This window comes from Paenibacillus sp. J22FR5 (genome assembly GCF_059691975.1).
This window is the reverse complement of the sequence record NZ_JCAUAN010000023.1, coordinates 1-115,343: the sequence shown is the minus strand read 5'-3', so window position 1 is coordinate 115,343 and position 115,343 is coordinate 1. Positions and strand designations below refer to the sequence as shown.

Annotated in this window: 119 protein-coding genes (1 of these 119 running past the window's edge); 95 read left to right on the top strand and 24 right to left on the bottom strand. The window is 44.0% G+C overall.

What is annotated here, in order from left to right; all coding sequences use genetic code 11:
- The 3 genes in view from AC58P7_RS24325 to AC58P7_RS24315 are tightly spaced (at most 4 nt apart) and all read left to right on the top strand, a layout consistent with a single transcriptional unit that may run on beyond the window.
- A protein-coding gene (locus AC58P7_RS24325) for a histidine kinase (RefSeq protein ID WP_497347516.1) crosses the window boundary here: on the top strand, positions 1–1,020 show its 3' end. 1,284 nt of this gene lie to the left of the window's left edge; the window shows 1,020 of its 2,304 coding nt (coding positions 1,285–2,304); its start codon lies off the left edge, out of view; its stop codon occupies positions 1,018–1,020.
- Between the two features lie 4 nt (positions 1,021–1,024).
- Positions 1,025–2,593, top strand: a complete 1,569-nt coding sequence (locus AC58P7_RS24320; RefSeq protein ID WP_497347514.1) for a DUF4118 domain-containing protein — start codon at positions 1,025–1,027, stop codon at positions 2,591–2,593.
- Positions 2,559–3,257 carry a response regulator gene (locus AC58P7_RS24315; RefSeq protein WP_497347513.1) on the top strand — a complete coding sequence of 233 codons (699 nt, stop codon included), beginning with the start codon at positions 2,559–2,561 and terminating at the stop codon, positions 3,255–3,257. The genes AC58P7_RS24320 and AC58P7_RS24315 overlap by 35 nt, the downstream gene beginning before the upstream one ends.
- Positions 3,258–3,321: 64 nt before the next feature.
- Here AC58P7_RS24315 and AC58P7_RS24310 read toward each other — a convergent pair whose 3' ends face one another.
- The gene (locus tag AC58P7_RS24310) at positions 3,322–4,008 is read right to left on the bottom strand and encodes a hypothetical protein (RefSeq protein WP_497347511.1); all 687 of its coding nucleotides are present in this window, start codon (positions 4,006–4,008) and stop codon (positions 3,322–3,324) included.
- Positions 4,009–4,261: 253 nt separating this feature from the next.
- On the opposite strand from AC58P7_RS24310, the gene AC58P7_RS24305 reads away from it, so the two are divergent.
- From AC58P7_RS24305 to AC58P7_RS24150, 32 genes are all read left to right on the top strand, one after another.
- On the top strand, positions 4,262–5,284 hold the full coding sequence (locus AC58P7_RS24305) for an HD-GYP domain-containing protein (RefSeq protein WP_497347509.1): 1,023 nt from the start codon (positions 4,262–4,264) through the stop codon (positions 5,282–5,284).
- Complete coding sequence (locus AC58P7_RS24300; protein WP_497347507.1) at positions 5,281–5,583, top strand: helix-turn-helix domain-containing protein; 303 nt, start codon at positions 5,281–5,283, stop codon at positions 5,581–5,583. The genes AC58P7_RS24305 and AC58P7_RS24300 overlap by 4 nt, the downstream gene beginning before the upstream one ends.
- Before the next feature lie 215 nt (positions 5,584–5,798).
- Positions 5,799–6,560 (top strand): YveK family protein, encoded by a 762-nt coding sequence (locus AC58P7_RS24295; protein ID WP_497347505.1) that lies wholly within the window; start codon positions 5,799–5,801, stop codon positions 6,558–6,560.
- Entirely contained in the window at positions 6,541–7,212 is a 672-nt protein-coding gene (locus AC58P7_RS24290) for a CpsD/CapB family tyrosine-protein kinase (RefSeq protein ID WP_497347503.1), read from the top strand. The genes AC58P7_RS24295 and AC58P7_RS24290 overlap by 20 nt, the downstream gene beginning before the upstream one ends.
- Positions 7,213–7,255: 43 nt before the next feature.
- Positions 7,256–8,539, top strand: coding sequence for an efflux RND transporter periplasmic adaptor subunit (locus AC58P7_RS24285; RefSeq protein WP_497347501.1), 1,284 nt, complete (start codon positions 7,256–7,258; stop codon positions 8,537–8,539).
- Between the two features lie 21 nt (positions 8,540–8,560).
- Positions 8,561–10,270 carry a hypothetical protein gene (locus AC58P7_RS24280; protein WP_497347499.1) on the top strand — a complete coding sequence of 570 codons (1,710 nt, stop codon included), beginning with the start codon at positions 8,561–8,563 and terminating at the stop codon, positions 10,268–10,270.
- A 12-nt stretch (positions 10,271–10,282) separates the two neighbouring features.
- Complete coding sequence (locus tag AC58P7_RS24275; protein WP_497347497.1) at positions 10,283–10,486, top strand: hypothetical protein; 204 nt, start codon at positions 10,283–10,285, stop codon at positions 10,484–10,486.
- Positions 10,487–10,559: 73 nt separating this feature from the next.
- The gene (locus AC58P7_RS24270; protein WP_497347495.1) at positions 10,560–11,345 is read left to right on the top strand and encodes a hypothetical protein; all 786 of its coding nucleotides are present in this window, start codon (positions 10,560–10,562) and stop codon (positions 11,343–11,345) included.
- Entirely contained in the window at positions 11,342–11,611 is a 270-nt protein-coding gene (locus tag AC58P7_RS24265) for a PqqD family protein (protein ID WP_497347493.1), read from the top strand. Before AC58P7_RS24270 ends, AC58P7_RS24265 begins: the two co-directional genes overlap by 4 nt.
- Positions 11,598–12,053, top strand: a complete 456-nt coding sequence (locus AC58P7_RS24260) for a signal peptidase I (protein ID WP_497347491.1) — start codon at positions 11,598–11,600, stop codon at positions 12,051–12,053. The genes AC58P7_RS24265 and AC58P7_RS24260 overlap by 14 nt, the downstream gene beginning before the upstream one ends.
- 35 nt (positions 12,054–12,088) lie before the next feature.
- Complete coding sequence (locus AC58P7_RS24255) at positions 12,089–13,900, top strand: ABC transporter ATP-binding protein (protein ID WP_497347489.1); 1,812 nt, start codon at positions 12,089–12,091, stop codon at positions 13,898–13,900.
- Positions 13,869–14,855: a nucleotidyltransferase family protein gene (locus AC58P7_RS24250; protein WP_497347487.1), complete on the top strand. Its 987-nt coding sequence runs from the start codon at positions 13,869–13,871 to the stop codon at positions 14,853–14,855. The genes AC58P7_RS24255 and AC58P7_RS24250 overlap by 32 nt, the downstream gene beginning before the upstream one ends.
- A gap of 137 nt (positions 14,856–14,992) precedes the next feature.
- Positions 14,993–16,936, top strand: coding sequence for an asparagine synthase-related protein (locus AC58P7_RS24245; RefSeq protein WP_497347485.1), 1,944 nt, complete (start codon positions 14,993–14,995; stop codon positions 16,934–16,936).
- A gap of 16 nt (positions 16,937–16,952) precedes the next feature.
- Positions 16,953–17,084: a paeninodin family lasso peptide gene (locus tag AC58P7_RS24240; protein ID WP_497347483.1), complete on the top strand. Its 132-nt coding sequence runs from the start codon at positions 16,953–16,955 to the stop codon at positions 17,082–17,084.
- A 103-nt stretch (positions 17,085–17,187) separates the two neighbouring features.
- Positions 17,188–18,114 carry an aldolase gene (locus tag AC58P7_RS24235; protein ID WP_497347482.1) on the top strand — a complete coding sequence of 309 codons (927 nt, stop codon included), beginning with the start codon at positions 17,188–17,190 and terminating at the stop codon, positions 18,112–18,114.
- Positions 18,115–18,116: 2 nt separating this feature from the next.
- On the top strand, positions 18,117–18,413 hold the full coding sequence (locus AC58P7_RS24230; protein ID WP_497347480.1) for a lasso peptide biosynthesis PqqD family chaperone: 297 nt from the start codon (positions 18,117–18,119) through the stop codon (positions 18,411–18,413).
- Between the two features lie 10 nt (positions 18,414–18,423).
- The gene (locus AC58P7_RS24225) at positions 18,424–18,897 is read left to right on the top strand and encodes a lasso peptide biosynthesis B2 protein (RefSeq protein ID WP_497347478.1); all 474 of its coding nucleotides are present in this window, start codon (positions 18,424–18,426) and stop codon (positions 18,895–18,897) included.
- A gap of 4 nt (positions 18,898–18,901) precedes the next feature.
- Positions 18,902–19,030, top strand: a complete 129-nt coding sequence (locus AC58P7_RS24220) for a paeninodin family lasso peptide (RefSeq protein ID WP_497347476.1) — start codon at positions 18,902–18,904, stop codon at positions 19,028–19,030.
- 119 nt (positions 19,031–19,149) lie between these two features.
- Positions 19,150–20,958, top strand: coding sequence for an ABC transporter ATP-binding protein (locus AC58P7_RS24215; protein WP_497347474.1), 1,809 nt, complete (start codon positions 19,150–19,152; stop codon positions 20,956–20,958).
- 52 nt (positions 20,959–21,010) lie between these two features.
- Entirely contained in the window at positions 21,011–22,204 is a 1,194-nt protein-coding gene (locus AC58P7_RS24210; protein WP_497347472.1) for a nucleotidyltransferase domain-containing protein, read from the top strand.
- Positions 22,205–22,349: 145 nt separating this feature from the next.
- A complete protein-coding gene (locus AC58P7_RS24205) occupies positions 22,350–23,072 on the top strand; it encodes a glycosyltransferase family 32 protein (protein ID WP_497347470.1) in 723 nt (240 codons plus the stop codon).
- The gene (locus tag AC58P7_RS24200) at positions 23,069–23,674 is read left to right on the top strand and encodes an acyltransferase (protein WP_497347468.1); all 606 of its coding nucleotides are present in this window, start codon (positions 23,069–23,071) and stop codon (positions 23,672–23,674) included. The genes AC58P7_RS24205 and AC58P7_RS24200 overlap by 4 nt, the downstream gene beginning before the upstream one ends.
- Entirely contained in the window at positions 23,664–24,860 is a 1,197-nt protein-coding gene (locus AC58P7_RS24195) for a glycosyltransferase (RefSeq protein ID WP_497347466.1), read from the top strand. The genes AC58P7_RS24200 and AC58P7_RS24195 overlap by 11 nt, the downstream gene beginning before the upstream one ends.
- A gap of 2 nt (positions 24,861–24,862) precedes the next feature.
- Positions 24,863–25,900 (top strand): glycosyltransferase family 2 protein, encoded by a 1,038-nt coding sequence (locus AC58P7_RS24190; protein WP_497347464.1) that lies wholly within the window; start codon positions 24,863–24,865, stop codon positions 25,898–25,900.
- A gap of 16 nt (positions 25,901–25,916) precedes the next feature.
- On the top strand, positions 25,917–27,077 hold the full coding sequence (locus tag AC58P7_RS24185; RefSeq protein ID WP_497347462.1) for a polysaccharide pyruvyl transferase family protein: 1,161 nt from the start codon (positions 25,917–25,919) through the stop codon (positions 27,075–27,077).
- Positions 27,078–27,101: 24 nt separating this feature from the next.
- On the top strand, positions 27,102–28,292 hold the full coding sequence (locus AC58P7_RS24180; RefSeq protein ID WP_497347460.1) for a glycosyltransferase: 1,191 nt from the start codon (positions 27,102–27,104) through the stop codon (positions 28,290–28,292).
- Between the two features lie 15 nt (positions 28,293–28,307).
- Complete coding sequence (locus AC58P7_RS24175; RefSeq protein ID WP_497347458.1) at positions 28,308–29,489, top strand: glycosyltransferase; 1,182 nt, start codon at positions 28,308–28,310, stop codon at positions 29,487–29,489.
- Positions 29,490–29,510: 21 nt separating this feature from the next.
- Positions 29,511–30,701 carry a glycoside hydrolase family 88 protein gene (locus AC58P7_RS24170; protein WP_497347456.1) on the top strand — a complete coding sequence of 397 codons (1,191 nt, stop codon included), beginning with the start codon at positions 29,511–29,513 and terminating at the stop codon, positions 30,699–30,701.
- A gap of 43 nt (positions 30,702–30,744) precedes the next feature.
- Positions 30,745–31,755 carry a glycosyltransferase gene (locus tag AC58P7_RS24165; protein ID WP_497347454.1) on the top strand — a complete coding sequence of 337 codons (1,011 nt, stop codon included), beginning with the start codon at positions 30,745–30,747 and terminating at the stop codon, positions 31,753–31,755.
- 21 nt (positions 31,756–31,776) lie between these two features.
- Positions 31,777–33,312 carry a lipopolysaccharide biosynthesis protein gene (locus tag AC58P7_RS24160; RefSeq protein WP_497347452.1) on the top strand — a complete coding sequence of 512 codons (1,536 nt, stop codon included), beginning with the start codon at positions 31,777–31,779 and terminating at the stop codon, positions 33,310–33,312.
- A 17-nt stretch (positions 33,313–33,329) separates the two neighbouring features.
- Positions 33,330–34,334, top strand: a complete 1,005-nt coding sequence (locus AC58P7_RS24155) for a glycosyltransferase family 1 protein (RefSeq protein WP_497347450.1) — start codon at positions 33,330–33,332, stop codon at positions 34,332–34,334.
- A 48-nt stretch (positions 34,335–34,382) separates the two neighbouring features.
- A complete protein-coding gene (locus AC58P7_RS24150) occupies positions 34,383–36,548 on the top strand; it encodes a right-handed parallel beta-helix repeat-containing protein (RefSeq protein WP_497347448.1) in 2,166 nt (721 codons plus the stop codon).
- A gap of 54 nt (positions 36,549–36,602) precedes the next feature.
- Here the strand turns inward: AC58P7_RS24150 and AC58P7_RS24145 are convergent, their stop codons facing one another.
- Positions 36,603–39,017, bottom strand: a complete 2,415-nt coding sequence (locus AC58P7_RS24145; RefSeq protein ID WP_497347446.1) for a right-handed parallel beta-helix repeat-containing protein — start codon at positions 39,015–39,017, stop codon at positions 36,603–36,605.
- Between the two features lie 474 nt (positions 39,018–39,491).
- Here AC58P7_RS24145 and AC58P7_RS24140 point away from each other — a divergent pair, with 474 nt between their 5' ends.
- The 14 genes from AC58P7_RS24140 (at position 39,492) to AC58P7_RS24075 (ending at position 54,015) form a co-directional block, all read left to right on the top strand.
- The gene (locus AC58P7_RS24140) at positions 39,492–41,318 is read left to right on the top strand and encodes a polysaccharide biosynthesis protein (protein WP_497347444.1); all 1,827 of its coding nucleotides are present in this window, start codon (positions 39,492–39,494) and stop codon (positions 41,316–41,318) included.
- 16 nt (positions 41,319–41,334) lie between these two features.
- Positions 41,335–42,210, top strand: a complete 876-nt coding sequence (gene galU, locus AC58P7_RS24135) for a UTP--glucose-1-phosphate uridylyltransferase GalU (RefSeq protein WP_497347442.1) — start codon at positions 41,335–41,337, stop codon at positions 42,208–42,210.
- An 11-nt stretch (positions 42,211–42,221) separates the two neighbouring features.
- Positions 42,222–43,376: a glycosyltransferase family 4 protein gene (locus tag AC58P7_RS24130; protein WP_497347440.1), complete on the top strand. Its 1,155-nt coding sequence runs from the start codon at positions 42,222–42,224 to the stop codon at positions 43,374–43,376.
- The gene (locus tag AC58P7_RS24125) at positions 43,361–44,470 is read left to right on the top strand and encodes a glycosyltransferase family 1 protein (RefSeq protein WP_497347438.1); all 1,110 of its coding nucleotides are present in this window, start codon (positions 43,361–43,363) and stop codon (positions 44,468–44,470) included. The genes AC58P7_RS24130 and AC58P7_RS24125 overlap by 16 nt, the downstream gene beginning before the upstream one ends.
- A 4-nt stretch (positions 44,471–44,474) precedes the next feature.
- Positions 44,475–45,359 carry a glycosyltransferase family 2 protein gene (locus AC58P7_RS24120; protein ID WP_497347436.1) on the top strand — a complete coding sequence of 295 codons (885 nt, stop codon included), beginning with the start codon at positions 44,475–44,477 and terminating at the stop codon, positions 45,357–45,359.
- Between the two features lie 21 nt (positions 45,360–45,380).
- Entirely contained in the window at positions 45,381–46,454 is a 1,074-nt protein-coding gene (locus AC58P7_RS24115; protein WP_497347434.1) for an EpsG family protein, read from the top strand.
- Between the two features lie 23 nt (positions 46,455–46,477).
- Positions 46,478–47,515 carry a UDP-glucose 4-epimerase GalE gene (gene galE / locus AC58P7_RS24110; protein WP_497347432.1) on the top strand — a complete coding sequence of 346 codons (1,038 nt, stop codon included), beginning with the start codon at positions 46,478–46,480 and terminating at the stop codon, positions 47,513–47,515.
- Between the two features lie 95 nt (positions 47,516–47,610).
- A complete protein-coding gene (locus AC58P7_RS24105; RefSeq protein WP_497347430.1) occupies positions 47,611–48,567 on the top strand; it encodes a glucosamine inositolphosphorylceramide transferase family protein in 957 nt (318 codons plus the stop codon).
- A gap of 13 nt (positions 48,568–48,580) precedes the next feature.
- Positions 48,581–49,177 carry a sugar transferase gene (locus tag AC58P7_RS24100; RefSeq protein WP_497347428.1) on the top strand — a complete coding sequence of 199 codons (597 nt, stop codon included), beginning with the start codon at positions 48,581–48,583 and terminating at the stop codon, positions 49,175–49,177.
- A 16-nt stretch (positions 49,178–49,193) separates the two neighbouring features.
- A complete protein-coding gene (locus AC58P7_RS24095; RefSeq protein WP_497347426.1) occupies positions 49,194–49,826 on the top strand; it encodes an acetyltransferase in 633 nt (210 codons plus the stop codon).
- A gap of 66 nt (positions 49,827–49,892) precedes the next feature.
- Positions 49,893–51,062, top strand: coding sequence for a DegT/DnrJ/EryC1/StrS family aminotransferase (locus tag AC58P7_RS24090; protein WP_497347424.1), 1,170 nt, complete (start codon positions 49,893–49,895; stop codon positions 51,060–51,062).
- A 295-nt stretch (positions 51,063–51,357) separates the two neighbouring features.
- Positions 51,358–53,160 carry a glutamine--fructose-6-phosphate transaminase (isomerizing) gene (glmS, locus tag AC58P7_RS24085; protein WP_497347422.1) on the top strand — a complete coding sequence of 601 codons (1,803 nt, stop codon included), beginning with the start codon at positions 51,358–51,360 and terminating at the stop codon, positions 53,158–53,160.
- An 8-nt stretch (positions 53,161–53,168) separates the two neighbouring features.
- Positions 53,169–53,510 (top strand): helix-turn-helix domain-containing protein, encoded by a 342-nt coding sequence (locus AC58P7_RS24080; RefSeq protein WP_497347420.1) that lies wholly within the window; start codon positions 53,169–53,171, stop codon positions 53,508–53,510.
- Positions 53,511–53,673: 163 nt separating this feature from the next.
- Entirely contained in the window at positions 53,674–54,015 is a 342-nt protein-coding gene (locus tag AC58P7_RS24075) for a helix-turn-helix domain-containing protein (RefSeq protein WP_497347418.1), read from the top strand.
- 19 nt (positions 54,016–54,034) lie between these two features.
- Here the strand turns inward: AC58P7_RS24075 and AC58P7_RS24070 are convergent, their stop codons facing one another.
- Positions 54,035–54,208: an anti-repressor SinI family protein gene (locus AC58P7_RS24070; RefSeq protein ID WP_497347527.1), complete on the bottom strand. Its 174-nt coding sequence runs from the start codon at positions 54,206–54,208 to the stop codon at positions 54,035–54,037.
- A gap of 206 nt (positions 54,209–54,414) precedes the next feature.
- Here AC58P7_RS24070 and AC58P7_RS24065 point away from each other — a divergent pair, with 206 nt between their 5' ends.
- Positions 54,415–55,287 carry a metallophosphoesterase gene (locus tag AC58P7_RS24065; RefSeq protein WP_497347416.1) on the top strand — a complete coding sequence of 291 codons (873 nt, stop codon included), beginning with the start codon at positions 54,415–54,417 and terminating at the stop codon, positions 55,285–55,287.
- Positions 55,288–55,322: 35 nt separating this feature from the next.
- Here AC58P7_RS24065 and AC58P7_RS24060 read toward each other — a convergent pair whose 3' ends face one another.
- Positions 55,323–55,613, bottom strand: a complete 291-nt coding sequence (locus AC58P7_RS24060) for a hypothetical protein (RefSeq protein ID WP_497347415.1) — start codon at positions 55,611–55,613, stop codon at positions 55,323–55,325.
- 242 nt (positions 55,614–55,855) lie between these two features.
- Here AC58P7_RS24060 and AC58P7_RS24055 point away from each other — a divergent pair, with 242 nt between their 5' ends.
- On the top strand, positions 55,856–56,362 hold the full coding sequence (locus AC58P7_RS24055) for a tyrosine-type recombinase/integrase (protein WP_497347413.1): 507 nt from the start codon (positions 55,856–55,858) through the stop codon (positions 56,360–56,362).
- Positions 56,363–56,470: 108 nt separating this feature from the next.
- On the opposite strand, the gene AC58P7_RS24050 is transcribed toward AC58P7_RS24055, so the two are convergent.
- Positions 56,471–56,839: a helix-turn-helix domain-containing protein gene (locus tag AC58P7_RS24050; protein WP_497347525.1), complete on the bottom strand. Its 369-nt coding sequence runs from the start codon at positions 56,837–56,839 to the stop codon at positions 56,471–56,473.
- Positions 56,840–57,421: 582 nt separating this feature from the next.
- Between AC58P7_RS24050 and AC58P7_RS24045 the strand changes: the two genes are divergently transcribed.
- From AC58P7_RS24045 to AC58P7_RS23970, 16 genes are all read left to right on the top strand, one after another.
- Positions 57,422–58,417: an LCP family protein gene (locus AC58P7_RS24045; protein WP_497347411.1), complete on the top strand. Its 996-nt coding sequence runs from the start codon at positions 57,422–57,424 to the stop codon at positions 58,415–58,417.
- Between the two features lie 691 nt (positions 58,418–59,108).
- Entirely contained in the window at positions 59,109–59,558 is a 450-nt protein-coding gene (locus AC58P7_RS24040) for a hypothetical protein (RefSeq protein WP_497347409.1), read from the top strand.
- On the top strand, positions 59,552–60,313 hold the full coding sequence (locus AC58P7_RS24035) for a tyrosine-protein phosphatase (RefSeq protein WP_497347407.1): 762 nt from the start codon (positions 59,552–59,554) through the stop codon (positions 60,311–60,313). The genes AC58P7_RS24040 and AC58P7_RS24035 overlap by 7 nt, the downstream gene beginning before the upstream one ends.
- 79 nt (positions 60,314–60,392) lie before the next feature.
- A complete protein-coding gene (locus tag AC58P7_RS24030; RefSeq protein ID WP_497347406.1) occupies positions 60,393–61,148 on the top strand; it encodes a YveK family protein in 756 nt (251 codons plus the stop codon).
- A complete protein-coding gene (locus AC58P7_RS24025; protein WP_497347404.1) occupies positions 61,129–61,836 on the top strand; it encodes a CpsD/CapB family tyrosine-protein kinase in 708 nt (235 codons plus the stop codon). Before AC58P7_RS24030 ends, AC58P7_RS24025 begins: the two co-directional genes overlap by 20 nt.
- Positions 61,837–62,085: 249 nt before the next feature.
- The gene (gene galU / locus AC58P7_RS24020) at positions 62,086–62,979 is read left to right on the top strand and encodes a UTP--glucose-1-phosphate uridylyltransferase GalU (RefSeq protein ID WP_497347403.1); all 894 of its coding nucleotides are present in this window, start codon (positions 62,086–62,088) and stop codon (positions 62,977–62,979) included.
- Positions 62,980–62,996: 17 nt separating this feature from the next.
- Positions 62,997–63,653, top strand: a complete 657-nt coding sequence (locus AC58P7_RS24015; RefSeq protein ID WP_497347401.1) for a sugar transferase — start codon at positions 62,997–62,999, stop codon at positions 63,651–63,653.
- 31 nt (positions 63,654–63,684) lie between these two features.
- Entirely contained in the window at positions 63,685–64,977 is a 1,293-nt protein-coding gene (locus AC58P7_RS24010; protein ID WP_497347399.1) for a lipopolysaccharide biosynthesis protein, read from the top strand.
- An 88-nt stretch (positions 64,978–65,065) separates the two neighbouring features.
- Positions 65,066–66,367: an O-antigen ligase family protein gene (locus AC58P7_RS24005; protein ID WP_497347397.1), complete on the top strand. Its 1,302-nt coding sequence runs from the start codon at positions 65,066–65,068 to the stop codon at positions 66,365–66,367.
- Positions 66,368–66,390: 23 nt separating this feature from the next.
- On the top strand, positions 66,391–67,542 hold the full coding sequence (locus AC58P7_RS24000) for a glycosyltransferase (protein WP_497347396.1): 1,152 nt from the start codon (positions 66,391–66,393) through the stop codon (positions 67,540–67,542).
- 18 nt (positions 67,543–67,560) lie between these two features.
- Positions 67,561–68,769: a glycosyltransferase gene (locus AC58P7_RS23995; protein ID WP_497347394.1), complete on the top strand. Its 1,209-nt coding sequence runs from the start codon at positions 67,561–67,563 to the stop codon at positions 68,767–68,769.
- 22 nt (positions 68,770–68,791) lie between these two features.
- Complete coding sequence (locus AC58P7_RS23990; protein ID WP_497347392.1) at positions 68,792–69,871, top strand: NAD-dependent epimerase/dehydratase family protein; 1,080 nt, start codon at positions 68,792–68,794, stop codon at positions 69,869–69,871.
- Entirely contained in the window at positions 69,868–70,674 is an 807-nt protein-coding gene (locus AC58P7_RS23985; protein ID WP_497347390.1) for a WecB/TagA/CpsF family glycosyltransferase, read from the top strand. Before AC58P7_RS23990 ends, AC58P7_RS23985 begins: the two co-directional genes overlap by 4 nt.
- A 29-nt stretch (positions 70,675–70,703) precedes the next feature.
- Entirely contained in the window at positions 70,704–71,663 is a 960-nt protein-coding gene (locus tag AC58P7_RS23980; RefSeq protein WP_497347388.1) for an NAD-dependent epimerase/dehydratase family protein, read from the top strand.
- A gap of 37 nt (positions 71,664–71,700) precedes the next feature.
- Entirely contained in the window at positions 71,701–73,107 is a 1,407-nt protein-coding gene (locus tag AC58P7_RS23975; protein ID WP_497347386.1) for a UDP-glucose dehydrogenase family protein, read from the top strand.
- A 95-nt stretch (positions 73,108–73,202) separates the two neighbouring features.
- On the top strand, positions 73,203–73,733 hold the full coding sequence (locus tag AC58P7_RS23970) for a VanZ family protein (RefSeq protein ID WP_497347384.1): 531 nt from the start codon (positions 73,203–73,205) through the stop codon (positions 73,731–73,733).
- Positions 73,734–73,791: 58 nt separating this feature from the next.
- Here the strand turns inward: AC58P7_RS23970 and AC58P7_RS23965 are convergent, their stop codons facing one another.
- Positions 73,792–74,220 carry a DUF2621 domain-containing protein gene (locus tag AC58P7_RS23965; RefSeq protein ID WP_497347382.1) on the bottom strand — a complete coding sequence of 143 codons (429 nt, stop codon included), beginning with the start codon at positions 74,218–74,220 and terminating at the stop codon, positions 73,792–73,794.
- Between the two features lie 123 nt (positions 74,221–74,343).
- On the opposite strand from AC58P7_RS23965, the gene AC58P7_RS23960 reads away from it, so the two are divergent.
- The 4 genes from AC58P7_RS23960 to ppnP all read left to right on the top strand — a co-directional run bounded on the left by AC58P7_RS23960 (position 74,344) and on the right by ppnP (position 79,085).
- Positions 74,344–75,471, top strand: coding sequence for a deoxyribonuclease IV (locus tag AC58P7_RS23960; protein ID WP_497347380.1), 1,128 nt, complete (start codon positions 74,344–74,346; stop codon positions 75,469–75,471).
- A 35-nt stretch (positions 75,472–75,506) separates the two neighbouring features.
- Entirely contained in the window at positions 75,507–76,406 is a 900-nt protein-coding gene (gene purU / locus AC58P7_RS23955) for a formyltetrahydrofolate deformylase (protein ID WP_497347378.1), read from the top strand.
- Positions 76,407–76,591: 185 nt separating this feature from the next.
- On the top strand, positions 76,592–78,613 hold the full coding sequence (gene tkt, locus AC58P7_RS23950; protein ID WP_497347376.1) for a transketolase: 2,022 nt from the start codon (positions 76,592–76,594) through the stop codon (positions 78,611–78,613).
- A gap of 154 nt (positions 78,614–78,767) precedes the next feature.
- A complete protein-coding gene (ppnP, locus tag AC58P7_RS23945; RefSeq protein ID WP_497347374.1) occupies positions 78,768–79,085 on the top strand; it encodes a pyrimidine/purine nucleoside phosphorylase in 318 nt (105 codons plus the stop codon).
- 561 nt (positions 79,086–79,646) lie between these two features.
- Here the strand turns inward: ppnP and AC58P7_RS23940 are convergent.
- Together AC58P7_RS23940 and AC58P7_RS23935 are read right to left on the bottom strand one after the other, a co-directional pair.
- The gene (locus AC58P7_RS23940) at positions 79,647–80,312 is read right to left on the bottom strand and encodes a putative endonuclease domain-containing protein (protein WP_497347372.1); all 666 of its coding nucleotides are present in this window, start codon (positions 80,310–80,312) and stop codon (positions 79,647–79,649) included.
- A 206-nt stretch (positions 80,313–80,518) separates the two neighbouring features.
- Complete coding sequence (locus AC58P7_RS23935; RefSeq protein ID WP_497347370.1) at positions 80,519–81,910, bottom strand: NAD(P)-binding domain-containing protein; 1,392 nt, start codon at positions 81,908–81,910, stop codon at positions 80,519–80,521.
- Between the two features lie 97 nt (positions 81,911–82,007).
- Here AC58P7_RS23935 and AC58P7_RS23930 point away from each other — a divergent pair, with 97 nt between their 5' ends.
- The 8 genes from AC58P7_RS23930 (at position 82,008) to AC58P7_RS23895 (ending at position 88,483) form a co-directional block, all read left to right on the top strand.
- Complete coding sequence (locus tag AC58P7_RS23930) at positions 82,008–83,363, top strand: glucose-6-phosphate isomerase (protein WP_497347368.1); 1,356 nt, start codon at positions 82,008–82,010, stop codon at positions 83,361–83,363.
- 165 nt (positions 83,364–83,528) lie between these two features.
- Positions 83,529–84,170: a YigZ family protein gene (locus tag AC58P7_RS23925; RefSeq protein WP_497347524.1), complete on the top strand. Its 642-nt coding sequence runs from the start codon at positions 83,529–83,531 to the stop codon at positions 84,168–84,170.
- A 66-nt stretch (positions 84,171–84,236) separates the two neighbouring features.
- Entirely contained in the window at positions 84,237–84,893 is a 657-nt protein-coding gene (locus tag AC58P7_RS23920; protein WP_497347366.1) for a TetR/AcrR family transcriptional regulator, read from the top strand.
- A 125-nt stretch (positions 84,894–85,018) separates the two neighbouring features.
- Entirely contained in the window at positions 85,019–85,243 is a 225-nt protein-coding gene (locus AC58P7_RS23915) for a DUF1128 domain-containing protein (protein ID WP_497347364.1), read from the top strand.
- Between the two features lie 403 nt (positions 85,244–85,646).
- Positions 85,647–87,194, top strand: a complete 1,548-nt coding sequence (locus AC58P7_RS23910; RefSeq protein ID WP_497347362.1) for an FAD-dependent oxidoreductase — start codon at positions 85,647–85,649, stop codon at positions 87,192–87,194.
- Positions 87,195–87,455: 261 nt separating this feature from the next.
- Positions 87,456–87,788, top strand: a complete 333-nt coding sequence (locus tag AC58P7_RS23905) for a hypothetical protein (RefSeq protein ID WP_497347360.1) — start codon at positions 87,456–87,458, stop codon at positions 87,786–87,788.
- Between the two features lie 171 nt (positions 87,789–87,959).
- Positions 87,960–88,202 carry a spore germination protein gene (locus tag AC58P7_RS23900; RefSeq protein ID WP_497347358.1) on the top strand — a complete coding sequence of 81 codons (243 nt, stop codon included), beginning with the start codon at positions 87,960–87,962 and terminating at the stop codon, positions 88,200–88,202.
- Between the two features lie 20 nt (positions 88,203–88,222).
- The gene (locus AC58P7_RS23895) at positions 88,223–88,483 is read left to right on the top strand and encodes a hypothetical protein (protein ID WP_497347356.1); all 261 of its coding nucleotides are present in this window, start codon (positions 88,223–88,225) and stop codon (positions 88,481–88,483) included.
- 20 nt (positions 88,484–88,503) lie between these two features.
- On the opposite strand, the gene AC58P7_RS23890 is transcribed toward AC58P7_RS23895, so the two are convergent.
- The 7 genes from AC58P7_RS23890 to AC58P7_RS23860 all read right to left on the bottom strand — a co-directional run bounded on the left by AC58P7_RS23890 (position 88,504) and on the right by AC58P7_RS23860 (position 92,084).
- Positions 88,504–88,872 carry a hypothetical protein gene (locus AC58P7_RS23890; protein WP_497347354.1) on the bottom strand — a complete coding sequence of 123 codons (369 nt, stop codon included), beginning with the start codon at positions 88,870–88,872 and terminating at the stop codon, positions 88,504–88,506.
- 10 nt (positions 88,873–88,882) lie between these two features.
- Entirely contained in the window at positions 88,883–89,305 is a 423-nt protein-coding gene (locus tag AC58P7_RS23885) for a hypothetical protein (protein WP_497347352.1), read from the bottom strand.
- Between the two features lie 84 nt (positions 89,306–89,389).
- Positions 89,390–89,653 carry a hypothetical protein gene (locus tag AC58P7_RS23880; RefSeq protein WP_497347350.1) on the bottom strand — a complete coding sequence of 88 codons (264 nt, stop codon included), beginning with the start codon at positions 89,651–89,653 and terminating at the stop codon, positions 89,390–89,392.
- 103 nt (positions 89,654–89,756) lie between these two features.
- Positions 89,757–90,200, bottom strand: a complete 444-nt coding sequence (locus AC58P7_RS23875; RefSeq protein WP_497347348.1) for an Hsp20/alpha crystallin family protein — start codon at positions 90,198–90,200, stop codon at positions 89,757–89,759.
- 108 nt (positions 90,201–90,308) lie between these two features.
- The gene (locus tag AC58P7_RS23870) at positions 90,309–90,602 is read right to left on the bottom strand and encodes an alpha/beta-type small acid-soluble spore protein (RefSeq protein ID WP_497347346.1); all 294 of its coding nucleotides are present in this window, start codon (positions 90,600–90,602) and stop codon (positions 90,309–90,311) included.
- Between the two features lie 20 nt (positions 90,603–90,622).
- Positions 90,623–91,069: a GtrA family protein gene (locus tag AC58P7_RS23865; protein ID WP_497347344.1), complete on the bottom strand. Its 447-nt coding sequence runs from the start codon at positions 91,067–91,069 to the stop codon at positions 90,623–90,625.
- Positions 91,070–91,073: 4 nt separating this feature from the next.
- The gene (locus AC58P7_RS23860) at positions 91,074–92,084 is read right to left on the bottom strand and encodes a glycosyltransferase family 2 protein (protein ID WP_497347342.1); all 1,011 of its coding nucleotides are present in this window, start codon (positions 92,082–92,084) and stop codon (positions 91,074–91,076) included.
- A 400-nt stretch (positions 92,085–92,484) separates the two neighbouring features.
- Between AC58P7_RS23860 and AC58P7_RS23855 the strand changes: the two genes are divergently transcribed.
- Together AC58P7_RS23855 and AC58P7_RS23850 are read left to right on the top strand one after the other, a co-directional pair.
- Positions 92,485–93,333, top strand: a complete 849-nt coding sequence (locus AC58P7_RS23855; protein WP_497347340.1) for an AraC family transcriptional regulator — start codon at positions 92,485–92,487, stop codon at positions 93,331–93,333.
- Between the two features lie 42 nt (positions 93,334–93,375).
- On the top strand, positions 93,376–93,738 hold the full coding sequence (locus tag AC58P7_RS23850; protein ID WP_497347338.1) for a VOC family protein: 363 nt from the start codon (positions 93,376–93,378) through the stop codon (positions 93,736–93,738).
- A gap of 80 nt (positions 93,739–93,818) precedes the next feature.
- Here the strand turns inward: AC58P7_RS23850 and AC58P7_RS23845 are convergent, their stop codons facing one another.
- On the bottom strand, positions 93,819–94,424 hold the full coding sequence (locus AC58P7_RS23845; RefSeq protein ID WP_497347336.1) for a DUF2087 domain-containing protein: 606 nt from the start codon (positions 94,422–94,424) through the stop codon (positions 93,819–93,821).
- A gap of 148 nt (positions 94,425–94,572) precedes the next feature.
- Here AC58P7_RS23845 and AC58P7_RS23840 point away from each other — a divergent pair, with 148 nt between their 5' ends.
- The gene (locus tag AC58P7_RS23840; protein WP_497347334.1) at positions 94,573–95,211 is read left to right on the top strand and encodes a futalosine hydrolase; all 639 of its coding nucleotides are present in this window, start codon (positions 94,573–94,575) and stop codon (positions 95,209–95,211) included.
- 1 nt (position 95,212) lies between these two features.
- On the top strand, positions 95,213–96,052 hold the full coding sequence (locus tag AC58P7_RS23835; RefSeq protein WP_497347332.1) for a 1,4-dihydroxy-6-naphtoate synthase: 840 nt from the start codon (positions 95,213–95,215) through the stop codon (positions 96,050–96,052).
- A gap of 278 nt (positions 96,053–96,330) precedes the next feature.
- Here AC58P7_RS23835 and AC58P7_RS23830 read toward each other — a convergent pair whose 3' ends face one another.
- The 3 genes from AC58P7_RS23830 to AC58P7_RS23820 all read right to left on the bottom strand — a co-directional run bounded on the left by AC58P7_RS23830 (position 96,331) and on the right by AC58P7_RS23820 (position 99,537).
- Positions 96,331–97,287, bottom strand: a complete 957-nt coding sequence (locus AC58P7_RS23830) for a D-2-hydroxyacid dehydrogenase (RefSeq protein ID WP_497347330.1) — start codon at positions 97,285–97,287, stop codon at positions 96,331–96,333.
- Positions 97,288–97,340: 53 nt separating this feature from the next.
- A complete protein-coding gene (locus AC58P7_RS23825) occupies positions 97,341–98,345 on the bottom strand; it encodes an RluA family pseudouridine synthase (protein ID WP_497347328.1) in 1,005 nt (334 codons plus the stop codon).
- A gap of 145 nt (positions 98,346–98,490) precedes the next feature.
- A complete protein-coding gene (locus tag AC58P7_RS23820; protein ID WP_497347326.1) occupies positions 98,491–99,537 on the bottom strand; it encodes a LacI family DNA-binding transcriptional regulator in 1,047 nt (348 codons plus the stop codon).
- A gap of 157 nt (positions 99,538–99,694) precedes the next feature.
- On the opposite strand from AC58P7_RS23820, the gene AC58P7_RS23815 reads away from it, so the two are divergent.
- The 5 genes from AC58P7_RS23815 (at position 99,695) to AC58P7_RS23795 (ending at position 105,464) form a co-directional block, all read left to right on the top strand.
- Complete coding sequence (locus tag AC58P7_RS23815) at positions 99,695–101,038, top strand: FAD-dependent oxidoreductase (protein ID WP_497347324.1); 1,344 nt, start codon at positions 99,695–99,697, stop codon at positions 101,036–101,038.
- Positions 101,039–101,149: 111 nt separating this feature from the next.
- The gene (locus AC58P7_RS23810) at positions 101,150–101,374 is read left to right on the top strand and encodes a hypothetical protein (protein WP_497347322.1); all 225 of its coding nucleotides are present in this window, start codon (positions 101,150–101,152) and stop codon (positions 101,372–101,374) included.
- A gap of 126 nt (positions 101,375–101,500) precedes the next feature.
- On the top strand, positions 101,501–103,264 hold the full coding sequence (locus tag AC58P7_RS23805) for a B12-binding domain-containing radical SAM protein (protein WP_497347320.1): 1,764 nt from the start codon (positions 101,501–101,503) through the stop codon (positions 103,262–103,264).
- Positions 103,265–103,385: 121 nt separating this feature from the next.
- Complete coding sequence (locus AC58P7_RS23800; protein WP_497347318.1) at positions 103,386–103,811, top strand: pyridoxamine 5'-phosphate oxidase family protein; 426 nt, start codon at positions 103,386–103,388, stop codon at positions 103,809–103,811.
- Between the two features lie 153 nt (positions 103,812–103,964).
- Positions 103,965–105,464 (top strand): IMP dehydrogenase, encoded by a 1,500-nt coding sequence (locus AC58P7_RS23795; protein ID WP_497347316.1) that lies wholly within the window; start codon positions 103,965–103,967, stop codon positions 105,462–105,464.
- Positions 105,465–105,556: 92 nt separating this feature from the next.
- Here AC58P7_RS23795 and AC58P7_RS23790 read toward each other — a convergent pair whose 3' ends face one another.
- The 3 genes from AC58P7_RS23790 to mnmL all read right to left on the bottom strand — a co-directional run bounded on the left by AC58P7_RS23790 (position 105,557) and on the right by mnmL (position 108,413).
- Positions 105,557–106,522: a type I phosphomannose isomerase catalytic subunit gene (locus AC58P7_RS23790; RefSeq protein ID WP_497347315.1), complete on the bottom strand. Its 966-nt coding sequence runs from the start codon at positions 106,520–106,522 to the stop codon at positions 105,557–105,559.
- A gap of 71 nt (positions 106,523–106,593) precedes the next feature.
- Positions 106,594–107,172 (bottom strand): tRNA 5-(aminomethyl)-2-thiouridylate-methyltransferase MnmM, encoded by a 579-nt coding sequence (mnmM, locus tag AC58P7_RS23785; protein ID WP_497347313.1) that lies wholly within the window; start codon positions 107,170–107,172, stop codon positions 106,594–106,596.
- Between the two features lie 275 nt (positions 107,173–107,447).
- The gene (gene mnmL, locus AC58P7_RS23780) at positions 107,448–108,413 is read right to left on the bottom strand and encodes a tRNA modification radical SAM protein MnmL/YtqA (protein WP_497347311.1); all 966 of its coding nucleotides are present in this window, start codon (positions 108,411–108,413) and stop codon (positions 107,448–107,450) included.
- Positions 108,414–108,610: 197 nt separating this feature from the next.
- Here mnmL and AC58P7_RS23775 point away from each other — a divergent pair, with 197 nt between their 5' ends.
- Together AC58P7_RS23775 and trmB are read left to right on the top strand one after the other, a co-directional pair.
- Entirely contained in the window at positions 108,611–109,234 is a 624-nt protein-coding gene (locus tag AC58P7_RS23775; RefSeq protein WP_497347309.1) for a WGxxGxxG family protein, read from the top strand.
- Positions 109,235–109,393: 159 nt separating this feature from the next.
- Positions 109,394–110,158, top strand: coding sequence for a tRNA (guanosine(46)-N7)-methyltransferase TrmB (gene trmB, locus AC58P7_RS23770; protein WP_497347307.1), 765 nt, complete (start codon positions 109,394–109,396; stop codon positions 110,156–110,158).
- A gap of 67 nt (positions 110,159–110,225) precedes the next feature.
- On the opposite strand, the gene AC58P7_RS23765 is transcribed toward trmB, so the two are convergent.
- Both AC58P7_RS23765 and AC58P7_RS23760 read right to left on the bottom strand, forming a co-directional pair.
- Positions 110,226–111,353: an MGDG synthase family glycosyltransferase gene (locus AC58P7_RS23765; protein WP_497347305.1), complete on the bottom strand. Its 1,128-nt coding sequence runs from the start codon at positions 111,351–111,353 to the stop codon at positions 110,226–110,228.
- Positions 111,354–111,356: 3 nt separating this feature from the next.
- A complete protein-coding gene (locus tag AC58P7_RS23760) occupies positions 111,357–111,884 on the bottom strand; it encodes a phosphatase PAP2 family protein (RefSeq protein ID WP_497347303.1) in 528 nt (175 codons plus the stop codon).
- Positions 111,885–112,324: 440 nt separating this feature from the next.
- Here AC58P7_RS23760 and AC58P7_RS23755 point away from each other — a divergent pair, with 440 nt between their 5' ends.
- The 5 genes from AC58P7_RS23755 to rplT all read left to right on the top strand — a co-directional run bounded on the left by AC58P7_RS23755 (position 112,325) and on the right by rplT (position 115,195).
- Positions 112,325–112,486 carry a hypothetical protein gene (locus AC58P7_RS23755; protein WP_497347302.1) on the top strand — a complete coding sequence of 54 codons (162 nt, stop codon included), beginning with the start codon at positions 112,325–112,327 and terminating at the stop codon, positions 112,484–112,486.
- Positions 112,487–112,581: 95 nt separating this feature from the next.
- Positions 112,582–113,817 (top strand): glycosyltransferase family 2 protein, encoded by a 1,236-nt coding sequence (locus AC58P7_RS23750; protein ID WP_497347301.1) that lies wholly within the window; start codon positions 112,582–112,584, stop codon positions 113,815–113,817.
- A 227-nt stretch (positions 113,818–114,044) separates the two neighbouring features.
- A complete protein-coding gene (gene infC / locus AC58P7_RS23745; RefSeq protein WP_167067530.1) occupies positions 114,045–114,545 on the top strand; it encodes a translation initiation factor IF-3 in 501 nt (166 codons plus the stop codon).
- A 30-nt stretch (positions 114,546–114,575) separates the two neighbouring features.
- Entirely contained in the window at positions 114,576–114,779 is a 204-nt protein-coding gene (gene rpmI, locus AC58P7_RS23740; RefSeq protein ID WP_028553997.1) for a 50S ribosomal protein L35, read from the top strand.
- Positions 114,780–114,835: 56 nt separating this feature from the next.
- Positions 114,836–115,195: a 50S ribosomal protein L20 gene (gene rplT, locus AC58P7_RS23735; RefSeq protein WP_028553998.1), complete on the top strand. Its 360-nt coding sequence runs from the start codon at positions 114,836–114,838 to the stop codon at positions 115,193–115,195.
- Positions 115,196–115,343: the final 148 nt, after the last annotated feature.

The window sequence follows — 115,343 nt, the reverse complement described above, 5'->3', positions numbered from 1 at the left end:
TACACCATGCTGCGGGAAGGTAATGATCTGCTCAAAAAAGGGATCGATGTGAAAGTTGGTCTACTCGAAACGCATGGAAGAAAAGAGACCATCGCGCAAATTGGCGATCTCGACATCTTGCCACGGGCAGAAATTCAATATCAAGGTGTCAAGCTTGAAGAGATGGATACAGAAGCCATCATTCGTCTGCGACCTGAAGTGGTCTTGGTTGATGAACTTGCACATTCCAATGTACCTGGAAGTAAAAATAAGAAACGCTATGAAGATGTATTGGATATTTTGGAAGCTGGCATTTCAGTTATCGCAACTGTAAACGTTCAACATTTGGAGAGCTTAAATGATGCTGTCGAGCATATAACAGGTATTCGCGTGCGAGAAACCGTCCCAGACAGCATTCTTCGTACAGCAGATGAAGTACAGTTAATTGATGTATCCCCCCAAGCCCTACAGCTTCGTATGAGAGACGGCAAAATATATGCGATGGTCAAAGTGGATCAGGCGTTAAACAATTTTTTTAAAACGGGGAATCTCATCGCCTTACGGGAATTAGCGCTGCGCGAAATCGCGGATGACGTAGATGAGCGATTGGAATCCATGGAGCGTAAAAGCTCACTTCGGGGACCATGGCGAAGAAAAGAAGTCATTTATGTGTGCATCACGGACATCTCACAAGCCGACCGCTTAATCCGCAGGGGGTTTCGCATCGCGCATCGACTTAAAGCAGGTTGGCACGTATGCTTTATTGCTGCCAGGCATACTGATGACGAGTGGAAGCCAAAGCTGGAGGCTCTAGAGAAGCTGACAATTCGCTTGGGCGGCGAGTTTTCCTATCAAGTGGTAGTGAATCGCAGCCAAATTCCACATCTATTTGCATCCAAAGCCAGTGAAGCCGGAGCTACGCAAATCATCGTTTGGAAAGATGCTATCGTCAAAAAGCTTTTGCCGCATACTAGTACAATGGATGTGCTTATCGTCGCCGATTATGAGTCATGGCAAACTTCGAGAAATAGGGTAAAATAAGCTTATGGAAACTCCAAAAAATGAATTTGTAAACTGGAAATCGTATGGTGTGACCACGCTCTTTATCGTCTTGTTGACGATATGTTTAAAAAGCTTGGATCACTTCTTTGATCTAGTCAATATCTCGCTTCTGTACTTATTTCCTGTTCTATTTAGTGCTGTTCGATGGGGGAGGGGACCCTCTTTTTTTGCTGCGGGATTAGGTGTACTGGCTTTTGATTTCTTCTTTGTTCCACCTACCCTCAGTCTAACGGTTGCTGATTTGCGTTATATCCTGACTTTTGTGGTGTTCTTATGTGTGGCTGGGCTTACCGCAAGTCTTGCTTCCAAACTTAGAACTCAATTTCAGCAAGCACAGCAGAAAGAAGCCAATACCGCCGCTCTGTACGCGTTAAGTCGCAAGATTACAGCGATATCAGATTTAGATGTTTTGCTCATACAGATTGTTGGGCACATTTCCGATACACTAGATGCGAAGGTTGCCATCTTCTTACTGAATTCGATGGGGGAACAGCAGCTTGAAGCCTATTCGAAGGATAGTAGGGATTGGGCGAACGAAGAATCACATCTGTCTATCGCTGCCTGGGTGTACACGAACAATACAATTGCTGGGCGTGGAACGCAGACACTGCGGGAATCAGCAGATCTGCATGTCCCATTAGATACGGATCATCAAGTGCATGGCGTGCTTACTGTGTATGTGGGTGATCGAAGCATAACGGAAATGTCAGAGCTTATTCGGATCATTGAAGCGCTATCTGATCTTGCAGCCGTTGCTATATCCCGGGTTAAGCTTGCGAATGAGGCCAAAGTGGCGCAATTGACAGCCGAGTCGGAGAAGCTTCGGACCGCACTGTTAGACTCCCTTTCTCACGAATTGCGTACACCTCTGGCAACGATTATTGGATCTGTCACTGGACTGCTCGAAGGAGAGGATGTCTTTAGTCCGGCAGATCGGCGAGAGCTATTGCTAACCACTCGTGAGGGAGCAACTCGCATGAATAGACTCGTTGGGAATTTACTGGGCATGGTTCGCATCGAGAGTGGCATGTTGCGTTTAAATAAGCAGTGGTGTGGCATCGAGGACGCTGTTGGTGTTGCCTTAACACAGCTGAAGGATTCTCTGCAGAATAGAGTAGTAAGCATAGATCTGGATCCAGAGCTTCCATCCGTTCCGTTGGATGAGGTTCTTATTGAACAAGTGCTGATTAATGTGATCAGCAATGCCATCAAGTATTCGCCCGAAGGAAGCACAATCCTTATCTATGCGGAGGCGGAACGCGAGATGCTGAATCTGACAATAGAAGATGAAGGAGCAGGCATTATACCAGCCGATAGGGAACGAATATTCGAGAAATTCTATCGAGGAGATCGTACGAAGCATATCCCTGGCACAGGGCTTGGACTTGCCATTTGCAAGAGCATCGTGGAAGCGCACGGCGGCTCGATTTCCGCGAATGCGAGAAGAGACGGCAATCGGGGGACCGCTATTCAAATAAGCTTGCCTTTACCATTCGCTGAGAGGGACGGAGAGAACCATGACAACCATAGGGGCGAAAATTTTAGTTATTGATGACGAGGCACAAATACGAAAATTACTGCGGGTCACCTTAACCGCACATGGCTTTGAGACAGCGGAGGCCGCAACTGGCCAGGAAGGCCTGCTGCAGGCCGCGATGGTCCGGCCAGATCTCATTGTGCTGGATTTGGGACTGCCTGATATGACCGGCATGGAGGTGCTCGATGGGATTCGGGAGTGGTCGCAGGTTCCCATCATTATTTTGACCGCGCAGGATCAGGAGCAGGATAAAGTGGCCGCCCTAGACCGCGGCGCAGACGATTACGTGACGAAGCCGTTCGGCATGGGCGAATTCATGGCTCGGATGCGCGTAGCGCTCCGGCATATTGCCAAAGCACCGGACGAACCCGTGATCAAGCTCGGCCAACTTGTCATTGATTTGGCGAAGCGCAGCGTTGAACTTTATGGTGAGAAGCTCAAGTTAACACCGACCGAGTATGACTTGTTGAAAGTGCTTAGCGTCAATGCGGGTCGTGTCATGACACATAAACAGCTGCTCAAGCAGGTTTGGGGAGGTCAGCAGTATGAATCTGACAGCCAATACCTGCGGGTGTATGTTGGGCATTTGAGGAAGAAAATAGAGATCGATCCGACGAGACCTCAATATATTTTGACAGAGCCAGGAATCGGGTATCGGTTTGCTTGGCAAGAGAGTTGAAAGATTGGAAAAAAGCTTCCAACCCCGCGATGACGTGGTGTTGGAAGCTTTTTGATAGGAGCAATTAACAAGTAAACGAGTCAATAAAGCGCAAATCAATACCGAAGAACATCCATGAGAATCCCGTCCAACGGAATCCGGCAATCGAGGTGCGACCCACGAACACTGGATAATACCAGAATTGTTGCCCGTTGCTTTGCCATATATATGTGAATCTGAATAAGCAGCGGGAGATGCCGCCTGGATCTACGGCGTAAACACCCGGCGCTTTAAGCGGCTTTTGCGGTATGTGAGCGGGTGGCGCAGAAGTTGGCGGTTGCTGTCCGCCCGGCCCTGGTCCTGGCCCGCCCGGAAACCCACCCGGCCCGCCTGGGAAGCCGCCCGGCTCGCCAGGGAAACCTGGTCCACCCGGGAAGCCGCCTGGCCCGCCAGGGAAACCTGGTCCACCCGGGAAGCCGCCCGGTCCACCTGGAAATCCTGGTCCTCCGAAGCCGCCTTGCTGTCCTGGGAAGCCAGGCATCATGCCGCCAGTTCCGGGGAAGCCTGGCATGCCAGGCATGCCGAAGCCACCTAAACCGCGTGGATCAAAGGCAGGTACCCAACCATAATATTGCGGTACTGGATAGCCGTAAGGGTATGGCGTATTTTGCGGATAATAAGCAGTTGGGTAGTCCGAGTCCGGTGCCGCGCTTTGTGTTATTTCATTTTCAAGCTCTACATCGCGCAACTCTTGTTTTTTATTCGAAGCCATTCGTGAAGTCCTCCTTAGGTAAAAGCGGATAGTCGATACTTACTATATGCGGAGGGATAGACGGATGTCACGGTTTATAAATATCAAAAGTAAAAGGATCCCAGGACCTATAGTTAGTGGTATAATAAGGATTACTGGGAAAATTAACCTATAAATTGTGCCGAAATATAGGATAAATCTCCCATATATATGAAGTAATTTGTCGTATATAATTGAAAATGGTACTATTTTGAAATTAATGGAGCGGGATTTCTTGAGAGACCTATTGGGTAAAAGATTAAGATATGATGTGACAACAAGCTATGGGCTAGTCTTAGTCCCCATTCATACCGTTCTCAATCAAGAGCATTTGGAATTATTTAAGCAGCATCGCATTGATACGATGGATATCGTAACAACGACCATGCCAGATCGCCAGCTTGAATCGTCACCCGCTCAAGACGCTAATCGTCTTGTTCAAAAAGCTACACAATATGCCAAAGACTTATTCGAGCGTATTCAAACGCAAAAGAAAATACCGCTGCTTGAGATCAAGAATGAATTAATCCCAATCGTCCAGCAGGCAGCCGAAAACCCTGATTTATTTCAGTTGTTTCAAGCTGTCAAAGCCAAAGATGAATACACCCATCAACACAATATAGGAGTGGGCATTCTTTCTACACTTATTGGCAAATGGATGGAATTGGCAGAAACGGAAGTAGCCCTATTATCCTTAGCAGCTACGATGCATGATGTGGGTAAAATCAAGATTTCCCAAGAGATTCTGATGAAGCCTGGGAAATTAACGACGGCAGAGTACGAAGAAATAAAAAAGCACACAATTCTTGGCTATAATATGCTGCGTGAAACAGTGGGTATTAACTATCGTGTCGCTCTTGTTGCCCTTCAGCATCATGAACGAGCAGACGGAACCGGCTATCCCCTGCAACTGCAGGATAGTCAATTGGACAAAATGAGTCGAATTGTTGCCGTTGCGGATGTTTTCCATGCGATGTCTTCCAAGCGACCTTACCATGAGATGATGCCTTTTCACGAGGTAGTCAGCCGCTTAAGGAAAGGATTCTTCGGAGAATTAGATCCACATATTGTGTCTATCTTTTTACAAAATATGATCTACAACTTAGTAGGCCGACAAGTACTTCTTACCGATGGACGTTGGGGTGAGGTCGTCTATATTAATCCAACCGATGATACGCATCCACTAGTTAAAATTGAAAATTCCTTTCTTGATCTCAGTCGAGAAAGACATATTCATATAAAGGAAGTTGTCATATGAAGCCAATGATCTCAGATAATCCAGATGTTTTACTACAGTTTTATTCCAGTTACGGGCTAACACAACGTGAAACCGAAATTCTTTCTTTACTCGCTACCTATGGGTACACCAATAAGGAAATTGCCGAAAATTGCTGTATCAGTGAGAAAACAGTGAAAATACACCTTGCCAACATTATGAGTAAAATTGGCATTGGCTCCATGCGCAAGCTGCTAGCGCTGCTATTGCAGCAAGCACTGTTGGTTTCTGGGCTAGGAGCGAGTGAGCCGGTGCGTGTTGCTTCGATGGGAATGAGATAAGGAGTGGGATATACATAGCAAAAGCAGCCTGTCCTCTATGGGGAAAAGGGCTGCTTTTTCGTTTCTATTAACCTCTTTCAACTGATACAATTTGGAACCAAAAACACAGAATAATGTGTTGACATGATACGAAAAGTATCTTAAAGTAAGAGTAACAAATAAGATACAAATAGTATCATTACGATTTAAAAATAGACTTCTCATGGAGGGGAATCATGGAGATTAATCTGAAAGAATATGTGTCGATTGTACTAAAACGCTGGTGGCTTATCTTACTTGTTGTAAGTGTTTGTACGATCCTAACAGCGATGTATTCGACATCTAACTACGTTCCGATTTATCAAGCTTCTACCAAATTGATCGTCAATAAAACCTCAGAACAGGATCAGCTAGGTAAGGAACAAATTGATTATGGCGCAATCGGTGTGAACATGTCTCTCATTAATACCTATAAGGAAATCATTAGAACCCCAGCGATTATGGATAAAGTCGTTCAACGATACCCCGATTTACACGTTTCCACAGACCAATTAATTTCAATCGTGAATGTTACCAACCTCAATGAAACACAAGTCATGTCAATCGTCGTTAGACATTTTTCACACGAAAGAGCAGTGCGAATTGCGAATGCAGTATCGGATGTTTTCCAATCAGAAATTCCTAATATTATGAAGGTTGATAACATAACGATTCTCAATCGAGCCAAAATTCAGGACAATCCTACACCGGTAAATCAGAAATCCAATCAATACATTATTCTGAGTTTTGTTGGGTCACTTGCTGCTACGATTGGTATCATTCTCCTGTGGGATGCGATGGATGACACCTTGAAAACAGAAGAGGATATTCGAGAGGTTTTTGAACTTTCGACCTTGGCGTACATACCTAAAGTGAAGAACAGAATGATGCGGACAAAACGGAAAAACAAATTTAGAAAAAAAGCAGAGGAAATCTCATATGCCAAAACCATCTACTAATGCTAGTTCGGCCGTTATGATGCAAATTAGCGCAAATTCCTCGACATTAGAAGCCTATCGATCATTAAGATTTAATATTGAATGCTCAGTTTTCGGACGCGAGGCGAAGACGATTACTATCACTTCATCGAGTCGAGGTGAGGGGAAAACAACGACAGCCGTTCAGTTGGCCATCGCCTATGCCCAAATCGGAAAGAAAGTGTTGTTACTCGATGCGGATCTTAGAAATCCATCCATTCATCTTGCATTTGGTGAAGAGAATAGACGAGGGCTAACGAACTATCTGGAAGGACATTCCTCCGTTAACGAGATTATTCGAGAGACAATCGTAGAGAATCTATCTATGATGACCTCCGGACCAAGCTCACAGAATCCATCGGGATTGCTAGCTTCTAAGCAAATGGATACGCTCTTAGCCACGCTAAGAGCAAGCTTCGACATGGTCATTGTCGATACGCCATCCCTGCTAACTATTACTGATGCCAAGATCATGGCGACCAAATGTGACGGGATCCTCCTCATTGTTGAATATGGAAAAGTGAAACGTGAGGTAGCTAAGAAAGTGAAAGAGGAGCTTATGCTCGCGAATGTGAAATTGATTGGTGTGGTTCTGAACGAAGTTAAGAACCATCACGCGAATGCGTATCTCTGATTTCTTTTGGAAAATTAAAGTAAGGGGAGCGAGTTTATAGCTAATGAGACAAAAAAGACGAAAGCCGCATCGGCGAACCGTAAGAATCGTCTGCATCTTGACGCTAAGCGTTGGAATTTTGGCGGGCTGCTCAGATTCAGCAGTTGTGAATACGGACGCGAAGTCTGTTTATAAGGATCAAGCCCTCCAAAGTGTGAAAGTATTCAAGGTTATTAAACAAAAAATCGGAGACCCGCTCGAACGGGCAGCAGAAGTGCAATCCTCCGCTCAATTTAATGTGCTTGCCAAGGCTTCTGGTGATATTGAACAGATCCTGAAGAAACGTGGAGACATGGTTCAAGAAGGCGATGTGATTGTTAAGTTAAAGTCTACGGATGTTCTTACTCAACGAGAAGCAGCTGCTGCAGCCGTCAAATCTGTTCAGGATGCGATTGTAAAAGCGAAGGTAAAGGCGAAAAAGGAAACGGAAAGTCAGAAGCTAGAAATGAGCAATGCCGTTCAGAAAATGGAGTTAAGTATGACGACACTCCTACGCAGCTATAACAAAATGAAAAATGATTATGATATTGGACTAGCTACCAAAGCTCAGTTATACCAAATGGAAACTCAGATGATGACTTCCCGTATGGATCTGGATCAGCTCAAACAAAAGCTCAATACCTTAGAACCTATTGATGCCGCCTCCGAATTAGAGACACAGCTCAAAGCTGCCCAAGTAGCGTTGCAGCAGGTTGACCAATCGATGCAAAACCTTGAAGTGAAAGCCACGGTTAGCGGCTTACTGACGGAGATGCCTTTAGAAACAGGTATGGTCATCCAGTCTGGCTCCCAAATCGGGATTATTCAAAGACTGGATCCTATTAAAATTAAAGCACAGCTATCCGAGGATGAAACGAAACTAGTCGGCGATAAGACAGAGATGTCATATTACTTACCAGGCAACAAAACGAAGTTTAAGGGCCCAATCAGTTACTTAGCTAAAGTTATTGATCCCGCAACGAAGTCCTATGAAGTTAATCTAGAAGTACCGAATAAAGATCATAGCTTGCTGCCAGGCATGAAGTTGAGGCTGCAAATGTCGGAAGACAAAGACCAAATTGTCGTAACCGTGCCAACCTATAGCATTGTGAAAGAGGGAGAGAATGCCTTTGTCTTTGTACTCACGAGCGATACTGTTGAGAAGCGGAGTATTCAATTGGGTAGACTTAACGAACCGAATCAAGAGGTGCTCTCAGGTCTGAAAGAAGGAGAACTCGTTGTCAAAACCAACCCTAGCTCATTAATCGATAAAGCGAAAGTTCAAATGACGGCCGTGGAAGAGCAATAATTAAAAATGGAGTGACTCGACTTGAAAATAAACTGGAAAAAAACGACGATTATGTTCATCCTTGCGGCCTCCTTAGTAATTCCATCTGCGACCTTCCATGTCGCTGCGGATGCGAAATACTCACAGGCTTCGACGGAAACGAGCTATCAACTTACCGATGTACTTAAAGTTGAGGTAAAAAGTATTTTGAACGAGCCAACCTCCGAGGGCACTAGAATTGGCGCTGTTGTTCGCCTCTATAATGATGGGGACCGCTTAACGGGTGTTCCTGAGTATGAAGTTCGTGTGAGGACGCAAGAGGGATTGGAATATATTATGCGTCCGAGCCAGGCTAATCCTAGGAATATTCAACCCAAGGAGACCATTGAGCTGAGTTATATGAATGTCATAGATCGATATGACGTCTTTTCATTGAACGAGCTCTCTTGGTTAGATGTGGATGAATTCGTTTATCCGAAACAAGAAAAAAGAATCATCACCGTACCGATTTCAGATCTAGAGTGGAAAGGAGAGAAGGCGAACCTTTCTGACCCAGCTCTGATCAAGAAGTGGGAGGATACTTTCACAATCCCTGTGTTATCCGACATCATTGAATATCAACCGGTGAGTCTGGATGAACAGAATACACCAGAGGGTCTCATGACAGTTGTCGGCTTGTTGGCAACGAATGTAGGGGACAAAACAACCGCAATACCTGATTTTCGAGTTAACGGGAAGTCACAAAACAAAGTATTCATCGGCAAACGATTGGAGCAGGAAACGATTACACTTGATCCAGGTGAAAAGACTTATCTCTACTATGCGATTCCAGCTAAGAATAGGGCTGATTTGAAAAGCTTACTTGTACTGACACCCGAGGACTTTGTTGCGGATGACAAATCGCATAGCTCGTATTTAATTGGCAGACTGACGATCAATTTATCGGGAGCTGCGAATACACAAAAATTTATGAATCAACTCGTATCTTATGAATGGAATAAGCCCATACGGTTCGATCCATTGAGTCAATTGATTCAGCCAGAGGTTGAGGTATCCATGGTAGATCTGCAGATGAATGAGAGCACAGGCGGAGGCTTTAAAGCCGTTGTTGCCAAATTCAAAATGCTAAATAAGAGTGCAGGCCCTATACAGGTTCCTCAATTCCAAACGGTGCTGACAAGCGCTACCGGAAATAAATATGGTGGCACTAGACAAGAAACGAAGGTTGAGACATTAATTCCGAATATTAGCTACGTCATCTATTACTCCTATATTGTACCGAACTCTGAAACAGGGGCGCAATTGGCCATGGAGATCCTAGATGGTACAAGAGTGGAGTCCTACAACTTTGCTGTCGCGGCTTTCAAGACGAAGGTTATGGATTCGGCAGATAAGGCCTTCTATCCTTTTAACGTTACATTAAATAATTGGTCTGTCGACTCCAGCTACAATATGGGAAAAGGAAATTCATACGCCTACAAATTAAATGTAGATTTTGACATCAAGCTTCAGGATGAAGTTGTCGTTGATCAAAGCTTTTCCAAAATGAGGCTTGAACTGGTTGACTCTACAAACAGAATTATGGCGTCGAAGGTGCTCTCATTTACAGGAGAGAACAAGCTCGTTAGTGGTTCACAGACACTTAATTTTGATCTGGATCGCTACGAAAATACGGTAAGCCTTCGCATGTACGAGATTGTTGACACACCATTTGGTGAAGTCAAAAGACTAATCCAGACTTGGAAACGATAGGAGAGAGACACGATGGAAAATGAAACAGCAATGAAACGAAAGCAATATACTCGCCCCAAGGTCTTAAGTCAGCAACCGGTTCGATTTGAAACGGCACAAAGCTGGAATAAAGGGCATGGTAACTTGAATCACCCAGGAAACGGGAATGGCGGAATTCATTATCCGAACCCGCCTTACAGCGGACCACATAACGGCAACGGCGGCGGTCATCACTAGGAAGTTGTGTAAATGAGGTCAATGGTCATGGCTATTGACCTCAGAAATTAATTAAGTCCCGAGGGGATGCAGCATGGAACTCATTTATACAAGAATTGGCGAGCATGATATGCAAGTCCAATGTGAATCAGACATGATATTGAATTGGATGGGAAAGAACTTCCCACTCACACCTGTAACGCAGGCAACACCCGATATTCAGCTTCAACTTAAAGACGGATACGGGATTCCCTTTGTTGACTACGAAGTGACGATAACGAAATCCGCCAGTACAATTTGCTATCGCAGAGCTGATTATCGAATTGAGGTAGATGTGGATTATCGTAAAGCCATCATCTCTGTGAATAATGAATTGGCATTAAAGCACGCATGGATGAATCTGTATAGCTCCTTTCTGGTGCACCACCAGTGGGGACTATTAATTCACTCATCATGTGCGATCGATCAGGGTAAAGCTTTTTTATTCGCAGGTTATTCTGGAGCTGGTAAATCTACCGCCGCTAAGCTATCTCACCCTCGCGAGCTTCTCTCCGATGAAGCAACGATTGTCAAAATTACGCGAGATAAAGTCACCGTGTTTGATTCTCCTTTTCGAAGTGAATTATCCCGAACGGGTACTAAGGAGAAGAGCCCTTTAGCAGGTATATATTTATTGAACCAGGCAAGCGATAATCACCTTGTTCCTCTTAGTAAATCCAATGCATTCCTTCATTTAATGGATAAAGTATTTTATTGGTCACATAGCTCGGAAGAGACCGTACGCATCCTCCAATTGTTAGAACAAATGGTTCACTCCGTCTCAATCAACGAGCTGCATTTTCAAAAAAATAATACATTTTGGGAGCTGATTTCTTCATGACCCAGTACCTGCGGATGAATGATTACGAGTCCATTGAATTGGATATGGAGTGGATTATTTTGAACACAGATGAATATACCTTAACGAAATTAAACGGTGTGGGCGGATTTTGCTGGTCGTTGCTGGGTACAGCGCAAACAGTAAGCTCCATTAGTGAAGCTGTCCGGAAGGAGTATCAATCCGTGGATGAAACGGTTGAAGCTGATGTTGAAGCGTTCTTGCGCGATATGATCGACCGGGGACTGGTTCAGCATGCAGTTTCATAAGGAATTTGTGCAGCTGATTACGCAAGTGATGGAGAAGAGAGGTTGGATTGAGCTTCCTGCTCAAGGCACGAGTATGTACCCTTTTATTCGGAAGGGGGATATATGCAGGTTCGTACCAGCTCAGGCTTCCATTATCAAGAAAGGCGATATCATCTTGTTTCGTACACCATATGGAAGCTTAATCGCTCACCGTTTATGCCGTAAAGTCATAAAGGACGAACAGATGACCCTACTGTGTAAGGGAGATACGAATTTGACTTATGATGTAGCCATCCATCAGGATCAGTTGATCGGAAGGATGGACTGGATCAGGCGGAATCAGCGGATTATTCATGTGACGAATCCAATTGCCTATGTATGGGGCTTTATTGTGCTGAACTTCCCTATGATATCGCTAGCGTTAAACTATTATTTGCATCATAGAGAACGTGTCCAAACGTAGAATGTTAATGGAGTGTCGTTGAGATGAGGGGAATAATGGGCAAATATCTATCGATCGTAAGGGAATATATAACGTTCCATGATATTAAGAAAACGTTTTCCTTATTGTTTCCCTATATGTTGAGATATTGGAAGGTCTACGCGGCACTGTTCATTTTGCTATTCGTTGATATCGCCTTAACCTTAGCCTATTCATGGTTTTTTGGAAGCTTAACGGATGCAGCGATTCAAAGACATTTTACACGAATGAAGCTATTAATCCCGTCTGGTATGCTCTTACTCATGCTGAGTATAACAGCAACGTATCTTAATACCGTGTATGAAACGATGGCAACGCATGGTGTAAAGAGAGACTTTTCGCACGATTTCTACAAACACATCTTACTTTTACCGCAAAAGGTCATCGCAAAGCATCATTCAGGTGAACTGATGTCGCGCTTCTCGAATGATATGCATAGCATAGATGGCGTGATCGGGAGAAGCTTAATCAACCTGATACGACTGCCACTCATCTACACAGCTGTTTTTGTATACTTGCTGCACATAAGCTGGAAATTAGCCCTTCTATGTGTCGCATTTGCCCCGATAGCGATTGGCTTTGGTGTTATCTTCGGTGTATTACTCCGTAATAACGGAAGGTTAGTCTATCGACGCATCGGACAAATGAGTGCGCATCTCAATGAAACTTTTCAGGGGCTGTCGGTCATTCATTCATTTCTTATGGGAAAATCAATGCTGGGCAAGTATGCTCGCAGTAATCAAGAGCTCTATAGCTTGGAACTTCAAAATGCTAAGTTGCGTGGATGGTTCTATGTTGGCGGCCAAGCGGCTTCAACAATAACATTTTTACTCAGCCTAAGTCTGGGGTCATACTATGTTTCCCTTGGTGTCTTAACGGTAGGTGCCTTGCTAACTTTTGTAAATCTAGTCAACCACTTGGTGTATCCCTTAACGGAGCTCGCTGGTCAGTGGGCAGGATTTCAAAGATCTGCAGCAGCGATGGAACGAATTCACCACATCTTAGAGCAGCCAGTGGAAACTAACAAATTACCCATAGCTTTGCCATCCAGACGTTTGTTAACGTCGATTCAATTCCATGACATCACGTTCAGTTACGATGGGCATAGCCCTATTTTTGAACGATTGAATTTGAAGATCCCGGCCGGAAAGGTCGTCGCGATAGTTGGTTTAAGCGGTGCGGGCAAAACGACATTATTTAGTCTGCTGCAGGCTGTTTATAAACCACAAAAAGGGAAAATTTATATTGATGGCCGTTCTATTGAAGAACTGTCGCCGTCTGAAATAAAGAGTTTGTTTGCACTTGTGTCACAAGAAACATTTCTATTTGATCGTACGATTCGAGAAAATCTCTTACTAGCTAGAGAAGGTATTACGGAAGGGGAAATGCTGCAGGCAGCGACGATCGCGAATATACATACATTTGTCGAATCGCTGCCAGACGGCTATGATACCGAAGTTGGCGAGAGAGGGATTACACTGTCCGGCGGGCAGAAGCAGCGAATTGCGATTGCACGTGCCGTGTTGAAAAACGCACCGATCCTCCTTCTAGATGAAGCTACCTCCGCGCTCGACAATGAAACAGAGCAGGGCGTGCAAGAAGCCTTACACCGTGTAATGGTGGGACGCACGACACTGATTATTGCTCACCGGTTATCGACGATTCAACATGCGGATTTCATTATTGTCTTGGATAAAGGGAACATTGTGCAAATCGGACACCATAACCAGCTATTACTAGAAAATGGACGATATCGCAGCCTGAATAAGAAAGAATTTCAGAAAGGGGGGAAGCTCGGTGATCATTTCATTGATACAAGCGCTATATGACCCGCGAATGCCGATACCCCAAGAGCGGGAATTTTATGAAGGAGCACTTGCAGATATTGAATTCTTTGATATCGCACCACAGATGTATTGGCTATTGAAGCAAGCGGGGCAATTGGAGCAAATGCCTGATTTTTTCCGGGAAAAGGTGGAGAGCAAATATAATGGGGCGCTCTATCAGAATATGTTTATTCGCAGTCAGATGAAAATCGTGCTAGAAGCGCTTGAAGCAGCTGGCATTCAAACCATTCCTCTGAAGGGAACGCTATTTGCTGAGAAGTATTTTGGACACTTAGGTGCAAGAGCCACGTCCGATATTGATCTCTTAGTAAAGCCAGATGAGTTAGAGAAGGCCATAATTTGTGTAAAAGAACTTGGATTCTCGTGGGAGCAAGAGCATATTCCCTCCCATTTCCATTGGAGCTTCAGCAAGGCAATTCCGCATTCTGCCATCCCTTTGACAATTGAGCTGCATTGGAATCTGTTAAAAGAAAACACGTCCAATTTATGTATGGAACAATTCTGGAAGCAAGCTACGCCCTTGGGGGACTACCGATATATGAAGGAATTGTCTGATTATCATACGTTTTATATGATTTGTCTGCACGGCTGGAGACATAATCTAAGTTCTTTAAAATATTTTATTGATATTATTCAATTAATTCATGTTCTGCAAGAACGATGTCGCTATGATACCTTGTTTAAAGATGCGCATACGCATAAAACGTTGAAAAGAATCACCAGGACACTTGCGATTGTGTATCATCAATTTCCGCATTTAAGGACGATCAAGGAGCTCACCTTACCTAACAGGACCCAGCTTTGGTGGGACTATAGCGCGATTCGTAACCTCCAGCAGAGGACAATTCGCCAATATATGAATTGGGTTTACTATCAGATTTTTGATTATGACAACAGCAAACAAAGTCTGCGCGTTATATTAAACTGGATGAAATAGAAAGTTAAGAGAAAGGGTTGACAGGTAGAAAAGAAGGTGATATTCTAAAAATGTTCTCTATAAAGAACATAAACGCAAACGGAACATAAGAATTGTTTCTTTCAAAGAACGACGACAGAACGAGTGCCGGAGGAACTATGAGTGCTATAACAGGTATTTTTCAAATGAATGAAGGGCCCGTTTCATTAGCCCATGGTGCTCTCTTGATGAAGGCACTAGAGAAGTTTCCTGCTGATGATATCCAAACCTGGAGTAATGAGCAAGTCTTCCTTGGCTGCCACGCCCAGTGGATCACCCCGGAATCGGTTGGCGAACAAATTCCTTACTACGATCCTGAGAGACAGCTAGCTATTACGGCAGATGCGATTCTTGATAATCGTGATGAATTGTTCGAGCAATTACAAATAGAGCGAGGCCTGCGAGCTGGGTTTCCCGATAGTGCAATCATCCTTCTAGCTTTCCGCAAGTGGGGCGAAGAAGTTCCGAAATACTTACTAGGCGATTATGCCTTTATGATCTGGGATGCCAAGAAACAGCAGCTGTTCGGGGCTAGAGATTTTACGGGGAGTCGAACCCTGTATTACCACCAGAATCAAGCAAGCTTTACGTTCTGCACAACCATAGAGCCATTGCTCTCTTTACCCTATATCGAAAAAAAGCTGAATGAGAATTGGCTAGCTGAGTATTTGGCCATTCCGAATGTTATAGATACCGTTGATGTTGTTTCATCTGTTTACAAGAATATCGACCAAATTCCAGCTTCCCATAGTGTAACAGTCGCAAATGGGAAAGTAACACTGACCCGATACTCGACGTTAACAGAGGGAAAGCAGCTGAAGCTGAAATCGAATGAGGAATATGAGGAAGCCTTTCGGGACGTTTTTCAAAGTGCGGTGTCCGCGAGATTGCGAACTCACCGGAATGTGGGATCTCACTTAAGCGGAGGTTTGGATTCAGGATCTGTCGTGAGCTTTGCGGCAAGAGCCTTGCGAAAGCAAAATAAGCAGTTATATACCTATAGTGCAGTTCCAGAAGAGAATTTCTCGGATTGGACTCGGAAACAAAGAGTCGCTAATGAACGACCATTTATCCACTCAACGATCGATCATGTAGGGAATATCTCGGATCAATATCTAGACTTTCCTGGACAAAGTGCATTGTCCGAAGTGGACGAGTGGCTTGACATCATGGAAATGCCTTACAAATTTTTCGAGAATTCTGTTTGGGTTAAGGGGATATATGAAAGGGCTCGTCAGCAAAACATAGGCGTTCTTCTAAATGGGGCAAGGGGGAATTTCACGATTTCCTGGGGACCAGCGGTGGATTACTATGCTACGCTTTTGAAGAAACTGAGCTGGCTTCAGCTGTACGATGAGGTAAGCAAATATAGTCATAATATGGGTGTAGGAAGAGCTTTGGTTCTCAAAGTGACGGCTAAAAAAGCATTCCCATCGCTGTACCAATTATTTTCAAAATCCAGTAAAACGAATCAAGAAGCCCTTCCTCAGTTGATCAATCCAGCGTTTGCTCAAAAAACAAATGTCATTCATAAACTGGAAGAACAAGGACTGAGAACTGGGGCACATGTACCTCGAAATGTATTTGAAGGTAGAGTCAAACATTTCCAACAGTTAAATTTGTGGAGCACGAGTAATACAAGTGGATCAAAGCTCTCCCTTCGGTACAAGTTACAAGGACGCGACCCAACCAATGATCTAAGAGTCATTCGTTTCTGCTTATCGCTCCCGATGGAACAATTTGTTCAAAACGGGTATGATCGTTCACTTGTCCGAAGATCCATGCACAATTATTTACCCGATGATATTCGTTTAAATCAGCGCGTTAGAGGGATTCAAAGTGCTGATGTGGTTCATCGTATGACACCTTCCTGGTCAGCATTTATTGAGGAAGTCCACCAGCTTAGCCAAGATCCTCTTGCCTCGGAGTTGTTGAATGTTCCTGTTATACAGACAGCCATCGCCAATATTCGGAATGATCCTCAACCGAATTATGCGTTTGATTCAGATTTTAGAATATTGATGAGAAGCCTTATTGTTTATAGATTTCTCAAGAAACTCTAATAAAGGAGGTGATAATATGCAAAAAGTATGGATGAAACCAGAATTAGAGACTCTTGATCTAAGCATGACAATGGCTGGACCTGGTCTTAAATTAGTGGATGCAGTCTACGAGGACGAAGATGAGGTTGGTGATCTTCACCACAGCTAATCAAGCTTATATGTAGTTCAAATGCGTTGACTACCAACCCTTATACGAAGTTAAGTATAAGGGTTATTTTTACCAATATTGAGAAGTATTTGGAGTGAACTTAATGATAAAAACGCAAGAGAAAGCGATTTTCCATGCTTTTGGTCTAAGGATCACGAGTGATATCCATCTCCCCGAATTACGCCAAGTTCATGATCTGCAGCAAGAAGCAGATATTGTGATTCAAGTGGCCGACTTATCCAAGTTATGGGCGGAACTTGTTTCCCCTAATCAGAGTGTTGTCATTAAGGAAGATAGGGTTATGTTTCGAATCGCGGACACAGCCATATTCGCTATTCAGGATGGGAAGAATATCACGATCTCACCGGTTGAGGGTGCGGAAGAATCCAAGATTCGCCTTTATCTCCTAGGTACCTGTATGGGAGCCATCTTGATGCAGCGGCGTATTCTTCCCCTACATGGCAGCGCGATTGCGATAAATGGCAAAGCCTACGCCTTTGTTGGGAATTCAGGAGCAGGGAAATCAACGCTCGCTTCCGCATTCATGAACCAAGGGTATTCACTTCTGAGTGATGATGTGATCGCTATCTCGTTCTCTCCTACCCAAACACCTCTAGTGACGCCGGCTTATCCGCAACAGAAGCTATGGCAGGAAAGCCTTACACAGTTTGGTATGGAAGCCAGTCAATACAGTCCGATTTTCCAACGGGAAACGAAATATACGATTCCGGTTTCTGCGAACTTTATGGCTGAGCCACTCCCACTGACGGCGGTATTCGAGCTTGTTAAATCAGAAGGTGGGCAAGTAGAAATTCAGCGTATACCTAGACTTGAAGGCTTATATAAACTGTTCAACCATACCTATCGTCAATCGTTTCTAGGTCCGTTAGGCCTAATGGATTGGCATTTTAAAACATCGGTAAAAATGGCCGAGCATGTGGAGATTTATCAATTGAATCGCCCTACTAATGGCTTTACTGCACATCAACTAGTGTCTTTGGTATTAGATACCTTAAATAAGGGGGAGTAACGATGATTAAACATGCATCAATTACAATAGTTGATACGGTTGAGCAGGGTAAAGGCAATATCGTTAGTGATATGGGCGGCGAAAAGGTTATGCTCAATGTCAGCAATAGTAAATATTATAATTTGGGTGAAATCGGAGGCAGGATCTGGGAGCTTATCGAATCACCAATCATAGTTTCACAATTAATTGCCCTCTTAACAGCTGAATACAGTGTAGAGAAAAAGCAATGTGAAGAGCATGTCCTCAGCTTTTTGGAGCATTTATTGAAGGAAGAGTTAATTCATGTTAGAGAAAAGTAGAAAATTACCCATGAGTTTTGTACGAACATTCAAGTTAATTTGTTCCTTAGACATGAAAACAATGCTTTTATTTATGGAAGCTTATACTTATCTGGGCTGGGCCCGTATTCTCAAATCGATGCATTTCGCTAAAGTTATTGCCTTACTCGACCTTCAGATGGAGGAGACGCCCATCAGTCCTCATCACCTCGACAAAAGACTTGTTTCGAATATTGCGGGGGCCGTTCAAACCATGAGCCGATATACATTCTGGGACAGTAAATGTCTGGTTAGAGCTCTAGCTGGTATGAAAATGCTGGAGAGGCGTAAGATCGATAGTACACTATATCTCGGAACTGCGAAGGATGAATCGGGGAGCATGATAGCGCATGCTTGGCTGCGGTGTGGCCCTTACTATGTCTCAGGTGCAGATGAAATGAGAAAGTTTACTGTTGTGGGTACATTTGCTAAGAAAGTGGCTCCTGGTGAATACGAGAGGGGGTGATTATATGCAAAAAGAGTGGCAAAAGCCAGAGGTGGAGATTCTTAACCTGAGTATGACATTGGCTGGTGACGGTGGAAGATATCTTGATTTGGTTTTCGAAGATTGTCATTTTGAATTGGAGTCCCACAGTTAGTCTAAATGAATGGTTGAAACTTCTATGCCCTTATACGAGGAACAGTATAGGGGCTTTATTAACATGTTGGGAACCATTCATACAAGAGGAAGCGCATGTTTATTATAGGGGGACATGAAGTGAAGCAGCTCTTACATTTTATAAGAAAGTTGCATATCTTTTCAGGGAGAATTTTATATATCAACGTTATGGGCATGGTCCTAGTCAGTTTACTTGATGGTGCGGGCGTTCTCTTATTAATTCCATTGATTAGTCTAAGTGGCGTCATGAGCATCAGTTCAAGTTCAAATCCGGTTTCAACTATCTTTGGATTTATGCAGCATATGCCTGAGAAATGGAGTCTGCCTCTGCTATTAGGCGCTTACATTCTATTGATTGTGTTTCAAACGTTGCTGCAACAAAATCTAAACCATCGCAACTTACGAATCATTATGGGCTTTACCAATCATATTCGGATGGAAACCTATCGTTCGTTATTACAGGCGAATTGGGATTTTTTTATAAAGAAAAGAAAGTCTGACCTCATTAATTCGTTGACTGAAGAGATCGGACGCGTTGTGCGAGGAACCAGCCTGTTGCTACAGTTTATGACTTCTGTTATTTTTACGATCATCCAAATTGGGATTGCGTTGTGGTTGTCTCCTCGAATAACACTGTTTGTATTAGTAGCTGGCGCAATACTTGCTTATTTCTCAAGACATTTTATTAAAAAGTCAAGAAGTATAGGGAATGAAACCACCGAAATTGCACAGAGCTATCTGGGCGGAATTACGGATCATTTTAATGGGGTAAAGGATATTAAAAGTAATTCCTTAGAAGCGTCTAGATATGCTTGGTTACGCAATTGGTGTAAGAGGATTGAAGTTGAACAGCTTAAAATGAACCAAATAAAAAACAACTCACAAACCTTTTATAAAATAACATCAACGATCCTTATCGCATCTCTCATCTTCGTATCGATCCAGTTATTTAAAGCCCAGCCAGGACAACTGTTATTGATTATTTTAATTTTTTCTCGATTATGGCCGCGGTTTACAGGGATTCAATCTAATTTGGAGCAAATTGCATCATGTATTCCAGCATTTCAATCGATTCTTCATTTGCAAGAAGAAAGCGCCAAAGCCATGGAGTTTGTAGATACAGAGGGAGTTTCTGAGCGGATCGTACCCATGTCCGTTAACCAAGGCATTGAATGTCAGCAAATTTATTTCCGATATAACAAGCAAGAACCTACCTATCAACTTGAAGATATCCAAGTGCAGATTCCTGCCAACCAAACAACGGCTATTGTTGGACGTTCGGGAGCAGGGAAAAGTACATTGATCGATATTGTAATGGGGCTTCTGCAGCCAGAGAAAGGCCAAGTCTGTATTGACGGAGTTCCTCTAACGAGTGAGAACCTGTTATCCTTCCGGCGAGCCATTAGTTATGTGCCACAGGATCCGTTTCTATTTAATGGCAGCATACGAGAAAACTTGCTGATGATTAAACCGCAAGCAACAGAAAAAGAGATTTGGGAAGCATTGGAATTTTCTATTTCTGCTGAATTTGTCAGACGTCTTCCACAAGGCTTGGATACGCTGATTGGAGACCGTGGTGTTCGACTTTCGGGTGGAGAACGTCAACGGCTTGTTCTGGCGAGAGCCATTTTGCGAAAAACGTCCATTTTAGTTCTTGATGAAGCTTCCAGTGCACTGGACACCGAGAATGAAGCGAAAATTCTTGCTGCTCTCGATCAATTAAAAGGGAAAATGACGATTATTGTTATTGCTCATCGACTCTCTACGATTCGGAATGCCGATCAAGTGATTGTTGTCGATCAAGGAACCATCGTCCAGAAAGGAATGTTCAATCAACTGGCTAATGAAAAGAAAAGCTTACTGAATCATCTGTTGGAGCAACAGGTTGTTGTTATGCCTCATGGCTAGCTCATGTAAGAAGCTTGTGCGAGAAAGGATCTAGGGGGTATTGGTGAGCCATATGGATAACGATTTTCGATTAGATGTTTCACAGTTTCCTAAAGAATTAAATGTTCTACTATTGTTTCTAACGGGGGGAGAAAATGGGAATGACTTGCGATCAATTCCACATGAATGGCTGGCCGATTTGGACTGGGATAAGTTCCTTAAGCTGACGCTGCATCACCGTGTGTATCCAGAGCTCTACAGGAAACTTCAGAATACGAAAGACACTGGGGTTCCTTCGTATGTGATGGATGCACTGCGGAAGCAATATCAGAAGAATGCCTTTCAAATGCTGCATTTAAGTGCTGAAATGGAACAGCTTAGCCAATCTTTTACCGCTCAAATGATTCGTTCCTTGGTGCTGAAGGGGCCTGTCCTGGCAGCCGATTTGTATGGTGACTTATCCCTTCGAACTTCGCGGGATCTAGACATTCTAGTGCCCATCAATGAGTTGGAACATGTAGATGTGCTGCTTAATAAGCTGAATTACGAGAAAATTGAATATCCGTTGACCGTTCTGAATGATTGGAAGTGGCGGCATCATCATATTACGTATTACCACGCGGATAAACGAATTACCGTTGAAATTCATTGGCGATTAGGCCCTGGGCCAGCGAAAGAACCAAGCTTTAACGAATTGTGGGATCGGAAAAGGATAAGCACCATTACGAGTAGTCCTGTCCATTATTTAGGGAGAGAGGATTTATTTTCGTTTCTGGCCTCGCACGGTGCTAGGCATGGTTGGTCTCGACTTCGTTGGTTAGTGGATATGGACCAAATCGTCAAACAGAATCTGGATACTGCGTTTTTGATGAAACAGCTCCAGAAGCACGGAAATCTACATATAGGCGCTCAAGCGCTTGTATTAGCCACACAGCTTTTGCAGACTAGGCTTACCCCGGAGTTGAAGTCGCTAACCACAGGAAAGCGTGCAAGACGATTAGCGCAAGGCGCCATTTTCTATATTCGACAGATGGTCAATCTGCATACGGATCCTGTACCTGACGAGGTATCCAAGTATCATAAGCGACATTTGTTCGCGCTCATGCCGAATTGGAACAAAATGATGTTCGTTCTTAGCTTCATGTATCCTTATCCAGAGGATGTAGAAACCTTACCATTGCCTAAGTATGCACATTTCCTTTACTTTCCGTTACGCCCGTTTCTATGGGCCTGGAGAAGAACGAAGAAGCAAACTGCCGCAACTTGAGTAGGTAAAAAGTCTTACCTTGACATGTTCTCTATAAAGAACTATTATAGGGGTGAGGACAAAATCATTTTGGTTTTTTTTAGCGAAAATGTTCTCTATAAAGAAAATTGAGGGAGAATTCTTTCTCTATCGAGGTGATTCCGTGATGACAATTCCAAAGATTATCCACTATTGCTGGTTTGGCGGTAGGGAAAAGCCAGATATCGTTAACCGATGTTTAGCGAGCTGGCAACAGCATCTCACAGACTATCAATTTATCGAGTGGAACGAGAGGAATTTTGATATCTGTAGTCATCCCTATGTGAGAGAAGCCTATGCTGCTGGCAAATTTGCATTCGTTAGCGATTACGCGAGAGTACATGCTCTGTATCACTATGGCGGTATTTATTTAGATACAGATGTGGAAGTGTTCCAACCCTTCGACAATCTCTTGCATCACGAATCGTTCTGGGGCTTCGAACAAGCAAACTATATAGCCACGAGTACGATCGGTGCGATGAAGGGGAGTAAGCTTATCCAGATATTCCTTGAATCGTATGACCAGAAAACATTTATTCGTGCCGATGGGAGCTTTGATTCTCTGACGAATGTAGCCGTAATTACGAAGCTACTGAGGGACTTGGGACTTAAACCCGATGGGCAGTATCAAGAGATACCGGGGTTAGGTGCCTTTTATCCACAAACGTATTTCTCCCCCTACGACTACATCAACTGCCAAACCTTCAAAACCTCGAATACGTATGCGATGCATCACTTTTATAAGAGCTGGCTCCCACGGAAGGAAAGACGAAAGAGTCAGATAAAACTTCTGTTGGCAAGACTCATTGGCGGTCATAATATTGCCAGGATAAGAGGGTATTTGAAATGAGCTTACTCCGAAAAGTAGCCAATACGCTAATTGCAGAGTGCCGCGGCAGAGGGGTTTATTATACGTTTCTACTGTATATGTCACATGTCATAGGTATCCTAAGAGCTTATGTGAATACACTCATTTATGTTAAAAATATCAAGTCCTCGATCTATTCTCTTCAGTCGAATAGCCGAATTGAGGCATACAGCAAGCATGCCAAGATTTATATTGGCAAATTCGTTTTTATAAGGAAGCATACCAGCATTCGCGTTGATCACCATGGAGAGCTTCACATTGGCGACAAAGTATTTATTAATGATAACTGTCACATCAATTGTGCACATCGTATTTCCATAGGAAGGTTGACCAAGATCGCACCTCATGTAAGTATCAATGACCATGATCATAATTATAGGCATCTGGCCGGTGATCACCTTATCAAAGGTGAGGTCATAATTGGGGAAAACGTCTGGATAGGCTCGAATGTTGTGATCCTCAGGGATACCTACATCGGTGATAATGCAGTCATTGCTGCAGGAAGTGTTGTGAAAGGGCATGTTCCCGCGAATACGGTTTTCTTAAATAAAAGAGAAAAGAGCTATATACCCTATGCGAACTAAAATCTTCATATCGGTGTTTGACATGGAAATTGGTGGGGTTGAACGAAGCTTAATCAACATGCTGGAGAGCTTTAATTATGAGAAGTATGAGGTCGATGTCTTCATATGTCATCATTCGGGTGACTTTATGAGCTTAATTCCGCCAGAGGTTAATGTGTTACCGGAAGTGCCCGCATACACCGTTCTTCGGAAATCAGTGAAGCAATGTGTGAAAGAAGGGCATATTTCAGCGCTGCTGACCAGAGTGCTTAGCAAAACCGTGGCAGGTATGAAGGCAAGGAAGAGAAAGCTTAAAGAGGGACCCGGGTATATACAAATGCAGCTGGATTTGAAATATACGAGCTTCGTATTACCCCCGATTAAGAAGGAATACGACTTGGCCATCAGCTACGCTTGGCCTCATGATATTGTAGCCACGAAGGTCGTTGCTGCGAAGAAGCTAGCTTGGATTCATACCGACTACAGCGAGTTGGAAATCGATAATGCAATGGACTTGGCGGTGTGGAACAAATTTGATGTGATTGCCTCCATTTCAGAAGCATGTACGGATGCTTTCCTCAAGACATACCCAACCTTACAGTCGAAGGTTACCTTGATTGAGAACATTACCTCGCCAGATTTCATTAAGAAAATGGCAAATGATCATGTACACCTAGCCGCAGCTGACAAAATGGCATTTACCCTTGTATCCGTTGGCAGATTATCCTACGTTAAGGGATTTGATATGGCGATTGGAGCGTTAAGGCGCTTGCATGATAAAGGTCTCACGAATATTCGCTGGCTAGTCGTGGGTTATGGCGGATATGAGACGGAACTAAAGAAACTGATTGCCCAGAATCAACTCGAGGAGAGCTTCTTGCTTCTAGGTAAGAAAACGAACCCTTATCCGTATATCAAGGCCTGTGATGTTTATGTGCAACCCTCTCGTTATGAAGGTAAGGCGGTAACTGTCACGGAAGCTAAAATCCTCGGTAAACCCATACTAATTACGAACTATGCAACAGCTAGCAGTCAGATTGAGGATGGGAAAGAAGGCTTAATGTGTGAGTTAAGTGTTGAGGGAATTGCGAATGGCATTGAGGCCATGTATCGAGATGCAGAACTTCGATCTCAATTCGTGAATCACTTGCAAGATCGGGACTATAGTAATACATCTGAGCTGGAGAAGCTGTACGAGGTGATGTAAGAATGGGAAATCCCAAGATCAGTGTCATCATACCTGTCTATAATGCAGAGAAATACATCGTTGCTTGTTTAGAATCAGTTGTGCATCAGAGTCTCCCAGATATCGAGATTATATGTGTGAATGATGGTTCCAAAGATCAGAGCAGGAATCTGATTGAAACGTATATGAGGGCAAATCCTCAAATTAAACTGATCAATCAAGAGAATCAAGGTGTAAGTATGGCGAGGAATACAGGGCTGCAGGCAGCTACCGGTGATTACATCGGATTTGTTGATGCGGATGACACAATAGAAATGGATATCTATAAAACTTTATATCATGCCGCCTTGCAAGGTGATTGTGACGCGGTGATCTCCAACTTCGAGAGTGAAATCGAGGGGATTAAAGTGATGATCAAGTTTCCTTTTCCTACGGGTACTGTGTTAACGCGAGATTACATTGCGCGAGAGATCGTAACTTATTTATTGAAGTCTGATCAGTTGAACACCGTGTGGAATAAGCTCTATAGGCGAAGCTTGATCATTGATTATGATGTGAAATTCCCCAGAAACGTTGCATTAGGTGAGGATGGCATGTTTAATATGCAGTTCTTCCAACAGGCTGCCAGTGTAACCTATCTCGACTATTCAGGCTATAACTACCGAGAGGTGGCCGGGAGCGCAACAAGGAATATGCTGGAGAAAGACTATTTTCAGAGGGCGATAGACGTATACACACTCGATCTGTCTGGCTTCTATGCCAGCAAGATTGATCCGATAAAGCTGAAACAGCTGAGGTCATTTAAGCTTATCACGAGTGTGATCGCTACGATTTCTATGTATTTGAAAGCATCGAAGGAGTTAAACCTTGCCCAAAGGCTTCGCTACGTGAATGCGATGATTCGAAATCCCTACGTGAGGGAAGCTTTGCCCTACTACTATTATGAAGCCAACGGGACATTGAGCCGATACGAGAAATTCATTGTTGAGATGATCCGAAGAAAATCCATGCTCGGACTGTATTGCGCTACAACGTATAGTAAGTTAAGAAATCATGCCTAGTGAAGGAGCTTAGATAATGAGAATCATGATGTTTGCTCATAATGGAAGTTTAAACCGAGGCTGCGAGGCAATTGTTCGCTCCTCCACTTCCCTAATTAAAGAGAAAATGAGCGGCGCTCAGGTGTACCTTGCGTCAGCGAAACCAGAGACCGATCGGTTGATTACCAAGTTAGACGGCATCTATGACGGTTCATCGCGGAGCATTCGAAAGTATTCCTTCGCCTGGCTGCGCTCCTCTCTCCAAGTCAAGCTGTTCAAGGACGAATCCTATGCACTGGGCAAAATGAACAGCAACATCGTTAAACATATCCCCTCCATGGATATATGCCTCTCCATCGGTGGAGATAACTATTGCTATGGTGAGCAGCCTGGCTGGTACGAAATTAATCGAAGAGTGAAAGCCCAAGGGAAAAAGCTAGTACTCTGGGGGTGCTCCATAGGTGCAGAAGATATGTCAGAACGCAAGCTAGCGGATTTGAAATTGTTTGATTTAATTCTGGCGAGAGAGACGCTAACTTACCAAATGTTGAAGAGCAAGGGGTTGAATAACGTTAAATTGTGTGCTGACCCTGCCTTTACCATGGAAAAGGAAGAGTTAGCTTTGCCTGATCAATGGCAAGCTGGAAATACAGTGGGACTTAACTTCAGTCCACTTGTTTCTGACAAGAACCCGCAATCTCAACAAGCGGTCCGTGAGCTTATCACGCATATGATTCGGACGACGGACATGACGATTGCCTTAACACCTCACGTGATTGAAGATGGAAATAATGATTATGAGATCTTGGAGAGGTATTATCAGGAATTTAAGGATACAGGACGTATCATCCTATTGCCCAATCATCTCAATGCTACCCAGTATAAGGGATATATAGCTAGAATGAGGTTCTTTATTGGCGCAAGAACGCATGCAACGATTGCTGCTTATTCTAACTTTATCCCTACGATGGTGTTAGGGTACAGCGTCAAATCGAAGGGGATAGCCCAAGATCTCTTCGGTGAAGAGAAGCTCGTTCTAAGCCTGGCGGAGATCTCCAATAGTGCGAAATTAATAAGCGGATTTGATGAAATGATCTCAGAAGAGGAAGAAATTAAACAAAAGCTGCGAGAATCCATCCCCCATATTAAGCAAATGTCCTATAAAGCTGTGGAGCATTTAGATGCATTATTCCAATAACGTTTGACGTGTATGAGGTAGATGATGAAGAAAAACTTGTTATTTGTTATCCCGAGTTTATTGGCCGGCGGCGGACAGAAGAGCCTGATTAATCTACTTTCACAAATAGATTATGAGCTCTATCATGTCGATTTACTTCTATTTAGTCAGACGGGCGCTTTTATGAATGCTATTCCCGAAGACGTACATGTGGTGAAATTATCTAATCATCATCCTGCATTTGCGGAGCATTTGGTTAAATCCATCACAACCTTACTAGGGGATCGGCAATTCAAGCTTGCTTATGCAAGACTGATGTTTGCGGTGCTTAACCGCTTTGTGAGAAATACGGCCAGCTCTGAGCAATATTCGTGGGAATATTTAAAAAGGTCTCTCGGAACGCTGGATAAGGAGTACGATGTGGCGATCGGTTATCTGGAGAAGTCATCGATTTATTACATCGTGGATCGCGTGAAAGCGAAGAAGAAAATCGGTTGGATTCATACGAATTATTCGGACTCCGGGATGATCGCGAGTATGGATGAACCCTATTTTAAGCAGTTAGACAAGCTAGTAACCGTTTCTGAGGAATGTGCCAAATCCCTGAAAGAAACCTTCACCCAGCTGATGAATAAAGTGATCGTCATACAGAACATTGTTTCTCCTCGGATTATTCATGTACAAGCGAATCGTGAAATTGCTAGTGCCTCTCAGTTTGATGATCAATTCACGAATATTGTTACGATTGCAAGATTGAGTCATGAAAAAGGTATCGATATGGCAATCAAAGCGTGTGCCTTGTTGAAAAATCAAGGGTACAAAGTGAAATGGTACATTTTAGGTGACGGCAATGAAAGAGAAGCACTTGAGAAGCAGATCAAGGGCCTGCAGCTTCAGGATACGTTTATCCTGCTTGGCATTCAGGAAAATCCGTATCCTTTCATTAAAAATGCTGATATTTATGTGCAGCCTTCCAGGTATGAAGGGAAATCGATTGCCATCGATGAAGCCAAAATACTGAACAAGCCGATCGTCGTAACGAATTATGAGTCTGCTAAGGACCAAATTACGGATGGCGTAAATGGATTGATTGTCGAGATGAATGAAGCTGGCTTAAGCAGTGGGATTGAAGAACTAATCAATCAACGCGAACTAAGAGATTCTTTCATCCACAGTCTTGCACAAGAGAAGATGGGTACAGAGGAAGAAGTATATAAACTTTACGATATTATCTAGTAGGATGGTCCGATAATGAAGAAAAAAATACTGTTTATTATGAACAATTTGAATTGCGGTGGAGCTGAAAAGGCGCTCATTTCATTATTAGAGACCATAGATTACGCGACGTATGATGTGGACGTATATCTCCTCAGGCATACAGGGTTATTTCTTTCTAAACTCCCGCCGGAAGTGAATTTGCTGCCAGAACCAGCTGAATATAAATACTTTGATATGTCGATGAGGAAAGCGGTCCTAGACTGCCTCAAACAAGGCAAATTTAAGATTGCGCTACTCAGGCTACTGGCAGGAAGTATTTATGTGAGTGAAAAAAATCGCATACGCTGTGAGCAACGTGTCTGGAAGTACTTGGCCAAATCCTTGCCTACTCTAGAAAGGAACTATGACATAGCTGTTGGCTATCTAGAGAAAAATCCAATTTATTTCTGTATCGATAAGGTAACAGCATCCAAGAAAATAGGGTTCATTCATAATGATTATGACAAGCTAGGAATGGATCCTAAGCTGGACCAAGTCTATTTTAATAAACTGGACCACCTTGTCACAGTGTCCGAAGAATGTGGACATATCCTCAGAGAACGCTTCCCAACATTGAGCGAAAACATCGAGGTGATGCATAATATTGTATCTCCTACCGCAATCCACAAGCTATCTCAAGAGACGGTGAACCTTAAAGATAAAGACATCACCATCGTATCTGTCGGTCGATTGAATTATCAAAAAGGCTTTGAGCTCGCTGTTGAATCCTGTCAAAAGCTGATTCAAGCCGGCTACCCCGTCAAGTGGTACATCATTGGGGAAGGTGAGGAAAGAGAGCGCCTTGAAAAGCTGATCGATCAGCACAATCTCAAAGATACGTTCATCCTATTAGGCATCAAAGAGAATCCATACCCATACATAAGAGAAGCTGATATTTATGTACAGCCTTCTAAATTTGAAGGAAAGTCGATCGCTATTGATGAGGCCAAGATTCTTCAAAAGCCGATTGTTGTCACGAATTTCACTACGGCTAAAGACCAAATTAGAAACAAAATCAACGGATTAATTGTTGCAATGACGCCTGCAGCTGTATGTGAAGGAATTAAAGAAATCATCGATAATGAGCAATTGAGAAAACAAATCATTGTGAATCTCGGCAAAGAGATGCTGGGAACAGAATCGGAGATTTATAAACTATACCAATTGTTCATGTAATTGAAGGAAAGGAGAGATACTGTGATGTTGCAAATAATTAGTCTGATCGTTGTGAGTATCGTAGCTATCGTGGCCTTAATTGATCTGGTGCCGAAGTTCATGGATTGGGTAAATCGCATTCATATTGGCAGATACCAAGATAAACAGCAGTGGAATCAATCGATTTCAACAATCGGCGTGAAGTGGTTATCGCGCACTCCCAAAATTAAAGTAACCGATCAAACCAGACTCGTCGCCATCGATATGCTGCAAGGCAATTATACGAAGAACGCGATTCAGCACTGGCAAGAAGCGGCGCTGCTTTTAGGATTAGCTGAGTATGTGAAAAGCAATGCAAATCCAGCCGATGTGAAGGAGAAAATAAGCGCATACGTGCAATCGAAGATGGATGCCCAAGGCAATTGGTCTAAGAAACCAGAATATGTGGATGCCGCCATTCTAGCCTATGCGATCATGAAGCTCGATTTCATCGACATTGAACGATATAAAGGAGCATTGGATGCAACCTGGCATCTCATACATGAGCATATTGGGAACGAAGGCTCGGTTCTGTACAGGAAATTCATGGGGAAATATCGCTATGTGGATACCATTGGGTTTATCTGTCCATTCCTCGTTGCATACGGGATCAGATACGGCAAAGAAGAATGCGTCGAGCTAGCCGTACGACAAATCCAACAATATGAAGAGCACGGCATGTTGGAAGGGCATCACATTCCTAGTCACGCTTATCAAATCGATAGTAAGATGCCGCTAGGACTCTACGGTTGGGGAAGAGGTCTTGGATGGTTCGCGATTGGTCTTATTGATGCATGGAACGAGCTGCCAAAGGGTCATGCAAGCAAGCTGGAGCTTGAAAAGAGTATCATTCGATTTGCCAAATCCGCTGTCGTGTTTCAACAAGAGCAAGGAAATTGGAATTGGACTGTAACAAGAGAAGAAAGCATACCAGACTCGTCAACAACAGCAACGTTGGGCTGGTTTATGTTAAATGCCTCGCAAATTGATGAAATATCAGAACTATGCAAGCATAGTGCTAATCAAGCTATTCGTTATTTAATGAAAGCAACTAGAAGGAACGGAGCAGTTGATTTCTCGCAGGGAGATACGAAGGACATTGGTGTGTACTCCATGTTGTTCAATATCTTACCGTTTACGCAAGGATTTTGTATTCGTTTGATGAATGCCAAAGTTCATTCTAAGGTTGTGTGACTATGTTCAAAAGACTGAAACTGATATTGGCAGGTGAATAGGTATGCATCCAACGGTAAGTGTAATTGTTCCAATGTACAATGCAGAAAAATGGATGAACACGTGCATTGATTCTATCTTAAGGCAATCGTTGAGCAACTTTGAATTGATACTTGTCAATGATGGGTCAACTGATAAGTGCAGAGAAATAGCAGAGGAATACGCGAATAAAGACGTACGTATTCATGTTATCCATAAACCAAATGGTGGAGTAAGTAGTGCTAGGAATGAAGGTATTGAAGTGGCCAGAGGTAAATTTGTTTCGTTTGTGGATGTTGATGACTCCATCGGAGAAGACTTTCTACTTTGTTTAGTTCAAGCTGCTGAAAATAATAACTGTGAGATCGTGGTTGGAGGCTACCAAATAGTAACTCAGAATCTTCAATTACCTCCTAATTTTAAACATAACACAGTCATGAATGGGAAGGATTTTGTCCTTAGTGTACCTAAAGTTCATTCTAGTAACGATCTATGCTTTTCTTGGAAAAGTATATTTAGATTATCATTATTAAAACAAAACAATATTAGATTTAATCAAAAAATTTCTATAGGAGAGGATACGATTTTTAATTTACAAGCATTGATGATCTCAGAACGGGTAGTTGCAATCCCAGAATCGTTATATTTTTACACAGTCGATAATGTTGATAGTGCGATGAGAATACGATATAAGCCCAATTTAGAAAAAAGTTTAGTGTTACAATACCGTAAAAGAAAGCAGCTATCTGATCAATTCGGACTTCTAGAAGTGGATTATTATAGGAAAGATATGGCTTATTACTATTTGAAATTTATTTACACAATGATGTTAAATAATTTGAAAAACAGTCCAAACGGAGTAAATAAAGAGGAATTGACTAGAATTATTAATCATAAGATGATTTCCGAAAGTGTAAGGGAGATTGGATTTTTCTATCAAGTAACAAATATTAAAGAGTACATTTACTTTTTAGCAATAAAATTCAAGCTTTCATCACTCATATTAAACATTACAAAGAATGCTCCAACAACATAAACCGTTCTGTTAGGAGAAACAATGAGAGTACAAAATTCGCTCGTCAATGTAGCGTCAGGCTTGGGAAGTCAATTGATTATAACCATTTTGAGTTTTATTTCTCGAACGGTCTTTATTGGAAGCCTTGGTGTCCAGTATTTGGGGATAAATGGATTATTCACAAATGTGCTTGGGATGCTATCACTAGCTGAAGCAGGTATTGGAGCAAGCATTATATATGCTCTTTATGCTCCTGTAGCGGAAAATCAATTTGAAAAGATCAATGCTTTAATGAGGCTATATAAAAATGCATATCGAGCAATAGCTCTTATCATTTTTATTTTAGGTATTTCATTAATGCCATTTCTAAAATATTTCATTAAAGATGCAGATGTTAATAATGTCTCTCTCATATATTTTATTTTTTTAATGAGCACGATCTCAACGTATTTATTTTCTTATAAAATATCATTACTCAACGTAAGTCAAAAAGGATATATTGCGACGGGGATTTATACCATCTCGTCTATTTTATCCACGTGTATGAAAATTGGAATTTTGCACTTCACTCAAAACTATATTCTTTACTTAGTTGTTGATATCGCCATAACGGTAACGACCTCGATTATTTTATCATTATGTGTTAATCGAATATTTCCATATTTAAAAAGCAAAGTGGTAAGTAAATTAGATGCTGAAACTAAAGCCAGCATAATAAAGAATATGAAAGCATTAGTATTACATCAGATTGGCAGTTATGCGGTTTTTGGTACGGATAATATCATTATCTCTTCCTTTGTTAGTGTTGCGGCAGTCGGCTTATATTCTAACTACTATATGTTAATTAATATTTGTAGAACATTTATTAACCAAATTTTCGATAATATCCTTCATAGCCTTGGAAATTTAGTAGCTGAGGAGAGCAATTCTAGAATTTATAAAATTTTTAAAACGACTATGTTCTTTAACTTCTGGATTTATTCATTTTTTACTATTTTTCTGTATGTGATTTTAGATCCATTTATTACTTTATGGCTAGGCAAGGATTTTGTATTAGGTAAAAGCGTACTCATTATTATTATGATGAATTTTTATATAACTGGATTGAGACGAGCGATCAATATGGTTAAACAAACGTCGGGTATCTTTCATGAAGACAGGTATGCACCATTCGTAGAAACCGCAGTCAATCTTGTTGTGTCCATCATTTTAGTTCGATACTTTGGAATGACAGGTGTTTTCGTTGGGACTTTAGTCAGTACGCTATCAGTTCCATATTGGATCGCACCTTATCTTGTGTATAAGAAAGTATTCCATGAACCATTACGCCAATATTTTTTAACATATTTTTATTACTCAGTCATCGCAGTCATTACCTTATTGTTAACAAGCTATGTCTGTCAAATGTTTGTAAGCGATAATTTATTAACGTTAATTGTTAAGTCAATGATTGCTCTCATCCTACCTAATCTTATTTATGTCCTACTATTTCGTAAAACAACGGAGTTTAGATATTTATTCGGAATTGTGCAGCAGTTAGTCGGTAAATTTCAAGAGAAAAAGAAGGTGGTCGCTTGATTAAATGTCAATTGAACATGGCGAAGCGAAAAGGCGATGGCCATATCAGTCAAATTATTACAGGGTTCATGATGCTGCATGAGCAAAAACTCCTTGATTTGGAAATCAACCAAACAGAGGAGTTTCCGTTCGTCTCCATTGTTGAAGTCGTGATTAATAATGAATTGAGAGTCTTGTATGACATGGCAGATGGGTATACTTTTCATATGGACCTCGTAGAAGAGTATGCAGAGAGAGCCCATTATTATTTTAAAAGAAGCTTCAACTTAAACGATCATGAGCAGTATAGCTTTGCCTCTCGCATGCACCCGTTGGGGCTTAATTATCACGTGACAATGAAGAATAATAGGCTCGATAGACCTATTGACGATAGTCTCATTACAAAGCTTAAATGGTATTTAAAGGAACGCCAAGGTAAAAATTATCATCAACATTTCTATGTGGAGAAATTTGAAGACTCACCAAGAGCAGCTAAAGCTGAACCTCGCATTCTATTTGCCACGCGTACCTGGAGTCATGAAGTCGATGATCTTGATCTGGAGGAGACGCAATACATCGATGAGATGCGAGCTGAATGCATACGCCGTTTGCGTAAACATTTTGGTGAAAGCTTCATTGGTGGTTTTTCACAAAGGGAGCATGCAAGGAAGCATTACCCTGATTGTCTGCTAGATGAATCACTAACGAATCGTACGAGCTTTATGAAATTAGTGAAAGAATCAGATATTTGCCTAGCAACGATGGGCTTATTCCAATCAAATGGTTGGAAACTTGGGGAGTACGTGGCAGCTAGTAAGGCGATTGTATCGGAAAAACTGCGATATACGGTGCCTGGTTTTATGCCGAATATGCATTATTTGGAGTTCACGAATGTAGATGAATGTGTGGAACAAACGGTCCAATTAGCGAGCAATAAAGAGCTCATGCTTCAAATGAAAATGAATAATTATGAGTACTATCGTACCTATCTCAGACCTGATCAACTCATTCTCAAGAGTTTACTAGCCATGCAGCTGTTATAACTATTATCAACTGCCCCAAATTTAAAAGTGAAGGATTGAAATGATTTCATGCTACGCATACTTTTACTGTTTTATGCAATGTTCCTATTCGTGTTCCATTCCTCATCCAATACGCTTGAAACACAGACGATATCCGCGGCACCCCAGCAACAGGGAACAAGCGCAATTACCCAACTAGGCCCAATCTATGAGCTTGAATTAGACAGATGGCAAATTTACAATGATAATTCACATGCTGCTGAAACAACGGATGGTCTTAATCAAGCCCTTCAGTGGGCTCATGATCAGGGTTACAACGTATTTAAAGTACCAGCAGGGACATATCTCATTGCTAAAGGCAAAAATGGTACCGACGATTCTCATGGACGGATCAATATGGTCAGTGATATGACGTTCATGCTTGACGATAAAGCTGTTATACAAAAGGAAACGAACAATTTCCAAGACTATACTACGTTATTAGTAGGTGTAGGAGTCAAAAATGTCATTATCACAGGTGGTACTTATCGTGGAGATCGAGATACTCATGATTATTCAAGCGGCGGTACGCATGAAAGTGGTTATGGCATTTTATTTCAAGGTGCCATTAATTCCAAAATTGATGGAGTAAAAGCATTAAACTTCACGGGAGATGGCATTTGTGTTGGTGGTGGCGGTGGGTTTATGCAGGACGTGTATGCAGATGGCTTTGAATCAGGCGGGGTAGATGACAACGGGAATCCTATCGCGGATTCTTCCAAATTCAGAACCAAAGTAAGTTATATGCTAACGCATCCCTCCTTTGATCTGACACATGCATTCATTGTCGATAACGGGCAACAGCTTCCACATGAGTATGATATTTATTTCTATAGGGCAGATGGCACATTCCTATCGAAGATTAAACAGCAAAATCAAGGTCAGTACGTTCAGATCCCTGAGGGGGGGCAGTCGATTCGCCTTGCATTTAACGGACAGACGCAAGCGGGACAGTATGTGGAAATATGGAATAGAGTGCAGTCCACTAACGTGACTGTTCAAAATTCAGAGTCCTCCTTTAACCGAAGACAGGGATTGACGATTAATGGGGGTAAAAATATCCTTGTACAACATAATTCCTTCCACGATATAGGTGGAACTGGGGGAACTGCGCCTATGGCCGGAATAGATGTTGAAGGCGGCGCGGGAGACAACGGCTTTATAAACGAAAACGTGACGATTAAAAACAATGAGTTTTACAAGAATAGTCGGTACGATGTCATCTTCTATGATGGTCATGACGGGGCATTGGAAAACAACCATCTAGCCTCCAAGGGGGCCATTGGTTTAGCTGTGTCTGATCCCTTCAAAGGTGCTGTCATCAAGGATAACCATTTCGATGGAACTTCTATTTATGCAAGCCATGATGTTTCGTTTTTCGGGAATACCATGAACGATTCTATGACTCATTTTGAGGGACCTCGGATCGATATTAAAGGAATGAAGTTCACGGATGCTATTTTCTCCATCAGCAGCACCATGCCATATGGGGTTACCGCTTCGGATATTCAGATTCAAATAACGAAGAAGACAGCGGAGGCAGGTTTAACGATTTGGAAAAATCCTGTCCATCTCACGAATGTCACCATTCAAGGGACGCCTGCGCTTCGAGCAGTAACTGGTGAAGCGTTGGAGGGGAACATTTTCGATAATCTCAAGGTTATCGGATATAACTCAACGTACGGATTGGAATTGCCGCCAGGCACCTACAATCATTGCGTCTTTGAAGCCCCGCAGGACAAAGGAACGGTGGGCCCCAGTGTTGAGAAAGCAGGGACCTACCTTTTCAACGGTTGTTCGTTCAAGGGGATTGGCATTCATGCAAATAACGAGCAGCTGGATCTAACAGTCAGCGCTTCAACATTTGATATAACGGGGAACAAATCAGCGATTTCCATAGATGCAGCCAAAGCGGTTGAAATTACGAACAACGTTATCGCGGCCACTAGTATTTCCTCCGAATATCCGGCAGAAATCATCACATTGAACGAAGATTCGCGAAGAGATCAACCCAATGACATCCTTAAAGCTGCGATAACCGGTAATACAATTACAACGAATATAGAAACAGTTGGTATATCGACCCTCCATGTGGGAGTAGGAGCGAATCCATTTACCATTGCCAACAATAGCTTGAATAAGGCGAAATTGAAGCTGAAGGCAAACGATATAACCCGAAATAATGTGGAAAAGTAAATGAAAAAAGGAAGATGTAGGGCTAATGCCCTTGTCTTCCTTTTTCCCGTGGCATCAGACGCTGAGATTCTCAAGCAGTCTTGTGTTGGCGTTGACATCTGTGACTACATTACTGAAAATACATCTTGCGATCGTCATGGATTTGGGGCGTGTCAGCCAATGCATATTGATATTGGTGTTTTCCAAGTAACTGTTGGTAATGAGGGCTATATTCGTGTTGTCTGATTTCCCAATGTTCGAGTTCAGAAACGTACTCCGATTATTCGTAATATTGCCATTGTAGTTGACCCCAACATTTTGAAACAAACATTGATCAACGATAATCTTCCTTGTATATTGCGAGTCGGTTGAACCCAAGTTAATGTCACCGCCAAGAATTCCTGTTTTAGCACGCTGGAACGTACTATTGCTAACTTCACAACTTTCAAAGTTGGCCCCACCTTCAATGACAGTAACACCATCTACGAGGATTGGTCTTCCTACATAGTTCGCTGGCGATACAATTTCCAGTTCATAGTTCTTAACGGTAATATTCCTAATCACGCCGCCACTTAGCAGCAAAGCGAAATTTTTAGTTAAGGCGTTATCATTTCTCCAATCTCTTTCAACGGTAATATCTGAGATGTAGCAGCGACCATAATTGTATCTGCTAATGTTATAACCGCTTGTTCCAGCATCTGTTAAGGTCACTGCTGTGCCGTTCGCCGACTCTGAAACTTTGAAGCTATTGGCCGTTACACTGACCGTGTAATAAAGTTTATCCACACTGATACCTGTTGGGACTTTACCAAGCCACTGCTCGAACACAATCTTAGCGCCATTACCCATGCCGTGCGGCGCACCATAGGAGAACGTTGAAGCAGCAACATTGACGGTAGGCATGCCGAAATATCCGGTTAAACTGGCGCCAGAGAACTCCCCGTTCTTGATCTGGCAATTGGTAATGAAAGCTCCGGCAAGGTCAGCGATTTTAATACTCGCATTATTACACACTGCACCGTCCAGGAAGTTGTCACCTTTAACGACGAGTTCGCATCCCATAAGCGTGTTATTCAGATATTTCACATACATATTGGTTGGGTAAGAGCTAATGCCGCCAACATTATAACCATCAAAGGTGTTATCCGCTACGATGATATTATATCCGTCCGCATTTACGAAATGCCCGCGGGCATTGTTAGCGATGTAGTTATCTTTAATATAGATGCGTGTATTAAGCTCTAAGCCAGGTTGATTTAATTCGGGGCGGAATGTAGGAATATTCGTTTCTGACCACATGGATTCAATGTCGATGCCAAACATGGGGGAAGTACCATCTTCCGTAATGCCATCATCGGCTTTACCAATATGGTGAATTTTATTGTTGCTTATGGTGACGTCGGTCGATCCTATAATCGAGATGCCTTGTCGTCTACAGTGATGCAAGTTACAGTTATAGACCGAAATATAGGACCCCATTTGTGCTTGGGTATAATCGCTGGGATTATCTTTATATTCCAACCAGGTAGCAGTAACAGCATCCCCTGTGCAATTACTAATATCCACATTTACAATTTGGACGTTATTTGCACCAAAGAGTTCAATCCCATGTCCCCATTCGTGGGTGTAATTCTGTGCATCCACTTTGGCGTTGATTTGAGCAATTTGGGCATCTGTTAACGGTGAGGAGGTAATGTCTATAGAGAAAATCATTTTGTTTGCATTAATGATATCTGCCACCCAACCGCGTCCTGTTGGCGCTGCGGGAGCGAATAGCCCATTGTTTCGGTATCCAGCCAACGTACTGCTTGAAATCGTATCTTTATATTGGTAGAAACTGTAGCCAGGATTGGTTATCCCGTTAATGGACCACAATCGGAATAATTGAAGCAATCCAGCATTACTATAGCGATCTATAACTTGACTTCGAATAAAATTGGGATTTGTATTCAGCGATCCATCCGTATTCACGCCGCCTCTTACAAATTTAATACCTAATTGGTATATATGAGTTTTCTTATCGCCAATGACAGTGCCCCCTGAAATGGTTGCGTCGCTTACACCCTTCATATAGAAGATGCTATACCAAGGGGATGAATTCGTTTCCAATTGTAAGGTACATCCATCAACCATTTCGAAATGCATATTGCTTTGCATGATAATACAGGCATAGGTTGTACTATCCATCTTCAAAGCATAAGTCCCTTGTGGCAGTACGCAATGCGTAAACCCTTGCGATTTGGCCCAAAGTAAAGCATCATTGATACCTTTTGTCGTGGCAGCCGAATTCGTCCCATCATTCTTGATCGACCATTTGGTTAGTTCAATCACATAGGAAGCGGAAGGAGAGGAAGTGGCAGGGCTTGGAATAACCAGTTGTTTCGGAACCCAACGCATGGTCGGATTATCATAAGTCAAAACATCATTGTTGGCAGGTAGCTTCGTGGTTAAATTAACATCATCCAAATCACCAAGATTAGCTCGTATCATTCATGTTCACCTCATTCTATTTTTTTGTTGTGAATATTAGTTTATGTGTTGCTAGATAAAATAGATCGGGGTTAAAGTCCAGCGAGCTGGCAATTATTTTGTTATTGACATGTTCTTTATAAAGAACTACAATGAAAATAAGTCGAAAGAGCAGTAATAAGGCTATTTTTTTTCACATTAACGTTCTTTATAAAGAATAATTAAGTGAAAAATGTTCTCTATAATAGGATTGAAGTAGAGTTGACTAGTGTTGTTCTTTATAAAGAACTTCTAGAAACTTCCCGGTGATGCCTCCTTACCGTTATCAAAGGAAGTACTCGATCATGCTGTGGGTTGACAAGACCTTAGACGCGAGTCGTCAAAAGTGTGGTGCGAGGCAGGGTTAGATGCCCTACAACGTATTAAAGGATTTAATTATACGGTCTTTCTCCAAAGGCCTTATACTTAAGAACTTTAGTGAGAGGGTGGATTTATTTGTCATATCGCCAACGATTATCTCTATTAATCTTCATAGACTCTTTTATTGTATTAACGTCTATTTTTGTTAGTCGCTTTCTGCTGAGTGCAGATATTCATGTCATCACATTACCTTTGATTGTGAGTTCAATAACGCTACTTGTTAGTCATCATGTATTTTCATTTACGTATAAGCTTTATAAGAAAGCTTGGGAATATGCAAGTATCGCCGAATTATTGTTCATTGTTAAAGCTGTTAGCTTCTCGGTTATTACTGTAGCGTGTATCCAGCAAGTCATTGCTCAGGATATCTATTTCCGATTGCTCGCGGTAACCTGGATGATTCACATTTTGCTAATTGGCGGATCCCGTTTCTGTTGGCGGCTTTTCCGCAATTCGTATATCAAGAAAACCGGGAAAAAACGGACTTTGATCATCGGCGCGGGTTCTGCCGGATTAATGGTTGCCAGACAGCTAATAAAAAATAACGATGCAGAGTTAGAACCCCTTGCCTTTATTGATGATAATGTACGCATTCATAATCTGGATATACTCGGAATACCTGTTGTGGGTGGCGTTAATCGCATTGAGCAAACCGTAAAAGAATTGCAAATTGACAATATCATTATCGCTATTCCATCCCTGGGTAAAAGAGACTTGAACATCATCGTTCAGGAATGTGCTAGAACATCAGCCAAAACGCAAACACTTCCCATGCTAGAGGATCTTGTTACAGGCAAGCTTTCGGTGAATCAATTCATGGATGTGCATGTTGAGGATCTTTTAGGCAGAGAACCAATTGAACTCGATATTGAAAGTATCTCTGAGTTTGTCACCGATAAAGTTGTGCTAGTCACTGGTGCTGGGGGATCTATTGGCTCTGAGATTTGTCGTCAAGTTGCGAAGTTTCAACCTCAGAAGCTGATCCTACTAGGTCATGGGGAAAATAGTATCTATTCCATCGAAATGGAACTGAAGGATATAGCGGAGTACGCTCAGACAGAATTCATAACTGAAATTGCAGATATTCAGGACTCCAGGAAAATGATGGCCATTATGAATCGGCATCGCCCCGATGTCGTCTATCATGCAGCAGCTCATAAACACGTGCCTCTGATGGAACGAAATCCAGAGGAAGCGGTCAAAAACAACGTCATTGGCACGATGAATGTTGCTATGGCAGCGAGCAAGTATGAAGTGAATACATTCGTTATGATTTCAACGGATAAAGCGGTGAATCCAACCAGTGTCATGGGCGCCACCAAACGAATGGCGGAAATGATTATTCAGGATATGGATAAGAGCAGCCTTACGAAATTCGTTGCGGTTCGCTTCGGTAATGTTCTGGGAAGTAGAGGCAGCGTCATTCCAAGGTTTAAGCATCAAATTGAAAAAGGCGGACCCGTTTCCGTCACTCATCCCGATATGATTCGCTATTTTATGACGATACCTGAAGCCTCTCGGTTAGTTATGCAAGCCGGTGCCCTTGCGAAAGGCGGAGAAATCTTTGTGCTAGACATGGGGGAACCCGTGAAAATTGTTGATTTGGCCAAGAACCTCATCAAGCTGTCCGGCAACTCTGTTGAAGATATTGGGATTGAATTTACAGGAATGAGGCCTGGTGAGAAGCTCTATGAGGAGCTGCTGAAAGCGGACGAAATCGAGGAACAGCAAGTATATCCGAAGATATATATAGGCAAAACGGCGGAGCTGTATATGGATGAGATCAAAGATATGATTTCAAAGTATGCTAGTCTCGATAAGGAAAGCCTAAGAGAGCATCTTCTTAATATTGGTAACAGTAATGTCATTCTCTTATCCAAGAAGCTATCATCAGTAGGCTAAAAAGGAGCAATCAACTATGAAAGTAAGAAAAGCAATCATTCCAGCTGCTGGTCTGGGGACAAGATTTCTACCTGCAACCAAAGCAATGCCGAAGGAAATGTTACCCATTGTAGATAAGCCGACCATTCAATATATCGTCGAGGAAGCGATTGAATCGGGCATTGAAGATATTATCATTGTGACCGGTAAAGGTAAAAGAGCGATCGAAGACCATTTTGATAATTCGTTCGAGCTTGAGCAAAATTTACTAGAAAAGCAAAAATTCGAATTACTTTCAGAAGTTAAGAAATCCTCCAATGTAGATATCCATTATATTCGCCAGAAGGAGCCCAAAGGCTTAGGACATGCCATCTGGTGTGCACGCAAATTTATTGGCAACGAGCCCTTTGCGGTACTGCTTGGCGATGACATTGTGCGAGCGGATAAGCCTTGTTTGAAACAGATGATGGAACAATATGAGTATCAGGATGCGTCCATTATTGGTGTGAAGCACGTTTCTGACGAAGAGGTTTCTAGATACGGAATCGTGGATGCCATTGAGATCGAGCCTCGCTTACACAGCATCAATCATTTGGTAGAAAAGCCGATCAAAGAACTAGCACCCTCCAATTTAGCTATTATGGGGCGCTACATTTTAACGCCACGGATTTTTGAGATATTGAACAATCAACAGCCAGGTGCTGGCGGGGAAATTCAGCTGACAGATGCCATCGCACAGTTAAATCGATATGAATCGGTGTACGCTTATGAATTCGAAGGCACTCGGTATGATGTTGGCGAGAAAATGGGCTTTATTCAAACCACGATCGAATATGCTTTGTTGCGTAATGATTTAAGATATGGACTTTTGAAATACTTGTCCGAATTGATGGAGAAAGAATTAATTAAATAGGTGATGCCAAGATGTCCGGAAAAATACTTTTTTGTGCAACCGTCGATTATCACTTTAATGCTTTTCATTTACCCTATCTGAAGTGGTTTAAGGATCAGGGTTGGGAGGTCCATATCGCCGCTAGCGGGAATATGGACCTTCCTTATGTTGATGCGAAGTTTCATGTGCCGATTCAACGATCACCGCTTAAACGAGCCAACCTAGAGGCTTACGCAAAGTTGAAGGCTATCATCGACGCGAATAACTACGAGATGATTCACTGCCATACCCCGATGGGAGGCGTACTGGCTCGTTTAGCAGCGAGAGCTGCGCGGAAGAAGGGAACCAAGGTTATCTATACCGCGCATGGCTTTCATTTCTGCCAGGGGGCACCACTGTTTCATTGGTTAGCTTACTATCCTTTAGAGAAATTCCTTTCGAATTATACGGATTGCTTGATCACCATTAACGAGGAAGATTATCAACTTGCAATCAGTCGTCGGTTCAGGGCAAATCGCATCGAACATGTGCATGGTGTAGGTGTAAATACGGAGCGATTCCAGCCTGTGAACGAGCTGCATAAGTTAGACCTGAAAACAGCTAGTGGCTATCAGCCAGCGGATATTCTCCTATTTTATGCAGCCGAATTTAATGCGAATAAAAATCAGCAGGTGCTGATTCGAGCATTAGCTTCGATTAAGGCAGAGGCTCCACATCTCAAGCTTCTGCTTGCTGGTGAAGGGCCGTTGCAGGGGCCGTGCAAAGCGCTTGCCAAGGAGCTTGATATAGCCGACCGCGTTGATTTTCTTGGTTATCGGAAGGATATCGATCACCTGCTACCGATGTGTGATATTGCTGTCGCATCCAGTCTACGAGAAGGATTGCCCGTGAATATCATGGAGGCTATGTCCTGTGGTCTACCTGTGATTGCCAGTGAAAATAGAGGACACAGAGAACTCGTACAGAATGATGCGAACGGCTGGATTACAGCTCCTAATGATTACGCAGCTATCGCACGGAAACTCTTGCTACTGGCGCACAATAAGGAATTGCGAATGAAATTAGGCTTGAACGGTAGAAGGATGGTGGAGAGAAATTATGCCATTCACCAGGTGTTAGAGGAGAAGAGCACGATCTATTCCCTATTTATGGACGAAAAGGTGGAGGGCATGTGGGCGATCCAATAAGAATTCTACACGTAGTCGTAAATATGAATAGAGGCGGAGCCGAAACACTTCTCATGAATTTATATCGTAATTTGGATCGTTCGAAGATTCAATTCGATTTTCTAACTTGTAAAGCGGGTGCTTATGATGCTGAGATCAGCGAGATGGGGGGGATGATTCATAGAATCCCCTATGTATCTGATATTGGTCATACGAAATACATCCAAGCATTAGATCAATTTTTTGCCAAAGAAGCCAGCTATAAGATCGTTCATGCCCATATGGATAAAATGAGCGGTTTTGTATTGCGCTCAGCCAAAAAAGCTGGAATCCCCAATCGTATTGCTCATAGTCATAATACGAGCAGCGAAGGCGGCATTGCGGCCAAAATGTACAAATGGTTTGCCGGTATCTTTATCGCTTCCTGTGCCACTCATTTTCTAGCATGCTCGAATAAGGCCGGCCATTGGTTATTTACTCGTAAAGAAAGCAAAGTCATGCTGGTGAAAAATGGGATTGAGAGTGACCAATTTGCCTTTTCACCCCAGGTGAGAAACCTCATCCGGCACGAGCTGCAAATAGCCCCGGAGTCATATGTGATTGGGCATGTAGGGAGATTCGCGCACCAGAAGAATCATGCTTATCTCCTAGAACTTTTTGCCCAATTGCACGAGCAAAGGCCAGAAACGATTCTTATATTGGCGGGGGATGGGCCACTGCGTGCAGAGCTTGAACAGAAAGTGGAGGCTCTGCAGTTGCAGCATAAGGTCAAATTCCTCGGTGTGCGAAGCGATATTTCACGGCTGCTGCAAGGCTTTGACATGTTCGTGTTTCCTTCGTTACATGAAGGATTGCCGGTCACGCTTATCGAGGCGCAGGGTGCAGGACTGCCTTGCCTCATCTCCGATGCGATTACGGAGGAAGTCGATATGGGGATTCATCTGGTGGATCGATTACCACTGGATAACAAAGAGATATGGATTAACCAAATGAAACAGGTCATGGCTAGAAAGGCTTCCCGGCACATACCTGCCTTATCTTTATCGAGCCAGGGCTACGATATTCGCAATACAGCCGCTTGGACTGAGGGCTTTTATCAAGGCATTTCGAGGTGATCATATGAAGAAACTTACTGTGTTTACGCCGACGTATAATCGGGCCTATTGTCTTCCCGTGTGTTACGAGAGTCTGAAACAACAGACCTCCAAAGATTTCATTTGGCTCATCATTGATGATGGCTCAACGGATGATACGCAGCATTTAGTTGCTGGGTGGATGACAGAGAATGATATTCAAATCCGATATCACCGTCAAAATAATCAAGGTATGCATGGTGCGCACAATGCGGCGTATAGGCTAATCGACACAGAATTAAATGTCTGTATTGATTCTGATGATTATATGCCGCCTGAGGCCGTGGAGCATATTCTTACGTTCTGGGATCAGCATGGCAATGATCAGGTGAGTGGCATCATCGGACTGGATGCCTTTACAGATGGTCGCATCATTGGTACTCGATTTCCGGAGGAACGTAAGCGTTCAACGCTGTTTGAGTTATACAGTAAGCATGGCGTGACGGGGGATAAGAAGCTAGTCTATCGCAGCGAATTAACGCGAGACCATCCCTATCCTATTTTCGATAATGAAAAATATGTAGGCTTGGCCTATAAGTATTTCAAGCTAGATGAGCAGTATGAATTGCTGCTTATGAATGAAGTTCTGTGCTGCGTCGAATATTTGCCGGATGGCTCCTCGATGAACATGTTGAAGCAGTACCGCAGAAATCCGAACGGATTTGCTTTTTACCGTAAGGAACTCATGAAGCTCCCCTTTGCTAGCGTAACATTCAAATTTAAACAGTCCATCCACTACGTCTCCAGCTCAATTATTTCAGGTAATCGAAGGTTTATGTCAGAAACACCGAGTAAGCTGCTAACCTTTCTCGCGATCCCCCTTGGTATCATCCTGTATTGGTATGTAAGTAGAAAAACAAGAATCTCATAGCTCTCCGAAAGGAACCTTAATATGGCTATATTGTGGCTTAATCTGGTCGTAGTCTATATCGCATCTTACTTTTCCAGACATATAGCCAAGCCTGTGTATAATGGGTCTGGCCAGCTATGGATGAAGCCGAATCAATGGCTAACCGCCTTCGTTATGGCAACCTTTGTTATCATCGCTGGGCTTCGTAACAATATTGGCGATACCTTCTTTTATATGTATTCCTATCGGCTGAGTGATTTTACTTGGTCAGAAGTGAAAGCAGAGAAGGACATTGGCTTCGGCATTTTACAAATGATTTTGAAATCCATCACCGATAATCCTCAGTTATTAATTTTTATTACCGCCTTAGTGACGAATGTACTCATTATTTATGTGCTGTACAAGTATTCCAAGCTATTTGAATTAAGCATTTACATGTACATCACATCCGGACTCTTTATTGTTTCGATGAACGGTGTACGGCAGTTTTTAGCGTCAGCTATCGTATTCGCTGCTACTAAATTCTTATTTGAAGGAAGCTGGAAGAAATATTTCCTCGTGGTGGGTTTCGCCTCCTTATTTCATGGCAGTGCCTTAATCCTAATTCCGATCTACTTCATTGTAAGAAGGAAGGCGTGGACATCCTCCACGATTGTTCTTTTGACCGCTTCTGTGATTCTGATTATCGGTTACGGTGTGATATCGAACGCTATTTTCTCAGCGATTGCGGATACGCATTACAGTGAGTATCAGAATTTCCAAGAGGGTGGAGCTAACGTCATTCGGGTGGCTGTCGGCGCAGTACCTTTAGTATTAGCCTACCTAGGTAGAAACAAGCTAAGAGAAATATTTCCCTATGGTGATTATGTTGTCAACATGTCCTTATTGAATTTTGTTGTCATGGCTATCGCAACGCAAAACTGGATTTTCGCTAGATTTACCATCTATTTTGGCTTATATAATGTGATCCTCATGTCATGGGTGATTAGCTTATTTGCCAAGAAGCAACAGAAGCTAGTCTATTACGCGATCATCGGTTTTTATTTCATCTATTTTTACTATGAGAATGTCGTGACGTTGGACATTATCTACAAAAGTGATTTTCTAAAATTCTGATTAAGGAATAGGGGGTTATACGGATGGCAATTCTCGTAACGGGTGGAGCGGGCTATATCGGAAGTCACACGTGTGTGGAATTATTGAATGCGGGGTATGACATCGTTGTTGTCGATAACCTTAGCAATAGTTGCTCGGAATCATTAAGAAGGGTGAAAGAGCTTACTGGCAAAGACTTCGAGTTCTATCCGATTAATCTATTGAACCGGCAGGATCTAGAAAGTGTCTTCCGACAGCACCATATTGAAGCCGTGATTCATCTTGCAGGGCTTAAGGCAGTAGGGGAGTCCGTCTCTTTGCCCCTTCGCTACTATCATAATAATATCTCTGGTTCGATTGTTTTATGTGAGCTCATGCAGGAATATACGGTGAAAAGAATTGTATTTAGCTCATCAGCGACTGTGTATGGAACTTCAGAGCGTGTACCGATTTCGGAAAATGTACCACTGGGAGCAACGAATGCGTATGGGCGCACGAAGCTGATGATTGAAGAAATGATGCGAGATCTGCATGTCTCGGATGCAGATTGGAGTATCGCGCTGCTGCGCTATTTTAACCCGATTGGTGCTCATCACAGTGGTAGATTAGGCGAGGATCCGAACGGTATTCCGAATAATCTGATGCCTTATATCACGCAAGTAGCGGTCGGCGGGTTGAAGGAACTTCAGATATACGGCAATGATTATGCCACGTTGGATGGCACAGGAGTAAGAGATTATATTCATGTAGTTGATCTTGCATGCGGGCATTTGAAGGCGCTAGAGAAGGTTATGTCGACCTCCGGTGTGGAGGCATACAACCTTGGAACCGGACAGGGTTATAGTGTGCTGGAAATGGTATCTGCCTTCGAACGCGTAACGGGCAGACCTGTTCCATATAAGATAACTGCCCGAAGACCAGGAGATATCGGCATATGTTACTCAGATCCGACCAAGGCCGAACGAGAATTGGGATGGGTCGCTCAGAAGGGCATTGATGAAATGTGTCTGGATTCCTGGCGTTGGCAAACCTACAACCCACAAGGCTATCAAGAGGAGAATGAAGTGGTGGCAAATCTATGAATACTTCTTTATGTAGACAATAATAAATTAATTCTGTCATATCCGCTTCATTGGGATGATCTTAAGGAGGAACAGTTTTGTCAATCGTTAGTGCTATGAGTTTAAGAAGATTTCAGAGTTGGTTTTCTCTGTTGCGTCAAGGCATGATTGTATCTACTTGGTCCATATCAGTATTTAGATCAGATGGCTTTATTTCTTCTGCACCAAACAATCACAAATTGGAAAAGCCGAGTCTACAAGCTTCAGATGTTACGGATGTTCCAGCGGAATTTGTAGCGGACCCGTTTATTATCCAACAGGGGTCTGAATTTTTTCTGTTCTTCGAAATTTTGAATAAAGCTTCTGGTCAAGGAGAAATCGGCGTTGCATCAAGCTCAGATGGGGTTAAATGGAAGTATAAACAAGTCGTACTGCGTGAAAAGTTTCATTTATCCTATCCGCAAGTATTTATCCATAATAATGAATTTTTCATGCTGCCTGAGACGGCTGAATCGAATCGGGTTATTTTATATAAAGCGACCCATTTCCCCTTTGAATGGGAAGTGACCTGTGAGCTGATGGAGGGCCAATATTTAGATCCTTCCCTTGTGTACATTCATGAAAAATGGTGGATGTTTGCCGGAACGGAAGAGGATAGTTTCCACATCTTCTATTCGGACCAATTGGAAGGTCCTTGGGTGGAGCATCCCCAAAGTCCAATTATCTCAAACAACGACAAGATCAGCAGACCTGGCGGCAGACTCATTGTTTCCGATGGGTACGTTCATAGGTATACGCAAGCGGATTATCCGCATTATGGCGATTCAGTGAGGGTGTTTAAGGTCAACATACTGACAGAGGAGACATATGAGGAAGAGGAAGTTTCTCTCATTCTGAGTGGGTCCAAGAAAGAGAACGACTGGCGCAAGGATGGCATGCATCACATTGACCAGCTCCAATTGCCAAATAATCAATGGCTAGTTGCTGTGGATGGCCATACCTTCAAAAATGTGAATTATTTGAAGTGGAAGCTGGATCGTATGAAATCAAAGCTTTTTAGTCAAGATCAGTAGGAGAAGATGATCCATGAAGCGATTGTTTGATTTACTTGTTGCCATTCCACTGTTACTGATGTTTCTTCCGATTATGGGGATCGTAGCTATCCTAATTAAGCTGAAGCTAGGCTCGCCTATAATCTTTAAGCAGCAGAGACCTGGTTTACACGAAAAGCCGATTCTTCTATTGAAGCTCCGTTCCATGACGGATGAGAGAGATAGCGAGGGGAATTTATTACCCGATTCCATCCGATTGACTCCTTTTGGACAATTTCTAAGGAAATACAGTCTGGATGAATTTCTACAATTAGTCAATGTCATTAAAGGGGATTTGAGCTTAGTGGGGCCGAGACCGCTATTAATGGACTATTTGCCCTTATATTCCAAAGAGCAGGCGAAACGCCATCTAGTTAGGCCTGGTATTACCGGATGGGCGCAGGTGCATGGTCGTAATGCGATCTCGTGGGAAGAGAAATTTAAACTCGATATTTGGTATGTGGAGAATCAAAGCTTTATGCTGGATCTGAAAATTTTGGCTATGACGGTTGGAAAAGTGTTGAAGTCGGAAGGCGTCAGTCATGTGAATCATGTGACCATGGAGAAATTCTCGGGATCCAATCTTTCATGAAAAGATGTGATCCTTTGTGAATATTGTCGTGATTGGCGAGGGTGGTCACAGCAAAGTTATCAGAGAAATGATTAGTACGAAGAGAGACTACAAGATTGTCGCTATTTTAGATGATAAGTATGAAGAATTCACCATGAACAAGGATGTTTACGTAGGGCCGATTTCATCCGCTCAACAGTTCATTGAAAGCGGCGACGCGCTGAAATGGGTTGTTGCCATTGGTAATAACAGCATTAGAAAGTCGATTACGGCAAGATTGGGCATACCCAATGAGCATTACCTAACACTTATTCATGAGTCGGCAGTGATCAGTTCAAGCGCTTCAATAGCTCAGGGAACGGTCATCATGGCCAACACAGTCATTAATGCGGACGCCAATATTGGTTATCATGCCATTATTAATACAGGAGCGATCGTTGAGCATGATTGTCACATTGCAGACTATGTTCACATCGCGCCAAGAGCAACACTGACGGGTGCAGTTGTCATTCAGGAAGGCGCCATGATTGGAGCGGGAGCAACGATCATCCCTGGGAAAAGTATTGGTGAATGGACGATGGTTGGAGCCGGTGCCACGGTTATTCATCATATTCCTTCTTACCAGACAGCAGTAGGCAATCCTGCAACCGTAATTAGCAAGAAGAAGTGATTTCTAAACCATTGAATAAGCACTTGTATGGTTCCTATCATCGTATGAAAGGTGTGACCTGAATCTATGTTTACGAATAAAAAAAGGATTTATTTATCTCCACCGCACATGAGCGGCAATGAACTTGCGTATATCCAGGACGCTTTTGATACAAATTGGATCGCTCCGCTGGGTCCGCATGTTGATGCCTTTGAGAGAGAGCTTGCAGCCTATGTCGGGCGTATGGATGCAGCCGCGGTCAGTTCGGGTACTGCAGCTATACACTTAGCGTTGCAATTACTGCATGTAACTGCAGGCGATACGGTGTTTTGTTCAAGCCTAACCTTTGTGGCAAGCGCCAATCCCATTGTATATCTAGGAGCTACACCCGTATTCATTGATTCAGAGCCAGAAACGTGGAACATGTCCCCACAAGCTTTAGAACGAGCCTTGCGCGAGGCCGAGAGGAATGGCACATTGCCTAAAGCGGTTATTGTCGTCAATTTATATGGTCAGAGCGCCAAGATGGATGAAATCATAGCGCTTTGCAACGCCTATCAGGTACCCATTATCGAGGACGCAGCAGAATCCTTAGGCTCGACTTATAAAGGGCGGGCAAGCGGTTCCTTTGGCAAATATGGCATCTATTCCTTTAATGGGAACAAAATCATTTCGACATCAGGCGGTGGGATGCTGGTTTCCAATGATATCGAAGGCTTACAGAAGGCTCGCTTCTTAGCTACCCAAGCACGTGACAATGCGGCACATTATCAGCATAGCCAAATCGGCTATAATTATCGGATGAGCAACGTGCTGGCAGGGATTGGAAGAGCTCAGTTAGCCGTATTGGAAGAAAGAGTCCTGGCAAGACGCGCGGTATTTGAGCGTTATTATCAAGCATTGGCAGATCTGCCGGGCATTGGCTTTATGCCGGAATTGGCGCATACGCGATCGAATCGATGGCTAACGGCTCTTACGTTAGATCCCGATGAAGCCGGGGTTTCTGTGGCCTCTTTGTTAGATTTCCTGGCCGAAGAGAATATAGAAGCTCGTCCGGTATGGAAGCCGCTGCACATGCAGCCTCTATTTAAAGGTACGGCCTATTATCCGCATAGTGACAATGAGCATATTTCAGAGCAATTATTTACAACAGGAATATGCCTACCCTCGGGGTCCAGCTTGACGGAGGAAGAACAAGCAAGGGTAATTACATGTATTCAAAAGTCGATCAGTAAGGCCAAGAGTATGAGTGCTTAGATCGGTACGAGGTCAAACCAATTTATCTCTTTTCATTCTATGATAGTTCATTTTCTTGAACAGGGCTTCTTTCATTTCGCTATCCAGGCAGTCTTGATAGAGAATATAATTGTAGGCATGCATGATTTTATGGTAAGTACATCTCGTCTTTTTCCATACACTCGTCGAAAGTGAATACATGACATGATCCCTCCCCTTAGTACAAACGTATGAACAAATTGGCGAATGTATTCAGTTAATACCAGATACTACCCTGTCGTTCTTTATTAAGAATATCAAAGAGGAGGCCTCTACCATGTGTGGTATTGTGGGATATGTTGGTAATCAAGATGTGAAAGATATCTTGGTCAAAGGATTAGAAAAGCTAGAGTATAGAGGATATGACTCTTCAGGAATTGCCATTTTGAACGACAGGGGGTTACATGTCTATAAAGAAGAAGGCAGGATTGCAGCCCTTCGTGAAGTAATTGATCTGGAGCAGGGAGCGAGCATTGGAATTGGCCATACGAGATGGGCAACACATGGGAAACCAAGTCGCAGAAATGCTCATCCGCATCAAAGTAACAACGGTCGATTTACGGTTGTACATAATGGCGTCATTGAGAACTACCAAGAAATGAAGGGGCAATTCCTTTCGCACGTTCCCTTTGCAAGCGATACGGACACAGAAGTGATCGTTCAGATGATGGAGAAATTGGTGGAAAGCGGGCTGGACGTAGAGGAAGCATTCAGGCAATTGCTTCTGGAAATCAAAGGCTCTTATGCGATTGCTTTGCTGGATAATCAGGACATGGAAACGATTTATGTTGGTAAAAATAAAAGTCCATTGCTCATTGGTTTGGGCACTGATTTTCATGTTATCGCGAGCGATGCGATGGCTATGCTGCAGCTTACGAATCAATTCGTTGAATTGATGGATGAAGAGATGGTTATTCTTCGTCAGGCTTCCAAAGTAGTGAAAAACTTGAATGGCGCAGTGATCCAAAGAAGACCATTTCAAGTAAAGCTCGATGCTAGCGATATAGAGAAGGGCCTATATCCCCATTATATGCTCAAAGAAATCGATGAACAGCCTGCCGTTATTCGCAAGGTCATATCTAAATATCAGGATCGTAACGGAAACAGCCAGATGGATGCGCAGCTGCGCGAAAGATTAAAGGAAACGGATCGCATTTATATCATAGCTTGCGGAACCAGCTATCACGCGGGGTTAGTGGGCAAACAGTTAATTGAGAAGATTGCAGATATCCCTGTTGAGACGCATATCGCTAGTGAATTTCTGTATAATAGACCCATTCTATCTAAGCACCCGCTCTTTGTTTTCATCTCGCAAAGTGGAGAGACGGCAGATAGCCGAGGTGTATTAGTCGCGATTAAAGAAATGGGTTATCCAACCTTGACAATTACGAACGTTCCCGGTTCAACTCTGTCGCGCGAAGCAGATTTTACGTTACTCACACATGCTGGCCCAGAAATTGCGGTCGCATCAACCAAAGCCTACACGGCTCAAATTGCCGTATTAGCCATTCTGGCTTTCGATCATGCACAAGCACAAGGGAAAGTGCAGCAAGTTAATCCGTTCCATGAGCTAAGTATCGCGGCTAATACGATGGAGATTATGATCAATAAAAAAGAAATGATGGAGGAGGTTGTTTGGCAATATCTGAATGCCTCGCGGAATTGCTTTTTTATAGGTCGCGGTGTGGATTATTACGTAGCTTTGGAAGGTGCCTTGAAGCTGAAAGAGATCTCCTACATTCAAGCTGAAGGATTTGCAGTCGGCGAGCTGAAGCATGGAACAATTGCGTTAGTCGAGGAAGGGACGCCTGCGATTGCACTCCTGACCCAGCCCCATATTCGTGCGAATATTCGAAGCAATGTACAAGAGATTTTGGCACGAGGAGCTCAAGTTTGTATGATCAGCATGGAAGGGATGGCGGAAGGCACGGATCAGGTTGTTCTGCCAGCCGTACACGAGTTGCTTACGCCGCTAGTTTCGGTCATTCCCTTACAACTAATCGCCTACTACGCAGCTAAGTATCGAGGATGCGACATTGATAAACCAAGAAATCTGGCGAAAAGTGTTACTGTGGAGTGAGGATAACCATGATTGGTCATAACATTTCAAGTATTCGCAAACAAAGGGGCTTCACGTTGTCTGAGCTTTCCGAGCGGACAGGTATTTCCAAGTCGTATTTAAGCAACATTGAGCGAAATCTGAAACAGAATCCTTCTATCCATGTTATGGAGAAAATCGCTTTGGTTCTGAAGGTTGATTTGAAAGTGCTATTACTAATTACTGTAGAAGCGGAACCCAACCATGGGCTGGATCAAGAATGGATGGATTTTATTTCGGATTTGAAGAGATCGGGCATAAAAAAAGAGCGAATCCAAGAATTTAAAATTTTGATAGAGTTTATGAAATGGCATAATGAAAAAGTGAACTAGAAGATGCATGTTCTTCGCTCGTATCCAGAAAAAGTAAGCGAGTAAAAACTAGCCCCGTAAGGGGCTAGTTTTGTTCTTTATTAGGAACAACATTTGTTCTTTAGAGGGAATTCTGCTATAATAAAGGGAGCAACTACTACTTTTATACAAGGGAAGATCTAATATGATTGGAAAACGTGTCCAACAATTAAGGAAAGAGAAGGGCTTGTCCCTGACAGAACTAGCTGAACGTGCAGGTGTAGCTAAATCGTATATTAGCAGCCTGGAGAGAGACATTCAGAAAAACCCTTCGATTCAATTTCTAGAGAAAATTGCATCTGTTTTAAAGGTGCCTGTAGATCGACTTATAGATGATCAGGAAGAGCCGGTAGTGAGTGATCGTGAGCTAGATGAAGAATGGTACGATATCATTAGAGAAGCTATGACTTCTGGGGTTGATAAGCAGCAATTTCGAGAGTTTTTGGATTTCAACAAATGGAGAATGAAGCGGCCAAACGATGAATAAGTAGGAAAACCTAGTGATTCTATGAGGACAAGCAAGGGTCATTTTCATTTGCGTTATGTAATTGTTTCTTAGGCTGGAAGGGGCTTCTTAGGAATGTACGGATATCCTCCATGCTCAGGCCCATCTTGCGTGCGCTCATGATTAGGGTGATCCACTCAGCATCAAATTCTTCGATTTCCATCTGGCTTATCATATTCACAAACGACCCCTCCAAAACTTTCCGTGTGAGATACACTTTGTATCGTTACTTGTATTATCGCATGTTTTTTATTCGAAATCAATCCCGATTATATTAAAATTATACAAAGTGTATCAACGCTTGCGCGGATATCCCCCGACAAATATCGCGAAAGTGTGAGTCATTAGGCCTATAACTGGAAGATGGGAGGGGACATAAGCGTGGAGAAGGAATCCTTAAGTCGCAGGTCATTCCTCAAGCAGGGTCTTATTGCCGTTGGGTCGTTAGGTGTAATACTAGGATTGAGTGGTGCCTATGGTATTTTCGGTGAGCGGAATTGGACACAGACGACTACAGTAAAGCTAACGTATCGACGGTATCCGTCATCGTTTGCAGGCACAAGGATTGTGCAGTTCAGTGACACACACATCGGCAAGTATTATAGCTTGAATCATCTATCTAAACTAGTTGAGCTGATACAGCAGCAAGCTCCCGATATCCTGTGTTTTACAGGGGATTTATTTGATTCAAATCAGGGTGAAGTCACGAAGGCTGTCATTCCCATCTTATCGCGATTGCAAGCACCTATGGGGAAGTTTGCAGTGCTTGGCAATCATGATATGCGTTTGGGGGAGGAGCGAATTCGGAGTGTGCTGGAGCAATCTGGCTTCACTGTATTAGTCAATGAAAGGCGTTCGATCCAACAGGGTGATGGTACTATTCAAATTGTCGGTGTCGATGAAATGTTTTATGGTAAACCCAATTTGCTGCGTGCGCTAAAAGGAGTGGGAGAGAAGGAATTCGTGCTTTTACTTGCGCATGAGCCCGATTTCGCGGATACAGCTTGGAAATATCCAGTCGATTTGCAGCTTTCAGGTCACAGCCATGGTGGCCAGATTCGAATTCCACTATATGGAAGTGTATTTACCCCGGATTTGGGGAAAAAGTATTCGATAGGTTTATACAAGTTTGTAGGAAGCGATTTTCATGTCTATACGAATCGTGGGATTGGCACGACCTTGTTACCGATCCGATTTAATTGTCGACCCGAGATTACCACATTCGTCTTAGAGGCCGAGCTGACGCAAACATAAAAAACTCCGCTATAAAGCCGCGGAGTTTAACTATTTTAATAGCAAAACCATTTCTTCCAAATATCCAGCGAACTTATTGTCCCATCGTCATCCCAATTAATGCCGTCAAAGTCTTGATGGTTCCAGCTGGTCACAAAATCATTGAATTCATCATTTACTTTCTTCTGATCATTAAAGAAATAAGTGAAAAATTGATGAATGCTTTGAGACTTACTTTGTAGCACATTTTCTGAATGAGAGGTGCTCGCCGATGCAGTAGAATAGGCAGGAAAAATGATTGCGCTGGAGAGTAGAATGATCAAGTGTAATTTAAAGAATTTAAACATGCACATGGCCTCCCTTCACGAGTAATACCAGCTCTAATTGTTCTTTATTAAGAATTATACAGCAAATAATAGGATTTGAGAACGGTAAAAGCATAGATCATTTTCCGAATTTATGATACAATATGTAACATATTATATATAAGGAGTGTGATATAGTAAACAAACGCCTTTTATCAGCTGTGTATAGATACATAATGTAACATATCCTATGAAACTATTTAAGGTCATGTGAGGTGCTACTCATGCAAGTTGTTCAACCTATTAGGGAACAAGAGAAAATTGAGCAGATACAGGAAGTGTTGAAGGAACAGTCGGTTCGAGACTGGCTTCTATTCACAATTGGAATTAATTCCGGGCTCCACCTTAGCGATCTTCTCTTTTTAAAAGTAAAAGATGTGATGGACCGAAATACCGTGAGTGTACGCGAGGAGAAAACGGGTAAAGTAAAGACATTTCAGCTTTCTTCGCAGCTAAAAGCTTATATTAAGGAATATGTTCAGTACATGGATGAGGATAACTACTTATTCCCTTCCCAACGAACAGGTAACCCCATCAAAAGAATACGTGTATACCGGATTCTCAATCAAGCTGCAAAGCAGGTAGGATTAACAGATATAGGTACACACACCCTCCGAAAGACCTATGGCTATCATTACTACCTCAAAACGAGAAATGTCTCTGTGCTTAGAGATCTGTTTAATCAGTCTGCACCATCTGTGACTTTAAAGTATATTGGTGTCAACAATTAATGGGAGGCTGAGCGCCATAAGTAGGTACTCATCGTGATGCAAAATAACGTAAAATTCCGGCCATTTTACTAGAAAATGATCGTAATGGTGTAAAATTTTGCTTACAAACTACTCCAAGGAACGCTCAGCCCTTACAAACGCAATGAATCGTCGAGCTTCCTCAGATGAAAGAGGCTTACCATCTACGGTTAATGCAAATTTTTGTAAGATACTTTCGTCAGTTAAATCGAGGTTTTCAACGAAGTCACGAACATCGTTATCTAGGACCGTTTCTTGAAGGTTGGTACGCCCTAGTAAATAATCAATTGAAACATGAAAGAAAGTAGCTATTTTATTAATAGTTTCGTAATCGGGTTCACGGCGATTTGTTTCATAGTGAGAAAGAGACGCCCTAGAAATGCCAACTTTAATGGATAGTTCTTCTTGTGTTAGTCCTCTTTTTTCACGTAAGAGCGCAATACGATCTCCATACTTCAGCTTGATCAGTCCTCACTGTTCGTTTTTCCTTATCATTATATCCACTAACATTAACGAATTATACCAGAAGACTATTATATCAAAGTAGAGAATCATTTGACTAGATACAAAATGTATGAGAAAGACGTGCGACCCCTTGATAAGTTACGATTTGTATCATATAATGAAATATATATACATAATGTAACACGATGCGACAACTCGTCATATATTAAGGGGGGAAAATAATTGATTAATTTGGAAAAGGTATATTGTGTCGAATGTAATTCTACAATGGACAAATGTCATGCAAAAAAGATATTTAAAACGGGATATTATCATACAACAATTCCTCTAGCACATTGTTTGAAATGTGAAACCGTGCATAGCATCTATATTCATAGTTATGAAGGAATTGCTGCAGAAAGTTGGATTTAAATAAGTAAGGCGGGATCAGCTTGGTAGCCATGGATAGTAGCTGTAACAACACATAAACCACACTTTCTTTGATCTAAAGGAATGTGGTTTATTCGTACTTGTGTTTACCTACTTGCGATGATACAATACGTATCTAATAAAAAGATAAGTTAAGGGAGTGACTACATGCGTCGTTGGGTAGTATACACTGCAGGCTTTCTCTTTGTTGGATTTCTAGGTATTGGAGGGAGGATTTATTGGAAGTATGAGCCGAGTCATCACTTCCAGCAAATAGAACTACCTGTTTTGAGTCAGCCGGGAACTTCTACGGATACAACAACAACGGTCGTCGAGCACAAGACCGAGAGTGAACCAACGGTTCAGGCTTCACCGCAAGTACCGAAGACGATAAAAGCATTTAATGTTCTAGTTCTGGGGATTGATGCCAGAGGAGATGAAAATTCGAGGTCCGATGTCATCATGGTTTTGCATATTATTCCTGAGCTTCGCAAGGTGAACATGATCTCCATCCCCAGAGACAGTCGTGTGCAAGTTGAGGGAATTGGCTACACAAAAATCAATCACGCACATATGGTTGGTGAGATGAAGGGCGGCAACGAAGAGGGAACCCAGGAAGCACTTCAAACCGTTAGTAATTTCTTAGATGTACCCATCAATTATTACATAAAAACAAACTTTAAAGGCTTTGAGGATTTCATCGATACCATTGGGGGAGTGAATGTAGAGGTCATTAATGATATTTACTTACTTCATTCTCGGACGACGTTGGCCAAAGGAATGCAACATATCGATGGTAAATTAGCGTTAAGCTTAGCAAGGGAACGATATGCTTTTCCTGATGGTGATTTCGGCAGGCAAAATGAGCAATCACAGATTTTAAAAAACGTTGCTCAAGAAATATTGAGACCGGAGCATATTGGAGAAATTGCAAGCTTGTTAACCAAAGTTAAAAAGGATATTGTTGATACCAATTTCCAAGATAGCGATATCATTAGCTTAGCCTGGTTATTTAAAGGGATGACATCAGAAGATTTTACGACCAAACAAATTCCAGGGCACAGCGGTTACGAGATGGATCCCATGGAACAATTGCGTTTATATTATTGGATTCCCGATATGGATAAGGTGAAGGAAATCAGCAGCACTTTGTTAAAGGATTGATACGGGGATGACCGATAAAAGGAACAGATTATGCCCGTAGTGATACATAGTGTATCTATCAAGGAGGCTTTTATTTTTCAAAAAAAGTCATAGTTCTCGAGATGAGGTTTCTATCAGACGATGGGTACGCTTACAAGTTTTCATATTGAAATTGTTGCGTGATTCTTATCATAACACGGGAGTTACAGGCATAACTTTGAAAACAAATGATGTTATTTTCATGAGAGCCATACACTTATTTTTGATCTATCGAAAGTAAACTATTTGTAAAATGTTCTTGACAAGATACAAGATGTATCATAAATTGAAAACAGATTTACTGTTTTGTCAGGAAACATAACATGATCAGGGATGGTGTTCTTTTATGGTAAAAGATAAACCAGTATTACTTGACATCAGAGATGTTTTAAGACATTTGGGATTGGATATGAAGCAATTTATTTTGTGGAATGAAATCCAATCTAAACAGAAGCCCCTTTCTAATCAAGCGAATGCTCCCCACTAACACAAGCGAGAAATCTAATTAACTCTCAGGAAATTAATTTCTACGCAGCCGCGGTTCTTGTACGTTTCTCCAGAAGTCACATATCAGGAAGTTCCCAAATATCAACAACCACACATGCTAGGAAGGAAGTAAACATTGTAGTCAGGCTTGCAATGATACACAACGTAACATTCAGGAGGGGAAGAGATGACTACAGGCTTTGCTGAAAGCTGCGAGGCGACTATTGTATTGAAATATCCCTGTTACGGTTTGATGAATATTAGACAGATCGATCAACACCTCTTGGAATCCAAGTATACACCGTTTAAGGCAGTCGGTATTGGTTCCCGGCAAATGGATTTCATTTCTTATTTAAGGCTACCCACTAATGAAAATGTAATTTGGTGTTTTCAATTCGGTTTTCATCACGAAAAACTCTCACTGAAGGGTGTCATTCGTGATCGGAGCATAATGGAGAGTGGGTATGTCTATACCGTAGAGTGGTTGGAAGAAGAAAAATACGTTGGAGCTATTGTGCAGCAGGCTATAATTTCCTGGGAAAATAAATATTTCTTTGAATTTCAGAAGTCAGTACGTGGCTATGAACATGCGATGATGAATCCAACCATTACGCCATATATGGATGTGTCATGCTGATTGATACGCATTCTCATATTCTACCTGGGTTAGATGATGGAGCCGCAAGCCTGGAAGAAGCCATTGAAATGGCTAGGCATGCAACGATGGAGGGGATACATACAATTATAGCTACACCTCACCATGGCGATGGTAGACATGATAATCATGCGGCAGTGGTGGATCTTGCTGTACAAGAACTTAATTTTGAACTACAGAAACAGCAAATCCCTGTTCAAATTCTTCCTGGTCAAGAGGTGCGAGTGTACAAGGAACTTCTAGATGATCTGGAAGCTGGCCATATTCGGACACTTAATCATTCTAAATATCTGCTGCTGGAGTTGCCATTATACGGTATACCTAATTATTTCGATGATTTGTTGTATGAAATTCACGTACTAGGTTTAACGGTTATCCTTGCTCATCCGGAAAGAAATCTAGATTTTATTAAGAATCCTAATCGTCTCCATGACTACATGGCGCAAGGATGCAGATGTCAGGTTACCTCGCAATCCATTACAGGGCTATTTGGACGGAGAATCCAAAAGTTCGCCATTCATCTTTGCAAGATGAATATGTCTCATCTCATCGCTTCTGATGCTCATAATATGACCAATCGGAGAAGTAATTTATCAGCAGCGCTCTCGTATTTGGAAAAGCATATTAGCAATAAAGCCGTGGAGAATTATTTACTAAACGCTGCCCGCGTCGTTCGAGATGAAACGATTCTGATGGAGTCCAATTCGCACTCCAAGAGGTTATGGCCATTCATGTAGAAATGTTTAAATTTTTTTAAGCATATATCTAACATGGATTGATAATTTATCTAACATAAACTAACTACAGGAGGTTACTATGGAAATTGAATTAAAACAATATCTCATCATTCTGCAAAAAAGGTTATGGCTCATCACGAGTATCGTACTGCTAGCAAGTGTTGCAGCGGGTCTTGTGAGCTACTATTTGATTTCACCGCTTTACGAAGCGAGCTCTAAGATCATTGTAAATAAATCAACTGATACGCAAGGCCGAGATAATATCGACTATGATTCCTTACGAACCAATGCTTTGTTGATTAAGACCTATAAAGAGATTATACAAACGCCAGCTATTCTAGATAAAGTTGTGGAAAAATATCCTGAACTTGGACTGACAAGTAAGGACTTACTAGACATGATTAGTGTTAACTCAACCATTGATACACAAGTCATGACCCTGTCCATTAAGAGTAAATCGCTAGAGAACGCGGCTAAAACGGTAAATGCTGTGTCCGAAGTATTCAAAAATACAATTCCTTCGATTATGAAAGTAGATAATGTCATCATTTTAAATGAGGCGAAGCCGGAAGATAATAGCAAGCCCGTCTCACCTAACATGATCATCAATGTAGCCATCGCTTTCGTTGTTTCATTAATGATTTCTATTGGCTCTGTGTTCCTTCTAGATTACCTAGACGATTCCATCAAGTCAGAAAAAGACATTGAATTCTACCTAGGTTTACCTACACTTGCTACTATTTCAAATGTGAAACCAGAAGAGTTAAATGGCAAAGTAGCATCTAAATCGCAAAGAATGGTAGGGGATACGGTATATGCGAACGTTAACCAATAAGACCAATCATACTAACAAACATCAACTGATTACAGAACTACGCCCTAAATCTCAAGTCTCAGAATCATATCGCACATTAAGAACGAACATTCAATATTCATCGATTGATCGAATGATAAAAACGATTCTTATTACATCTGCTCAACCTGCTGAAGGTAAATCAACAACAGCCACTAATCTGTCGGTGGCTTATGCACAAGAGGGGAAGAAAGTGCTGCTTATTGATGCTGATTTAAGAAAGCCAACTATCCATCATTATTTCGGGAAGTCTAATCGATATGGCCTAACAAGCACATTAGTGAATCAGACGGATATAGAGGAGGTTATGTTTAAAACCACCGTAGATAATTTGTTCATTATCACCTCAGGACCTATCCCTCCGAATCCTTCGGAGCTGCTCATGTCTCAGAAAATGACAGCACTCTTAGCCGATATGGCAGCAAGATTCGATGTCATTATCATGGATTCGCCACCAATTTTAGCTGTTACAGATGCACAAATTTTAGCGACCAAATGTGACGGAGTTGTCATGGTGATTAGTGAAGGAAAAGTGAAGCGAGATGTGGCCAAGAAAGCCATCGTTAACTTGGGGAGGGTCCAAGCGAAAATCCTTGGCGTCGTGCTAAACAATAAGCGTCATCACAAAAGTGACTCTACGTACAACTATTATTATGGTCAACAGGATTAAACAGACTTAGTTCAATACGTTGTGGGTAATGTCTACTATACCTTTATCATTGTAGGCACTCGTACATGCCGTGGGCTTAAGGCCTTAGACGTATAGCGTCAGTGGTGTGTAGTGAGGGGGGGTTAAATGCCCTGGTTTTCATTAAAAAATCGAGGCGTGTTGTGTTACTTAGTAAGACAACATGCCTGGCTTTTTTAAGCCATTTTTATGTAGAAGCTGAATAGATAAAGAGAAATTAGGAGGAGTAATATGGAGAGAATTGTAAGGAAAGCCATCATTCCGGCAGCTGGTTTAGGAACCCGATTTTTACCTGCAACAAAAGCAATGCCTAAAGAAATGCTACCTATCGTGGATAAGCCGACCATTCAATACATCGTTGAAGAAGCCATTGATTCAGGCATCGAAGACATCATCATTGTAACTGGACGGAGTAAAAAGCCGATTGAAGATCATTTTGATAAGAATTATGAATTGGAACAAAACTTGGAAAGTAAAAACAAAAGTGAACTACTGCAAATTGTTCATGATTTAACCAATCTAGTTGATATCCATTATGTTAGGCAAAAAGAAGCATTAGGATTAGGTCATGCGATCTGGTGTGCACGTAAATTTATTGGAAATGAGCCATTTGCCGTGTTACTTGGAGACATGATTATTGATAGTAAAGTTCCATGCTTAAGGCAAATGATGGACGTTTATGAAGGGACGGATGGTTCCAATATCATCGCCGTTGCGCCGGTGCCGTGGGAAGAAGTAAATAAATACGGTGTAATTGAAGGGAAACACGTAACGGATCGCCTTTCATTTGTTCATAATTTAATTGAAAAGCCTCAAAAGAACCCTCCATCTAATCTAGCTATTATGGGACGCTACATCTTAAATCCTGAAATTATGGATCTTTTAGAACATACAAGTCCTGGTGTCGGCGGCGAGATTCAGCTAACGGATGCCTTACAGCAGCTTGCCCAGCAGCAAGCGATGTACAGTTATATCTATGAAGGTAAGTTATACGATGTAGGTAGTAAGATTGGGTTCTTAAAGGCAACCGTTGAATTTGCGTTGAAAAATCAGGAATTAAGTGAGGAATTTGAACGATATTTATATGAATATGCCGCAAGTCAACCCGCAATTAGAATTGTATAAGGAGGAAGTGACTAGATATGGAAATGGCGACAATTGAAAGTAGGGCCAATTCTGCTAATTCTGTAGCTGCAGCAACATGCTCTCAGCTATCTAAACCAAGTGGGATTTATATTCAAGTAGTAAAGCCGCTGCTTGATCTAATAGTGGGCTTAAGTCTTCTGTTGTTCACGTCTCCACTTCTTATCATCGTTGCTTTACTGATTAAGTTTGATTCGAAAGGACCTGTTATTTTTAAGCAGCAAAGATATGGTAAAAACGGCCGATTATTTCACATTTATAAATTTCGCACCATGTATGTGGATGTGCCGAAGGAAGGAAGATCCCCTATCTCTGGTGAGGATCCAAGGATTACACCTGTAGGACGGCTACTAAGAAAGAGCAGCATTGATGAGTTGCCTCAGCTGTTTAATATTTTGAGGGGTGAAATGAGCTTTATTGGTCCGCGACCTGAGCAGAAATCGATTGTCGAGGCAGAATATACGGATTGGGAGTGGCAGCGTTTCTATGTAACACCTGGCATCACCGGCCTGTGGCAAATAAGCCCTGAGCGGATATTTCCTATTCATGAAAATTTGCATCATGATTTTAAATATGCCGAAGAAATTTCATGGCAAATGGATCTTAAGATCATCTGGGGAACATTAATGGTTATTGTTAGAAGTAACACTGTTTAATTCGAGTAGCTAAGGAGAATTTGGATATTAGATGAAAAATAAATGGATAAACCAATTTCTTCATTTGAAGAATAACAGTTTGACTAAAAATACATTCTGGATGTTTTTGGGGAATGGCTTGAAGACTTTTATTCAAGCCCTTTACTTTATATTTATTGCACGTTCACTTGGTGTGGAAGGTTTTGGTGCTTTCGTTGGTGTAGTAGCAATTACATCGATTTTTTCTCCATTTGCTAGTTTTGGTACAGGAAATATATTAGTGAAAAATGTATCAAGGGATAGTTCCTCATTTAAGGAATCCTGGGGCAATGCACTTATCATAACGGTACTATCGGGCAGCATGCTAGTCGTCGTATTGTTAGTCGTTGCCCATCTATTTTTGCCTGCAAATATTCAATTTAATCTCATTGTAGCAATAGCAGTTTCGGATATGATTTTTGCAAGACTGCTAGACATAAGTGGTCAAGCTTTTCAAGCTTTTGATAGGCTGGGATGGACAGCGCAGCTTCAGGTTTGTCAAAGCTTAATGCGAATGTTAGCAGCTTGCTGGTTGTTCTTTTCAGTTTCTAAGCCGACTCCTGAACAATGGGGTGGCTTATATTTATTGTGTACAGCTCTCACTACAATTATTGGCGTTATTATGGTAAATAAAAAACTTGGTTATCCAAGTTGGAGGGTTAAGTTTACAAAAAAAGATGTCGTAGAAGGCTTTTACTTCTCGATCAGTCTATCTTCACAGGGAGTTTATAATGAAATTGACAAGAGTATTCTTGCGAAAATTTCCACTTTAGAAGCGACTGGTATCTATGCCGCAGCAAATCGCATTATCGATGTAGTTTTTACACCCATACGATCTTTATTGGCAGCTTCATATGGGAAATTCTTCAGACATGGCAGTAAAGGAATCCAAGGAAGTCTTCAATTCGCGAAGAAGTTACTTCCAGTTGGATGTATGTATGGGATAGTATCTGGTATTTTGTTATATGCTCTTGCACCCGTAATTCCTTATCTACTTGGATCTGATTATGACAATGCGATAGAAGCTATCAGATGGATGGCCATCATTCCTTTTATTAGAGGCCTTCAGTATTTTGCAGCTGACTTACTGACAGGAGCAGGCTTTCAAGGATATAGAAGCATCATGCAAATTGGGGTAGCCATCATTAGCGTCGTATTAAATATGAATTTAATCCCCATTTATTCGTGGGAAGGGGCAATATGGTCCGGATTAATAGCAAACACAGTTTTAGGTATTGGATTATGGGTTGTAGTGTGGCAGTGCAATACAAAAACCAAACTGATTACGAAGTATGCAAGTCAGTAGTTTGGAGGCGTGAATGATACATAGACATGACAACCATGATCAAAGCAATATCCTAAAGAAAGGATTAATCTGCCTTGTATTTCTTATTATGATTTCTCCCATGATTAATAACCTTACAAGTCCAAGAGTGTTTAATTTAGATCAATTAATGGTTGTCACAATGGAAAAGGATCGGGCTGCTCTTCTTTTAAGATCTGCTATAACTGCGATCATATTGTTTATTAGTTTTCTTTTCATTTGGCCAGGTATGCAACAAAAATTTTATAAACCTGAGCTACAACTTTGGTTTTCCTCAATTATCTTTTCATGTGGTCCAATTTTGTCATCGTTTCTTGGATTAAAAGCCTCTCTTTCTCCTCAATGGTTTGTGTTACCTTTATGTTTTACCGCACTCTTGTTAATGACTGGAAAGGATTTAACCTGGTTTATAAAGCTGGTAAGAATGATTGCGTTGGTTTATTTATACGGAAGTTTAATTTTTGCTATAGCTGATCCTGGGTTTGCGATTGAGGAAAACTATAAACTAGGCTATTTTTACTCATTTCGATTGCATGGGATAGCTAATTTAGCGAATCATTTGGCACCAATGGCTATCGTTTTATGGGTAACTAATCGAATGGTTGAGAAAAAGAATGTTTACTTAAATTTACTGCATTGGTTGGTTAGTCTATCTGTACTCCTATTAACCCAGTCCAAAACGACTTGGGTTACTTTCGTGATTATATTTATTTTTGTTTTTTTTGTTTCTCGAACGACAGTTGTTCGTCATATTTACTTGTTAATCGTAGGAATATTATTGTTATGTATCTACATCTTTATGATAAATTCAGCAGCTACTAGTTATTTAGATTTACAAAGTCAAGATGTCCAATTATTAACAAGTTTAACGGGAAGGAATTTTGTTTGGAGCTACACCATTGATATTTGGAAGCATAACCCGATATTTGGATACGGATTGGATCTTTGGAAAGATGGAGATACAAGACTCCCATTCTTAGCCATGTATAATTGGGCTCCCGGTCAAGCACATAATCAATTCTTTCAAACACTCGGGGAATCGGGAATTGTTGGTGTAATAGGTCTTATCTATTACGTATTCATTTTAATTAAATTTGGATGGCGATATTCACAGGAGAGTAAGTTTATTACTATTATGATGGTCTTGCTACTATTAATTAGAGGTATCACGGAATCTACTCTGGAAAGCAACATCTTTAAAGAAAATTTCTTGTATCATTTTATTACTTATACCTTACTTATTATTTATGTCAAAAAAGAGAAGGAAAAGGCGTTGAGTAACACAGCAACATCTAATATGCGTTTAGATAGCGTATTAAGTAATCGGAAAGAAATGATGCCAGTGCTGCTGCATGCTAACCACAAACCATAATTGAAAAAGGAGTAGGAGCTCACATGAATGGAAAGAAGAATGTTGTGATTTATAAAGATCATCTACTATCACCATCTGAAACGTTTGTCAGAGCACAATCGGAGGCTCTACAAAATTTTACGCCTTACTACGTGGGCTCTAGAAAAATAAAAGGCATTAAACTTCCAAATGATCGTGTGATCGTCCTAAATGACGAGAGTGTAATAGGTTGGGGAAAAGAAACGATGTATAAACTATTAGGTAAATCGATAGGCTTCATGAATAAAATTGCCAGAATTAAACCATCTCTCATTCATGCTCACTTTGGTTTTGGAGGAGCGCTAGCATTACCACTAATGAAATCTTTAGATGTGCCATTAATTGTCACATTCCATGGGTTTGATGCTACGGTCAAGGATGAATACGCTGATTTTTATAGTCATAAGCTTTACATTCGTAAACGTAAAGAATTACAGAGGAAAGGCACTCTTTTTATAGCGGTATCCGATTTTATTAAATTAAAAATGCTGGAGCAAGGATATCCGGAGGAAAGGATCGTACGTCATTATATTGGTATTGATGTGGATTCCTTCACACCCGATGATCATGTGAGCAGGCAACCGATTGTTCTTTTTGTTGGCAGATTAGTAGAAAAGAAAGGAGCAGATTACTTAATTGAAGCTATGAGTAAAGTACAAAAAGAGTTACCTGATTGTGAACTTGTATGCATTGGAGATGGACCGCTAAGGAATCACTTAGAGGAGAAGGCTGGACGGTTATTAAGTAAATATAAATTCCTGGGCGTACAACCACCTGAGGTAGTTCGGGAATGGATGAATAAAGCGATGGTATTCTCAGTTCCAAGCGTGATAGCGGATAATGGAGACGCAGAGGGGTTTGGAATGGTGTTTGCAGAGGCTAATGCGATGGGACTGCCGGTTGTTAGTTTTGCTACAGGAGGAATTTCAGAGGCGGTTTCACATGGTGAAACTGGGTTTCTAGCTCCCGAAAAGGATATCTATTTGCTCGCAACATATATTAAAATCTTATTACAAGAGAAAAGTATTTGGGAGGATTTTAGCGAACAAGGAAAAGCAAGAGTTCAACGATTGTTTAATATAGAAAAGCAAAATACGGAGCTCGAAGCCTTATATGAGGATATTATCCAAAACTATCGCTCAATTAAAATTAGTTAGGAAGGGCATGGGGTATCAATGAAAGCAAAGATCTTATATTTTCATGTCACTGGCGATCTGTATGGTTCTAGTAGGTCGCTCTTATCTGTAGTCAAGGGTCTTGATAAGGATAAGTACGAATCGATCGTTATTGTACCTGAAGATGGAGAACTGGTTAGCGAACTAGAAGATCTTGGAGCGAAAGTTTGGATTAAGGATGATCTTTTGATTTTAAGAAGAAAGACATTTGTGAATATTGTAAGTTTACTCATGTTTGTTATTCATTTCTTCCTGTCGATACCAAAGTTATATCGGCTATTAAAGCATGAGAAGGTCAGTCTTATTCATAGTAATTCAGCCATTATCATGACTGGAGCCATCGTAGCCAAACTGCTGAGAGTTCCACATATATGGCATATACGAGAGGTATTTGATGATTTCCCAAGGCTGCTTTGGAGAATATATCGATACCTCATTTTTCATTTATCCACGAGAGTAATTTGTATCTCAACCGATGTTAGAAAGAGGTTTGAGCATTACCAAAGCCAAGATAAACTCGTTACTATTTTCAATGGGATTGAAGAAGACTATATCTCTTATTCGGGTCAGAGCATGGATCGCATGGAAATGCGTGAAAGGCTACAGATTCCTCAAGATGCTGTAGTCGTTGGCAATGTAGCTCGAATCAGTAAATGGAAAGGTCAAGATTTGCTGATTAAATCGTTCGCAGCTTGTCAGAAACCTGTGAACACGTATTTAGTTTTGGCTGGCGATTGTTTTCCTGGCAATGAACATGTTTTGGAAGAACTCAAACTTCTTGTGAGAGATTTACATATGGAAGATCGAGTCGTTTTTACTGGATTTATTAAGGATAGTCGTACATTATATGCCGCAATAGATATCTTCGTCTTAGCCTCCACCACGCCAGAGCCTTTCGGCAGAGTACTAATTGAGGCAATGTATTGTGGTCTTCCGTCAATTGCAACCAATTGGGGAGGTCCCGTTGATATTATTACGCATGGGGAAGACGGACTATTGGTAAATGCTAACGAGTTGGAGATGCGCCGAGGAATAGAACTGCTATTAGCTGATAACATCAAGATGAAGCAGTTAGGTATTAGCGCAACAGAGACCATAAGAGCCAAGTTTCTAGTTCAAAATACGGTAAATACAATTAAGATTGAATATCAAAAATTATTATTAAAAAAAGGCGCGAATCATGAGGAGCGGCAGATCTTTGTCAGCTAAATTAAAGGAGAGTGTTGAGCATATGTCCATCGTTATAATCACAGGTTCCGCTGGTTTGATTGGTTCAGAGGCTACTGAATTCTATGCTAGTTTAGGTTATATGGTGGTTGGCATTGACAATAATATGCGAGAAACATTTTTTGGAGCAGAGGGTTCCACATTATGGAATCGTCAGCGGTTAGAAGGCATGTTGGGAGCGAATTACAAACATCATACGATTGATATTCGCAATGCAGAACAGCTCAATAGCTTATTTAGTCTGTATGGGAATGATATTTCTTTAATTATTCATACCGCTGCGCAGCCTTCGCATGATTGGGCAGCCAAAGACCCCTTCGTGGATTTCGGGGTCAATGCAAACGGAACGTTAAACCTGCTTGAGGCGATGAGGCATCATTGTCCTGAAGCTGTTTTTATTTTCACATCAACGAACAAAGTATACGGTGATCGACCTAACACACTTCCTCTTATTGAATTGGCCTCTCGGTGGGAAATTGATCCTGAACATTCATTTAAGAATGGCATTTCAGAAGAAATGAGCGTGGACCAAAGTATGCATTCCCTATTTGGTGCATCCAAGCTTGCAGCGGATGTGCTAGTGCAAGAATATGGCCGATATTTTAACTTCAAAACCGTGTGTTTCCGTGGTGGTGTATTAAGTGGCTCCAAGCAATCTGGCGTGCAGCTGCATGGTTTTATTAATTATTTGATGAGATGTGCCATAACGGGTACTCCGTACACCATTTTTGGTTATGAAGGTAAACAGGTAAGAGACGTCATTCATTCTAGTGATGTGATTTCAGCCTTTCATGCATTCTATTCAAATCCAAGAAGAGGCGGGGAGGTATACAACCTAGGAGGGGGGAGAGACTCCAATGTTTCTATGCTCGAGGCCATCCAAATCTCCCAGGAAATTACCGGCAGGGAGTTCGTTTATACGTATTCAGACGTAGCCCGAGCTGGTGATCACCAATGGTATGTGTCCGATTTGGCAAAGTTTAAAGCGCATTTCCCAGATTGGAAGCAATCGTACAACAACATCAGATTAATTATGGAAGGGATATTTGAAGAAAATAAAGACCGCTGGAGCGTAGCTATATGATTAATAAAGGGAAATATTCGATCTGTGGCGTGAATATAGCTGCCGTTGACTATGACTCCGCCGTACAGTTAATTACAAATGCTGCCCATCAAAATAAACCGTTCGCTGTGTCCGCATTAGCCGTTCATGGCGTTATGACGGGTTATCTGGATGCTGAACATCGACGTAGATTAAATGGTTTAGACTTAGTTGTCCCCGATGGCCAACCGGTTAAATGGGGGTTGAACTTCCTATATAAAACGGGGCTCAAAGAACGTGTGTATGGTCCTGAATTGACATTACGGGTTGCAGAAGCGGCTGCCAAACATAAACTATCTATTTATTTGTATGGTAGCAAGCTGGAGACACTCCAATTATTTGAGAAGAATTTGAAAGAAAAATTTAAAGGATTACATATAGCAGGAAAGGAGCCCTCTAAATTCAGAAACCTAACGTCTGATGAGAAATCAGAGGTTGTGAGTCGTATTAAAGCGAGTGGTGCCCACCTTGTATTCGTTGGTCTGGGTTGCCCTAGACAGGAGGTGTGGGCTTTCGAGTATAGGGATTTGCTAGGTATGCCGTTGTTGGCGGTAGGTGCAGCCTTTGACTTTCATGCAGGCACGCTAAAGCAAGCCCCGTCTTGGATGCAAAAAAGAGGACTCGAATGGTTTTACCGATTGATGCAGGAGCCTAAACGCCTTTGGAAGAGATATATGTATTTGAATCCTTTATACGTATTCACCCTATTGGGGGAGCTTACAGGGGTTAGAAAGATTCCGGTACTGTTTCCTACGGGTAGAGAACGTGAACAATCGTTTGGGTAGTTATCTCACAAATAGGAGGTACGTTATCAATGAGTAAAATCATTATTACGGGTGCAGCTGGCTTCTTGGGTTCACACTTAACGAAAGAATTACTTGGTCAGGGTCATCAAGTTGTCGGTGTTGACAACCTGATTACAGGGAGAATATCAAATTTAGATGAGATCAAGGATCATCCGAATTTTAGGTTTATTGAATTCGACGTGTCCGATACATCTATCATCGATTTGGAGGGCGTCCAAGAAGCGGATGAAATCTATCATCTAGCATCGCCTGCGTCACCTAAGCTTTATCAGGCGTCGTCGATTGAAACCATTTATGTCAATACAATAGGCACTCAAAATATGCTAGAACTAGCGAAAATATATAATTCCAAAGTTCTATATGCGAGTACAAGTGAAGCCTATGGCGATCCTGAGGTACATCCACAGCCTGAAGAATATCGTGGCAATGTGAATACGTGGGGGCCACGGGCTTGTTACGATGAGGCCAAAAGACTTGGGGAAGTGTTCTGCTACGAGTACAATCGCTTATATCAAATTCGTACCAAAGTTGTTCGTTTGTTCAATACGTACTCAGCTGGACTGCGAAATGATGATGGAAGGGTTATTTCGAATTTTGTAACGCAAGCCCTAACGGGTAGGGATATTACGGTGTACGGGGATGGCAGTCAGACGCGCTCATTCTGCTATGTCGATGATACGATCAGAGCGCTCATCCGAATGATGGAGCTCGATGCTGCGACGGGGCAAATCATTAATATTGGAAATCCAATCGAACATGCTGTGTTAGATGTAGCCCTTTTAGTGAAACATTTGACGAACACCACAAGCAAGATTACATTCCATGAACTCCCTGAAGATGATCCTAAAGTAAGAAGACCTGTGATTAACAGAGCGACAGAGATTTTGGGGTGGAATCCTGAAATTTCGCTTGAAGAAGGTCTAAGGAGAACGATTTATTCCTATCAAGAGAAGCTGGCGCTGATCTAGTACAAAATAGGTATAGAGAGACTAGGAGGGAACATATATGAATGTAGTATGTATCGGATCGGGATATGTTGGAAGTGTGACAGGGGCGGCTTTTGCTGTGCTAGGGCACCATACCACGGTGCTGGATATTGACCAGAATAAAGTAGATCAGATGAACGCTGGCAAAAGTCCTATTTTTGAACCAGGGCTGGATCATTTAATTGAGAACTATATCGGACGAACCTTATTTGCAACAACCGACTATGGGGTCATCTATCAGGCAGATGTTGTATTTATTGGTGTGGGTACTCCCTCCAAGTTAGATGGAACGGCCGATTTAACATACATTAGACTTGCCGCACAAAGTATTGGGCGTCATTTAAATCCCAATAAGTTCACGGTGATTATTAATAAATCAACGGTTCCTGTCGGAACAGCTGATCTTGTCGCTTCAATTATTGAAGAAGCATCTGGTTTAAAAGTAAATACGCATTTTGCAATGGCGAGCAATCCTGAGTTTTTAAGGGAAGGCTACGCATTGGAGGATGTATTTTTCCCAGATCGCATTGTCATTGGAACAGAGAACGCCAATTCAAAGAAAGTGATGAAAGAGCTCTACTTTAATTTGCTGAACAGAGTGCAGTATGAAGAAAAGTCACTTGATTTTCAATTCGCTCACAACCCGAATGTAGCTTTACCAACTTATTATGAAACGGACATCAAAAGCGCTGAGATGATTAAGTATGCATCCAACGCATTTTTGGCTGTGAAAATTAGCTATATCAATGAAATAGCGCGACTTTGTGAAACGTTAGGAGCGAATGTTACGGAAGTAGCGGCAGGAATGGGGATGGACTCTAGGATTGGATCTAAATTCTTACAGGTTTCTAGCGGGTGGAGTGGAAGCTGCTTTCCGAAAGACACGGCTGAATTATTAGCTACCAGTCATAAATATAGTTGTGAACTAACTGTCGTTCAAGCGGCAGTGAACTCGAATCAACAAATGCATGACTACGTTGTTGACAAAATCAAACGGAAATTAAAGACATTGACTGGAAAAAATATCGGAATCTTAGGTCTTACATTCAAGCCAAATACGGATGACGCGCGTAAAACGCAAGCCTCAGTCATCATTAAAGAGCTGATAGATGCTGGTGCCAGAGTAAAGGCGCATGATCCCCACGGGATGACGATGTTCCAGCAATTGAATGCTGGCTTAGACGTGCAATACGTTGCTAGTGCAATGGACGTTATGCATAACGTTGATGCGGTTATTTTATTAACACATTGGGATGAATATTTGTATTTGGATTGGTCACTTGCCAAAATGAGCATGCGAAGTCCATATGTACTTGATACTAGAAATGTATTAAAGCAAGGATTATTACAGAAATTAGGTTTTGACTACGAAGGATTAGGGATTAGCTCATCAAGAAATAAAACCCAAGAATTTGTAAGGACTTGATTACTAATTCATGTTCAACAGCTTCCCTTGTCTACTCATTAGGCTAGGGAAGCTTTTTTTGCATTATTTTGATTATGTGAATGAGAGGGATAACCATGTCCGTCCAAATAAACCTTAACACATTCGTACGGTATGTGCTTCCCATGCTGATTTGGTGTGGGGTTATTTTCGGTTTATCATCGCAGACGCACCAAGAACAGGATATTAGACCTTTGATCCATAAGGAAATATCGGAACAAACGATTAAGGCGTATTTTTCAGATACAAGCTTTCACTACGGAGCACAGAGTATTAGTGTAAAAGCAAGTGGAGCCTTTGGCTTTATCGAGTTTTTTATACGTAAATTCGCTCATCTACTTATTTACGGTGTGCTAGGAGTCCTAGTAGCGCGTTTATCTAAACAAAAGAGTACATGGCACATAGGCGGGAGTTTTCTCTATTCCGTGCTCCTATGCATGGTATATGCATCTACGGATGAATACCATCAAAGCTTTGTTCCAGGACGCACCGCAGTGATATCAGACGTATTTTTAGATACGGTGGGCGCGACGGTCGGTATTCTATTTTATTTTTTTATTTTACAAATATTTACATTTTTTAAAGGTAGGAAACAATTGACTCCTTGAATTGTTTGCAAGAAGAAACACGCCCACCAGACTCTAGACTCTGGAGGACGTGTTATTGTTAACTCAACAAATGCTTATACGCACTATAATCAATCTCCTGCTTCTCCAGAAAGCTCGTCAAACTCCGATAATCACGCTTCGGCGTCGCAAGAATATATCCCTCAATGCAATGATCTCGTGTCACTTCCTCGGCGTTTGCCTCTAAAGCGACTTGTCCAATTCGCGCAGCAATCGAATGCTTGGCAATATCTCGGAAGGCTGTTGGTACAGGTGAAACCAATTGATCCAAGAAAGCCTTGGAATCCTCTGTCCATAGATGCCGTGAGCTGTCTACGTAATGATTCTGCCAATCGAGCTTCGACTTGCCGTCCTCTTTGGGAAGAACCTTAAGAAACTTGCGAAACATGAAGTATCCGCCTACAGACATGAAGAAAAGCAGGACGCATACCCAGAAAATGATGAACCACATGAAAAAATCATTCGACATTTATTTGTCACCCCACTCATTTACATCCAATCATTGATAAGAATTATACCTTATTTCTAGATTTCTTGCGACAATACGAGTAAAATAGGAGGGTAGCAGTTACCTATAAAGGAGTTATGAACTATGCCCAAAATTGGATCACACGTTTCTTTCTCAGATAAAGGTTTATTAAATGCAGCAGAAGAAGCTGTTTCTTATGGATCATCCACGTTTATGATATACACAGGCGCACCGCAGAATACGCGTCGTAAGCCGATTGAAGAGCAGTATATTGAAGAAGGTAAAGCTGTGATGGACAAGCATGCGATGAATGAAATCGTTGTCCACGCACCATACATTATCAATCTGGGTTCTTATAAGGAAGATACCTTTGAGCTCGCTGTTCGTTTCTTACAAGAAGAAATCCGTCGGACGGATTATATTGGGGTACGCAATATCGTCCTTCATCCAGGTGCTTACACGGACAAGGATGCCGACTATGGGATTGCCAGAATTGCAGATGGCTTGAATGAAGTGCTTGCTGGGGTCAAAGATACGAACGTTAACATTGCTTTGGAAACGATGGCTGGTAAGGGAACGGAAATCGGTCGCAGCTTTGAAGAAATAGCGGAAATCATGGAGCGCGTGGAGTTCAACAATAAGTTGACGGTCTGCATGGATACTTGCCATATTCATGATGCGGGCTATGATATTGTGAATGATTTGGACGGGGTTCTGCATCATTTTGATCGCACGATTGGATTGGAAAAGCTAGGCGTTATCCACTTGAATGACAGTAAAAACCCGCGCGGAGCAAGCAAGGATCGCCATGCACCACTTGGTTCAGGCTGGATAGGCTTTGAAGCGATGAACAACATTGCGAACCATGAGAAATTGCAGCACTTGCCGATGATTCTAGAGACACCATGGATTGGAAAAGAAGACAAAACACAGCGCCCGATGTATGAAGCGGAAATTGCGTTGCTTTCCGGTAACCTAAGTGGACGTTTCGGTGGCGAGTTCCTGGATCATGTGGAGCGAATTGACTTTTTGCTAACTAAAAAAGATATTCACTACCGCGACTTCGTTCTCAAGACTTGGGAACTGCTCAAAAATGATGCCAAAGCGAAGAAAGCGGACGGACGCGAGCCGTTGGAGCGCTTATACGATATTCTTCATGAAGAACAACTTTTCGCAGATCTTAGCGAAGAACAAATCAACCAACGATTAATTGTCTGGCTTGCAGGCAATGACATCTTGAAGAAAGCTTAGCCTACACTCAGACAGAAATCGCCAGGGGGATAAACATGGAAACGGGAACCACGAATAACTCACTTCGCCGGGAGAGCGAAATGATCAATAGAGCACGAATGCTGATTTCTTGCCCGGATCAGCCGGGGATTGTTGCAGCAGTATCACAATTTTTATTTGAATATGGCGCAAATATCGTCCAATCCGATCAATACACAATGGATCCAGAGGGCGGAATGTTTTTCATACGGATTGAGTTCGATTTAGCTGAGTTGGAAAGTCGAGTGGAGAAATTAAGAACGGATTTCTCGATCGTTGCGGAGAAGTTCTCGATGGACTGGAGCCTTTCACAGGCAAGTCAGAAGAAGCGAATTGCGATCTTCGTATCGAAAGAAGACCATGCATTGCTTGAGCTGTTATGGCATTGGCGTGCAGGTGATCTCAACGCGGATATCGCGATGGTCATCTCGAATCATAATGATATGAGATCTCTTGTTGAACCGTTCGGGATTCCTTTTCACCACATTCCAGTTACCGCGGCAACCAAAGCAGAGGCGGAGCAACGCCAGCTAGAAGTGATTGGCGATGGCGTCGATGCCATCGTGCTCGCTCGCTATATGCAGATCGTTTCACCTTCGTTCATCAAGCATTATGCGAATCGCATTATTAATATCCACCACTCCTTCCTTCCTGCATTTGTAGGTGGAAAGCCGTATGCGCAAGCGCATAACCGTGGTGTGAAAATTATTGGGGCTACTGCACACTATGTGACAGATGAATTAGATGGCGGACCGATTATTGAGCAGGACGTTCAGCGTGTAAGCCATAGGGATAATGTCGAAGATTTGAAAAGAATCGGTCGCCACATTGAACGAATTGTACTTGCAAGAGCAGTAGCTTGGCATGTAGAAGATCGGATTATCGTTCACAACAATAAGACGGTTGTTTTTAATTAATACGAAGAGGCTGTGTCCGATTATGGGTACAGCCTATTTATATATAGGAGAGAAGTATAACGTTTTAACGGGTTATTGTGGCAAAGCCTTAAAGCAAATGGTACAATAATGCAAGCGAGAAAAGCCACTTGTATGTACAAGTTGCGAACAGACGAAAATACAGAAATAATGGAGGGAATTCTCGAATGACTGCAACAACGAAAACAATTGAACAATTGGCCGTCGACACGATCCGTACACTCGGTATCGACGCGGTTGAGAAAGCAAAATCAGGCCACCCAGGTATGGTTATGGGAGCTGCACCAATGGCTTACGTCTTGTGGAAGCAGCATATGAAACACAATCCTTCGAATCCAAAATGGGTGAACCGTGACCGTTTTGTTCTATCTGCTGGACACGGCTCCATGCTTCTATACAGCTTGCTTCACTTATGTGGATATGATCTGCCAATGGAAGAGATCAAGAACTTCCGCCAATGGGGAAGTAAAACCCCTGGTCACCCAGAGTACGGTCACACTGCAGGTGTAGACGCTACGACGGGTCCTCTTGGGCAAGGAGTTGGTATGGCTGTAGGTATGGCGATGGCTGAAGCGCATTTGAGAGAGACGTACAACAAAGAAAACTTCCCAGTTATCGATCACTACACGTACGCGATTTGCGGCGATGGCGATATGATGGAAGGCGTTTCCTCAGAAGCGGTTTCCCTAGCAGCTCACTTGAAATTGGGCAAATTGATCATGATGTACGATTCTAATGATATCTCGCTTGATGGCGAATTGAATATGGCGTTTTCTGAAAATGTGCAAGCACGCTTCGAAGCTTACGGCTGGCAAGTATTGCGCGTAGAAGAGCAAAACGATCTTGCAGCAATCTCCAAAGCAATTGCAGAAGCGAAAGCTGACACAACGCGTCCTACGTTGATTGAAGTGAAAACGACAATTGGTTTCGGTAGCCCGAACAAAGGTGGTAAAGGTGGCCACGTTGGACCACACGGTTCACCACTTGGCGGCGACGAAGTGAAATTGACGAAACAAGCTTACGGCTGGCCGGAAGAGCCGGATTTCTTGGTTCCAGATGAAGTTCGTGCGCACTATGCTGAAATTCAAAAAGAAGGTTCTGCAGCTGAAGAAGCTTGGAGCCAATTGTTGAATGATTACATCAAAGCTTACCCGGAGCTTGGTAACCAATTCAGCGCTGCTGTCAATGGCGAACTGCCAGCTGGTTGGGATGCTGATCTTCCGAAATACACAACAGAAGACAAACCGATGGCTACACGTGTAGCTTCTGGTAATGCGATCAATGCTGTTGCAGGCAAATTGCCACAACTCATTGGGGGTTCCGCGGATCTAGCGAGCTCTAATAATACGATGATCAAAGGCGAATCCAACTACAGCGCTAGCAACTATGCTGGCCGCAACGTATGGTTCGGTGTTCGTGAGTTTGGTATGGGTACAGCGATGAACGGTATGGCTCTTCATGGTGGGGTCAAAGTATACGGAGCAACTTTCTTCGTATTCTCCGACTACCTGCGTGCATCCATCCGCCTTGCAGCTCTTATGCAGCTTCCTGTTATTTATGTGCTAACGCATGATAGCATCGCGGTTGGTGAAGATGGACCGACGCATGAGCCGATCGAACAATTGCCGGCACTTCGCGTTATTCCGGGCATCACAGTGATCCGTCCTGCTGACGGTAATGAGACCTCTGAAGCTTGGCGTTATGCAATTTCCGAAGCTAAAGGACCGGTAGCGCTTGTATTGACTCGTCAAAACTTGCCGATTCTTGAAGGTACGGTTGAAGGAGCAAAAGCGAACCTAAGCAAAGGCGGATACGTGGTATCCGACGCTGCAAACGGTAAACCGGATGCTCAAATCCTGGCAACGGGTTCTGAAGTTCAACTAGCTGTCGCTGCTCAAAAATTGCTGCAAGCCGAAGGCATCAACGTTCGCGTTGTCAGCTTACCGAGCTTGGAGTTGTTCGAGAAACAATCCAAAGCGTACAAAGATTCCGTTATCTTACCTGAAGTGAAGAAGCGTCTTGCTGTTGAGATGGCTTATCCGCTTGGCTGGGAGCGTTATACTGGCGACGAAGGTTCAATTTTGGGTATCTCCACATTCGGAGCATCCGCGCCAGGAGATACGGTTCTGAAAGAATACGGCTTCTCACCTGAGAATGTAGTTGCACGCGTGAAAGCTTTATTAGGCTAAAAGAGGAGCAGAGGCTCACCAAATTGAGCTTCTGCTAGCTATATGAAGTACATCCACAACACGGGGATTGTTGACGCACGTATCTAGCGTCCAATAATCCCACCATGTGGGCTTGCGATTATTCGTAGTCATTTTAGAGGAGGAAATACTGATCATGTCCAGCTTTGAAAATGTAACCGTACTTACGAAAGCCAATGTTTATTTCGATGGAAAAGTAACGAGCCGCACTGTGCAATTCGCAGATGGCACGAAGAAAACACTCGGCATTCTGCTTCCAGGCGAATATGAATTCGGAACAGATGTGAAAGAAATTATGGAAATCCAAGCGGGTGAGCTGAACGTATTGCTTCCAGGCAGCACGGAGTGGATTACCATCAATGGTCAAGGTGAATTCACCGTGCCAGCTAACGCGAAATTTAAGCTCGAAGTGAAAACAGTGAGCGACTATATTTGCTCTTATATCAGCGAGTAATCGGTGATTGTGAAAATGGCTCCCGTAATTCCCTCGGTGTTAGGACCGAGGGAATTACGGGAGTTTTTTTTGTATGTTGGGGAAGTGGGGAAGAGCGTACGAGTGCTTTCTCGTGTAGCATTTCATCTGCAGCACGCATGCCCTTTGCCCCGCGGCTAGTTAGCATCAACCTCCGCCAGCACTCCAACTGGCGAGAGAAGTGCCCAATAAGAGTGGTGAACCACTCTTATTCCGCCCTAAGCCGCGTGAAACGCGGAAATAAGAGCGGTCGACCGCTCTTAAAGTGCTCGCCAGCACTCCAACTGGCGAGAGAAGTGCCCAATAAGAGTGGTGAACCACTCTTATTCCGCCCTAAGCCGCGTGAAACGCGGAAATAAGAGCGGTCGACCGCTCTTAAAGTGCTCGCCAGCGCTCGAACTGGCGAGAGAAGTGCCCAATAAGAGTGGTGAACCACTCTTATTCCGCCCTAAGCCGCGTGAAACGCGGAAATAAGAGCGGTCGACCGCTCTTAAAGTGCTCCGCCAGCGCTCCAACTGGCGAGCAGACTGCTCCCCGAGCTACCTACAACAAATACGGCTCTGCCGACGTATTAAGCACATAAGCTCTGACGCGCCGCTCCCCACTCGCCGGGCGAAGCAATCCTTTCGTGTGGAGCCGCCTCAACCAAACACGAGCCGACTCTGGTCGTATGCCTAGAAGTTCGGCTACACTCCCTGTTTTAATCGGCTCCGTCCCCATAGCTGCCAGCCTTATGATTTCTTTTTCCTGATACACTAGGGAAAAAGAATGATTACTTTCGCCATACCAGCGCCCAAGCATGTGCAGAATCATTTGCTGACAGCGGCGCTTTTTATGCGTCAGATCATCGTAGGAAAATCGGATGATTTTCCAGCCATCTAAGATAAGCTGATTTTGCCTCATCAGATTGTCAGCAAAGCGTCCACGATCAATGTCTCTCGCATGGGGGCCGAATCCATCCATTTCGAAACCGATTCGATATGGCGGACGAAGATAGGCAAAATCGACGAAACGTGTGCCATCTTGAAAGTCTTTGACCTCATATTCTGGGTGCAAATGCTGAAAGTGCCCAACAATCGGCCACCACACCCCCTCAAGAAATAATTTCTCCGCATGCCCATGTCCCTCGTGGAGTCTCCTTAACCGTTCGCCCGATCGTCTCGTTTGATGCCATTGCAGAAATGCTTCATATCCCACTTGAAATTCCATCCAACAACCTACCTCCTCAAATATAGAAAAAACCGCCTCTCCCATTTCTAGGAAAGACGGTGTGCTTCACACGTCATTATGTACAAGATGTATGGTGACTTCATAGTTCTCGCTTGAGACCTTATCGCTTATCTGTTACTAAACGCCAGCGTAAGACTGGTCTTACGTCATCCTAGTCGTTCGCGATCATGGTCTGGCATGCTTCCCTAAACCACACTCGCAATATGGTCCTCAATATATTGCTCCAACTTAATCCGCACATACGGCGGCAAGCCTGACAGCATACAACCATACCGGAAACTGCGACCTTCCGTCACAATACGAATCACGCGGCCCGTGATTGGCGGCAATCCTGCTTCCTGCGGGAAGTGGATGACAACGAACATATCCGGAGCCAGCAGCACATTGGTTGTAATCTGCAGTCCGCTTTCGGATAAATCAAAGAGGGTACCGTCAATGTTTTGGCCGGAGAAAGAGCCTTCTTGCTCCCATTGATAAATAGAAAGCTTCAGGTTAATATCCAGCTGCACACGTGTGTTCTTACGGCGTTCACGACCAGAGAGCGGTGAAGCCGACTTCGGTACTTCCACAGTAGGCTCGCTAGGCTTTACAACCTCCTGCCCCATCCACTCCTCGTAGCACTTAATGACAGCGCTAAGATCCTCTTCACCTAAGCCCTTGCTTAGGCCGATTTGAAACAGATTGGTAGCTGATTGCAGCATAGGGGTCGGCAACTGGAATTTACTAGTGATCTCCTGCGCGAGCAGTAAATCCTTCAACATCAGCTTCAAGGAAAATTGATTGCTGAAATCACGATCCAGAATCTTATCGCCTTTGAGCTCGACTTGCTTGCTATTCGCTCCGCCGGAGCGGACGATTTCTAAGAATTGGCCAGGGTGAATACCAGCTTTGGTTGCAATAGATAAGCCTTCAGCAAGCCCTGCCAAGTTAATGCCTACCATCGTGTTGTGAGCTAACTTCGCATAAGAGCCAGAGCCGCTCGGTCCGAGGTAAAGTGCTTTGCTGCCTAGTACGTAGAACAAGTCTTGGTGCTCCTCAAAAACTTCTTGATTGCCGCCGACCATGAACGTAAGCGTACCTGCTTCAGCAGCTGGCTTCGTGCCTGTCACAGGTGCGTCGAGGAAGTCGACGAAGTGTGCCGCGAGCTCTTCCGCGAGCTTTTGACTTGTTTGGGGAGATACGGTGCTGGAGTCAATAATGGTGAGTGCTGGGTGGATCCCGCTCAGAATGCCCTGCTCACTGTAAAATGTTTCGAGAAGCGCAGCGTCATTGCTGAGCATCGTAAATAAGACATCTGAGTTACGAGCTACTTCTGCAGGAGAGAAGCCAACTTCAGCGCCCAATTCTTCAAGCTCGTCCGTTTTTCCAGCAGTGCGATTATACACCGTTACCATAAACCCTTTTTTAATCAGGTTAGCAGCCATGTGCTTACCCATTGTGCCAAGTCCAATAAAGCCGATACGTTTCATGTCCTTCACCTCTGACTTCATTTTAACATGGGAATTAATGCCTGTGAATTCCTTTATAGTGATCTTTGGCCCTCCGACCAAAGTCTCTCCGCTTATGCGATCGCTCATCGTTGAATGTCATTCAATATAGGATCGCTCACTTGCTTTTGGACAAGCAAATAAGTATGCTAGGAAAAGGTAAAAAATAGAGATGGAGGCGAACCTAGTGAGTAAAAAATTACAATTTGATTACAGCAAGGCATTATCCTTTTTATCCCAACATGAGGTCGATTATTTGGCGGCTCAAGTCGAGCTAGCCCATGATCAGCTGCATAACAAGACGGGTGCAGGATCTGATTATTTAGGCTGGGTGGATCTTCCAGAAAACTACAACCGTGAAGAGTTTGCCCGCATTCAAGCATCCGCGAAGCAAATTCAATCCGACTCCGACGCGCTTGTCGTCATCGGTATTGGTGGTTCTTATTTAGGAGCACGCGCTGCCCTTGAGATGCTGTCTCATTCTTTTTATAACATTTTACCAAAAGATAAACGTAAAACGCCTGAGATTTATTTCGTGGGAAATAATATCTCCTCGACATATGTGACACATTTGCTTCAATTGCTTGAAGGAAAAGACTTCTCCGTGAACGTGATTTCCAAATCCGGTACGACAACGGAGCCAGCGATTGCTTTCCGTATTTTCCGCGAATTGTTGGAGAAGAAATACGGTAAGGAAGCCGCTCGCAAACGGATCTACGCAACAACGGATCAAGAGAAGGGCGCTCTCAAAACACTGGCAACAGCAGAAGGCTACGAGACATTCGTCATTCCCGATGATGTTGGTGGACGTTACTCCGTGCTTACAGCGGTTGGATTGCTTCCAATTGCGACAGCAGGCATTGACGTTGAAGCGATTATGAAAGGTGCGGCAGATGCTCAGCAAGAATTCTCCAATCCGAAGCTCAGCGAAAATCAGGCCTACCAATACGCAGCTGTACGTAACTCCCTGTATCGCAAAGGGAAAACGATCGAAATTCTAGTGAACTATGAGCCTTCCCTGCACTTCGTTTCGGAGTGGTGGAAGCAATTGTTTGGGGAGAGCGAAGGCAAGGATTACAAAGGGATTTACCCGGCTTCCGTAGACTTCTCGACGGATCTTCACTCCATGGGGCAATTCGTTCAAGATGGTAACCGGATTTTGTTTGAGACTGTTATCCAAGTTGACCAAGTGGCAGATCATATCACCATCGGTACAGATGCTGATGATTTGGATGGTCTGAATTTCCTTAGCGGCAAAACGATGGATTTCGTCAACAAGAAGGCTTTCCAAGGCACGATGCTTGCGCACACAGACGGTCAAGTACCGAACCTGATCGTAACTTTGCCGGATATGACACCTTACTCTTTCGGATATATGGTCTACTTCTTTGAAAAAGCATGCGGCATCAGCGGCTATTTGATGGGTGTGAATCCTTTCGATCAACCGGGTGTTGAAGCGTATAAAAAGAACATGTTTGCGCTATTAGGCAAGCCTGGCTATGAGAAAGAAAAAGCGGAGCTTGAGGCTCGCTTGCAGCAATAATTTCCAATACACCTTTAAAACGATCAATCCTATCGGATAGGTCGTTTTTTTGCACCTTTTTTTCCATTATTTATGTGGTAAATTTTCTTTCTATATTGTCGAAGTCAAATGTTGTGTGTAGAATATAGGGAAACAGTTGTTTCCTTCTACCGAGAAAGGTTGGCTATGCTAGCACATTATCGCACAATCCATTCCTATGGCTCGTCTGAGATTATCATCAAGAAGTCACGTTTCATCGGTCATGCTAAACCTGTAGAGTCAGAAGAAGAAGCAATCCAGTTTATTGAAGCGATCAAGAAAGAACACAGGTCGGCTACGCATAATTGCAGTGCGTATGTCATTGGTGAGCGGGATCAAATCCAGAAGCAATCCGATGATGGAGAACCCAGCGGTACCGCAGGGAAGCCGATACTGGAAGTGATGAAGCATCAAGGGCTCAAGAATACCGTTGTCGTGGTTACTCGTTATTTTGGTGGCATCATGCTGGGGGCTGGTGGACTCATTCGTGCATATACGGATGGCGCCGTAGCAGGCATAGAAGCAGGAAAGCCGATTTATAAAGTAAATCATCAGCTCGTGCTGATTGAAGTCGATTATACATGGTATGGCAAGCTGGAAAATGAACTGAGAAATCAAAGAATGAGGCTAGGGGAGATACAGTTTACGGATAAAGTGACCGTTCCTTGTTATCCTTTGGCTGCTGATGCGGAAGCATTCATGAATTGGGCAACTGATGTTACACAAGGTCAAAGCTTGATCATCGCGGGTGAGAATGAATACATCGTTCACGAGAACTTGCCTGAATAGGCAAGCAGCTCCATCCAGAAGACACTAAACTAATTTCATATGAGCTGAGGATGCGGAGGGATAGGAATGGCTAGGAAAGCAGTCGCGCAAGAGCTTAGCAGAGAACGAATTCTTACAGAGGCGCGGGAATTATTCGCTACTTTTGGCTATCGCGCTTTAACGATGCGAAGCATTGCTAAAGCAATGGGGTACAGTCATGGTGCGTTATATTACCATTTTAATGAGAAAGCTGAATTATTTTATGCACTAATTAAAGATGATTTCGCCTTACTGCTGCAACGCCAGCGGGAAATGATTGTTCGTGAGCATGGGTTTAGCGTGAATTTGCTTCAAAAGTTAATGATGGAATTCGTATGGTTTGGTTTAAACAATCCGAATCACTACGAAATGATGTTTATGATTAACGAGCCAGAACTACAGCAGTACTCGCGTACCGAACAAGCTCAGTGCTTGGATATGTTTGCCATTGTGATTCGTGAAGTCATGGCAGATCAGCCTGGAGCTGAGAGTCGGAAGTTTACACTCCCGTGGAATTTGTTTATGTCTTTACATGGCTTTATCTCCTATTGTATTCAGTTTAAGCTATCCTACGAGGATGCACGCAAATTGGCTGACGAGCATATTCGCCTTATCTGTGTTAGTTTGGATGTGGATTCGGCCCAATTACAGCGTCCGCTAGTCAAAATGGTTGGGCCGAATGTACTGAAATCAATCGTCATATAAGAAAAATGAAGGAAGCGAGACAATCTGTCTCTGCTTCCTTTTTCGTACTTGAGACAAACTGTATTTTACAATACCATGCCTGTGCTTTAAAATGGTGGAAAGACACCGAGGGAAGGATGATTGCGATGGATTTGAATATATGGTCGGAAGAGAACGTTGAATTTATGTTTGAAGGCATTACGAGAAAGCTGCGCATGGCAACAGGAGGATCCATTAAAGCCTCCAACGTGAAAGAAGAGATGTACGAGGATTTGAAGGATCTTTATGATATGGTCACGAGCAAGGATCGATTCAGCATTAGTGAGATTGATGCGATTACGACTGAGCTTGGGAAAATTCGTAAAGCATAAGGCACGCGTACTCCCTAAATAAGAAATGCCGCTGTTTCTGACCTGGTGTCGGAATGGCGGCTTTTTTTCGTACCAAATACACCTGATGCCACAAGCGGGGCTGGCTGGGCACATAGTATGCGATTCTGATACTGCAATTTCCAGCGGCTCTCACTAATTTTTGACAGCAAGCTCCAATCGCCAATCTTGCGTGGGTAATAGCTGCCTTTAATGCAGCGCTCCCCACAACTTCATGGTTAGGCAGCATTACGATCACACACTCCTATTATTAAGTTTGTGTTATTACTATTACCTCCATCATATTAGAGCGTACGTTCTGTTTCGAGGAGTGTCTGCTCCCCATACATACAATCACCTCATTAGGGACAAAATAGGGAAAAAATGGACAGAGGGGAACGTTACATTGACTCAAAACAAAGAGGCTTCTACCGTTACTTTACCGCAATTCCCACAATCATTCTGGCTCGACTCGGTGGAGAAGATCCCACAGTTTCCAACCCTGACAGCTGATCTGAAGACTGATGTAGTCATCATTGGTGCAGGTATTACAGGGATTACCACAGCGTATCTACTCGCAAAACGAGGCGTGAAAGTCGTTGTCCTGAATGCAGGACGCATCCTAGAAGGAACGACAGGGCACACCACGGCTAAAGTGACTGTCCAGCATGGACTGATTTATCATGAATTTCTTTCCCATTTTGGAGAAGAGAAGACTCGCCTCTATTATGAGGCAAATCACGAAGCGCTGATGCTCGTCAAACAAACGGTTAATGAGCTAGGCATCGAGTGTCAATTTACCGAAGAAGATGCTTATCTATATACGAGTGATGATGCGTATTTAAATCAATTACAAGACGAATATTTGGCTTATGGGAAGCTGAACATTCCTGGTGATTATCTGGAATCAAACCCTCTGCCTTTCGCGACGAAAGCAGCCATCAGAATGAAGGCGCAGGCCAGATTCAATCCCGTGCCCTATCTAATCCGACTCATTCAGGAGATTACTCAGATGGGTGGGCAAATTTTCGAAGGAACAACGGTCGTAGGTGCAACCCATGAGAAGCCGTCCACTATCAAAACAAAGCAAGGGCATCAGGTCACTTGCAATCATGTTGTCATAGCATCACATTACCCGTTCAACGACATCAAGGGCGCCTACTTCACACGCCTCCATGCGGAGAAGTCTTATGTGATCGCTGCGCGCACCGAAAAACCATTTCCTGGGGGAATGTACATTAACGTTGAACAGCCAACTCGATCGCTCCGATCAGTGCTCATTGCTGGGGAACCAGCGGTTCTTATTGGCGGTGAGGGGCATAAGACTGGGCAGGGCATGTGTACCCATCAGCACTATGAGAATCTACAGAAGTTCGGAGAAGAGACATTCGGACTGAGGGAGATTCTGTATCGCTGGTCGGCGCAAGATGTGTTCACGTTAGATAAAATGCCCTATATTGGGCAGCAATTTTCCGATGCTCCTCATCTTCTCATGGCGACTGGGTATCGCAAATGGGGAATGACGACCAGCATGGTCGCGGCGATGCTGAATACGAAAATAATCTTAGGGGAGCAAAGCCCCTACGAAGAAGTATTCACACCGCATCGATTCCATGCCGATCCTAGCATCAAAACCTTCGTGATGCAGAACGCCAATGTGGCGAAGCACTTTGTAGCTGGGAAGTTTGATTTGCTGCACAAGCAGCCAGAAGAGCTGTCACCTGATGAGGGTTCTGTCGTCAGCGTGGCGGGTAAGAGAGCTGGCGCTTATCGTGAACCCAATGGGGAACTGCACGTGGTTGATACGACTTGTACCCATTTGGGGTGTGAGGTTGAGTGGAACGATGCGGAAAGAACATGGGATTGCCCTTGCCACGGATCTAGGTATTCCTATCAAGGCGACGTGATTGAAGGGCCAGCGAAGAAGGCACTTGCCAAGATTATTTTAAAGTAACAGCCCCGAGAGATATAAGTATTTTGAGCAAGTTGACAAGCCTCCATCTATACGAATTAGCATCTTCTTCATAGACGTTACTTTTCTTAATTTTGTTTAATCAGAACTGGCTGCAGAATGATAACCAACTCTGAGTCAACTGCCCCCTCAAGACATGAGCGTATTTTTGTATAAAAATGGACAGTTATCCATGCGATGTTCCCCTAATAGCCATACACTGTAGAGCAATGTATCTCTGTTGGCTGAAGGAGGTGGACGTTCGTGGCATCCAGAATTCGTAAAGAAGAAGTTCGTAAATTGATCGGAAAAGACATCTTTGCTCTTAAAAAAGATGGTACACAGGTAACTGGTAAATTAGTGCGGATCAGCGGTAACAAGTTGATTGTTGCTCCACAAAATGGCAAAAAAGTGCAAATCAAAGCGATTATCCCGTTGGTTTTATTTGATCTGTTAGCAATTGGCACATCACCTTTTGCCTTTGGTGGCTTTGGTGGTGGCTTTGGCCCTGGTTTTGGCCCTGGCTTTGGCGGTGGATTTGGCCCTGGCTTTGGCCCTGGCTTTGGCGGCTTCGGTGGTCCAGGACTTTGGTTCTGAGGATGATCGACATACAAGACTCTTTCCCTCTGGGGAAAGGGTTTTTTGTTGTTGATCACCAATCCGCACCAATTCGCCCCCCCCTGAATAGGCTAACATACAGGTTTACGGCAGAGACCCCGTGCTTAGGGGGAAATCGCTAGAACCAACCGCGGACAGGGAGTGAGCAGCATGCCGAGTTCCATCGTTTTTAACATGATTAATATTAATAATCAGAATACGAATGCAACTATCGGGATCGGAGAGAATGCACAATCCAGCTGGGATTCCCATAGCAAAAACAATTACGGTACAGGTGAATTCATTGGCAATTCGGTCACCTGCAATATCGTGAATTTCATCTATGATAATGACTTTATCGATGCACCGATTAATGATCAGGACTTTAAACCAGCCGTGACCAATCAAGCTTAGATGAAGGGTGGTTGTAAGTGATGCTGAATCTGCCCGGACCCTTAGACCCGCCTTTAATTCAATTTGATTCGATTCATGTTAATGCGATATCAGATGCTTCTGGTATATTCATTGGTACGAATGCCCAAGTGAATTGGTCAACAAGCGGTAAAAGCAATAGCGGCCTCGGCGAAGTGAGTGGTGAACATAATGTAGTGTGGAACAATATCAATACCGTTTACGATAACGACATTATCGACGCACCATATACCAAGGGAGATTTCATCATTGGCCGTGTTTGAAAAAAAGATCCGCAACAGCCTTAATCGGCCGTTTGCGGAGCTTTTGCCATTGCATCTGATGCTGAAGTCGATGCTGAAGTCGATGCGGCAGTCGGACCGGCTGTGAAACCAGATGTTTGCGCTTGTGCGGTAATCATCTCCTGCAGCCACTCTGGCGTTTCATTATCACCGACATTGAGCATGTCGAGGAAATCCGAATCGTTCAGCATGGAACGGGTACCGACCAACTGATTATGATCGCCTTCGACGGCGCCAAAGCCTTGAACCGTTTTTTGATTACTTTGAAAATCCGTCGGCCAATTGTTCCCCATATTGATGCAGGATGCACTTTCCACGGATCCAATTCGGATCGAACCGATAATAAAGGTTGGTGACATGAAAGAAGACACTATCATCACCTCATCTTTCCGCTTTAGGCTGGGGCGGTGTGTAGCGGTAGCCGGTAGAGGTTCGCTCAGGCCCTGCATCTGGTGGGACAGATGACGAATTCGACACACGGTCACTAGCTCCATCAGCCTTCGTTTCTTTGGTCACTTGTGCACGCTGAAAAGCCTTATCCACGGTGTCATCTTGCGATTTCGCATTAGGCTTAGCGCCGAAATTGTTCCCTAAATTCAACGAACCGCTCAGCTCCTTTATATCGAGATGATCCAGTCGGAAAGTCAGATTTTCTAGCACAGGTTGATGAACGTGAAGGTTATCGATATGAATGCGCGGATACTTGGCGGAATGGTCAGCCAGTTGTTCCTCAAGCCTACGCAGACGCTGTTCCAATAAGTGAATGGTTTGCGTTTGTGCGACAGACGATGCCTCGTTTCTCACTGAGGATGTGGGTTTGGGTGTAACTGCAGGTGATGGAGAAGGCTGCGGCGGCGATTTCCTTTTTTGAAACCACATAGGCAGTCTTCAGCTCTTTCGTGTATTCGGTATAACGTCAAACGTATCATTATCTAAGACCGTGTGCTTCCCGCCCATCACGACATTGTGATCACCTGTCAATTCACCGATTCCTTGATTCCTCTTAGCTGAATGCTTTCTACCGCTGATCCGATTCGTACCCTTGTTGACGCTAGCGTTTTCCGTTATGTCATCGATATGAATGGATTGAAATTGAATCCGAACCATCGCCATTCCCTCCAAATCCTCATTTTCGAAGTAGACTCCCTTCATTTATATGGGGACAAAGGCAGAATCATTTCTCTTTTTGCAAAACAAAAAGATCACCGTGGCTCCCCCCTGAAGCGGAGTCGGTAATCTTTGGTCAACCGTTGTTTCACGTGAACTGTATAGGGATGACTTTCTCGCCATCGGGAGGAGCAAGCGGAATGCGAATAATCAGCAAACCGTTATGATACTGCGCTCGCATCCCATCAGTCAAAGCCCTGCCAGGCAAGCGAATGGCTCGCTCAAATGTGCCAAAATATCGTTCGGACAGCCGCATCTGCTCATCACTGACCTGATACGGACGAACAAGCATCCCTCGGATTAGAAGGGACTGGTCGCGAAAAGAGAGCTGGATGTTCTCAGGAGACGACAGCCCTGGTACTTCAACCACCACAACGAGCTCCTGCGGCGTCTCATACATATCAACTCTAGGTCCGGTTAGCGGAATAATACTGGCAATGTCCTGCCAGAACTCGGGGCCCAGCACATCACCAGCTTGTGCCGACAGCCCCTTCCAATCGGGCTTTGACGAACGGTTGCCTGGAGGATTCATCTGCCATCATCACCTGACTTCACCATTAAAAGTAGGGCTGCAAGCAGCTTGCTACTAGTTTATGTGCATCAGCGGCGGATTATGGCTGACTCTTAGACTACCTTATTCTTACTGCTGTGGCGGTTGCTGCTTAGCCATCTGCTCCTGCGCCATGCGCACAAGTTCTCTCACCATGGCGCCGCCGATTGGACCGCCAACTCTGCCGGCGTCTTCGGAGCTGAGTTGCCCGTTGTAGCCTTGTTGCAAAGGAACGCCAAGGGTGCGGGCGACCTCGTATTTCACAAGATCAGGCCGCTCTGGATTGACGGCGTACCCTTGATTTTGCATGACATGAGCTTTGAGTAGCCCTAAGCCGTGTTCGGATCCGGGCACCATAGCCCGGTTTCTTCTTCTACGTGACATCGTCTATCACCTCTTAGGTGTTAGGATGCCCTGTCTCTTTTCGGATCATGAGTACGGAAGGTGAAATATTTATGCCCGACATAATTACCAATCGTGTACAAGCCATTTCCAACCAATATAGCGCCATTATGGAGCCAACCCGAGCTTGCATTCGTTAAATAAGAGCGGGCAGCTTCGGCCATGAGCCAGCTTGTCCCATAGGAAAAGCCGTAACAGATGATAATCACCAAAGCGAACTTCCACCAACTGCTTCCAAAGCTAGCACTCGAACGAAAGGTAAATGTGCGATTGAGCAGGTAACTCACCACAGCACCGATCGTATTACCCCCAAAGGTCGAAATCCAATAATTAAGATGACATATATTAAAAAGAGCAAAGCTGGCGGACAAACCGACCAGTGTATTCAACACACCTACAAGTAAAAAACGCGCGAAGCTGCCAGTTAACAAAGCTTTGATGGGACGCATTCGATTACCGCCTCACCGTGGCGGGGTAGTTGGCCGGCATCGTAATCGGTTCCAAATCGTGCGCATGCTCAGTCAATTCTTTTTCAATCACAAACAAAGGGCGCTGCTTCACTTCTTTATAAATCTTACCTATGTATTCGCCGATCAAACCGAGAGCAAGAAGCTGCACACCGCCAATGAACCAAACCGAGAGCACAAGTGATGTCCAACCCGTAACGTTGGCGCCTAGAACTTTGCCGATGATCGCATACAGAGCAGCAACGACACTAAGTGCGAAGAGAAAAAAGCCCATCACCGTGACGAAACGAATGGGAGTTACACTGAACGATGTGATACCGTCGAGGGCAAAAGCAAGCATTTTGCGCAGCGGATATTTGGATTCTCCAGCGAATCGTTCTTTACGGTCATAATAAACCTGTGTGGAGGGAAATCCTAGCAGAGGTACTAACCCCCGGAGGAATAAGTTAACCTCTTGAAATTTCTCCAAATTATCGAGGGCACGCTTGCTCATTAAGCGGAAATCCGCATGATTGTAATGTATTTTGACACCTAAGGATGTCATGAGTTTATAAAAGCCTTGCGCTGTTGCTCGCTTGAAGAATGTATCCGCTGAGCGATCCTGACGAATGCCGTAGACAATGTCGTAGCCTTCATGGAATTTAACGAGAAATTCACGAATGACCGCCGTATCATCCTGCAAATCAGCATCGATGGATACAACACAATCGGAGTATGTTTTCGCTTTCAGAAGCCCGGCAAGTAGGGCGCTTTGATGCCCAGCATTTTTCGCCAGCTTAAGCCCAGTGACGAAGGAATTGGATGCGTGAAAGCGTTCGATGAGCGACCAGGTTGCATCCTTGCTGCCATCATCTACAAACAATACCGTACTGTTAGATGCAACCAGCCCATCTGTAATCAGAGAATCTAACACTTCGCTGAGCTGAAATACCGTTTCCGGGAGTACCTCTTCTTCGTTATAACAAGGGACCACAATGGTCAAAATCGGTTTAGACACAATACCTCGTCTCCGTCCTAAATAGGTAGTAGATGCAATTTATAGGCTAAGACTTAATTATAGCTAAAAGGACTAGAAAAAGTAAGCGACCGGAACGGAAATCGTCCCAGCCGCTATCTATTACCAACCAAATCCGAAAGTGCTAAGAACGATAACCAAGAGGACGTATAGAACGAGGACTACAGCAGTGCTAGAATAAGGTACGCCAGTACCGCAACCACAACTCATGTCAATCCCTCCCTTCACAAAATTACTATATGTTACTCATCTAGAGGGTGTATGGATGAATGACCCTAGTGGGGAATAAATATTGGGCAACGTGTCCAATTGACGAGATCTGGAGTGGTGAATCCAATGTCTGAGAGCGTATAATGGTTGGCATAACGAGAAGATGGACCTTATGAAAAGGACGGAGGCAATCAAGCTCATGCGTTACGAGGAACGTCAGCCGGATGAGACATTACGGAGATATATCAAATGCTTCTGGTATTTGGAGCGGGATTACAGTGAGATAGGCGAGGGAGAAACCTTGTGGCCAGATGGCTGTCAAGAACTGATCTTTCATTTTGGAGCCGATTATTCGGCAGGTGGCGAGATCATGCCTAGGGCGTTTTTTATCGGTACGCTTTCACATTATCATCCGCTAACTGCAGAAGGGCGTATCCGTTTATTTGGTGTGAGATTACTGCCATGGGGATTACGTGCATTCAAGGAGATGGATAATCGTGTGCTCAAGGACAAGTTCCTTCCACTCTCTAACTTATTTCCCGAACATGAACTCGCGGCGCTAGTTCTGAAGCTGGCAGAAGCTGATTTGGATGAGGGGGTCGCCTTGCTGACCGCCTTTATGTATCGTCATTTTGAACCCGAAACCAAGCACGCAGCGATGATTGATATATTGTCCAAGCTATACCGAACACCGATGGAGCAAGATGTTCCCATCAGCGTAGCCGAGAGTGGTTACTCGCAGCGGCAATTTGAGCGGATTTGTTCGGAGCTTGTTGGTATGTCACCTAAACAATTAAATTCGGTATCCCGATTTAATTTGGCCAGGCTTCAAATCTTCTTCAATCCGACGGTGGACATTCCAAGTTGTATGGTCCAGTTCGGATACTATGATTATGCGCATTTTTCCAAGGAATTTAAGAGATGCCTTGGCATCACACCGACAGAATATAAGAAGTGGTTATTGCGATTTGCGGAAAATAGGAAGCAATCGAAGCTGAGTAAGACGAGGGATGAAGTGTGATGCTATGATACTGGTGTGAGACAAGTTGAGGAGGAAATAGTTATGATTCAGAAAATAGCGACAGTTGCGATTTACGTGGAGGATCAGCAGAAAGCCAAAGCATTTTGGACAGAAAAGGTCGGGTTCGAAGTCGTTCGCGAAACGCCGATGGGACCAAACGCGTTCTGGCTAGAGGTAGCGCCCAAGGGAGCGCAATCCGCACTGGTCATCTATCCGAAGAGTATGATGTCAAACTACGCCGAGTTGAAACCCTCGATCGTTTTTGTAACAGAAACCATTAAAGAAACGTATGAGAGCATGAAGGCGAATGGTGTTGAGTTCGAGGGAGAGCTGTCGGAGATGCAGTGGGGAACCTTTGCTGCATTCAAAGATGAGGATGGGCATTCGTTTCTATTGAAGGGGTAGGTTAAACGCAGGCACTCACATGGGAACGCTTCAAAATCGACTAATTCTATGGATGGGCATTCGTCAGAAAACGAACTCCACTACGATAAGGTTTCCCACTTCGCCCACATTTCCCTAGGGTTCAATTCGTAAACTTCACTTTCCCGAAACATAAACTGGTGCATAATCAACTCACGGCGCAAGGTAGCAAAATCAGGATGAAAGTTTTTGAGATAGAGATTAAGTTCTTTCTCCGCATAGGAGCGACCTTTTTCAAGCTCGGCAACCAGATGCTCGAGGACAATCAGTTTCTTCTTGAGCTGAGCGGGAATATGCTTGAGCTTGCCATCCAGTGTGAAAAAGTTTCGTATAACAGACTGCTTAAGACTAAGATTTTTGTCTTCCGTTGCCATGGATGCGGGAGCCTCCTTTTTGTTTTTGTAAATAAGATCAGCGGTTGCCTGACCATGACTGAGAATGAACGGGTCATTCAGAGTGAAATAAATCGTATTTTTGTCACGACGCTCATGAATCAAGTTGGCTTCGCGAAGCTTGGAGGCGTGATGGGTAATAGTTGCTGGGGTCACGCTTAGTTTCTCAGCGAGAATTTGCCCATTTGATTCGCCGTCCGCTAACAAAATAAGCATACGAATACGCGTCGCATCCGAAAGCGCTTTGTGGTACGTAATGATTTTATCCAGTTGCATAGGGGCAGCTCCTTGTTCTACTAATTAGATAAACATCTAATTAGATAATATTTAAATTAGATAGCCGTGTCAAGCACGGAATTTTCCTTCTGGACAGGGGTGATGTAAAATAGAGGTATAGAAGTCAAAGCTTAAAGGGGAAAAAACCATGCGAATACTTGTCATGACAGCAGTCGCTCCTGAACGAGATGCCATCCAGCGCGGCCTTGGTCAGGATAGCCGATTTGAATATGCATTAGCCGGCGTGGGCCTTGCCGCGGCCGCGGTGAATGGAGCACTTGAGCTTGCCAAAGCCGACTATGACCTGCTCATCATCGCCGGTATTGCGGGAGGTTTTGTGGGACAAGCGGACATTGGCTCGCTTGTCATTGCGAGCGAGATCATCGCCGCCGATCTTGGCGCCCAGCTGCTGGACGGTTTCAGCAGCTTGGACGAGCTGGGCTTCGGCTCGACGCGGATCAGCGTCGCGGCCGATGTGGCCCAGCGCGTGACGGCGGCGCTGCAAGCCGCCGGCCTGCCCGCGCAAGCGGCGCCGGTGCTCACGGTGGCTACGGCCACCGGAACAGCGGCAACCGCCGCTGCGCTTGCGGCGCGCGTGCCTGGCGCTGCTGCCGAAGCCATGGAAGGCTTCGGCATTGCGACAGCTGCGCAGCAGCGCGGCGTACCCGTGTTGGAGATCCGCGCGATCTCCAACGCGGTCGGCCCGCGAGACCGAGACGCCTGGCGGATCGGTGATGCTTTGAAAGCTTTAGAAGCAGCAGGTTCAGTCTTAGCGGAGGTGCTATAAAATGAAAATCGCGTTCTCACCTTGTCCGAACGATACATTTGTGTTCCACGCCTGGGCGCATGGGTTAATCCCAGGCGCACTAGAACTCGATGTCCTCTACGCAGACATCGATATAACGAACCGTCTGGCCGCCGAAGGCACTGGCCCCGACGTGCTTAAGATCTCATATGCAGCACTCCCGTGGGTGCTGAAAGATTACGCCCTGCTGCCCTGTGGCGGCGCATTGGGCCGAGGCTGCGGCCCGCTTGTGCTCACGCAGCCAAGCGAAGGTCCGGCCGACCCAGCAGCGCTTAGCGGCCGCCGCGTGGCCGTGCCGAGCGAGCGCTCGACCGCATACTTACTGTTCCGCCTCTGGGCCGAACAGAATGTGCCTGGCGGCGTAGGCGAGATCGTGGTCATGCCGTTCCACGAGATCATGCCCGCCGTGCGGGACGGCCTCATCGATGCCGGCCTCGTCATTCACGAAGCGCGCTTTACTTACCCGTCGTACGGGTTAGCGCTTCTAACGGATTTGGGCAGTTGGTGGGAGTCCGACACCGGGCTGCCAATCCCGCTTGGCGCCATCATCGCTCGGCGCACCATGGATCTGGAGGCGCTCGCGGGCTGGGCTCGCGCCTCGGTTGAATACGCGTGGGCGCATCCAGAAGCATCGCGCGACTACGTGATGCAGCACGCGCAGGAGATGGACCCAGAGGTCGCGAAGCAGCACATCGACCTGTACGTCAACGAGTTCACCGCTGATCTCGGGGATAGCGGTTATGGCGCCGTCCTGACCTTGCTCCAGCGGGCTGCGGAGACTGGTCTTGTGCCGCAGATGGATTATGCGGCTCTACTGAAATAGCCGTTCCTTTGAATGTCCCAATAGGGACGCGGTGGATAGCAAGGATGAGGTTGCATCCATACACGTATGTTCGATGTTCCTCATCGTTTCCATGTACTAAAAAGGCTGTATGTCCAGTAGATGAATCTACATGGACATACAGCCTTTTTTGATCTTTCTAATTTTGTTCGCATTCGCTGTAATGATGAAAAACATCACTACAGAGGCAAGTGAGCTAAAATTAAACGCGAATAGTCATGTAAAACATGGTTATAGGTCGCTCTCCCCGCTCTTCCTATCTACCCAATCACATTCACCGGCTGCCCCAGGGCAAACCCACGCGCATTACTGCTCGCTATCGCCATTAACCTAGCTCTAGCTTCCTTCGTTGCCCATGCAATATGCGGCGTAATAATTACATTTTTCGCATGCAGCAAAGGATTATCTGACTTCGGTGGTTCAACCGTCAGCACATCAAGTCCTGCTCCAGCGATGCGACCTTCATTCAAGGCCTGTGCGACATCCGCCTCATTGAGTAGACCGCCTCTAGCCGTATTAATCAGGATAGCTGACGATTTCATCAAAGCGATCCGTTCGGCATTGATAAGCTGATTCGTCGCAGGTGTCAGAGGGCAATGCAGACTAACCACATCAGCATGCTTTAATAACTCTTCAAGCGATACCCACTCAATACCTTCCACTGGCTGGGGTACACTTCTTCCGCTTCCAGTAGCAATCACCTTCATGCCCATCGCCTGTGCGATGAGCGCCGTTTGTTTGCCAATTTGACCGAGACCGATCAGTCCCATCGTTTGACCGCTTAACTCCACGAGCGGGGAAACGCTATAGCTGAAATCGATCGACCCAGCCCAGTTTCCCTGAAGCACACTGTCGCTTTGGCGCTGCACCCGATGACAGAACTCCAACACCAACGCAAAAACTAACTGAGCAACCGAGTGCGTACTGTACGCAGGAACATTCGTCACGACAATGCCGCGATCTTTCGCTGCTTGGATGTCTACGATATTGTAGCCAGTTGCCAAAACCCCAACATATCGCAGCTTCGGCAGCTGACCAAGCGTTTCTGCAGAGAGAGGTGTTTTGTTCGTCAGCACCATGTCTGCATTCCCCGCGCGTTCAATGATTTCGGACTCTGCGGTCCGCTCATAGACAACCAGTTCACCCAAAGCCTCAAAGCCGCTCCAGTCCAAATCACCTGGATTTAACGTGTATCCATCAAGTACAACAATGTTCATCGGTCTACTCCCTATTTTCAAGCTTTATCATGCGAGTTTTCTATTTACCCTTGTTACTTTTTCACACCTGGCTCTTTAAAAGGGTTCAAAAACACCTTCGGAATGTGCGTCTCAAAACGCATCAACTGTCCCGTCGTCGGGTGTAAAAAGGCTAGTACACGCGCATGAAGACCAAGTCGATTGATTTCCTTCGATTTGGAGCCATATTTCTTATCGCCAGCAACGGGGTGCCCGATATCCTGCATATGCACGCGAATTTGGTTTTTACGACCGGTCTCCAAGTTTACCTCAAGCAGTGAAAAGCTCTTGTTCGCTTGCAGCGTTTTGTAGTGCGTTACTGCGTGTTGTCCATCATTCGGGTATGGTGTGGAGAACATTTTGAGTGATTTCGCATGCTCTTTGAGCCACGAAGAAATCGTTCCCTCTGGCTTGCGCACCATGCCTTCCACCAAGGCCACGTAGGTCCGCTCTTTGACGCTCTCCTGCCAAGTGTTTTGCAGATGCTGCTGCGCCTGTTCATTTTTCGCAAACATCATCACACCGGACGTGTCCCGATCCAGGCGATGAACCACGAAAATCCGCGCCTTTGGATCGTGATTCCGCACATGCGCCGTGAGCTGGCGATAGGCGGTAATCTGATTCTCCTGCGAATCCGTGGCAATTGACAGCAGACCAGCATCCTTTTGAATCACAATCACATCGTTATCTTCATGCAAAATACTCATCCCAGCGAGCGGGATATCCTCGACGATTTTATCTTTATTAATCGTGACCGTTTGCTCGGGTTTCAAAGGGTAATTATAAGCCGTTACCGCTTTGCCATTCACAGCAACTTGTCCGCGAGCAAGGATAGCTTTTACAGCATTCCGGCCTAGGCTCGATAGCTTTTCTAGCAAAAAGGGCAGAAGCTCAACAGGCTCCTTCACTGTATACTGACGAGTGCTCGACTCTTGGCTTCCCTTAGCTGCGTGTGAGGGCTGACTCTGTGGCTTATGAGTACTGAATTTGGGTTTATGGCTGGGGTTGGATTTTGGACGTGAACCTTGTTTTTTTTGCATATTAAAAGACCTCCTATTGCGATCGCTTACCTTCCGGTCAGATCATTCGACCTCCAATATACCACGTTCCTAAAAGCAAATGAAACGCTTAGAGCGAAGCACGTTCAATAACATCGTCATTAATCTAACGGCGTTCTTTACAGAATTACGCTTTAGCTGCCTGCCCCTGCAACCTCTGAATCGTACTCCCTGTGAAAAAATCCCCCTGCAGCCGCACATGCTCAAAAGGTAAATGCGGATTTGCAATCCGCCATAGCATGCGATCCGCTGCGCGATAGCCGGCCTCTCGAATCGGCAGCTGTGGGCGAGAGCAGAGCGGCAGTGTGTCGCTTTGCTCATTCAGCAGCGCGACTAGCGAGCATTGCTGCGGAACGTTAACGCCTAATCCGCGCAGCGTGTGATACACCGGGGCAGCTTCCTCATCAATGCCGCATATCACAGCTGTGGGCTGGCGCAGCTGATACATCCGCTCAAAATCCTCCAACCACCGCTCCGTACCATCTCGCTCTGTCGCATGCTCCTGCGGATCTACCGCTACACCAGCTTCCTTCATCGCTTCCGAAAAAGCCTGCCACCGGATAACGAATCCCCGTTGATCCTTCGTATCCCCTACATAAAGGATGTTCCTGTGGCCCATCCGCACGAGTCTCCGAACCGCCTGATAAACCGCCTCATACACATCCCAAATCACGCTATCAACCTTAGACTCCGGTGGCGGAAAATTCAGCAGAATGCGAGGGAGCTGCAATTCCAGCAACTTTTGCTCCAACAGATCCAAATTCATCCGCGGTGCTATAAATACACCTTCCGCATACAGCAACCCTTGTTCCTCGGCCCAGTCGTCAAATTGCGATGGCTTCAGCTTAGGTGGAATGAGTAGAGGCTGAACCGTGTGACCGAATTCCATGAATCGTTCATGCAGGCCTTGCAGCAGCAGGCGATTGAAGTTCAATGATTGCTTGTTCTGGACAAGTACGAACCTGCGCTGCACCACGGGATACGGTGAGATGAGATCTTGCTGCAGCGCTTGCTTTTGATCTTTGGTCATGTAGCCTAGCTCGCGCGCAAGCTTGAAAACTTCACTTCGCGTCTGCTCTGACATTCCTGGCAGTCCACGCAGTGCTTTCGACACTGTTTGTATCGTTAAACCGAGCTGAGCGGCCAAATCGTGGAGTGTAATCCGTTTGCGCATACCTCTGAGATGTCCCCTTTTCTGTTACCTTCTGTACCTCCAATTTTAAACTAAATTTAAACTAAAAAGAAGGTTCTTTTTAAACTACACTAAGAGAGAAGTAAGGTACTGAGACGTATGTGACATGACAACAAATTAGCTAAGGGAGCGAAGTCAGATGATCAAACAGATAGAGGCAGACGTGGTTGTAGTAGGGGGAGGTCCTGCGGGTGTAAACGCAGCGATTGCGGCAGGGAGAAGCGGAGCCAAAACCGTTCTCATAGAGAAATACGGATTTATCGGCGGCATGTCCACCGCTGCTCTTGTGTATCCTTGGATGACGTTTCATACAACGGATGGCAAACAAGTAATTGCGGGGCTCGCACAGGAAATTATTGATCGCCTCGTGGCGATGAACGCTTCTCCAGGGCATCTTCGTGATACCGTTGGATTCGTGAATACGATTACGCCGTATCATCCTGAAATTTATAAAGTACTCGCTGTCGATATGCTGAAAGAAGCGGGCGTTAAGCTGCTTTTCCATAGCTTTGTGGATCACGTTGAGACGGTGGATAATCGCATTCAATCCGTACAGTTGACGTCCAAGTCAGGTCGCATTGATGTCAGTGGCAAAGTTTTTATCGATACGACTGGTGACGCGGATCTCGCGCATTTATCGGGAGCTCCATGTTTGAAGGGACGCGATGGGGATAAACTTACACAGCCTATGACGATGAAGTTCAGAATGCGTGGTGTCGACTTGGCGGCCGTGAAGCAATATATGATCGATCATCCAGACGAGTTTTATAAAAAGACACCGTTCTCCGAACTTGCCGACCTGCCTTTGTCAGGCGTTATGGGCTACTTCAAGCATTGGAAGGAAGCGGATCTGCCGATCAATCGCGATCAAGTGCTGTTCTTCACAGGTCCAGAGGACGACGAAGTGTTGGTCAATACCACGCGTGTTCAAGGGCTCGATGGCACCGATGTTGAGGATTTAACGGAAGCTGAGGAGCTTGGACGGAAGCAAGTGCTGATGGTCGCTGAGTTTATGCGGAATAACCTGCCAGGCTTTGAAAAGGCCTCCATTTCCAACGTTGGCGCACAAATTGGTATCCGTGAAACGCGCCGGATCGAAGGGCAGTATGCGCTGCAGGTGGACGATGTCGTGCAAGGTCGTCATTTTGACGACGTTATCGCACGAAGCGGATACCCAATCGATATCCACGATCCGTCCGGCAAAGGCGTAACCGCAGCCTGGGTCAAAGGCGACGGCGCTTACGACATCCCTTATCGCTGCCTGCTGCCGCAAAAAATCGAGAACCTGCTCACCGCAGGTCGCTGCATCTCGACTACGCATGAAGCGCTGGCGACAACGAGACTCACGCCAAGCTGCATGGCCACTGGCCAAGCTGCAGGCTCTGCCGCCGGACTCGCTGTGAAGCATGGCGTGCTTCCTGCGGAGATTAACGTAGCGGAACTGCAAGCCGTCCTGGAGAAGGACGGGGCTTTGTTGAAATAGATTTTTCTGCCTAAATTGAGCCTCTCTACTGGATAAAACCGAATACGCCCCCTCAAATCAGGGAACACTAGCACATACATATCCTATCGTGTGAGAGAGGCGGGGCATCCAATGCTTTTATACCAATTAACGCAGTGGTTCGAAGAACGTACAACTTTACATCAAGCGTTACAGCGTGAACCGGCTGAATTCGCCGGCGAAATCCACCAGAAAATCCAAGAAGTCGAGCAGCAGCTCTATTCCCACGCCGAACGCTGGAAAAACGCCATCGAAGAAGCCTCCTACCTGCAGTTCCCCTATGAAGTCCCGCATTTGGACGATGATACGGTTCTTTGACTGTCCTCAATTTGACTAAACTCTGCTCAAGTCGTCCTTCATGGGAGGGCTTACCTTTGTATTTCCTCCGTTTTCGTGTAGAATTAGAAGGCACGATAACCCAGAATAGAACGAGGTTTTTTGCATATGAAAGTACTTGTATCCACACTGAACGCCAAATTCATTCATACCTCCTTAGCATTACGCTATCTAAAAGCGTTCTGCGAGAAGGATTTTGATGTTGAAATATCCGAATATACGATTAAAGATCCCGTCATGAATGTAGTCTCCGACATTTATCAGAAGGCACCGGACGTGCTGGGCTTTTCCTGTTACATATGGAACATTGAAGAGACGATTCATATTATCAAAATGATCAAAAAAATCATGCCCGAAATCCTCATCGTCCTTGGCGGACCCGAGGTTTCTTATGACACGGGTTACTGGATGGAACGCATCCCTGAGGTTGATTTCATCGTCATGGGCGAAGGGGAAGAAACGTTCCACCAGCTGCTGACGGAAATTTCAACAACGCGCAAATACCACTTCGTCTATGGTCTTGCCTATCGCAAGGAGCAAGAAGTAGTTCTTATGCCGGGCAGACCGAAGCTGAAACTGGATGATATCCCGTCGCCGCATCGTTTTGCGGAAGATGTGCCTAGCTTAGCTAACCGTGTTGTGTACTTCGAGACGAGCCGCGGCTGTCCGTTCTCTTGCCAATTCTGCCTATCGAGTATTGAGGTAGGTGTGCGGTATTTTGACATGGAGCGAACGAAGTCGGATCTGCTGTACCTCATTGATTCAGGCGCGAAGCTGATCAAATTCGTGGATCGCACGTTCAACATTAAGCGCGACTATGCGATGGAAATCTTCGAGTTCCTAATCCAGAATCATCGAGGCACCGTGTTCCAATTCGAGATTACCGCAGATATCATGCGACCTGAGGTTCTAGACTATCTAGCTGAAAATGCCCCTCCAGGCACGTTCCGTTTTGAAATAGGCGTTCAATCGACGAATGACACGACGAATGACCTCGTGCAGCGCAGACAGAACTTCTTTAAGCTGAGCCGTACCGTGTCCAAGGTGAAAAATAGCTTGAAAATAGACCAGCATCTCGATCTTATCGCCGGACTGCCGGAAGAGGACTACAACTCGTTCCGTAAAACGTTCAACGACGTGTTCGAGTTAGGACCGGAAGAGCTTCAACTCGGTTTCCTCAAAATGCTGCGCGGCACCGGGATGCGTAACGATGCCCACAAATATGGCTATATTTATATGGATCACGCCCCTTACGAGATTCTCGGCAACGACATTCTGCCGTTCACCGACTTGATTCGCATCAAGCGTGTCGAGGACGTGCTTGAGAAATATTGGAACGCACACCGGATGGATCATACGGTGAAGCACCTCATTGCGCACGAGTTCGCATCAGCGTTCGATTTCTTCCAAGAGTTCGGTGACTTCTGGGAAGGCCGCGGCTGGCAGAAGATCGGGCATCAGCTCGAGGATCTGTTCACTCGCTTACGCGAGTTCCTGATTCATCGCGGCACTACTAACATGCACATCATCGAAGGCCTGATGAAGCTTGATTACTTCCTCGGCCATAAATATAAGCCGCGCAAAATCTGGTGGGACTTCACCCTGGAGAAGTCCGAGCAGAATGCGTACCTCAAGCTGCTTGCGGAGCAGCCTGAGCTCGTCAGCGGAGACTTCCACAGCCTCCGCATCAACGAAAAAGACCTCCACAAGCATGCCATGCTTGAGGTCCTGCCGTTCGCTTTGCAGACGTACCTGCAAAGCGGCCAACTCGACGAAAGCAGCAAGGAGCTGCTTGTTGTGCACTTCCCGCCGGACGCGCAGAAGCCGGCGTCCTACTACACGATGCCGCTGCAGCAGCTGGCAACGATCTAAATCACCTACCCCTCGCGACTGCCGTGAGGGGTATTTTTCTCACCCCAAAACGATTGAATTTCACGCAATCTGGGTAATCTAGGGGAGTTAAAGCAAATTGAGACTGAGAGGAGAGCGAAATATGATTGAAACGAAAAACTCACAACTCGAAGAGCAAATCATCCAGGTGCTGAACGCCAATCAGGTGTGCTCCTTTGCGACAATTGACGGCAACAAGCCGAAGGTGCGCTACATGGCCTTGTTTCACGACGAATTGGAGATTTATTTAACGACGAGTAAAAAAACAGATAAGGTTGAGGAGCTCCAAGATAATCCCAATGTGCATATTCTAGTGGGGTATGACGGCAAGTCTACGCCAAACATTTTGCAAATTCAGGCTACGGCCACGATATCTTCCGATAATGCGCTTCGAGAGAAGCTATGGCAGGATGATATGAAGCAATGGTTTGAGGGTCCGCATGATCCTAACTATGTGGTGATGGACATTTCCCCGTCCTATATTGAATTTTCGAGCAAAGGTTCTGAACCGCAGGTTTGGACGAAATAAAGCTGATTCGCAGCCAACTGAACATTTCCCTGAAAAATCCATTGACCACAGGTACGGTTCAGTGATAAGATTGAAAAAATTTACCTATGGATCAATCAAAGGAGAGACTTTGAGCTACGCTCAAAGATCCCTATATTAGGAGGGAATTGTAAAGTGGCTACGTATTATATGGAACCATCTCGTACGTTTAGTGAGTTTCTGTTGATTCCTAACCTAACGACGAAGGCGTGTACACCAGCAAATGTAAAGTTGAAGACACCGTTAGTCAAATTCAATAAAGGTGAGGAGCCGGCCATCTCACTGAATATCCCGTTTTCTTCTGCTGTCATGCAAGCCGTATCCGATGATGGAATGGCTATTGCCTTGGCACGTAGTGGCGGGATTTCGTTTATTTTTGGCTCACAGTCCATTGAAGAACAAGCACAGATGGTACGTAAGGTAAAAGGGTACAAGGCTGGTTTCGTCGTAAGCCGCTCTAACCTGACACCTGAGCATACGCTTAGTGATGTGCTTGCATTGAAAGAGGAAACAGGGCATTCCACAGTTGCGATCACCGATGATGGCACAGCGAACGGGAAATTATTAGGGATCGTAACAGGCCGTGACTACCGGAGAAGTCGTGATCCATTAGATCGTACGATTTCGGAATTCATGACGCCTTTTGAGAAATTAATTTACGGCAAATCAGGAATCTCTTTGTCTGAAGCGAACAACCTGATTTGGGATCACAAGCTGAACTGCTTGCCGATTGTAGATGATAATGGGAAGCTAGACACGCTTGTTTTCCGCAAAGATTATGACGAGCACAAAGAGAATCCGATGGAACTACTTGATAAAAACAAGAGCTACATTGTCGGTGCTGGTATCAACACGAAGGATTATACGGAGAGAGTACCTGCGCTGGTTGAAGCGGGCGTAGACATTCTCGTTATCGATTCATCGGACGGTTACAGCGAATGGCAGCATGAGACGGTGCAGTACGTGAAACAGAATTTTGATGTCAAAATTGGTGCGGGTAACGTCGTTGACCGTGAAGGCTTCCGCTACCTCGTAGAGTCAGGTGCTGACTTTATTAAAGTAGGGATCGGCGGCGGTTCCATCTGTATTACGCGGGAACAAAAGGGTATTGGCCGCGGCCAAGCTTCCTCTGTGATGGAAGTTGTTGAAGCGAGAGATGAATACTTCAGAGAAACCGGTACGTATATTCCGATCTGTTCCGATGGTGGTATCGTACACGACTACCATGTTACCCTTGCTTTGGCGATGGGCGCTGACTTTGTAATGTTGGGCAGATATTTTGCACGCTTCGATGAGAGCCCAACAAGAAAACTTAAAGTGGGTAACAACTTCGTGAAAGAGTACTGGGGCGAAGGTTCCAATCGTGCTCGCAACTGGCAGCGTTATGACACAGGTGGCAAAAGCAAGCTTCTGTTCGAGGAAGGCGTAGATTCCTACGTTCCTTATGCGGGAAGTCTGCAAGAAAACCTGGACAAGACGCTTGGTAAAATTAAATCCACAATGTGCAACTGCGGTTCATTGACGCTCGATGAGCTGAAAGTTAATGCGAGAATTGCTCTCGTATCCGCGACAAGCCTTGTTGAAGGCGGAGCGCACGACGTGATTCTAAAAGAAAGCAGCCTTTCGGAAGAATAGGTTAGCAACGACATAAAAAAGCTCTCTGATCTCGTCAATATTGACGGTATCGGAGAGCTTTCTTCATTTTTACATCAAGTATCGGCGATCCCTTATGGTAAATAACTGCGAATCACTGTCATACTGCCCTCAAGGGAGTAGTTGCCCAAATCAGCAGGAAGCAAGAAGCAGTCGCCCGGCTTCGTCACGATTTGACCATCTGCCCATTGCAGCGTCCCGTTGCCGTCCGCGATCACAAGGATCACGAAGCTATCAGGTGTTGTGGTGAGTTCCCATTGCGGGCCTACAAGGCCTTTTTCCACCGTGAAAAAAGGAGAGGACGCGAGCGTCAACCATGTGCCGGCTTCCGTCAAATCGGTTTTCATGCGAGTGGAGCCTGAACCTTCATAGGCGATGACATTGAGTGAGTCTTCGATATGCAGCTCACGCATTTTGCCATCCAAACCAGGACGATTATAATCGTACAACCGATACGTTGTATCGGAATTTTGTTGGATTTCGGCTACCAGTACACCCGCGCCAAGCGCGTGGACCGTGCCTGCAGGTATGTAAAAGGAATCGCCCGCTTCGACAGGCACTTCTTGCAAGCAGTCCATAATGCGGTTCTCCGCAATGGCTTCTGCAAGGCTTTCCCGTGTCACGCCTTCTTTCATGCCATAGATAATTTTGGCGCCGGGCTTGGCATCGAGAATATACCACATTTCTGTTTTGCCTAGTTCACCAGCGGCAAGGTTCTCGTAGTGATCATTGGGATGAACTTGAACGGACAGATCGTCCTCACAATCCAGCAGCTTGATGAGAAGCGGGAAACGACCATTCTTCTCGGAAAATCCTTTGGTACCGAACAACGTTTTGCCGTATTTCTCACGGATTTCATCCAGGCCTAAGCCTGCTAGTTCGCCATTCATAACCTTCGTTGTTCCGTTCGGGTGATCCCCAATCATCCAGCCTTCGCCAATTGCGCCTTCTGGCAGCTGGAAGCCAAATCGTTCGAGGGTTCTGCCTCCCCAAACACGTTCTTTCATCTCAGGTAGAAATTGAAGCGGGTATGATTTCACAAACGATCCCTACTTTCTCCAAGTCTCTTCTATAAGCCTATGTAATTACTCTCTAGCATTATATCATGTGGCTATCTTTTTTCTAGAGCTAAGAGATAAGGCGCAGAGGTGCTCCTATTGGCAAATTGGTACCGCAGCACTTGAAACGCTGCGAGCGGAAGCGCCGCCGCCCAGCGTTCCACGGCTGCGGCTTCTTCAGAGCCGCCATCGTGCCCGCTGTAAAGCACGATGGTCACAAGTCCGCCTTTGCGCAGCAGGCGGAGCGCAGCTTCAAGAGCAGGAATGGTCGATTCCTGCTCGGTGATAATGGCTGTATCGGCTCCTGGCAGGTAGCCGAGGTTGAAGGTGACCGCGGCTACCTTGCCGTGGCGGTCTTGCGGCACCGCCGCTTCCATGAGCGCATGGCTGCATAAGCTCATGTGCACATAAGAAGCAGCGTCTGGCAGTTCTTTCGCCAGACGCTGCTCTGTTTGATCCAGCGCAGCCTGCTGGATATCGAAGCCGTACACGCTGCCGCGGGGGCCAACGAGCTTCGCCATGAACAAGACATCCACGCCAGTGCCGAGCGTGGCGTCAATTACGGTGTCGCCAGGCTGGATGCGCTGCTGTATAAGCTGGTGTACATAACTCAGAACGGAAACAAATCCCATATGTAAAGAGCCTCCCAATTGTCCAATAGTTCATCATAGATGTGCATAACAGTCGTCGAGGGAACGTAGATGCACTAAATCGAGAAAATCGGCTGTTTTTGGAGGTAAGGGGAACGCAGGTGCGCTATTTAACTGGTTTTGGTGCTTTATTGGCGTTTTTCCTGAAATAAGGCACTGACGTTCCCTTCGATTTCCTTTTCAGCCGTTTGGCCGCAAATAACGCATCCTGGTTCCCTTCCTCTAGATGAGCTTTTTGGACAGCTCATTTTTTTGTCTTAAGACAAACTTTTTTTCTCCGCCCAATACTTCCCTTGCCACGTATTTCTCTCTAGCAATAATTTATCAAAAGCGTTCAACACTTCCCACTTTTTGAGGCTCCACATCGGTCCGATCAATAGATCCCGCGGTGCGTCTCCTGTGAGGCGATGAACGATCATGTCTGGTGGCAAAATTTCCAATGTATCAACGATCAGCTTAACATATTCATCTTTTTCCAAGAACTGCAACAAGCCTGCTTCGTACTGCTTCACCATCGGTGTTTTGCGCATGAGATGAAGCAAATGGATTTTAATACCCTGCACATCCATCTGAGCGACGGCTTTCCCTGTATCCAGCATCATTTCATGGGTTTCACCAGGTAATCCATAAATAATGTGTGCACACACGCGGATATTATGCTTGCGCAGCTTGGCAACAGCGTCCAGATAACATTTGGTATCATGAGCCCGATTAATGAGCTCCGAGGTGGATTCATGCACGGTTTGCAGACCCATTTCCACCCATAAATACGTGCGCTGATTCAATTCAGCCAAATATTCGATGACATCATCCGGCAAACAATCCGGCCGCGTAGCGATAGATAAACCAACAACACCTGGTTGCTGCAAAATAACTTCGTAATACTCCCGCAACTGCTCGACAGGTGCGTAGGTGTTCGTGTATGCCTGAAAGTAACCGATATAATTGGCTTCTGGCCATTTTTGATGCTGTAGATCTCGTATCTTATTAAATTGCGTGACAAGATCATCGCGGCGACTTCCTGCGAAATCCCCTGATCCGCGCGCACTGCAGAAGGTACATCCCCCTGTTGCGATATTTCCGTCACGGTTGGGGCAGGTAAAGCCAGCATCCAGCATAACTTTGAAAACTTTACCGCCGAGTGCTTCACGCATTTCATAATTCCATGTATGGAAACGTTTATCGCCCCAAAGCTGAGGTGATTCCTGAATCATTGTAGACATAGGACCTGTATCCTTTCTTTTTGTTGCTCTAGCTTTCTTTTCCATCTGTTGCTCTGCTTTCTTTCAACCTATATTGTAGCGAAATTTACACATGAAAGCGACCCCTGCCTTTCCAACAAGTCCCCCAATAAAACGGAGCAGATGCGAGCATGATAACTTTGCACCACAATTACGAGCTGAGAGGGGAAATTGACTACATGAAAAAGTTTCGTACGATAACTTTGGCGGTAGCATTGACAACAGCTTTAAGTATGGGGGCGGTAAATGCTCAGGCAAAGAATATGGATACGGGGAGTGCAACTGGAACGGGAGCACCAATAGGAACATTGGGGACAGGAACAACGGCGACTACGACACCAACGGGATACACGGGAAGCAACTATGATGCTACTTCACCTGGTATGGGGCTTGGAACAGGCGTAAGCTCACAAAATTTTAGTGGAAACGGCACGAATGGCATCTACACAGGAAATAGAACGACACCCAATACGTATTCTGGATATGGGACTACGACAACAGGAACTGGTGTCATGGAACATATTAATGGGACGACTGCGGTGGATAAAGGAGCCAATGTGATTGAAAGAGGTGTCGAACGCGGAGCCAATGCGATCGAGAGAGGTGTCGATCGCAGCGCGAATATGGTCGATAGAATGAGTACGAAAAGCGTAGCAACAACGCCTCCAAGCACTTATCGTGCTTATGCTACAACAACGAATACCTCTAGAAGTATGAATTGGGGTTGGTTAGGTCTAGTAGGTCTATTGGGCTTAGCTGGACTCCGAAGTAGCAATAAAAGAAGAGATGAGAGCTATAAATAACGTTCATTGAACACCGCAGAAGCACCTTCCATTTTGGAGGGTGTTTCTTGCAGTTTGCCTTTGTACACCCTCATCTATTAGAGGAAAGCTTTGATTTTTTTTATAGAATCGACTATGATTTGTATTCGAAAGCATGTACGTGTAGGAGGCAAATGAATAATGCGTTTACGGGGCAGAAAAGGTATAAGAGAAGACATAGAACGTCAAAAAGAACTCGTTGTGTTAAATGCCAAGGAATATAAGGGCAAATGGGCCGAGTTATTCGGAAACAATAACCCGATTCATGCCGAGCTTGGGATGGGTAAAGGGCGCTTTATAAGCGAAATGAGTAAGAAATATCCGAACATCAATTTCATTGGTGTGGATATGTACGATGAGCTGATTCGGAAGGCAAGCGAGAAAGCGAAGGTTGCTCACGAAATCACTGTGGAAAATGACGAGGAAGCGGTATTAAGTATTCCAAATCTTAGACTCATGCTGTTCAATATCGAGCATATTGAGGAAGCTTTCGCTGAAGGCGAGCTAGAACGCGTATATTTGAACTTTAGTGATCCGTGGCCGAAGAAAAAGCATGCGCGCAGACGTCTGACGCATCCAGGCTTTGTCGCCAAATATCAACAAATCCTGAATGCGAAAGGCGAAATTCATTTGAAAACCGATTCGCAATCCTTATTCGAATTTTCTTTGAACTCCTTTGCCGATATGGGTCTAAGAATGCGCAATATCTCATTGAACCTTCACGTCGATGGCATTCATCCTGATCATGTTATGACGGAATACGAAACGAAATTCGCTGGACAAGGCATGAATATTCATCGTTGTGAAGTTGTGATTGGACAAGAAGCATTGTCCTCACATCAAGAGCAGTTGAAGCAAGCCGCTGCATCCGCCCTAGCCGCTGAATCTAAAGAATCAGCTGAATAAGACACAACTCAAACAGACTTTCCAGCTCTATGCAGCAAGGATAGTCTGTTTTTTGTTTCGCTGCTAGTTATCCCAGCAGCTTCAGGATCACTTCTGAACCATCGCCTGCAGGTAAGTTATGCTTCCTGCAGTGGTTTGAAACGCGCTTCGCTTGCACATCCGCGAAACGACTTGCAAGCATGGCCAACCAGTGAGAGATTGTATCTGCCGACTGGATCGGTTCACCGAAGCCATGCCGTGTAAAATAGTGCACGTTTTCTTCCTCTTGACCTGGAATTGGATCATAAAATAACATCGGAATCGACTTTGCGAGTCCTTCTGAGCATGTCATACCGCCTGGCTTCGTCACGAGCAAGTCAGAGACCTCCATCAGCTTGCCAATCTCCTGTGTAAAACCGAGCAGGTGGATGTGCGGATGTTGATACCGCGGATCTGCCGCGAGCTTTGAGAGGGCCTTCTCATTGTGCCCTAAACAGAAAATAAACTGGATTCGGTCTCTCCATGCTAGCAGATGTTCGCTCAAAGAATCGCCGCCGATCAAGCCCCAACCCCCGCCCATAACTAGAACGGTAGGAAGGGATGCCAGACTGAATTGCTGTCGAATCAGTGCTCTGTCATGTACTTCCCGAAAGCTGGGGTGGACAGGAATACCTGTGATTTCGACATTTTCAGCTGTGACGCCATGCACAATGAGCTTGTCTTTGACATCCTCGGAAGACACCATATACGTATTGACCTCAGGACTGACCCATGTTCCATGAACATCGTAATCGGTGATGACCGTACAGAGTGGAATATGCAGCCCAGCTCTCTTCAATCTGGAAACGACCACGCTGGGGAAGGGATGCGTACATACGATGGCTTGGGGCGCCCATTGACCGATCATAGCCGCCGTTTGCGCGTAAAAAATCCGATGCAAAGCGAGCGACGTCAAAGGGTTGAGTGATTTCTGATATTGAGCTCGGTACAATCGTCCATACAGCTTTGGCTGTTTTGAAATGGTTTTCTTATAGGCACTGAAAATCCATGGTGCCAGCGTGGGATGCAGGAAGGAGCCCAGCTCCACAACACGTGTTTCGATGTTAGAACAGCGCTGCTCTAAACTGCTAGCGAGTGCGAGAGCGGCTTGCGTGTGACCGGCACCAAAGCCTTCTGACAGAATGAGAACCCTTTTTCTTTGTGATATATGTTCCATGGTTTACCCCCAGAAAGCTACTGTCACTAGCGAAGCCGTCGTTCCTATTAAACAGCCAACGATACAATCAGATGGATAATGTAGTCCCAAGTAAATCCGTGAAATACCAACAATACTAGCAAGAGGAATCAGAACAAGCCCGAGCGTAGGCAGAGCATAAACGACGGGAACAATGACCGAGAAGATAGCGGTCGTGTGGCCAGAAGGAAAAGAGTGATCCGTAAGGGGATTCTTGTGCGTAATGGTTTGCGGATGTACGAGATAAGGACGAAGTCTAGGGTAACGCTTTTTCATAATAGCAACAGGGATGTGACTGATCGTCAAAGCTATAAGCGCTTGGAGACCAGCTACACGCAGCGAACCTTGCCCGAAGCCTGCCAGACATAAAGAAATCATAATGGAAGCTGTAGCGCCACCTAAATGAGTAATTGTGGTAAAGAATTGATCAAGGAAGTAGTGCTGGATACGTTGATTCATGAAGTGAAACAGACGTGTTTCATGATGCTGAAGCCAATGCACGACTTTGCTCATGAGTTACTGCCTCCTTTTTTTCTGAAGATTATCTTCTATATCTATATCATACAGGAGAATTATTAGAGGAAGATTAACAGAGCAACAAATATGTCTTTTTTCAATTTAATGTTGCACTAATCTGGCGTTAACATTTCTATGTTAGGATGGCAATTATCTTCGACTTGACTCGAATTGACAGTATTTCTCTTTTTAGTGTGCCCCGAATGTGTATCGACCATCCCGCCCTAATCCTTGACGGTGTGTCCTTATTGTGAACGACGGACTCTTTCCGACTTCGTAATCCGAATGGTGTTATGGTTGTTATGGTGATGAAGACTTATCCATTAACAGGGTAATTAAGCAAAAGTTGCCAATAAGAAACAGGGTGACTTATAATAGTCATGTTCGCTTTGCTCTAGCAGTGTTCGTCTAAATGGTGAACTTTTGGTACACAATAAATGAAAAACGATGAAAACAAGACATTTTCGACCCGATTTCAAGCACATGCTCTATTCGGTGTGTGCGAACCTCCCAAATATCAAAGAACTGACGCTTTTTCGGAGTTTGCAGACTTTGACAAACGGGGGGAAAGAGAGGAAAATCAAAAACGATTGTTTTAGTCGTTTACTCGTTAACCTGTATGGCCTGTACATAAAAAGCACAAAGCGTATAAAAAGATAGCTGACGTGCATAAAAAAAAGGGGGACTTTGCTTCATGCTAGACAAGATTATGCTTGCCGTTCAAGTTTTCTTGGCTTTGATCGGTGCGTATCAGTTGTTTTTAACTTTTTTTGGTTGGTATCGTCCCAAAAACAAAAAAATGTATGCTCCGCAGAAATCGTTTGCTGTATTGGTTGCCGCTCATAATGAGGAGCAAGTCGTTGGGGCACTAATCGAGAACCTGAAGACATTGGATTACCCGAAAGAGCTGTTTGACATCTTCGTGATCTGTGACAACTGTACAGATAACACAGCTGACATTGCGCGCCACCACGGTGTGTACGCAATGGAGCGCCGCAACCCGAACCTGAGAGGGAAAGGGTACGCGATCGAATGGATGCTCAAAGAGTTGTGGAAGCGTGAGCGTCAATATGATGGAATCGTCATGTTCGATGCTGATAACCTCGTGAGTCCTGATTATTTGATCCACATGAACAACGATCTTTGTTCAGGCTCCCGCGTGATTCAAGCTTATCTGGATACCAAAAATCCAAATGACTCCTGGATTACGGGTTCTTTTGCCATCTCGTACTTCTATGCGAACCGTTTTGTCCAAACCCCACGATCGAACTTGGGTCTTGCCAATTATCTAGGCGGTACGGGCATGTGCTTCGACTCCACTCTGTTAAAGCAAATTGGCTGGCGAGCAACTAGTTTGGTTGAAGATCTTGAATTCTCGATGAGATGTATCCAAATGGGTATCAAACCTACATTCAATTATGATACGCGCGTATTCGATGAGAAGCCGCTATCGTTTAATGCTTCCGCTAAGCAGCGTCTTCGTTGGATGCAAGGTCACTTTGAAGTAGCGAAACGTTTCTTTTTCCCATTGCTTTGGCAAGGGATTAAAACGGGGAGCTGGATGAAAATTGACGCAGCGATCTATTCGGCGAATGTATACAATTTCTTCTTTGGTGCGATTCTAACGGTTATGCTATGGATCCAATCCATGACATCGCACGGGACGGCTCAGTCAGCCTTGGTTCATATCAATCCCGTTGTTATTAATTCACTGAGTTTGGCCATCTATGTGTTGCTTCCGCTGTCCATGCTGATTGAAAAAGCTCATAAGAAGACGTACAAATATTTGCTGCTTTACCCAATTTTCATGTTGTCTTGGTGGCCAATTACGTTCTATGCGTTCTTTACGCAAAACAACAAACAGTGGAGCCATACCGAGCATACTCGCGTGATTCGTTTGGATGAAATGAAAAGTAAACAAGTGAGTTGACTTTTCTATAATGAGATGATATTATATTTCGAGTAAAGCAGAAGCGCCCGCTTCTCACCTGACTAACGAATCGTTGGCTGGTCTGAATGAATCATCATGTACATGACAATAGGTTTGTAATGAACCTGTTATTGATGAAGATGTGGGCCCACTGCGCCCGCATCTTTTTTATATTTGGAAGAGAGTTACATACTTTATGGAGGTGGAACACAATTAGCAAAGACCATATGATTAATGACGAGATTCGTGTGAAGGAAGTACGCCTTATCGGGGCGGACGGAGAACAACTCGGCATCACGCCGATTCGCGAAGCTCTTCAAATTGCACTTGACGCGAACCTTGATTTAGTAAACGTTGCACCGACGGCGAAGCCGCCTGTCTGCCGCATTATGGATTACGGCAAGTTCCGTTATGAAACGCAAAAGAAAGAAAAAGAAGCTCGTAAGAACCAGAAGATCGTGGATATCAAAGAGATTCGCCTGAGTGCGACGATCGATGAACATGACTTCCAAACGAAGCTTCGCAACGCAGTCAAGTTTCTTGGCGATGGCGATAAAGTCAAAGCCAGCGTTCGTTTCCGTGGTCGTGAGATTGCGCACTCGGAAATTGGTCGCAGAGTGCTTGAGCGTCTTGCAACCGAAACTGCTGACATTTCCTCACAGGAGCGCGCTCCTAAGCTTGAGGGAAGAAGCATGATCATGATCTTAACGCCGAAAGCGACAACTTAGGCGGTATACTAAATTAGGAGGAACAACACCATGCCGAAAATGAAAACACACAGCAGCCTGAAAGGTCGCTTCAAAATCACTGGCACAGGCAAAGTGATGAGATACAAACAAGGTAAAAACCACTTGCTTTCCGGTAAATCATCCAAGCAAAAACGCGTTTTGTCCACGAACCCAACAATGGCTCCTGGCGATGTACGTCGTTTGCAACAACAATTGTCCCTTATCAAAGGTTAATCGTCATTCAGCGTAACATTCGAACATCATTTATATATCCCAGGAGGTAGTTCACAATGGCAAGAGTCAAGGGCGGATTTATTCGCGCTCACCGTCGTAAGAAAATTTTGAAATTAGCAAAAGGTTACTTCGGTTCCAAACACCGCTTATTTAAAACAGCTAAAGAACAAGTAATGAAATCATTGGTATATGCATACCGTGACCGTCGTCAAACAAAACGTAACTTCCGCAGACTTTGGATTACTCGTATCAATGCAGGCGCTCGTCAAAATGGTTTGAGCTACAGCAAATTGATGCACGGTTTGAAATTGGCTGGTATCGAAGTTAACCGTAAAATCTTGGCTGACCTAGCTGTGAATGATTCCAAAGCGTTCAACGATTTGGCAACAGCTGCAAAAGCGAAAGTAAACGCGTAAGCTTAGCTTCGCGTCTCAGAGCTTGTCCCCTTACGGGTGAACTGTAACCCGTTTCGTAGACATTTTAATAAAAAGAACTAAGCAGCAAGGAGATGGTCCCTGAACTGGTCAGGGGTCATCTTTTTTAATGTCCACTGATATCTTGATG

Bases quoted from the DNA above. Each gene is read 5' to 3' on its own strand.
- AC58P7_RS24160 (WP_497347452.1), top strand. From the start codon at position 31,777: ATGAGAGTACAAAATTCGCTCGTCAATGTAGCGTCAGGCTTGGGAAGT.
- AC58P7_RS23850 (WP_497347338.1), top strand. From the start codon at position 93,376: ATGATTCAGAAAATAGCGACAGTTGCGATTTACGTGGAGGATCAGCAG.
- AC58P7_RS24290 (WP_497347503.1), top strand. From the start codon at position 6,541: ATGCCAAAACCATCTACTAATGCTAGTTCGGCCGTTATGATGCAAATT.
- AC58P7_RS24200 (WP_497347468.1), top strand. From the start codon at position 23,069: ATGAGCTTACTCCGAAAAGTAGCCAATACGCTAATTGCAGAGTGCCGC.
- AC58P7_RS23935 (WP_497347370.1), bottom strand. From the start codon at position 81,910: ATGAGCGATCGCATAAGCGGAGAGACTTTGGTCGGAGGGCCAAAGATC.
- galE (WP_497347432.1), top strand. From the start codon at position 46,478: ATGGCAATTCTCGTAACGGGTGGAGCGGGCTATATCGGAAGTCACACG.
- AC58P7_RS23810 (WP_497347322.1), top strand. From the start codon at position 101,150: ATGCTTTTATACCAATTAACGCAGTGGTTCGAAGAACGTACAACTTTA.
- AC58P7_RS24205 (WP_497347470.1), top strand. From the start codon at position 22,350: ATGACAATTCCAAAGATTATCCACTATTGCTGGTTTGGCGGTAGGGAA.
- AC58P7_RS23825 (WP_497347328.1), bottom strand. From the start codon at position 98,345: ATGCAAAAAAAACAAGGTTCACGTCCAAAATCCAACCCCAGCCATAAA.
- infC (WP_167067530.1), top strand. From the start codon at position 114,045: ATGATTAATGACGAGATTCGTGTGAAGGAAGTACGCCTTATCGGGGCG.
- AC58P7_RS24195 (WP_497347466.1), top strand. From the start codon at position 23,664: ATGCGAACTAAAATCTTCATATCGGTGTTTGACATGGAAATTGGTGGG.
- AC58P7_RS23960 (WP_497347380.1), top strand. From the start codon at position 74,344: ATGCCCAAAATTGGATCACACGTTTCTTTCTCAGATAAAGGTTTATTA.
- galU (WP_497347442.1), top strand. From the start codon at position 41,335: ATGAAAGTAAGAAAAGCAATCATTCCAGCTGCTGGTCTGGGGACAAGA.
- AC58P7_RS24320 (WP_497347514.1), top strand. From the start codon at position 1,025: ATGGAAACTCCAAAAAATGAATTTGTAAACTGGAAATCGTATGGTGTG.
- AC58P7_RS24025 (WP_497347404.1), top strand. From the start codon at position 61,129: ATGCGAACGTTAACCAATAAGACCAATCATACTAACAAACATCAACTG.
- AC58P7_RS23760 (WP_497347303.1), bottom strand. From the start codon at position 111,884: ATGAGCAAAGTCGTGCATTGGCTTCAGCATCATGAAACACGTCTGTTT.
- AC58P7_RS24180 (WP_497347460.1), top strand. From the start codon at position 27,102: ATGAAGAAAAACTTGTTATTTGTTATCCCGAGTTTATTGGCCGGCGGC.
- AC58P7_RS24295 (WP_497347505.1), top strand. From the start codon at position 5,799: ATGGAGATTAATCTGAAAGAATATGTGTCGATTGTACTAAAACGCTGG.
- AC58P7_RS24185 (WP_497347462.1), top strand. From the start codon at position 25,917: ATGAGAATCATGATGTTTGCTCATAATGGAAGTTTAAACCGAGGCTGC.
- AC58P7_RS23920 (WP_497347366.1), top strand. From the start codon at position 84,237: ATGGCTAGGAAAGCAGTCGCGCAAGAGCTTAGCAGAGAACGAATTCTT.
- rpmI (WP_028553997.1), top strand. From the start codon at position 114,576: ATGCCGAAAATGAAAACACACAGCAGCCTGAAAGGTCGCTTCAAAATC.
- AC58P7_RS23765 (WP_497347305.1), bottom strand. From the start codon at position 111,353: ATGGAACATATATCACAAAGAAAAAGGGTTCTCATTCTGTCAGAAGGC.
- AC58P7_RS23980 (WP_497347388.1), top strand. From the start codon at position 70,704: ATGAGTAAAATCATTATTACGGGTGCAGCTGGCTTCTTGGGTTCACAC.
- AC58P7_RS23915 (WP_497347364.1), top strand. From the start codon at position 85,019: ATGGATTTGAATATATGGTCGGAAGAGAACGTTGAATTTATGTTTGAA.
- AC58P7_RS24150 (WP_497347448.1), top strand. From the start codon at position 34,383: ATGCTACGCATACTTTTACTGTTTTATGCAATGTTCCTATTCGTGTTC.
- AC58P7_RS23750 (WP_497347301.1), top strand. From the start codon at position 112,582: ATGCTAGACAAGATTATGCTTGCCGTTCAAGTTTTCTTGGCTTTGATC.
- galU (WP_497347403.1), top strand. From the start codon at position 62,086: ATGGAGAGAATTGTAAGGAAAGCCATCATTCCGGCAGCTGGTTTAGGA.
- AC58P7_RS23830 (WP_497347330.1), bottom strand. From the start codon at position 97,287: ATGAACATTGTTGTACTTGATGGATACACGTTAAATCCAGGTGATTTG.
- AC58P7_RS23880 (WP_497347350.1), bottom strand. From the start codon at position 89,653: ATGAAGGGAGTCTACTTCGAAAATGAGGATTTGGAGGGAATGGCGATG.
- glmS (WP_497347422.1), top strand. From the start codon at position 51,358: ATGTGTGGTATTGTGGGATATGTTGGTAATCAAGATGTGAAAGATATC.
- AC58P7_RS24145 (WP_497347446.1), bottom strand. From the start codon at position 39,017: ATGATACGAGCTAATCTTGGTGATTTGGATGATGTTAATTTAACCACG.
- AC58P7_RS23940 (WP_497347372.1), bottom strand. From the start codon at position 80,312: ATGGAATTTCAAGTGGGATATGAAGCATTTCTGCAATGGCATCAAACG.
- AC58P7_RS24300 (WP_497347507.1), top strand. From the start codon at position 5,281: ATGAAGCCAATGATCTCAGATAATCCAGATGTTTTACTACAGTTTTAT.
- AC58P7_RS24165 (WP_497347454.1), top strand. From the start codon at position 30,745: ATGCATCCAACGGTAAGTGTAATTGTTCCAATGTACAATGCAGAAAAA.
- AC58P7_RS24000 (WP_497347396.1), top strand. From the start codon at position 66,391: ATGAATGGAAAGAAGAATGTTGTGATTTATAAAGATCATCTACTATCA.
- AC58P7_RS24315 (WP_497347513.1), top strand. From the start codon at position 2,559: ATGACAACCATAGGGGCGAAAATTTTAGTTATTGATGACGAGGCACAA.
- AC58P7_RS24045 (WP_497347411.1), top strand. From the start codon at position 57,422: ATGCGTCGTTGGGTAGTATACACTGCAGGCTTTCTCTTTGTTGGATTT.
- AC58P7_RS24015 (WP_497347401.1), top strand. From the start codon at position 62,997: ATGGAAATGGCGACAATTGAAAGTAGGGCCAATTCTGCTAATTCTGTA.
- purU (WP_497347378.1), top strand. From the start codon at position 75,507: ATGGAAACGGGAACCACGAATAACTCACTTCGCCGGGAGAGCGAAATG.
- AC58P7_RS24130 (WP_497347440.1), top strand. From the start codon at position 42,222: ATGTCCGGAAAAATACTTTTTTGTGCAACCGTCGATTATCACTTTAAT.
- ppnP (WP_497347374.1), top strand. From the start codon at position 78,768: ATGTCCAGCTTTGAAAATGTAACCGTACTTACGAAAGCCAATGTTTAT.
- AC58P7_RS24040 (WP_497347409.1), top strand. From the start codon at position 59,109: ATGACTACAGGCTTTGCTGAAAGCTGCGAGGCGACTATTGTATTGAAA.
- AC58P7_RS23755 (WP_497347302.1), top strand. From the start codon at position 112,325: ATGAAAAACGATGAAAACAAGACATTTTCGACCCGATTTCAAGCACAT.
- AC58P7_RS24120 (WP_497347436.1), top strand. From the start codon at position 44,475: ATGAAGAAACTTACTGTGTTTACGCCGACGTATAATCGGGCCTATTGT.
- AC58P7_RS24075 (WP_497347418.1), top strand. From the start codon at position 53,674: ATGATTGGAAAACGTGTCCAACAATTAAGGAAAGAGAAGGGCTTGTCC.
- AC58P7_RS24005 (WP_497347397.1), top strand. From the start codon at position 65,066: ATGATTTCTCCCATGATTAATAACCTTACAAGTCCAAGAGTGTTTAAT.
- AC58P7_RS23835 (WP_497347332.1), top strand. From the start codon at position 95,213: ATGAAAATCGCGTTCTCACCTTGTCCGAACGATACATTTGTGTTCCAC.
- AC58P7_RS24210 (WP_497347472.1), top strand. From the start codon at position 21,011: ATGGATAACGATTTTCGATTAGATGTTTCACAGTTTCCTAAAGAATTA.
- tkt (WP_497347376.1), top strand. From the start codon at position 76,592: ATGACTGCAACAACGAAAACAATTGAACAATTGGCCGTCGACACGATC.
- mnmL (WP_497347311.1), bottom strand. From the start codon at position 108,413: ATGTCTACAATGATTCAGGAATCACCTCAGCTTTGGGGCGATAAACGT.
- AC58P7_RS24230 (WP_497347480.1), top strand. From the start codon at position 18,117: ATGATTAAACATGCATCAATTACAATAGTTGATACGGTTGAGCAGGGT.
- AC58P7_RS23845 (WP_497347336.1), bottom strand. From the start codon at position 94,424: ATGCAACTGGATAAAATCATTACGTACCACAAAGCGCTTTCGGATGCG.
- AC58P7_RS23965 (WP_497347382.1), bottom strand. From the start codon at position 74,220: ATGTCGAATGATTTTTTCATGTGGTTCATCATTTTCTGGGTATGCGTC.
- AC58P7_RS23870 (WP_497347346.1), bottom strand. From the start codon at position 90,602: ATGTCACGTAGAAGAAGAAACCGGGCTATGGTGCCCGGATCCGAACAC.
- AC58P7_RS24275 (WP_497347497.1), top strand. From the start codon at position 10,283: ATGGAAAATGAAACAGCAATGAAACGAAAGCAATATACTCGCCCCAAG.
- AC58P7_RS24010 (WP_497347399.1), top strand. From the start codon at position 63,685: ATGAAAAATAAATGGATAAACCAATTTCTTCATTTGAAGAATAACAGT.
- AC58P7_RS23820 (WP_497347326.1), bottom strand. From the start codon at position 99,537: ATGCGCAAACGGATTACACTCCACGATTTGGCCGCTCAGCTCGGTTTA.
- AC58P7_RS24080 (WP_497347420.1), top strand. From the start codon at position 53,169: ATGATTGGTCATAACATTTCAAGTATTCGCAAACAAAGGGGCTTCACG.
- AC58P7_RS24030 (WP_497347406.1), top strand. From the start codon at position 60,393: ATGGAAATTGAATTAAAACAATATCTCATCATTCTGCAAAAAAGGTTA.
- AC58P7_RS24155 (WP_497347450.1), top strand. From the start codon at position 33,330: ATGGCGAAGCGAAAAGGCGATGGCCATATCAGTCAAATTATTACAGGG.
- AC58P7_RS24035 (WP_497347407.1), top strand. From the start codon at position 59,552: ATGCTGATTGATACGCATTCTCATATTCTACCTGGGTTAGATGATGGA.
- mnmM (WP_497347313.1), bottom strand. From the start codon at position 107,172: ATGGGATTTGTTTCCGTTCTGAGTTATGTACACCAGCTTATACAGCAG.
- AC58P7_RS24235 (WP_497347482.1), top strand. From the start codon at position 17,188: ATGATAAAAACGCAAGAGAAAGCGATTTTCCATGCTTTTGGTCTAAGG.
- AC58P7_RS24285 (WP_497347501.1), top strand. From the start codon at position 7,256: ATGAGACAAAAAAGACGAAAGCCGCATCGGCGAACCGTAAGAATCGTC.
- AC58P7_RS23895 (WP_497347356.1), top strand. From the start codon at position 88,223: ATGCTGAATCTGCCCGGACCCTTAGACCCGCCTTTAATTCAATTTGAT.
- AC58P7_RS24055 (WP_497347413.1), top strand. From the start codon at position 55,856: ATGCAAGTTGTTCAACCTATTAGGGAACAAGAGAAAATTGAGCAGATA.
- AC58P7_RS23970 (WP_497347384.1), top strand. From the start codon at position 73,203: ATGTCCGTCCAAATAAACCTTAACACATTCGTACGGTATGTGCTTCCC.
- trmB (WP_497347307.1), top strand. From the start codon at position 109,394: ATGCGTTTACGGGGCAGAAAAGGTATAAGAGAAGACATAGAACGTCAA.
- AC58P7_RS23805 (WP_497347320.1), top strand. From the start codon at position 101,501: ATGAAAGTACTTGTATCCACACTGAACGCCAAATTCATTCATACCTCC.
- AC58P7_RS23990 (WP_497347392.1), top strand. From the start codon at position 68,792: ATGTCCATCGTTATAATCACAGGTTCCGCTGGTTTGATTGGTTCAGAG.
- AC58P7_RS23800 (WP_497347318.1), top strand. From the start codon at position 103,386: ATGATTGAAACGAAAAACTCACAACTCGAAGAGCAAATCATCCAGGTG.
- AC58P7_RS23900 (WP_497347358.1), top strand. From the start codon at position 87,960: ATGCCGAGTTCCATCGTTTTTAACATGATTAATATTAATAATCAGAAT.
- AC58P7_RS24220 (WP_497347476.1), top strand. From the start codon at position 18,902: ATGCAAAAAGAGTGGCAAAAGCCAGAGGTGGAGATTCTTAACCTGAGT.
- AC58P7_RS23975 (WP_497347386.1), top strand. From the start codon at position 71,701: ATGAATGTAGTATGTATCGGATCGGGATATGTTGGAAGTGTGACAGGG.
- AC58P7_RS24265 (WP_497347493.1), top strand. From the start codon at position 11,342: ATGACCCAGTACCTGCGGATGAATGATTACGAGTCCATTGAATTGGAT.
- AC58P7_RS24115 (WP_497347434.1), top strand. From the start codon at position 45,381: ATGGCTATATTGTGGCTTAATCTGGTCGTAGTCTATATCGCATCTTAC.
- AC58P7_RS24175 (WP_497347458.1), top strand. From the start codon at position 28,308: ATGAAGAAAAAAATACTGTTTATTATGAACAATTTGAATTGCGGTGGA.
- AC58P7_RS24090 (WP_497347424.1), top strand. From the start codon at position 49,893: ATGTTTACGAATAAAAAAAGGATTTATTTATCTCCACCGCACATGAGC.
- AC58P7_RS24070 (WP_497347527.1), bottom strand. From the start codon at position 54,208: ATGATAAGCCAGATGGAAATCGAAGAATTTGATGCTGAGTGGATCACC.
- AC58P7_RS24060 (WP_497347415.1), bottom strand. From the start codon at position 55,613: ATGTTTAAATTCTTTAAATTACACTTGATCATTCTACTCTCCAGCGCA.
- AC58P7_RS23925 (WP_497347524.1), top strand. From the start codon at position 83,529: ATGCTAGCACATTATCGCACAATCCATTCCTATGGCTCGTCTGAGATT.
- AC58P7_RS24245 (WP_497347485.1), top strand. From the start codon at position 14,993: ATGAGTGCTATAACAGGTATTTTTCAAATGAATGAAGGGCCCGTTTCA.
- AC58P7_RS23775 (WP_497347309.1), top strand. From the start codon at position 108,611: ATGAAAAAGTTTCGTACGATAACTTTGGCGGTAGCATTGACAACAGCT.
- AC58P7_RS24310 (WP_497347511.1), bottom strand. From the start codon at position 4,008: ATGGCTTCGAATAAAAAACAAGAGTTGCGCGATGTAGAGCTTGAAAAT.
- AC58P7_RS24105 (WP_497347430.1), top strand. From the start codon at position 47,611: ATGAGTTTAAGAAGATTTCAGAGTTGGTTTTCTCTGTTGCGTCAAGGC.
- AC58P7_RS24260 (WP_497347491.1), top strand. From the start codon at position 11,598: ATGCAGTTTCATAAGGAATTTGTGCAGCTGATTACGCAAGTGATGGAG.
- AC58P7_RS23875 (WP_497347348.1), bottom strand. From the start codon at position 90,200: ATGAATCCTCCAGGCAACCGTTCGTCAAAGCCCGATTGGAAGGGGCTG.
- AC58P7_RS23815 (WP_497347324.1), top strand. From the start codon at position 99,695: ATGATCAAACAGATAGAGGCAGACGTGGTTGTAGTAGGGGGAGGTCCT.
- AC58P7_RS24255 (WP_497347489.1), top strand. From the start codon at position 12,089: ATGGGCAAATATCTATCGATCGTAAGGGAATATATAACGTTCCATGAT.
- AC58P7_RS23985 (WP_497347390.1), top strand. From the start codon at position 69,868: ATGATTAATAAAGGGAAATATTCGATCTGTGGCGTGAATATAGCTGCC.
- AC58P7_RS23855 (WP_497347340.1), top strand. From the start codon at position 92,485: ATGAAAAGGACGGAGGCAATCAAGCTCATGCGTTACGAGGAACGTCAG.
- AC58P7_RS24240 (WP_497347483.1), top strand. From the start codon at position 16,953: ATGCAAAAAGTATGGATGAAACCAGAATTAGAGACTCTTGATCTAAGC.
- AC58P7_RS24225 (WP_497347478.1), top strand. From the start codon at position 18,424: ATGAGTTTTGTACGAACATTCAAGTTAATTTGTTCCTTAGACATGAAA.
- AC58P7_RS24100 (WP_497347428.1), top strand. From the start codon at position 48,581: ATGAAGCGATTGTTTGATTTACTTGTTGCCATTCCACTGTTACTGATG.
- AC58P7_RS24270 (WP_497347495.1), top strand. From the start codon at position 10,560: ATGGAACTCATTTATACAAGAATTGGCGAGCATGATATGCAAGTCCAA.
- AC58P7_RS23995 (WP_497347394.1), top strand. From the start codon at position 67,561: ATGAAAGCAAAGATCTTATATTTTCATGTCACTGGCGATCTGTATGGT.
- AC58P7_RS24190 (WP_497347464.1), top strand. From the start codon at position 24,863: ATGGGAAATCCCAAGATCAGTGTCATCATACCTGTCTATAATGCAGAG.
- AC58P7_RS23865 (WP_497347344.1), bottom strand. From the start codon at position 91,069: ATGCGTCCCATCAAAGCTTTGTTAACTGGCAGCTTCGCGCGTTTTTTA.
- rplT (WP_028553998.1), top strand. From the start codon at position 114,836: ATGGCAAGAGTCAAGGGCGGATTTATTCGCGCTCACCGTCGTAAGAAA.
- AC58P7_RS23840 (WP_497347334.1), top strand. From the start codon at position 94,573: ATGCGAATACTTGTCATGACAGCAGTCGCTCCTGAACGAGATGCCATC.